This window comes from Enterococcus sp. S22(2020) (assembly GCF_020295385.1).
Classification (GTDB): Bacteria; Bacillota; Bacilli; order Lactobacillales; family Enterococcaceae; genus Enterococcus_L; species Enterococcus_L dunnyi.
The window spans coordinates 1-115343 of sequence record NZ_JACFUD010000009.1; the positions used below are offsets into that span (position 1 = coordinate 1).

The 115343-nt window shown below is 36.5% G+C and carries 107 protein-coding genes (1 of these 107 running past the window's edge); 40 read left to right on the top strand and 67 right to left on the bottom strand.

Annotation, left to right across the window (positions count from 1 at the left end; translation table 11 throughout):
• Nucleotides 1–98: 98 nt before the first annotated feature.
• From dhaS to H3T55_RS15530, 6 genes are all read right to left on the bottom strand, one after another.
• Entirely contained in the window at nt 99–647 is a 549-nt protein-coding gene (gene dhaS, locus H3T55_RS15505) for a dihydroxyacetone kinase transcriptional activator DhaS (protein WP_225535062.1), read from the bottom strand.
• 106 nt (nt 648–753) lie between these two features.
• On the bottom strand, nt 754–1515 hold the full coding sequence (locus H3T55_RS15510) for a hypothetical protein (protein WP_087641665.1): 762 nt from the start codon (nt 1513–1515) through the stop codon (nt 754–756).
• A gap of 11 nt (nt 1516–1526) precedes the next feature.
• Complete coding sequence (locus H3T55_RS15515; protein WP_225535063.1) at nt 1527–2393, bottom strand: ATP-binding cassette domain-containing protein; 867 nt, start codon at nt 2391–2393, stop codon at nt 1527–1529.
• 144 nt (nt 2394–2537) lie between these two features.
• Complete coding sequence (locus H3T55_RS15520) at nt 2538–4316, bottom strand: ABC1 kinase family protein (protein ID WP_225535064.1); 1779 nt, start codon at nt 4314–4316, stop codon at nt 2538–2540.
• Nucleotides 4317–4499: 183 nt separating this feature from the next.
• Complete coding sequence (locus H3T55_RS15525) at nt 4500–6611, bottom strand: hypothetical protein (protein ID WP_225535065.1); 2112 nt, start codon at nt 6609–6611, stop codon at nt 4500–4502.
• A gap of 465 nt (nt 6612–7076) precedes the next feature.
• Nucleotides 7077–7655 (bottom strand): TMEM175 family protein, encoded by a 579-nt coding sequence (locus H3T55_RS15530; protein WP_087641661.1) that lies wholly within the window; start codon nt 7653–7655, stop codon nt 7077–7079.
• A gap of 159 nt (nt 7656–7814) precedes the next feature.
• Here H3T55_RS15530 and H3T55_RS15535 point away from each other — a divergent pair, with 159 nt between their 5' ends.
• Nucleotides 7815–8015: a hypothetical protein gene (locus H3T55_RS15535; RefSeq protein ID WP_087641660.1), complete on the top strand. Its 201-nt coding sequence runs from the start codon at nt 7815–7817 to the stop codon at nt 8013–8015.
• 126 nt (nt 8016–8141) lie between these two features.
• Here H3T55_RS15535 and H3T55_RS15540 read toward each other — a convergent pair whose 3' ends face one another.
• On the bottom strand, nt 8142–8921 hold the full coding sequence (locus H3T55_RS15540) for an HNH endonuclease (protein ID WP_225535066.1): 780 nt from the start codon (nt 8919–8921) through the stop codon (nt 8142–8144).
• 200 nt (nt 8922–9121) lie between these two features.
• Nucleotides 9122–9649 carry an HdeD family acid-resistance protein gene (locus H3T55_RS15545; RefSeq protein ID WP_087641658.1) on the bottom strand — a complete coding sequence of 176 codons (528 nt, stop codon included), beginning with the start codon at nt 9647–9649 and terminating at the stop codon, nt 9122–9124.
• 337 nt (nt 9650–9986) lie between these two features.
• Between H3T55_RS15545 and H3T55_RS15550 the strand changes: the two genes are divergently transcribed.
• Together H3T55_RS15550 and H3T55_RS15555 are read left to right on the top strand one after the other, a co-directional pair.
• Nucleotides 9987–10316 carry a PadR family transcriptional regulator gene (locus H3T55_RS15550; protein WP_225535067.1) on the top strand — a complete coding sequence of 110 codons (330 nt, stop codon included), beginning with the start codon at nt 9987–9989 and terminating at the stop codon, nt 10314–10316.
• Nucleotides 10317–10319: 3 nt separating this feature from the next.
• Nucleotides 10320–11117: a hypothetical protein gene (locus H3T55_RS15555; protein ID WP_225535068.1), complete on the top strand. Its 798-nt coding sequence runs from the start codon at nt 10320–10322 to the stop codon at nt 11115–11117.
• Between the two features lie 178 nt (nt 11118–11295).
• Here the strand turns inward: H3T55_RS15555 and H3T55_RS15560 are convergent, their stop codons facing one another.
• The 6 genes from H3T55_RS15560 to H3T55_RS15585 all read right to left on the bottom strand — a co-directional run bounded on the left by H3T55_RS15560 (nt 11296) and on the right by H3T55_RS15585 (nt 18513).
• Nucleotides 11296–11682 carry a DUF956 family protein gene (locus H3T55_RS15560; RefSeq protein ID WP_087641655.1) on the bottom strand — a complete coding sequence of 129 codons (387 nt, stop codon included), beginning with the start codon at nt 11680–11682 and terminating at the stop codon, nt 11296–11298.
• A gap of 137 nt (nt 11683–11819) precedes the next feature.
• Nucleotides 11820–12731: a PTS system mannose/fructose/sorbose family transporter subunit IID gene (locus H3T55_RS15565; RefSeq protein ID WP_087641654.1), complete on the bottom strand. Its 912-nt coding sequence runs from the start codon at nt 12729–12731 to the stop codon at nt 11820–11822.
• 21 nt (nt 12732–12752) lie between these two features.
• On the bottom strand, nt 12753–13571 hold the full coding sequence (locus H3T55_RS15570) for a PTS mannose/fructose/sorbose transporter subunit IIC (protein ID WP_225535069.1): 819 nt from the start codon (nt 13569–13571) through the stop codon (nt 12753–12755).
• 33 nt (nt 13572–13604) lie between these two features.
• Complete coding sequence (locus H3T55_RS15575; RefSeq protein WP_087641652.1) at nt 13605–14603, bottom strand: mannose/fructose/sorbose PTS transporter subunit IIA; 999 nt, start codon at nt 14601–14603, stop codon at nt 13605–13607.
• A gap of 263 nt (nt 14604–14866) precedes the next feature.
• Nucleotides 14867–15361: a mannose/fructose/sorbose PTS transporter subunit IIB gene (locus H3T55_RS15580; RefSeq protein ID WP_087641651.1), complete on the bottom strand. Its 495-nt coding sequence runs from the start codon at nt 15359–15361 to the stop codon at nt 14867–14869.
• A 260-nt stretch (nt 15362–15621) separates the two neighbouring features.
• On the bottom strand, nt 15622–18513 hold the full coding sequence (locus H3T55_RS15585; RefSeq protein WP_225535070.1) for a sigma-54-dependent transcriptional regulator: 2892 nt from the start codon (nt 18511–18513) through the stop codon (nt 15622–15624).
• A 261-nt stretch (nt 18514–18774) separates the two neighbouring features.
• On the opposite strand from H3T55_RS15585, the gene H3T55_RS15590 reads away from it, so the two are divergent.
• Complete coding sequence (locus tag H3T55_RS15590) at nt 18775–20406, top strand: ABC-F family ATP-binding cassette domain-containing protein (RefSeq protein ID WP_087642051.1); 1632 nt, start codon at nt 18775–18777, stop codon at nt 20404–20406.
• Between the two features lie 45 nt (nt 20407–20451).
• On the opposite strand, the gene H3T55_RS15595 is transcribed toward H3T55_RS15590, so the two are convergent.
• The 9 genes from H3T55_RS15595 to rpsF all read right to left on the bottom strand — a co-directional run bounded on the left by H3T55_RS15595 (nt 20452) and on the right by rpsF (nt 29625).
• Nucleotides 20452–21294, bottom strand: coding sequence for a TPM domain-containing protein (locus H3T55_RS15595; protein ID WP_225535071.1), 843 nt, complete (start codon nt 21292–21294; stop codon nt 20452–20454).
• A gap of 215 nt (nt 21295–21509) precedes the next feature.
• Complete coding sequence (locus H3T55_RS15600) at nt 21510–22379, bottom strand: DegV family protein (RefSeq protein WP_225535072.1); 870 nt, start codon at nt 22377–22379, stop codon at nt 21510–21512.
• Nucleotides 22380–22570: 191 nt separating this feature from the next.
• The gene (locus tag H3T55_RS15605; RefSeq protein WP_087641647.1) at nt 22571–23863 is read right to left on the bottom strand and encodes an adenylosuccinate synthase; all 1293 of its coding nucleotides are present in this window, start codon (nt 23861–23863) and stop codon (nt 22571–22573) included.
• A 238-nt stretch (nt 23864–24101) separates the two neighbouring features.
• On the bottom strand, nt 24102–25472 hold the full coding sequence (gene dnaB / locus H3T55_RS15610; RefSeq protein WP_069663267.1) for a replicative DNA helicase: 1371 nt from the start codon (nt 25470–25472) through the stop codon (nt 24102–24104).
• 284 nt (nt 25473–25756) lie between these two features.
• The gene (gene rplI, locus H3T55_RS15615) at nt 25757–26209 is read right to left on the bottom strand and encodes a 50S ribosomal protein L9 (protein ID WP_087641646.1); all 453 of its coding nucleotides are present in this window, start codon (nt 26207–26209) and stop codon (nt 25757–25759) included.
• 36 nt (nt 26210–26245) lie between these two features.
• The gene (locus H3T55_RS15620; protein ID WP_225535073.1) at nt 26246–28222 is read right to left on the bottom strand and encodes a DHH family phosphoesterase; all 1977 of its coding nucleotides are present in this window, start codon (nt 28220–28222) and stop codon (nt 26246–26248) included.
• A 241-nt stretch (nt 28223–28463) separates the two neighbouring features.
• The gene (gene rpsR / locus H3T55_RS15625; protein ID WP_087641644.1) at nt 28464–28703 is read right to left on the bottom strand and encodes a 30S ribosomal protein S18; all 240 of its coding nucleotides are present in this window, start codon (nt 28701–28703) and stop codon (nt 28464–28466) included.
• Nucleotides 28704–28728: 25 nt separating this feature from the next.
• On the bottom strand, nt 28729–29274 hold the full coding sequence (gene ssb / locus H3T55_RS15630; RefSeq protein ID WP_087641643.1) for a single-stranded DNA-binding protein: 546 nt from the start codon (nt 29272–29274) through the stop codon (nt 28729–28731).
• A gap of 48 nt (nt 29275–29322) precedes the next feature.
• Nucleotides 29323–29625: a 30S ribosomal protein S6 gene (gene rpsF, locus H3T55_RS15635; RefSeq protein WP_069663270.1), complete on the bottom strand. Its 303-nt coding sequence runs from the start codon at nt 29623–29625 to the stop codon at nt 29323–29325.
• A 314-nt stretch (nt 29626–29939) separates the two neighbouring features.
• Here rpsF and H3T55_RS15640 point away from each other — a divergent pair, with 314 nt between their 5' ends.
• Nucleotides 29940–31466, top strand: coding sequence for an AMP-binding protein (locus H3T55_RS15640; protein ID WP_225535074.1), 1527 nt, complete (start codon nt 29940–29942; stop codon nt 31464–31466).
• A 47-nt stretch (nt 31467–31513) separates the two neighbouring features.
• Here the strand turns inward: H3T55_RS15640 and menC are convergent, their stop codons facing one another.
• From menC to H3T55_RS15675, 7 genes are all read right to left on the bottom strand, one after another.
• Entirely contained in the window at nt 31514–32623 is a 1110-nt protein-coding gene (menC, locus tag H3T55_RS15645; protein ID WP_225535075.1) for an o-succinylbenzoate synthase, read from the bottom strand.
• Nucleotides 32613–33443 (bottom strand): 2-succinyl-6-hydroxy-2,4-cyclohexadiene-1-carboxylate synthase, encoded by an 831-nt coding sequence (menH, locus tag H3T55_RS15650; protein ID WP_225535076.1) that lies wholly within the window; start codon nt 33441–33443, stop codon nt 32613–32615. Before menH ends, menC begins: the two co-directional genes overlap by 11 nt.
• Nucleotides 33440–35167 (bottom strand): 2-succinyl-5-enolpyruvyl-6-hydroxy-3-cyclohexene-1-carboxylic-acid synthase, encoded by a 1728-nt coding sequence (gene menD, locus H3T55_RS15655; RefSeq protein ID WP_225535077.1) that lies wholly within the window; start codon nt 35165–35167, stop codon nt 33440–33442. Before menD ends, menH begins: the two co-directional genes overlap by 4 nt.
• The gene (locus H3T55_RS15660; RefSeq protein ID WP_225535078.1) at nt 35151–36533 is read right to left on the bottom strand and encodes an isochorismate synthase; all 1383 of its coding nucleotides are present in this window, start codon (nt 36531–36533) and stop codon (nt 35151–35153) included. Before H3T55_RS15660 ends, menD begins: the two co-directional genes overlap by 17 nt.
• Nucleotides 36530–37999, bottom strand: coding sequence for an o-succinylbenzoate--CoA ligase (locus tag H3T55_RS15665; RefSeq protein WP_225535079.1), 1470 nt, complete (start codon nt 37997–37999; stop codon nt 36530–36532). Before H3T55_RS15665 ends, H3T55_RS15660 begins: the two co-directional genes overlap by 4 nt.
• Before the next feature lie 12 nt (nt 38000–38011).
• On the bottom strand, nt 38012–38827 hold the full coding sequence (gene menB / locus H3T55_RS15670) for a 1,4-dihydroxy-2-naphthoyl-CoA synthase (protein ID WP_087641636.1): 816 nt from the start codon (nt 38825–38827) through the stop codon (nt 38012–38014).
• Nucleotides 38828–39122: 295 nt separating this feature from the next.
• Complete coding sequence (locus H3T55_RS15675; RefSeq protein WP_225535080.1) at nt 39123–39491, bottom strand: YccF domain-containing protein; 369 nt, start codon at nt 39489–39491, stop codon at nt 39123–39125.
• Between the two features lie 234 nt (nt 39492–39725).
• Between H3T55_RS15675 and H3T55_RS15680 the strand changes: the two genes are divergently transcribed.
• Together H3T55_RS15680 and H3T55_RS15685 are read left to right on the top strand one after the other, a co-directional pair.
• Nucleotides 39726–39923, top strand: coding sequence for a hypothetical protein (locus H3T55_RS15680; RefSeq protein WP_225535081.1), 198 nt, complete (start codon nt 39726–39728; stop codon nt 39921–39923).
• Nucleotides 39924–40068: 145 nt separating this feature from the next.
• Nucleotides 40069–40440, top strand: a complete 372-nt coding sequence (locus H3T55_RS15685; protein WP_225535082.1) for a PaaI family thioesterase — start codon at nt 40069–40071, stop codon at nt 40438–40440.
• A gap of 28 nt (nt 40441–40468) precedes the next feature.
• Here H3T55_RS15685 and H3T55_RS15690 read toward each other — a convergent pair whose 3' ends face one another.
• The 7 genes from H3T55_RS15690 to dnaA all read right to left on the bottom strand — a co-directional run bounded on the left by H3T55_RS15690 (nt 40469) and on the right by dnaA (nt 50059).
• On the bottom strand, nt 40469–40900 hold the full coding sequence (locus H3T55_RS15690) for a hypothetical protein (protein WP_087641632.1): 432 nt from the start codon (nt 40898–40900) through the stop codon (nt 40469–40471).
• 171 nt (nt 40901–41071) lie between these two features.
• Nucleotides 41072–43591, bottom strand: a complete 2520-nt coding sequence (gene gyrA, locus H3T55_RS15695; RefSeq protein WP_225535083.1) for a DNA gyrase subunit A — start codon at nt 43589–43591, stop codon at nt 41072–41074.
• A 21-nt stretch (nt 43592–43612) separates the two neighbouring features.
• Complete coding sequence (gene gyrB, locus H3T55_RS15700) at nt 43613–45562, bottom strand: DNA topoisomerase (ATP-hydrolyzing) subunit B (RefSeq protein WP_087641630.1); 1950 nt, start codon at nt 45560–45562, stop codon at nt 43613–43615.
• A complete protein-coding gene (gene recF / locus H3T55_RS15705; protein ID WP_225535084.1) occupies nt 45559–46686 on the bottom strand; it encodes a DNA replication/repair protein RecF in 1128 nt (375 codons plus the stop codon). The genes gyrB and recF overlap by 4 nt, the downstream gene beginning before the upstream one ends.
• Nucleotides 46673–46915, bottom strand: coding sequence for a S4 domain-containing protein YaaA (yaaA, locus tag H3T55_RS15710; RefSeq protein WP_087642050.1), 243 nt, complete (start codon nt 46913–46915; stop codon nt 46673–46675). The genes recF and yaaA overlap by 14 nt, the downstream gene beginning before the upstream one ends.
• A gap of 469 nt (nt 46916–47384) precedes the next feature.
• The gene (gene dnaN, locus H3T55_RS15715) at nt 47385–48515 is read right to left on the bottom strand and encodes a DNA polymerase III subunit beta (RefSeq protein WP_087641628.1); all 1131 of its coding nucleotides are present in this window, start codon (nt 48513–48515) and stop codon (nt 47385–47387) included.
• Between the two features lie 200 nt (nt 48516–48715).
• Nucleotides 48716–50059, bottom strand: coding sequence for a chromosomal replication initiator protein DnaA (gene dnaA / locus H3T55_RS15720; protein WP_087641627.1), 1344 nt, complete (start codon nt 50057–50059; stop codon nt 48716–48718).
• 609 nt (nt 50060–50668) lie between these two features.
• On the opposite strand from dnaA, the gene rpmH reads away from it, so the two are divergent.
• The 4 genes from rpmH (at nt 50669) to jag (ending at nt 53346) form a co-directional block, all read left to right on the top strand.
• Complete coding sequence (gene rpmH, locus H3T55_RS15725; protein WP_010762140.1) at nt 50669–50803, top strand: 50S ribosomal protein L34; 135 nt, start codon at nt 50669–50671, stop codon at nt 50801–50803.
• Between the two features lie 572 nt (nt 50804–51375).
• A complete protein-coding gene (gene rnpA, locus H3T55_RS15730; RefSeq protein ID WP_087642049.1) occupies nt 51376–51714 on the top strand; it encodes a ribonuclease P protein component in 339 nt (112 codons plus the stop codon).
• 15 nt (nt 51715–51729) lie between these two features.
• Complete coding sequence (locus H3T55_RS15735; RefSeq protein WP_087641626.1) at nt 51730–52557, top strand: YidC/Oxa1 family membrane protein insertase; 828 nt, start codon at nt 51730–51732, stop codon at nt 52555–52557.
• Between the two features lie 15 nt (nt 52558–52572).
• Nucleotides 52573–53346 (top strand): RNA-binding cell elongation regulator Jag/EloR, encoded by a 774-nt coding sequence (gene jag, locus H3T55_RS15740; protein ID WP_225535085.1) that lies wholly within the window; start codon nt 52573–52575, stop codon nt 53344–53346.
• Nucleotides 53347–53569: 223 nt separating this feature from the next.
• On the opposite strand, the gene H3T55_RS15745 is transcribed toward jag, so the two are convergent.
• The gene (locus H3T55_RS15745; RefSeq protein WP_087641624.1) at nt 53570–53911 is read right to left on the bottom strand and encodes a hypothetical protein; all 342 of its coding nucleotides are present in this window, start codon (nt 53909–53911) and stop codon (nt 53570–53572) included.
• A gap of 259 nt (nt 53912–54170) precedes the next feature.
• Between H3T55_RS15745 and mnmE the strand changes: the two genes are divergently transcribed.
• The gene (gene mnmE / locus H3T55_RS15750; protein ID WP_225535086.1) at nt 54171–55568 is read left to right on the top strand and encodes a tRNA uridine-5-carboxymethylaminomethyl(34) synthesis GTPase MnmE; all 1398 of its coding nucleotides are present in this window, start codon (nt 54171–54173) and stop codon (nt 55566–55568) included.
• Between the two features lie 13 nt (nt 55569–55581).
• Nucleotides 55582–57480: a tRNA uridine-5-carboxymethylaminomethyl(34) synthesis enzyme MnmG gene (gene mnmG / locus H3T55_RS15755; protein WP_225535087.1), complete on the top strand. Its 1899-nt coding sequence runs from the start codon at nt 55582–55584 to the stop codon at nt 57478–57480.
• Nucleotides 57481–57542: 62 nt separating this feature from the next.
• Here mnmG and H3T55_RS15760 read toward each other — a convergent pair whose 3' ends face one another.
• Together H3T55_RS15760 and H3T55_RS15765 are read right to left on the bottom strand one after the other, a co-directional pair.
• A complete protein-coding gene (locus H3T55_RS15760) occupies nt 57543–57998 on the bottom strand; it encodes a tyrosine-type recombinase/integrase (protein WP_225535088.1) in 456 nt (151 codons plus the stop codon).
• A 207-nt stretch (nt 57999–58205) separates the two neighbouring features.
• Nucleotides 58206–58565 carry a winged helix-turn-helix transcriptional regulator gene (locus tag H3T55_RS15765; protein ID WP_225535089.1) on the bottom strand — a complete coding sequence of 120 codons (360 nt, stop codon included), beginning with the start codon at nt 58563–58565 and terminating at the stop codon, nt 58206–58208.
• Nucleotides 58566–58718: 153 nt separating this feature from the next.
• Between H3T55_RS15765 and H3T55_RS15770 the strand changes: the two genes are divergently transcribed.
• Nucleotides 58719–59276: a YbhB/YbcL family Raf kinase inhibitor-like protein gene (locus H3T55_RS15770; protein WP_225550245.1), complete on the top strand. Its 558-nt coding sequence runs from the start codon at nt 58719–58721 to the stop codon at nt 59274–59276.
• Nucleotides 59260–59403: a S26 family signal peptidase gene (locus H3T55_RS15775; RefSeq protein WP_318652977.1), complete on the top strand. Its 144-nt coding sequence runs from the start codon at nt 59260–59262 to the stop codon at nt 59401–59403. Before H3T55_RS15770 ends, H3T55_RS15775 begins: the two co-directional genes overlap by 17 nt.
• A gap of 114 nt (nt 59404–59517) precedes the next feature.
• Here the strand turns inward: H3T55_RS15775 and H3T55_RS15780 are convergent, their stop codons facing one another.
• Nucleotides 59518–63825 (bottom strand): LPXTG cell wall anchor domain-containing protein, encoded by a 4308-nt coding sequence (locus H3T55_RS15780; protein WP_225535091.1) that lies wholly within the window; start codon nt 63823–63825, stop codon nt 59518–59520.
• A 708-nt stretch (nt 63826–64533) separates the two neighbouring features.
• On the opposite strand from H3T55_RS15780, the gene H3T55_RS15785 reads away from it, so the two are divergent.
• The 3 genes from H3T55_RS15785 (at nt 64534) to H3T55_RS15795 (ending at nt 67578) form a co-directional block, all read left to right on the top strand.
• The gene (locus H3T55_RS15785; RefSeq protein ID WP_225535092.1) at nt 64534–65292 is read left to right on the top strand and encodes a peptidoglycan amidohydrolase family protein; all 759 of its coding nucleotides are present in this window, start codon (nt 64534–64536) and stop codon (nt 65290–65292) included.
• A 396-nt stretch (nt 65293–65688) separates the two neighbouring features.
• Nucleotides 65689–66513, top strand: a complete 825-nt coding sequence (locus H3T55_RS15790; protein WP_225535093.1) for an isocitrate lyase/PEP mutase family protein — start codon at nt 65689–65691, stop codon at nt 66511–66513.
• Between the two features lie 15 nt (nt 66514–66528).
• Nucleotides 66529–67578, top strand: a complete 1050-nt coding sequence (locus tag H3T55_RS15795; RefSeq protein ID WP_225535094.1) for a bifunctional transcriptional activator/DNA repair enzyme AdaA — start codon at nt 66529–66531, stop codon at nt 67576–67578.
• Between the two features lie 49 nt (nt 67579–67627).
• Here H3T55_RS15795 and H3T55_RS15800 read toward each other — a convergent pair whose 3' ends face one another.
• The 3 genes from H3T55_RS15800 to H3T55_RS15810 all read right to left on the bottom strand — a co-directional run bounded on the left by H3T55_RS15800 (nt 67628) and on the right by H3T55_RS15810 (nt 71263).
• On the bottom strand, nt 67628–69247 hold the full coding sequence (locus H3T55_RS15800) for a TPM domain-containing protein (protein WP_225535095.1): 1620 nt from the start codon (nt 69245–69247) through the stop codon (nt 67628–67630).
• 680 nt (nt 69248–69927) lie between these two features.
• A complete protein-coding gene (locus H3T55_RS15805) occupies nt 69928–70692 on the bottom strand; it encodes a hypothetical protein (RefSeq protein ID WP_225535096.1) in 765 nt (254 codons plus the stop codon).
• 280 nt (nt 70693–70972) lie between these two features.
• Nucleotides 70973–71263, bottom strand: coding sequence for a hypothetical protein (locus H3T55_RS15810; protein ID WP_225535097.1), 291 nt, complete (start codon nt 71261–71263; stop codon nt 70973–70975).
• Between the two features lie 103 nt (nt 71264–71366).
• On the opposite strand from H3T55_RS15810, the gene H3T55_RS15815 reads away from it, so the two are divergent.
• Nucleotides 71367–71582, top strand: a complete 216-nt coding sequence (locus H3T55_RS15815) for a helix-turn-helix domain-containing protein (RefSeq protein WP_225535098.1) — start codon at nt 71367–71369, stop codon at nt 71580–71582.
• 91 nt (nt 71583–71673) lie between these two features.
• Here H3T55_RS15815 and H3T55_RS15820 read toward each other — a convergent pair whose 3' ends face one another.
• The 6 genes from H3T55_RS15820 to H3T55_RS15845 form a co-directional block, all read right to left on the bottom strand.
• Nucleotides 71674–72525, bottom strand: a complete 852-nt coding sequence (locus tag H3T55_RS15820; protein WP_225535099.1) for a hypothetical protein — start codon at nt 72523–72525, stop codon at nt 71674–71676.
• A 27-nt stretch (nt 72526–72552) separates the two neighbouring features.
• On the bottom strand, nt 72553–73215 hold the full coding sequence (locus H3T55_RS15825) for a hypothetical protein (protein ID WP_225535100.1): 663 nt from the start codon (nt 73213–73215) through the stop codon (nt 72553–72555).
• A 91-nt stretch (nt 73216–73306) separates the two neighbouring features.
• A complete protein-coding gene (locus H3T55_RS15830) occupies nt 73307–73741 on the bottom strand; it encodes a hypothetical protein (RefSeq protein WP_225535101.1) in 435 nt (144 codons plus the stop codon).
• The gene (locus H3T55_RS15835; protein WP_225535102.1) at nt 73738–74277 is read right to left on the bottom strand and encodes a DUF5085 family protein; all 540 of its coding nucleotides are present in this window, start codon (nt 74275–74277) and stop codon (nt 73738–73740) included. Before H3T55_RS15835 ends, H3T55_RS15830 begins: the two co-directional genes overlap by 4 nt.
• Nucleotides 74274–74738 carry a hypothetical protein gene (locus tag H3T55_RS15840; protein ID WP_225535103.1) on the bottom strand — a complete coding sequence of 155 codons (465 nt, stop codon included), beginning with the start codon at nt 74736–74738 and terminating at the stop codon, nt 74274–74276. The genes H3T55_RS15835 and H3T55_RS15840 overlap by 4 nt, the downstream gene beginning before the upstream one ends.
• Nucleotides 74735–75502, bottom strand: coding sequence for a hypothetical protein (locus H3T55_RS15845; protein ID WP_225535104.1), 768 nt, complete (start codon nt 75500–75502; stop codon nt 74735–74737). The genes H3T55_RS15840 and H3T55_RS15845 overlap by 4 nt, the downstream gene beginning before the upstream one ends.
• 521 nt (nt 75503–76023) lie before the next feature.
• On the opposite strand from H3T55_RS15845, the gene H3T55_RS15850 reads away from it, so the two are divergent.
• Nucleotides 76024–76233: a helix-turn-helix domain-containing protein gene (locus H3T55_RS15850; RefSeq protein WP_225535105.1), complete on the top strand. Its 210-nt coding sequence runs from the start codon at nt 76024–76026 to the stop codon at nt 76231–76233.
• Nucleotides 76234–76401: 168 nt separating this feature from the next.
• Here H3T55_RS15850 and H3T55_RS15855 read toward each other — a convergent pair whose 3' ends face one another.
• From H3T55_RS15855 to H3T55_RS15920, 14 genes are all read right to left on the bottom strand, one after another.
• Nucleotides 76402–76836 carry a hypothetical protein gene (locus tag H3T55_RS15855; RefSeq protein WP_225535106.1) on the bottom strand — a complete coding sequence of 145 codons (435 nt, stop codon included), beginning with the start codon at nt 76834–76836 and terminating at the stop codon, nt 76402–76404.
• A gap of 2 nt (nt 76837–76838) precedes the next feature.
• The gene (locus H3T55_RS15860) at nt 76839–77366 is read right to left on the bottom strand and encodes a DUF5085 family protein (RefSeq protein ID WP_225535107.1); all 528 of its coding nucleotides are present in this window, start codon (nt 77364–77366) and stop codon (nt 76839–76841) included.
• Entirely contained in the window at nt 77363–77824 is a 462-nt protein-coding gene (locus H3T55_RS15865) for a hypothetical protein (protein WP_225535108.1), read from the bottom strand. The genes H3T55_RS15860 and H3T55_RS15865 overlap by 4 nt, the downstream gene beginning before the upstream one ends.
• Nucleotides 77821–78588 (bottom strand): hypothetical protein, encoded by a 768-nt coding sequence (locus tag H3T55_RS15870; RefSeq protein ID WP_225535109.1) that lies wholly within the window; start codon nt 78586–78588, stop codon nt 77821–77823. Before H3T55_RS15870 ends, H3T55_RS15865 begins: the two co-directional genes overlap by 4 nt.
• 21 nt (nt 78589–78609) lie before the next feature.
• Nucleotides 78610–80067 carry a T7SS effector LXG polymorphic toxin gene (locus tag H3T55_RS15875; protein WP_225535110.1) on the bottom strand — a complete coding sequence of 486 codons (1458 nt, stop codon included), beginning with the start codon at nt 80065–80067 and terminating at the stop codon, nt 78610–78612.
• A gap of 27 nt (nt 80068–80094) precedes the next feature.
• Nucleotides 80095–80358, bottom strand: a complete 264-nt coding sequence (locus H3T55_RS15880; RefSeq protein WP_225535111.1) for a TIGR04197 family type VII secretion effector — start codon at nt 80356–80358, stop codon at nt 80095–80097.
• Nucleotides 80359–80382: 24 nt separating this feature from the next.
• The gene (locus H3T55_RS15885) at nt 80383–80844 is read right to left on the bottom strand and encodes a DUF5082 family protein (protein WP_225535112.1); all 462 of its coding nucleotides are present in this window, start codon (nt 80842–80844) and stop codon (nt 80383–80385) included.
• Between the two features lie 18 nt (nt 80845–80862).
• Nucleotides 80863–85323 carry a type VII secretion protein EssC gene (essC, locus tag H3T55_RS15890; RefSeq protein ID WP_412523583.1) on the bottom strand — a complete coding sequence of 1487 codons (4461 nt, stop codon included), beginning with the start codon at nt 85321–85323 and terminating at the stop codon, nt 80863–80865.
• Between the two features lie 9 nt (nt 85324–85332).
• Entirely contained in the window at nt 85333–86556 is a 1224-nt protein-coding gene (essB, locus tag H3T55_RS15895) for a type VII secretion protein EssB (RefSeq protein WP_225535114.1), read from the bottom strand.
• A 3-nt stretch (nt 86557–86559) separates the two neighbouring features.
• The gene (locus H3T55_RS15900) at nt 86560–86817 is read right to left on the bottom strand and encodes an EsaB/YukD family protein (RefSeq protein ID WP_225535115.1); all 258 of its coding nucleotides are present in this window, start codon (nt 86815–86817) and stop codon (nt 86560–86562) included.
• The gene (essA, locus tag H3T55_RS15905; protein ID WP_225535116.1) at nt 86807–87277 is read right to left on the bottom strand and encodes a type VII secretion protein EssA; all 471 of its coding nucleotides are present in this window, start codon (nt 87275–87277) and stop codon (nt 86807–86809) included. The genes H3T55_RS15900 and essA overlap by 11 nt, the downstream gene beginning before the upstream one ends.
• Entirely contained in the window at nt 87274–90600 is a 3327-nt protein-coding gene (gene esaA, locus H3T55_RS15910; protein WP_225535117.1) for a type VII secretion protein EsaA, read from the bottom strand. Before esaA ends, essA begins: the two co-directional genes overlap by 4 nt.
• Before the next feature lie 70 nt (nt 90601–90670).
• Nucleotides 90671–90973 (bottom strand): WXG100 family type VII secretion target, encoded by a 303-nt coding sequence (locus tag H3T55_RS15915; protein ID WP_087641600.1) that lies wholly within the window; start codon nt 90971–90973, stop codon nt 90671–90673.
• A gap of 221 nt (nt 90974–91194) precedes the next feature.
• On the bottom strand, nt 91195–91923 hold the full coding sequence (locus H3T55_RS15920) for a LytR/AlgR family response regulator transcription factor (RefSeq protein WP_225535118.1): 729 nt from the start codon (nt 91921–91923) through the stop codon (nt 91195–91197).
• A 259-nt stretch (nt 91924–92182) separates the two neighbouring features.
• Between H3T55_RS15920 and H3T55_RS15925 the strand changes: the two genes are divergently transcribed.
• On the top strand, nt 92183–92875 hold the full coding sequence (locus tag H3T55_RS15925; RefSeq protein ID WP_225535119.1) for a GNAT family N-acetyltransferase: 693 nt from the start codon (nt 92183–92185) through the stop codon (nt 92873–92875).
• Nucleotides 92876–92961: 86 nt separating this feature from the next.
• Here the strand turns inward: H3T55_RS15925 and H3T55_RS15930 are convergent, their stop codons facing one another.
• Both H3T55_RS15930 and H3T55_RS15935 read right to left on the bottom strand, forming a co-directional pair.
• Nucleotides 92962–93909, bottom strand: coding sequence for a 1-phosphofructokinase family hexose kinase (locus tag H3T55_RS15930; RefSeq protein WP_225535120.1), 948 nt, complete (start codon nt 93907–93909; stop codon nt 92962–92964).
• Nucleotides 93910–93971: 62 nt separating this feature from the next.
• The gene (locus H3T55_RS15935; protein WP_087641596.1) at nt 93972–94730 is read right to left on the bottom strand and encodes a DeoR/GlpR family DNA-binding transcription regulator; all 759 of its coding nucleotides are present in this window, start codon (nt 94728–94730) and stop codon (nt 93972–93974) included.
• Nucleotides 94731–94938: 208 nt separating this feature from the next.
• On the opposite strand from H3T55_RS15935, the gene H3T55_RS15940 reads away from it, so the two are divergent.
• From H3T55_RS15940 to H3T55_RS16005, 14 genes are all read left to right on the top strand, one after another.
• Nucleotides 94939–95415: a PTS sugar transporter subunit IIA gene (locus H3T55_RS15940; RefSeq protein ID WP_225535121.1), complete on the top strand. Its 477-nt coding sequence runs from the start codon at nt 94939–94941 to the stop codon at nt 95413–95415.
• On the top strand, nt 95408–95710 hold the full coding sequence (locus tag H3T55_RS15945; RefSeq protein ID WP_225535122.1) for a PTS sugar transporter subunit IIB: 303 nt from the start codon (nt 95408–95410) through the stop codon (nt 95708–95710). The genes H3T55_RS15940 and H3T55_RS15945 overlap by 8 nt, the downstream gene beginning before the upstream one ends.
• A gap of 134 nt (nt 95711–95844) precedes the next feature.
• Nucleotides 95845–97197, top strand: coding sequence for a PTS galactitol transporter subunit IIC (locus tag H3T55_RS15950; RefSeq protein ID WP_225535123.1), 1353 nt, complete (start codon nt 95845–95847; stop codon nt 97195–97197).
• A 25-nt stretch (nt 97198–97222) separates the two neighbouring features.
• Nucleotides 97223–97483 (top strand): hypothetical protein, encoded by a 261-nt coding sequence (locus H3T55_RS15955; protein ID WP_225535124.1) that lies wholly within the window; start codon nt 97223–97225, stop codon nt 97481–97483.
• A gap of 6 nt (nt 97484–97489) precedes the next feature.
• Nucleotides 97490–98248, top strand: a complete 759-nt coding sequence (locus H3T55_RS15960) for a class II aldolase/adducin family protein (protein WP_087641591.1) — start codon at nt 97490–97492, stop codon at nt 98246–98248.
• Between the two features lie 217 nt (nt 98249–98465).
• Nucleotides 98466–99182: a 16S rRNA (guanine(527)-N(7))-methyltransferase RsmG gene (gene rsmG, locus H3T55_RS15965; RefSeq protein ID WP_225535125.1), complete on the top strand. Its 717-nt coding sequence runs from the start codon at nt 98466–98468 to the stop codon at nt 99180–99182.
• Nucleotides 99183–99197: 15 nt separating this feature from the next.
• Nucleotides 99198–99959 carry a ParA family protein gene (locus tag H3T55_RS15970; protein WP_087641589.1) on the top strand — a complete coding sequence of 254 codons (762 nt, stop codon included), beginning with the start codon at nt 99198–99200 and terminating at the stop codon, nt 99957–99959.
• The gene (locus H3T55_RS15975; protein WP_087641588.1) at nt 99952–100845 is read left to right on the top strand and encodes a ParB/RepB/Spo0J family partition protein; all 894 of its coding nucleotides are present in this window, start codon (nt 99952–99954) and stop codon (nt 100843–100845) included. Before H3T55_RS15970 ends, H3T55_RS15975 begins: the two co-directional genes overlap by 8 nt.
• 865 nt (nt 100846–101710) lie before the next feature.
• Nucleotides 101711–102538, top strand: coding sequence for a helix-turn-helix domain-containing protein (locus H3T55_RS15980; protein WP_087641587.1), 828 nt, complete (start codon nt 101711–101713; stop codon nt 102536–102538).
• Between the two features lie 37 nt (nt 102539–102575).
• Nucleotides 102576–103349, top strand: a complete 774-nt coding sequence (locus H3T55_RS15985) for a hypothetical protein (protein ID WP_225535137.1) — start codon at nt 102576–102578, stop codon at nt 103347–103349.
• Between the two features lie 17 nt (nt 103350–103366).
• On the top strand, nt 103367–104518 hold the full coding sequence (locus tag H3T55_RS15990) for a hypothetical protein (protein WP_225535126.1): 1152 nt from the start codon (nt 103367–103369) through the stop codon (nt 104516–104518).
• A gap of 195 nt (nt 104519–104713) precedes the next feature.
• A complete protein-coding gene (locus tag H3T55_RS15995) occupies nt 104714–105841 on the top strand; it encodes a DUF916 and DUF3324 domain-containing protein (RefSeq protein ID WP_225535127.1) in 1128 nt (375 codons plus the stop codon).
• 124 nt (nt 105842–105965) lie between these two features.
• On the top strand, nt 105966–107219 hold the full coding sequence (locus H3T55_RS16000; protein ID WP_225535128.1) for a hypothetical protein: 1254 nt from the start codon (nt 105966–105968) through the stop codon (nt 107217–107219).
• 310 nt (nt 107220–107529) lie between these two features.
• Nucleotides 107530–108636 (top strand): tyrosine-type recombinase/integrase, encoded by a 1107-nt coding sequence (locus H3T55_RS16005; RefSeq protein WP_225535129.1) that lies wholly within the window; start codon nt 107530–107532, stop codon nt 108634–108636.
• A gap of 161 nt (nt 108637–108797) precedes the next feature.
• Here H3T55_RS16005 and H3T55_RS16010 read toward each other — a convergent pair whose 3' ends face one another.
• The gene (locus H3T55_RS16010; protein WP_225535130.1) at nt 108798–110309 is read right to left on the bottom strand and encodes a helix-turn-helix domain-containing protein; all 1512 of its coding nucleotides are present in this window, start codon (nt 110307–110309) and stop codon (nt 108798–108800) included.
• Between the two features lie 381 nt (nt 110310–110690).
• Between H3T55_RS16010 and H3T55_RS16015 the strand changes: the two genes are divergently transcribed.
• The 5 genes from H3T55_RS16015 to guaB all read left to right on the top strand — a co-directional run.
• Nucleotides 110691–110879: a DUF951 domain-containing protein gene (locus tag H3T55_RS16015; RefSeq protein ID WP_087641580.1), complete on the top strand. Its 189-nt coding sequence runs from the start codon at nt 110691–110693 to the stop codon at nt 110877–110879.
• Between the two features lie 10 nt (nt 110880–110889).
• On the top strand, nt 110890–111990 hold the full coding sequence (ychF, locus tag H3T55_RS16020) for a redox-regulated ATPase YchF (RefSeq protein WP_087641579.1): 1101 nt from the start codon (nt 110890–110892) through the stop codon (nt 111988–111990).
• 100 nt (nt 111991–112090) lie between these two features.
• The gene (locus H3T55_RS16025) at nt 112091–112774 is read left to right on the top strand and encodes a DUF1129 domain-containing protein (RefSeq protein ID WP_087641578.1); all 684 of its coding nucleotides are present in this window, start codon (nt 112091–112093) and stop codon (nt 112772–112774) included.
• Nucleotides 112775–112991: 217 nt separating this feature from the next.
• Complete coding sequence (locus tag H3T55_RS16030; RefSeq protein WP_225550247.1) at nt 112992–114602, top strand: 6-pyruvoyl-tetrahydropterin synthase-related protein; 1611 nt, start codon at nt 112992–112994, stop codon at nt 114600–114602.
• 166 nt (nt 114603–114768) lie between these two features.
• Nucleotides 114769–115343, top strand: partial view of an IMP dehydrogenase gene (gene guaB, locus H3T55_RS16035; RefSeq protein WP_225535132.1) — the 5' portion only. 910 nt of this gene lie beyond the right edge of the window; the window shows 575 of its 1485 coding nt (coding positions 1–575); it begins with the start codon at nt 114769–114771; its stop codon lies beyond the right edge, outside the window.

A 115343-nucleotide genomic window follows, 5' to 3' on the forward strand; every position in this document is an offset into this window, starting at 1 on the left:
CTAACGCATACAGTTTCACTATTGTTCAAAGAACAAAGTGAAGCTAGCAAATCTCCACGTACTAAAGCACTAAGAGTTGACCATTTCTACTCTAACCACTATTCTTTTTCATCAAAGCCCATCAAAAATGCGATCCTCATTTGCTTCGCAAATTGTTCCGAACGAACTGGACAGCCTCCAATGAGCCATTTTGTCGTCATCGAAACAAAAGCTGTCGCATAAAAGTCTTCTAAAAATAATTGTTCCTGATGCGCTCTCTCTTTTTCAGTACCAGCTTTAACGATCAGAACTTGTCTGATCAGTGATTTCAAATGCTGTGTATAGTATTCCTGAAACGAATTTTGGCCATCAAACTGCAAGATTTTTCTATAAAACAATTGATTTTCTTCAAAATAGACAAACAGATTTTCTACGATGGTCTGCCAGCCTTCATAAGCCAAATTATCTTCGATTTTTTCAATTGCTTCTTGTTGAAAAATCCAGTCTGCCAATTCATATTTATCTTGAAAATGATCATAAAATGTTTGCCGTCTCATCTTACTTTCCTGCATGATTTTTGCAATCGTGACTTTTTCAAATCCGATTTCTCCAACCAGCTTTTTAAAGACCTTAGCAATTTTCTTCTTTGTAATCAATGATCCTGTCATCTATCTGCACCTTTAATCACTTTAGTGTTTTCATTGTACCAGTAATTTGCGATTTATAACATCTATGTACTAAAAAAGCTGAGGATCACTCCCCAGCTCAAGATTCTTATAAATTTTGTTTTTCTAATGTTCTTAATGAAATATACCCAAAGACCACAATTGAAATGACCATTAAAAGTAATTGAAGGATATAACTTCCAGTCACACTAAAATTAAAAGCAAAGCCGATCGAGCTCAATAGCCCTGTAACAAAAGTGTTAATTATGTTGAATCCGATGAATAATAGGAACGATAGGTTCTTTCCTTTCATGATGATACAAGCAGTCGCAATGATCATCAGCATATTCAAATAGCTCAACAAGCCAGAAAAAATCAATTTCCCTAAGTTTAGATCGGTATAATAAAACATTGAATTGATTCCTTCAACAAAGCTATCCCAGCCATCCAGCTGAACGATTTTTACTAAAAATAGAATCATCGGAATCAATGCGATCAGTATCATCAATGCAATCGTACAAACAAAAATCGCACCAATTTTTGCAAAGAATAATTTTCTTCTATTTACGCCAGAAGCGACCATCATCGCCATGACATTATTCTTATAATCCATTGAAATCATATGGAATGGATAAACATAAGCAAAAATGACATTTCCCAGAATAACAATAAAGCCGACAATTCCCATCGTTGCAAGCAAAGTTGCCGCAGCACCAGATTCATAGTAATAATCTGTGAAGACCGACGTAGCACTCAATGCAAATAAGGTCAAAATAATGTTCAACACCCCGATCACTCCAGCTGTGATCAAAAAGCTTTTATCTCGTAAAAATTTAAATAACTCCATTTTAAAAATCAGTTTCCCAGTCATGTTCACCCCTCCTAATTCAATTTCTCATCTAAAATTTTCACTTTAGATAATTCAGAAATTTCAATCGTTTCCTCTGCTAAACGTTGCTTGATCTCAGCCCAACGTTCATCAGAAATGTCCAGTTTCACGCCGCCTTCTTCGTCTACTTGATAATAATAATTCGCTTCATCCAAGAACTCTTTCAGACGATCATTATTTGTTGTGTCGACACGGCGAATTTGTTTTTCTTTTTCAGCATTGATATCGATCGTTTCAGCGATACGACCGCGATCGATCACGTAAACAATATCACATAATGCTTCCAAATCATTCTGAACATGACTGGAAATAACTAGGGTCAACCCTTGTTCTGTCAACTGTTTCAAATATTTCTTAAACCATTTTACTGTATCGATATCTAATCCGCGGAAAGGCTCATCTAAAATCAAGACTTCCGGTGTATGCATCAACGCAATCAATAAAATCAGTTTTTTCTGCATGCCATACGAATAACTTTTTACCTTTTGATCTAATACAGCAAATAAATCCAGCTCTCTAGCTAAATCCTTTGCTTTTTCCTGATCAAAGCTTCCGCGCAAGCCAGAAAAATACTCAATATTGAACCAACCTGTACGATTCGTATAAACAGACATTCCGTCTAATACGATCCCAACATTCAGTAATACTTCATTGTGCTGTTTAACAGACGTTTCATCGATCAAAATATCGCCTTGATAATTCGAGATGATATTTGTCATACATTTAAACAATGTCGTTTTACCTGCACCGTTATGACCAACTAAGCCATAAGAAGTACCCTTTTCAAAGTCTAATGAACGGATATTCAATACTTCTACACGACCATAGCGCATAACTAGATCTCTTACTTTAATTTCCATAGTAAACTCCTTTTATTTTTTGTTTTCCCTTTTTTTCAATTTTGATCCCCTAATAATAGAAAAAAATGAACAATATTAGTGTATCATGTTTTTTATTCTAGAGGGAGATTATTTAAAAAGGAGACCATTTTCATCATGATCCCTTTACTTTTTCTTACGTTTTCTCAAAATATCGACTGCCAAAAATAAAATCGCAAACAGCGCGATCCCATAGCCGATCATGCCCAAAATAGAAACGAAATTACTCGTAACACTTTGGTTGAACTCAACCAACATGGATGACCCTATGATCAGTGCCGCTAAAATCAACCCAATAACTAAGCGATTGATCATTCCTTCAATTCTATCCAATAATTCATTTTGTTTCTTGAGTTCCAAATTGATTTTTGTTTTTCCTTTAGCAAAATCATCTAGTACATCTAATGTTCTCGACGGGATTTTCGGAGCAGCTTTAGCTGAATAAAGCAGATCTAATCCTGCGCGCTTCAATTCAAATGACCAATCGATTTTTTCAGTAAAATATTTTTTAGCAAACGGCGTTGCGATTTCCACTAATGAAATTTCAGGATCCAGCTCGCGAATCATTCCTTCAAAAGTTGCCACTGCTTTGACTAGCATGGTTACTTCCTGTGGGACCTGTAAATTATTTTGATGACAGATCGCTATGATTTGAAAAAACAACGTTTGTAAATTGATATCGCCAATACTAACACCATAATTATCCTCTAAAAGTGGTGTTAATTGTTCGAAAAATACTTCTTCATCCATCGGTCCGACTTGTTTACATAATCGCAAAATTGCCTGACCGATTACCTTAGCGTTATTTCCATATAAGCTATCCATCACTGCCGTCAATTTATGGATCATCTCTTTATCCAGTCTGCCCATCATGCCAAAATCCAAGAAAACTAGACGATACGGAGGTAACTCTTGGTCTTTTGTATACTCAAACATAAACTGATTAGAACCAAGCTTTTTTTCAAGATACTGATTCTTCACTTGTGCAAACTCTTTCTTTCCTTCTTCTGAGAATGGGAGCATCTGAACAAAAATATTACCTGGATGAGGATCTGCATGGAAAAAACCATCCTCAAAAACTTGCTTCACAAAATTTTTGACCAGCGTATCACCAAAATACTTTTTCATTTTTTGATGCTCTTGCTGCTGCTCATCAGTCTCATTTACTTCATCCTTCACAAAACGTTTGATACTCTTTCCTTCCATAAATTCCATCACCAAAACTTTTGATGTAGAGTATTCCTCATAAATCAACGGTGAACGAACAATCTGCCAACCGTTGTTCTTTTCATAAAATTCTTTCCCATTTGCTGCTTCTTTTAATGAATCCAACTCATTTTCAAGAGATGTTTTGATTTCTAGAAAGATTTCTTTTGGATCGACTACACTAGCTTCTGGGATGTATTTGATCAACGGCAGTGCCTTTTCAAATAAAGATAAATCCAATGTAATCGCTTCTTTGATTCCTGGGTGCTGTACTTTCACTGCTACGATTCGACCATCAGGCAACATGGCCTTATGAGTTTGTCCCATAGATGCTGAGGCAAACGGCTGCTCTTCAAATTTAGTAAAAATATCGGTCAGAGGTAATCCTGTCTCGGCTTCAATAACTTCTTTTACCAAAGAAAAATCATCTGTTTTAACATTATCTTGTAATTTTTTCAGCTCATCAATATATGCGGGTGTAAGAATATCCGTCCGTACAGATAGCATTTGTCCGACTTTAATAAATGTTGGTCCTAAAGCTTCCAATGCTTCTCTAACTTTTTCAGGCTTCTCTTGTTTTGATAAATTTCCCAGTACATTATAAGCTAGAAAAACCTGCATGATTTCTTTAAAACGCGCACTTTTACTTTTATCCTTTTGTGTGTGAGCAGCTTTCGATACTGTTGAAGATTCTGTCATCGTCCTCTCCCCCTTTTCTTAATAGTAATCGTTATAAGAAATTAGAGCAACTCGAAACATAGACCAAGAGGGAGAGGGAGGTTGGGATAAAAGTCGAGCAAGTTCGAGCAATTATCTATTATGTTTAAAAATGCGGGACAAAACCTAAAGATCAGTTTTGTCCCGCACTCTATTTTTTTCATTTTATATACTCTCTTGTCTTGCAATATACGTCTCTAAATATTCACTTAAAAGCTTATAGCCTTCCATTTTTTGTTCAACTTCTTTGGGACAATAGATCCATTTACCCATGACTTTTCGTTTTCTAGATAGAACTTCGACCTCTTCTAAAAAATCAGCCAAGTCATCAACCAGTTGTTGGCAGCTCAATTCATTGCCGAGTAAAATATCCTTCTTCTCTTTTTCATAGACTGTTCCCCATAAATATGGCAACACTTCGATTTGACGAATATTTGCGTAAAAATCATCTTTCGCCATCATCCCCTTATGCCCTACACTTCGGCCTTTTTGGAAATAGGTATGAATATCCCATTCTAGTTTTTTCAACCGACGTAGAGAAGGTCCTTGCTGATCCTGATAATTCTCTTTACTTTGTTCGTAGCCTTCTGCGACTGTCCAAGATCTGCTAGATTCTGAGATCGGATGCTTTTCAGACACACGATCCAGCATTTCCTCAATTGCCAGTGTGACTGTTGGGCGTTCTTCGATCATATCAGTTGTCGGTCTTGGTCTACTTGCTTGTAAGAAAGACTCTTTTGTTGGAAAGCCTCTATTAGCAGTTGAACTATTTGACGCTTTCGGTGGAGCTGGTGGACCAACGAACGTATTATTGATGCTTGTGTCGATCGGCTTTGACGGTACTTCTACTTTTACTGGCGCCTTTTCAATCACAGGTGGAGCTTGGCGGATTTTTTGCTCTAATTCTGCGATTTTCTGATGCGCCTTGATCAATTGAACGTCTACTTTTCCAACCGTTTGAGTCAATCGTTTGATTTCAGTGGCATTTGATTTTAATTGTTCCTGATCCTTTTGATGCTGTTCCGCCATTTTTTTAGCATGATCACTTTTCGTTAGTTTAGCATGAGGAATCTTTCTTTTCTCTTTACTTACATTGACTAGCTCAGATTCGACTGCTTGAAGTTTCGCAGTCAACTGCTCGATCACTTGATTCAATTTGATTGTTTCAGAAGCAGTTTCTTGTATTTGACCATGATCTTTTTCGATCCTTGCCAAAGCTTCAGAATCTGGCTTGGCATTCAAAACATTTGACTCCATCGTACTCAACTTATCATCTATTTTTTGGAGCTGATGGGCAATAGCTGTCACTTCGTTACTAGTTGATGCAACTTTTTCTGCTAACTGATTTCGTTCATGATCCACTTTTTTTGCTGTAGAAAAACTTAATTTTGGATGTTTCTTTTGTTTTTCCAATGACTGATCGATTTTCGATACTTTTTGATCCGAGTCATTTAACCTTTGTCCTAATAAATCGATTCGTTTGAGCGCCTCTTCTAAGCGTTCTTCGACCGTTGGACCGGACTCACCTTCAGATGAACCAAACATGATTTTAAATTTCGGCGGTGTTTTAGGTTTAGGCAAAGATTCTAGCTTTTGATTCACCTCTGTTTTGAATACTGAAAATTCATCTACTAACTTAGTCAGTGTCTGCTCCAAGCTCTTTATTTGTTGCGCGTTGGCAGCTTCCTGAGCTTCTTTGGCAGCTACTTTACTTTGGATGACCTTTACGACAGGAGGTGTTTTCTTATTTTTGACTTCCTGCACTTCTTTGTATATATCATTTAGATTATCGCTAAATTGATTCATCATTTCTGTCAAAAGTAGTACTTCACTGTTGGTTTCCTGCAGTCCTTTGACCATTTCTAACGGTACCGCTTCAGAAAATGCTGTTGTATGCTCTAGGCTTAGTTCAGGTACTTCTAAACCGCTGATCCATGTCCGCAGATCACTTATTTGCAGCTTGCTCAGTGGATGTGCTAGAGCTAAAAGCAACGTGATATAGACAGCTTTTTGTGTTACTCGAACATATAGATTTTTAACTACACTATCTTCAAATTCATGATTGAATTGTTCTGGTAAATCCGTCAAAAGTGCTTCAAATTGCTCTGGCTGATCATAATCCTCCGATAGCTCAAACTTTCTTAATAAATAAACAGAGTACTGGCTTAAAACATCATCTGAATAAAGCTCTTCCCCAAGTCTACTTTCTTCTATTTCTTTTCGGAAAAAAACTTTTTTATTTCCCGTTGTTTTATTTGTCTGGATTCCTTTTTCCATATGTACTAACGGCTCCTTTTTTTGCTAATTCCTTACTTCATAATGAACATTCCTTTTTATAACCAGTGAAGGTTCGGAACAGAATTTTGAATTTGCAACGATCAATCATCTACTTGTTTTCTTTTAATATCCTAAACTGACATGCTGATAATTGCTGAAAACGTTGTAGTCGTTATTGATATTTTCGTCTTACTCCTACCATTTTTCTAATTCTATGTTTAATACGTCCTTTTTTACACAATCATTTCTAATTTTACCTTAAAATACACCTGTTTTGTTTTCATAAAATGTTTAATACGTCTAAAAAAATGAGAATATACTTTTTTTATAACAAAAATAGAGAGCGGAACAAAACTAAAAATCCGTTTTGTTTCGCTCTCTTAATCCGAATAAACGACGAGACAAAAGTATATCTTTTGGAAATAAGTACTTTTATCTCAAACTCCTATCAATTCTACAATTTATTCATTCTTTGTATTTATTTTCAATGCGGCGATCAGGAATGATCCACATAATCAAGCTACTAATATTTAAAACCAAGACAAAGTATGGATGAATCAACCAGCCAAGAGCCAATCCTAAGAGATTTAAAAAAATCGTGATGTACGATTTATTATAACGCTGGAACAGCTCTCTTAAAGTAGATTCTTTACCGTTTGCTCGTATCAATTCTTTCGTCAATATCAAATAGGCACAATTGGCGATCAACGTCACAATGCCGTAGGTCAATTGTGGGACTAAGCTGTCAATGAAATCACCGACCCAGGCTGTTGCAAAAGGCACCAATGTTAATGTAAAAATGAAAAAGTTATTTGCCCACAGCACTCTGCCATTGATTTTATGAACTAGTTGAAACATATGATGATGATTATTCCAATAAATCGCCAGCATCACAAAACTGACAACATAGATAAAAAGCTTCTTCTCGATCCCAACCAATCCAGCTAAAGTATCTGTTGTTGGCTGGTGTAACTCTAATACTAAGATCGTCATGACGATAGCGATCACTGCGTCTGTAAATGCTTCAAGCCTCGATTTTGACATGTATTCCACTCCTTGTATCGTACATCCTTTTAGACAAATGCTATGCGTTCACCCGCCTTGCGCCTGAGATAAAATCAGACCCAAGATGGATTCCTTCTCTTGAGATTCTTGCTATACTTTATTCATAGAGAACGAGAGAAAAAAATGGAGGTTTTACTAATGAGACAACAATCAATGATAATGAATATTTTAATGGTCATCGGATTATTTTTCGTAGGGAGTTTTATTTTAAGTATTGTACTAGGAATTGTCGGAAGCTTATTGTGGTTTGCAATCAAGATCATGATTCCCGTAGCAATCGCTGTGTGGCTAGTCCGCATGATCTCAGGTCCTTCAAATAACCGCCGTAGATACTATTAATCCTATTTTTTTAAAAATCGAAGAGCGGGACAAAATTAAAAAATTAGTTTTATCTCCTCTTCTTCCCCATAAATCGACAGGAACAGAAGCATCTTTCTCCTAAGGAGGTGCTTTTGCTCCTGCTTTTTATTTTACATACATTTTTTCCCGATACATCTGCAACTGTACTTGTTTGATCTGTTCAATTGCCTGAACAGCATAATCAACCCCACTATGATAGTCTTTATGGACTTGTTTTGAGACAGTCAATAAATTCGTTTCGTGGTCGCTTCCGCCATCTGCTACAAACACTAGATGATGAATTTCCATCTGTTGATTGCTAGCAGGTATCCTAACACCCAACCGATTCGTTACAGCGAGATCTTCTCCAGTCACCCGACAATAAAAGCGATCTCGGCTTGCAATTCTATAAGGGAGTGTTGAAATTCCCCGCTTGAAGAAGGTCGCTTTTCCATAATTCCGGCTACATCGATCTGAGCAAAAAGAGGTACGCCGCCCTTCTAATGCTTGAGCGCACCACTTACATCTTGTTTTATCTTCTCTGAAATCAATTGTTTCAAATCCAAGTGTTTCACCAAATGCTTTTTCGTATTCATACAGACTTAACCAACGTCTTGTATAGGTGTTACTTTTTTCTTCCAAACGCAGTTGACTACCTTTAGCCTTATAAATGTACTTGTCCGGAATCTCCTCTACCAGCTGCTTGATTTCTTCTTTTCTTTTAACGGAAAATCCAGCATAATCATTCTTCGGCAATTCTCCCACACCAAATTGCCCGATCGTCTGACATTTAAAGCAAATATAAAATTGACCAGCTTCATCCTTTTCTTCTGAAAAAAGCAATTCTACTTTTCTAGAACATTTGGGACAATACGCCTGCGGAAGTTTAAATCGCTGATACACCATGCTATTCTCAATTCCTTTTTGTTTTTCCCCATTATAACCTATTTTCTATAAAAAGAGAGTCTGGATCAAAACTAGAAAATAATTTTGTCCCAGACTTTACTTCTTAATAAACATTGGTAAAAAAATCAGGTTCTTCGCGAATTTTGCAACAGATGTCACTTTAATTACTCGAACCTAAACGACTTTTGTCTCAGCTTCTACTATCTAAATGCATAGACAATATGAGTGATTCCATAAAGCATAAAATAAAAACCGACTAAAAAGCTCAATGTAAGTGCAGAGGTCAACGGATCCATCAATAGCATAAATCCTAAAATGATCCCTAATACATTAATGATCAGCGTAAACCAGAAATAACCCGTGCTCACAGATTTTGCCAAATCTAATGCAAACAAACCAAAAACTGAATCAGCAATAAACCAAATCGCAAAAACAAATGGTAACACTGCTATCCCAATATTCAAATTGAAGAATAAGTAAATACCGATTATAATATCGATCACACCTAAAATGATTGGTCCGTACGCTTTATATCCAGTCAATTCTTTTAGTCTGTTACGAACAAAAATCTCGAAAATCCCTTTGATGATCGCAAAAAATGCAAAAACCATTACAATTGCAATCAAATTTCCTGCTGGATCTTGAAAAGATATCAACGCAGTCAAAACAAAGAGGATACCCAAAACCAATGATCCCCAATCAATGCCATTTCTTCTTGTTTCATTCATTACGTTCCACTTCCTCATTTGTTATTTTATTTTACAATTTTATGGTACTCCTAAGAAATATATTCGTCAAAAGATAACCCCTGTAATATTTTTCAAAAAAAAAACGGGTCAAGAATTTTTTTTGAATATTTGTTAAGATCACTTTTATTATAAAGAATTTTGTATTTAAATCTTACTCCAGTTACTACTAAAACGAGCCTATCCATACCATGATAAGAACACTATTCTCTTTACTTCAAGCGATAATCAAAAATAAAAACTCACTATATTGCTTTACAACATAGTGAGTTTTTTGGTATATTGTATTACAAGATACCTGTAAAAAGGAGGAAATCATTTGGACACTAGTCAAATGCTCAAAGGATTACTAGAAGGTTGCATACTGAAGATCATTCAAAAGAAAACCGTTTATGGCTATGAAATGCTTACTTTATTGTCCGATTATGGTCTAACGATGGTCAGTGAAGGCAGCATCTATCCTATTTTACTCAAACTGCAAAAGCAGCAACTTATCAATGGGGAAATGCGTCCATCATCTGAAGGGCCCAAAAGAAAATACTATTTCTTAACCCAAGCTGGTGAGGACTATTTACTAGAATTTGAAGAGCACTGGAAGCAATTATCTTCGGCCGTGAATAACATTATAGAACAAGAAAATGAGGGATAAACAATGACGACAAAAGAACTGATCAAGGAAAACAATCGATTGAGAAAACAACTAACAGACGAAAATAAAAAGTACTACGAAGACTTGCTCCTTTATATTCGCATCAATGGACACAAACAAGAGCAGGCAACGGAAGAAACACTTTTGGAAATTCTTCAGGATATTCTTGACGCACAAAAAAATGGGCGTTCTGCACAAGCTTTCTTCGGGAAAAATCCTAAAGAAATCAGTGATGAAATACTCACTGCCTTGCCGAATGAAACAAAGATCAGTACTGCTAGATCCATCAGTTTCGTGTTGATCTTACTACTGCAATATAACTTATTTTCAATCTTATTAGAGCCTGTCGTCACATTGAGCTTCTTTAAAACAGCATTGCCGCTCTTGTTGATTGTTTGTGTGATCATATTATTACTGGTATCACTCAAGCGCGGGAGATTTTCTAAAAAATCCGGCTGGACATTTGCTTTATTTGCTTTCATCTGCTGGCTAGCGACTTTGTTGATTCCTATTGTTGATACCGCTATGGGCGGGATCGGCAAAACACTAGTGCTTTCTCATCAAACATTTGCGTTGATTTTACTAGTCCTTTCAGGCATCATCCTTTTAAGCACTTTTTTGAAAAAAGAAGGATGGATAGATGCACTGCCTACATTGATTCTGGCTGTCTTAGAAGGTATGGTTTTGATTGGTTTAGTTGATCCTGCTACTTTATCTGAGGGTAGTAGACTGCTTTTCTCTACAATGATTTTACTTATCGTTGTTGGCCTTCCGGCCCTTCAGATTTATAAAGATGAGTAAAAAAAGAGCCTGTAACAAAACGTTTTTTTAGTTTTGTTATAGGCTCTGATTTCGAATAGACGGCGAGAAAAAAGCAGCTACTTCGTCACGCTTCGATCACATCAGCTAAAGCACTAAGAGTTGAAGGCTTCGAAAATAGACATTTTTTTCTCAGTTTCCTTTTTACTGATAAATGATCTTATCCATTATCTTTTTTCTTTTTCCCGATCGATTTAAATGCTCGCTTCATAACATCAAAGAAACCAAGCGATTGTACCATGTGATCCGGTGACACATAAGCCTGCATTTCACGTAGTGCTTTTTTCGGTTGCTTTGACGAAAAGGTAAAGGTGCCGTTTTGTTTTGTCTGAATCGCATACCGAGGAATCCATTTTCCTTTGAACATCACCGAAGCAATCACATAGTCGACTTCTTCCCAGGGAATTTGAATATATTTACGAGTATCACGAGCATTGTAAAATTCAAATCCCTTGTCTCCGATCATAATTTTTCCATAATCTGTCAATCCAGTAAAAGCAGTCGCATCTGTTATAAAATCAACTTTTGTATTCAGTGATTGAACCATCTTACCTACCTCGTTTCCTCTGTATCTTTTGTTACTCCATTATATGTTTTTTTTAAAGATTAAGCTATGTAAATGGTGCCCAGGGTAAAACGATGCATTCGTTTTATCCTAAGCACCAACGAAAATGTTTTTTTAGATTATAACAAGCCAATATAGTGGCCAGCTACGCCGACTACGAACAAACCAAGAATGATGATGATTGGAGAAACTTTTTTCTTCAATAACCACATACATAAGAATGTAAGTAACAATGCAGCCAAACCAGGAATCAATTGATCCAAGTTGTCTTGAAGTGTTGTAACCTTATTAGCTGACAGAGCCATTCCACTATTTACTTGTTCAAATGCGCTCTTGATTCCTTCACCACCAGCAGGAAGTTTATCCCACTCGATATAGGCACCTTTATCTAACTTAACTGTAGAAACGATCGGCAGGAATTTGATCGATACCCACCGCTGTACTAAGGCTGCCAGAACGAACATCCCTAGGATCGAAGCACCTTTTGTCACGTCTTGTAATAATCCGCCTGAAAGGTCTTCTGTGATTTTTGAACCAGCTTTGTAGCCGAATTCTTGTGTATACCACATGAATGCCCAACGAATCAAGTTCCATGCAACGAAGAAAATGATCGGACCTAAGATACTACCACCCATTGCAAGTGATGCACCTAGAGCACCTAACATCGGACGAACAGTAAACCAGAAGACTGGATCACCAACACCGGCCAATGGTCCCATCATCCCAACTTTAACCCCTTGGATCGCTACATCATCAACAGGAGCGCCATTGGCACGTTCTTCTTCAAGAGCCAACGTTACACCAAGGATCGGTGAAGCAATATATGGGTGAGTGTTAAAGAATTCTAAGTGACGTTTCAACGCCGCTGAACGATCTTCTTTTGTTTTATATAATTTCTTGATCGCTGGGATCATTGAGAATGCCCAACCACCATTTTGCATACGCTCATAGTTCCAAGAACCCTGAATGAATGTAGAGCGCCATGCAACGGCTAAACGATCTTTTTTAGTTAATTCAATTTTTTCTGCCATTTCTCTTCTCCTCCTTCAGGATTAATAATCATTTAGAATATCGCCAAGCGGGTCACCAGTATTGCTTCCGCCGCCGCCATTTGAAGAACCGCCCATTTTAGAAAGGTTCAAGTAGATCAAGGCTAAAGCGACACCTAAAGCTCCTAATGCGATTAACGTTAATTGAGAAATCGCAGCTACGACAAAACCGATAACGAAGAATGGCCAAACTTCTTTTGTTGCCATCATGTTGATTACTAATGCATAACCTACGGCAACGACCATTCCACCACCGATAGCCATACCATCAGTCAACCATGCTGGCATTGATTCCAATGCACCTTGTACAGATTCTGCTGGAATGAATAAAAGTGCGCCTGCTGGAATCGCAATACGAACCCCTTGCATACATACTGCTAAAATATGCAATGCTTCGATTTGTCTAATGTTGCCTTTTTCTGCTGCTGAATCCATCATGTGAACGATCGGTACAGCTAATGTACGAACAATCATTGTTAAGAAAAGACCTGCTACTGCAAGTGGTACAGCGATAGCGATCGATGATGATACAGCATCTTTTACAGAAATACTTTGTGCGCCTAGTGCTTTAACTAAAATAATTGCTGATGCTACCGATGCTAATGCTGCATCCGGCGCTACGGCTGCTCCGATATTTGCCCATCCAAGCGCGATCATTTGTAATGTTCCGCCTAAGATGATCCCTGCTTCCAAATGACCAGTAACTAAACCGATCAACGTACATGCCACTAACGGTTGATGGAATTGAAATTCATCTAGAATCCCTTCCATACCAGCTAGAAAGGCAACAAAAATTACTAAAATAATTGATATAATAGACATGATAAGCCTCCTATTTTTCATTTAAGATTTGTGTTATTTTGCGTGTGCCTCAGCTAATTCGTGTTTTGCTTTTTTAAGGATTTCATCCATGTTTGCTTGAGAATCATTTGGCACTTTACGAACATCAAACTTGATGCCTTTTGCTTCTAATTTTTCAAACGCTTCAACATCTTCTTGTCCCATTGACAATACTTTGCTTACTACGACTTTCCCAACTGAGTGCGCCATTGAGCCAACGTTGACTTCTTTGATATCTACGCCGCCGTCTACGACTTTGACCACATCTTCTGGATTTTCAAATAGTAATAATGCTTTTGTATTGCCGAAACGTGGATCTTTTGAAATCTCGATCATTTTACTAATTGGGATAACGTTTGCTTTTACCCCTGGAGGAGCTGCTTGTTCGATCAATTTTTTACGAAGATCGTCTTTCGATACTGCATCTGAAACAACGATGATTCGATTTGGCAACACTGATTTCGTCCAGGCAGTCGCAACTTGTCCATGTAGTAAACGAGAATCCACACGTGCTAAAACAAATTTGATTTTGCCATCGCCGACTACTGTTCCTTCAGGCAATGCGCCTTTCGGCTGTGCATCCTCAACTGCTGCTTTAGGTGCTTCAGCTGGCTCTAATTCTTCCGGTTTGATTCTCACGCCTTCTTTAGCTGTTTCAAGAATGTGTGCTGCAATTTCATGCGCAGAGTTCATTGAGAAACGAGAAGCATATGCCTCGATCAACATTGGTAAATTCAAGCCGCTAACGATCGCCCATTTGTCTTTATGCTCTTCAAAAAGACTGTTTGCCTGGTTAAACGGTGTTCCTCCCCATAGATCGACTAAAAATAATACTTCGTCTTCCTCATCAAACGTTGCAATTGCTTGAGTTAGCTTTGCTTTTAAATCATCTGGGCCTTCGCTAGGCATCAACACAACTGCTTGTACTTTTTCCTGTTCGCCAAAAATCATGGAACCGGATTGTAAAATGCCTTGAGCAAATTCGCCATGGCTAGCAAGAATAATTCCTACCATAATTTGATACCTCCTGTATTTTTTTCAATGACATCATCACTAAACTTCCTTTTAATAAACAACCATTAGAAAAGATATAAACTAAAAAATGCATGAAGTGATTGTTTATTTCATGTTTCAGCAGTGACTATGTTCCATATCCTTTAGTTATAAAAAGCCTATCTCCTTTTCTTCTCTATATAACCACCTCTTTCAATGATTTTTGGACTCGTACCTACATTTGGCTTCTAGTCTGCTTCTATTTATCTATAGAATCTGAAAAATCAAACAAGTTGTTCCTTTTTCAGTAATTCCATCAAATTCACTTGGCTGTCAGCAACCACTTTGCGAATCTCTAATTCAATTCCCTGATCATGCAAATATTTGAACGCTGCAATGTCTTGCTCATCGACTGCAACTGCATTGGAAATCATTCGTTTACCGCTCGTGAAGCTCATACCACCGATATTCACTGAATCGAACACGACATTGCCCTTTACTACCCGCTGAACATCTTCTGGATTGGTGAACAGCAACATGACTTTCAATCCCTCAAACCGTTCATCGCCAAAGATCTCGATCATCTTTTCAACCGTAATGACATTGACTTTTACGCCTGGAGGAGCAGCCTGTACAAGTAACGCTTTTCTTAGTGTATCGTGTGCTACCGCATCACTAATGACTAAGATACGTTCTACATTGGTGCTTTTTGTCCAAACTGTAGCTACTTGCCCATGTATCAGGCGATCATCGATGCGTACTAAACGAATATCCATCATTCATTGTTCTCCTTCTTGCATTTTCGATTCTTTTCCACGAAATGTCTTTTTAAACAATCTTTAGTAATAAAATACTATGCTCTTTCATTTATTACCAAAATAACGACTAGCAAAAATCGATTATTTCCAAAAAATGTTTACTTGGCAATCATATGTAACTACTCACTCTATATTAAGCAAGTTTCGTGCCAATTTTAGTGTATTGTCTAAAAAAACCAAAAACTAAGGATTTATTTAAGAAAATACACAAAGAAGATACACTAAAATAGTGTATCTTCTTTGTGTATTGAGTCTAGTGTATTTTTTTCACCTTGCAGCTGATTTTGCTGTGTATTTTTGATCAATTGAATAATATAATAGATTTCTTCCAATGGTAATTCCAACTGAAAGGTTTGCTTTAGAAATAGTGCAGCTTTCGCTACTACTTCATAACTTGGTTCAGAGATAATATGATTCAATTCATCTTCAGTCAACGAAAGAGTTTCATGCTGCAGTACGCGCTCCAGCATTCCCGCTAGATGCATGATCAGATTCACATAGAATGTGTAATCCAGTTTCAAAGACAATTTCGTCCGAATGATATCAGCAAACTGCCATAGCGGATCGATTACTTTTTTTGGATTGATAAATGTAAAGCTTTCTTCCATATAATCTAGACAAGCTTGTCGTGCTGTCTGTTCATTCATTTCCTGTTGTTCCAAAGAGATTTCACTTTCCAGCAATAAACTCTCAATGATCGTTTCAGCCTCTCCAGAAAAAAAGTTTTCCATTGAAATAAACGGTGCAGAAATTTTAGGATCTATGATCCCCGTTGTCGCAATAACATGATATTTTTCCTGAATGATCACTAACTGCTCTCTCATATCCACAACGGATAAGGGCAATACTTCAAAATCCATTCCTAATTGCGGCGAAACTGCTGATTCGATCATTTCCTTCATTCGCTTAGCTGTTCCTTCACCTGAAGCACAAATAGCAATGATCACTCGTTTTTTCCATGATAGCGCCTGTTCATTTTTTCTTTCTTGCTGAATACCAGCGTATCCTTGGAAGTTTTTCAATGATTCATATAGTGTATCTAATTGTGTATCGATCAATGAGGTTTTTCTTGCTGTCTCTAAAACGATCGGTGTTGTCACCATATCGACCGTTCGAACATCGATTCCTGTCTGACGGGTTATTTCATCCGAAAATGTTGCTAGAGACCCCATATCTACTAAAAGAATCACACCGCTATCTTCATTGACCTCTTTTACCACATTGATAATTTGACGCAATGCTTCTTTTGGCTGCATTTCAAGCGGCATATCCACTGCTCTTAAGTTATCGACATTCAACAATTGAGAGACCACTTGAACCATACTGGTTGCTGTGCTCTTTCCATGAGCTGCTACTACAATACCGATTCGTCCAGCATCTTTATTTTCTCGCAGTGAAATCAATAAGACTGCTAAATAATAGGTTTCAAAATCCGGAATATTCATTTGGTAGCTATTTGCGATAATTCGCTTGATTTCCTGAGCTGTCTCAAATTCTAACGGATAATCCAGTACCATATTCCGAATGTTTTCATTCAACTGATGTTGCCGTTCTTCACCGTTTTGGATACGTTTTAAGAACGAGCTGATATGTAGACTCATCGCATAAATAAAGTTAGATTGGAAATTGTAATTCAGCTTCTGCTGCGCAAAGGCATAGATTTCTTTTGTCACGTCAATGATCCGTTGATCAACGATTTCCGCTAATTTATTTTCTGTATCAAATGTAAACCCATGATCTTTGTAAAAGGATTTTAAGTGGACATTGATATCTGTCGTGATAAAGTTGTTGATGGCTTCCTGCTCAAGACCATCTGCTTTCAATAACGCTGCTTTATCTCCAATGATTTCATACAGATTATACGGCAGCTCATAAGAATCTGATTGAATCGTTACCAATGGTTCATTCGGCGTCACAATCATTTGCGGTTCTAAATATTTTGATAACTCCGCCAACAAATCACGATTGCTTGCTAGTTGCATCATGCCTTCTTTGATGCTATCAGTCAGCTCGTCGATCGTGATCACTAACTCGTCTTGCTCAATATGATTCAAAAAGCCTCTTGCAGTCACTAGCTGAACATTGGACTTCAACTGACCTACATTTCCGTAAGAGACACTACCGATCAAAGCTTTGACCACATCTTCTGATAAAGAAATCGTCCGATGAATTCGAGAAGCTTCCATTGAAATCATTACTCGAAGCAGATCGATCTTTTCCTTTGCCGGCCGATCAATAAAATTGGGTAGTTGAATAATGATCGGAATTCTGCGGACAAATGTATTCAACAAGGAAGAGGTAGGATTTTCAGTTGTAGCACAAATGATCCTGACATCTGCATGCCGATTTTTGATCGTCTCCCCTAGTCGTGAGTATGTTCCATGATCCATGAAATAAAAGACCATTTCCTGTCCTTCCGGCGGCAAACGATGCACCTCGTCCAAAAATAAGATACCTCCATCTGCTTCATGGATGATTCCTTCTTTTGCTTTATTAGCTCCTGTAAATGCTCCTTCTGCATAACCAAATAAGTGTGACATCAATAATTCTGGGTTGTGCGCATAGTCTGCACAGTTAAAAACAACTAATTTCTTAGATGAGTCAATGACATGATTCAGTAAGGCAAATTGAAACATCGCATGAGCAAAGTAGGTTTTTCCAGATCCTGTTGGACCTGTGATCAAACAATTTAAGCCCTTTGGCGGATATAAAATAGCCGCTTTTGCCTGCTCTACAGGTGTTCTCATACTCCCTGTAGAACCAATCATCGCTTTGAAAATATCTTCACCGACAAACGTTTTAGTTGATTGCTGTTGTGTCACTGTTTCCTGTTCTTCCATCAAACTACGTTCACGATAGCTTTTCACAGGTTTAGACAGTGGCTGATATTTAAAAACAGCTTTATCTACATATTTAACTGGGCGTCCATCCGTTTTTTCCAATAACCCTTCTCTCACAAGCTGATTCAAATCTTTGCTGGCATTGGTTCTTTGTATATCTAGAGCATTTGAAACATCGCCTGTTGTCACACCGCTCCCTAAAGAAACATCATTTGGCATCAAATGTTCGGTCTGCTCTTTTACATATTGATAGATTCGATCGATCCGTTTCATTTTACACTCTCCTTTTTACACTCAAAGCCCCAAAACGATACACTAATTTTATGTGTATCATACAGTGTATCATAAAAAAAGTACACTAATAACCCTTTGAGTTGAATGTTCCACATGAAACACTGAAACTTTAGAAAATTTCTCCATTTGAATAAAAAGTACAGAGGATTTCTGAAAAAGTCTGAAATTCCTTGAAAAATCTAGGTTTCCTCGCTATAATGCAGAGAGGTTTAACTATTATATATGAAGCGAGGAAATCTATTGATTACTGTAAATGATGTAAGTTTGTTATTTTCAGACCGCAAACTTTTTGACGATGTAAATATTAAATTCACGCCTGGTAACTGTTACGGATTGATTGGTGCGAATGGCGCTGGAAAATCAACATTTTTAAAAATCTTATCTGGTGAAATCCAACCAACAACTGGAACGATCACATTGGGACCCGATGAACGTATGGCTACACTGAAACAAAACCACTTTGATTATGAAGATAATACTGTTTTAGAAACTGTTATCATGGGACATAAACGCCTTTATGAAGTGATGAAAGAAAAAGATGCGATCTATATGAAAGAAGATTTTTCTGATGAAGATGGAATCAAAGCTGCTGAACTTGAAGGTGAATTTGCTGAGCTTGATGGTTGGGAAGCTGAACCTGAAGCAGCTGTTTTACTTCAAGGATTAAACATTCCTGATCAACTTCATGACCAAAAAATGAGTGAACTGACTGCGGGTCAAAAAGTGAAAGTATTACTTGCTCAATCACTTTTTGGTAAACCTGATGTACTACTTTTAGATGAGCCGACAAATGGATTGGACACACGTTCGATCAGCTGGCTTGAAGAATTCTTGATCAACTTTGAAAACACCGTTATCGTTGTTTCCCATGACCGTCACTTCTTGAATAAAGTATGTACACACATGGCTGACCTTGATTTTGGAAAAATCAAATTATACGTTGGTAACTATGACTTTTGGTTGGAATCAAGCCAATTGGCAGCTAAGCTGCAAGCAAACGCAAATGCGAAAAAAGAAGAACAAATCAAAGAATTACAAGACTTTATCGCTCGTTTCAGCGCAAATGCATCAAAATCAAAGCAAGCAACTTCTCGTAAAAAGATGTTGGATAAAATCACATTAGATGACATCCAACCTTCTTCACGTCGTTACCCATTTGTTGGGTTCACACCTGAAAGAGAAATTGGTAATGATTTGCTGCATGTAGAAAATGTTTCTGTTACGATCGATGGCAAGAAGATTTTAGATAATATCTCATTTTCTTTAAGTAATGTTGATAAAGTAGCTTTCATTGCAGACAATGATATCGTCACAACGACACTTTTCAAAGTGATCATGGGTGAAATCACACCAGATACTGGTACTGTACGTTGGGGTGTTACAACCTCTCAAGCTTATCTGCCAAAAGACAACAGTAAAGATTTTGATACAGATTTGACGATCTTAGATTGGCTACGTCAATTTGCCAGCAAAGAAGAAGATGACAATACATTCTTACGCGGCTTCCTAGGTAGAATGCTCTTTTCTGGTGAAGATGTATTGAAATCAGTCAACGTTCTTTCCGGTGGTGAAAAAGTTCGTGTGATGCTGTCTAAATTGATGCTATCAAAAGCCAATGTTCTTGTTTTAGATGATCCGACAAATCACTTGGATCTAGAATCGATCACTGCTTTGAATGATGGCTTGATGGCTTTTACTGGCGCCATTTTATTCGCTTCTCATGACCACCAATTTATTCAAACATTAGCAAACCGCATCATCGCTGTTTCTGACAAAGGTGTTGTGGATCGTGCAGATACAACATATGATGAGTTCTTAGAAAATAAAGATGTCCAAAAACAATTGGATCAGCTATTTTCTAGTGAATACTAACAAAAAAGATCAAACGCTGAAAAACTGCGTTTGATCTTTTTTTTGTTAAATACTCGCTCCACCTCCGCCAGAGCTTCCTCCGCCTCCGGAAAAACCGCCACCAGAACTAGAACCTCCGCCGCCTCCCCATGAGCCGCCAGAAGAAGAACCGCCTCCCCAAGAACTGCCACTGTCGCCATCTCCTTTGCCGAAAATAGCTGACAATATCCAAATTGGAACCATCAACAATAGGACAAAAAGAAATTCACCGTCACCTGAATCCCAATTGCTTGAAGAAGTATAAATTACGTCATCATCTTCATTCTCATAAAATCCATCTAACTCAGTTTGACTCAACGCATGTTCATCAGTTGGATAGCCATAATCTTGATCGATCAAAGTTGCTACTGCATTAAATACATATCGTAACCCTTCATTGATCAGTACAGGATCTGAAGATTTTAATTTGTCTTTTTGACTGACTAAGATATTCATGGCCGTACTATCTGTAATCACATCTTCCAAACCATAGCCAATTTCGATCCTCACATTACGATCGCCATCATTTAAAGCATATAAAATCAAGATCCCGTTATCATGCTCTTTATTTCCAATTTTCCATTTGTCAAAAAGTTCTGGCGCATAACTATCAATACTATCGCCATTTGTTGATTCAATCGTTGCAAGAACGACTTGAGGATTCTCTGGTTGTTCTTTATAAAACTCACCTTTATTGTTAATAAGCTGCTTTGTATCTTCTGCCAAGATATTCAATTGATCTAAATAGAAATCTGTTGGTGCTTCAGGTAAGTTTTCCCCTTGACCATACGCTGTTATCGGTAATGCAATACTCCAAAATAAGAGTAAAAAAAATAATCCTCTATTCGTTATTTTTTTGATCTTTTTCATTGTGATTAACCCCTTTTTTGATTTAGCTCCTTACTTCCCTTCAACGCAACAACCCTTTTAGTAAGGAGCTAAATATAATGTGTAACGTAACACCATTGTAATATTAAAGAAATATTCTTGTAATCAGACTTTAGTCCTATTTTTAAGTATGATATAAAAAAGATGAAGCAAAATAAATGATTTTCCTGCTTCATCTTTTAACATTAAATAACTAATTATATTCTTTTTTTACCTCTAGAAAATACTGCTATACAGCCATTTCCTGTGTGGCTTGTAATTGTCGGACCTAATGGATGCAGGCGAATTTCTTTCACTTGAACCTGCGCTTCGATCAATGCTTTGACTTTTTCTGCACTCTCTAAATCCCCAGCATAAGCAATAAATAACCTTTGATTGATTGGATCGATCATTCCTTGAACCGTCTCATCAGCAAGTTTCTTCAACGCTTTCCCACGTCCGCGAACTTTTCCAATATTTTGCAGCTTGCCTTGTGCATCTACTACAATAATCGGTTTAACATTCATCAATCCGCCAATTGCTGCAGCTGCTTTGGAAATTCTGCCGCCACGCTCCAAATGTTTTAAATCATCTACCGTCACCCAAGAATGGACTGTCATTTTATTTTCTGACAACCATAATAAAATTTCTTCTAAGGAATGCCCAGCTTGTTTCAAGTCGATCACTTCGCTGACTAAAAGTCCTTCACCTAAACTGGCAGCTTTTGTATCGATCACATAGATTTCTGCTTCTTCAAACTCTTCCTTTAAAATTTCCACAGCCTGTTTGGCACTTTGATAAGAACCACTTAAGCCGGACGAAAAAGCTAAATATAAAATTGGCACTTGTTTTTCTACAAATGGACGGAAAAATTCAATATAGCGACCAACGTTTACTTGAGAAGTTGTTGGCATACCACCCGTTTTTATCTCCTGCAAAAACCAGTCATAGTCGAATGTTTTCCCCAAATCATCCACTAATTCTTTCCCGTTCAACTGGATCGTCATACTGATAAAATCAACATCATTTGCTTCTAAATATGTATATGGTAAGTCACAACATGAATCTGTCATTATCTTAAAAGTCATCTTTGATATCCCCCTAACTGTTTTTCTATTTTAACATATATTTAAAAGATACTCATGCTTTATTCAGGGAAGTTTCTTACTGAAAATGAACAAAAAAGAAACTGGGACATAACTCTACAAGTTACAACCCAGTCTCTTTAAAAGCAAATAAACGGTGGAAACAAAAGTGTCCAACTTCTTATCCTGTTTGATTAAATTTGAGCCCAAACACTTTCTAAAACGTTTGTTTGATTACGGTCTGGTCCAACAGAGAATGTTGAAATACGAACACCTACTAATTCAGAGATACGGTGCACATAGTTTCTAGCATTTGCTGGTAGATCAGCCAATGTTTTACAGCCGGTGATATCTTCTGTCCAACCGGGTAATTCTTCATAAACTGGTTTACAGCGGCTTAATTCTTTCAAGCTGGCAGGATAGTGATAAATCAATTCACCGTCCAGCTCATATGCTGTACAAATTTTTACAGTATCTAAACCACTTAATACATCGATTGAGTTTAATGATAGATTGGTGATACCTGAAACGCGTTTAGAGTGACGCATTACCACTGTATCAAACCAGCCGACACGACGCGGACGTCCAGTTGTTGTTCCGTATTCTTTTCCGACTTTACGAATCGTTTCTCCTGTTTCATCAAACAATTCTGTCGGAAATGGACCATCGCCCACACGTGATGTATAAGCTTTACATACACCAACGACTTTATTGATTTTTGAAGGACCAACACCGCTACCGATCGTCACGCCTCCAGCAACTGGGTTTGATGATGTCACAAATGGATATGTTCCTTGATCGATATCAAGCATAACACCTTGTGCACCTTCAAATAAGACACGTTTGCCTGCATCTAATGCATCATTTAAGATAACAGATGTATCTGTCACATATTGTTTGATTTGCTGACCGTATTCATAATACTCTTCGAAGATTTCTTCAAATGAAATCGGTTCGCTATCGAACATTTTTACAAATTGACGATTCTTTTCTTCTAAATTGATTTTCAAACGCTCTTCAAAAATTTCTTTATCTAATAAGTCTGCCACACGAATACCAACACGTGCCGCTTTGTCCATATAAGCTGGACCGATTCCTTTGATCGTTGTACCGATCTTATTTTCACCTTTAGCATCTTCTTGTAATTGATCTAGTTTGATGTGGTAAGGTAAAATGACATGTGCACGATCAGAAATACGTAAATTATCTGTTGTTACATTGTTCTCTTTTAAATAAGCAAGCTCTTTTACTAATGATTTAGGATTAACGACTACGCCGTTTCCTATCACACTGATTTTTTCTTTGTAAAAGATACCTGAAGGAATCAAGTGTAGTTTATAAGTAACACCATCAAATTTAATGGTATGACCTGCATTATCTCCGCCTTGATAACGTGCAATGACTTCAGCATTCTCACTTAAAAAATCTGTGATCTTCCCTTTTCCTTCATCGCCCCACTGCGTTCCGACTACTACAACTGATGACATTCGAACACCTCGTTCTAAATTATTTTGTCCTGATTCATTGTACCAGTAAAACGCAACGCTTTCAACAAAAAATCGAATATTATTATTTCAAAAAAACAAAAACAAAGCAAAACACGAACATTATTTTTTATACTAAAAAACATTCATTAAAAAAACGAAAATTCAAAACTTAACTGTCCTTTAGCAAATAAAAAATAAGCTGCCCATAAAGATCATAGACAACTTATTTAACTATACTTTAAAACTCTTCTCTCGGTGATAGCGACGAGAATTTATTATATTCTTTAATAAATAACAGTTCAACTGTTCCCCGCGCACCACTACGGTTTTTCTCAATGATAACTTCGATCACATTATCGATTTCCGGTGGTTCATGATCGCCATCTTCGCCGCCTTCACCACGCTCATAATAGTCATCACGATAAAGGAAAGCAACGATATCAGCATCCTGCTCGATCGAACCAGATTCACGAATATCACTCAATACTGGTCGTTTATCTTGCCGTTGCTCTACACCACGAGATAGCTGTGACAAGGCAATCACAGGAACTTTCAGCTCTTTTGCTAATTTCTTCAACTGACGAGAAATTTCAGAAACCTCTTGTTGTCGACTTTCACGTCCCGTTCCTTCAATCAGCTGCAAATAGTCGATCAGGATCAGACCTAAATTGCCTCTTTCCTGCGCCAGTTTCCGGCATTTTGCACGAATCTCTGTAATTTTGATCCCTGGTGTATCGTCAATAAAAATTTGAGCTCTGGATAAGCTACCCATTGCAATGATCAAGTTTTGCCACTCTTCTTCAGATAATTGACCCGTTCGCAAGTGACCAGCTTCGATCGAACCTTCTGCACAAAGCATCCGATTGACCAAAGATTCCGCCCCCATCTCCAAACTGAAAATAGCAACTGAACGATCTGTTTTGGTCCCGATGTTTTGAGCGATATTCAAAGCAAACGCTGTTTTCCCCACGGCCGGACGAGCAGCTAAAATAATCAATTCTTCTGCTTGAAGCCCTGCAGTCATCTTATCTAACGCTGGATAACCTGTCGGTAACCCCGTGATTTCTTCGTCATTTTGATACAGCTGATCGATGTTGGCAATCGATGTATTCAATACATCTGCAATCGATAAGAAGCCGCTTCTGTTTCGTTTTTCCGATACTTCTAGGATACTACGTTCAGCATCATCTAAGATCGTCTCGACATCTTCACCTTGTTCGAATCCTTTTGTTACGATCTCAGTAGCGGTCGAAATCAAATTGCGTAGTAATGATTTTTGTTCGACGATTTTAGCATAGTAAACGATATTTGCTGCAGTCGGTACGGCTAGTGCTAAATCTGATAAATAGCTTAAACCGCCAACATCCTCCAACAAATTCTCTTGTTCCAGACGATCCTTGATGGTAATGACATCAATTGCTTCATTCCGATCATTTAACGTGAGCATAGTTTGAAAAATCAATTGATGATTACGGCGATAAAAATCTTTTGGTTCTATGTACTCTAATGCATCGATAATAACCTCAGCATCTAAAAAAACCGACCCTAAAACAGCCTGCTCTGCTTCCATGCTATGTGGCGGTACTCTATCTTGCCATACTTCACTCATTTTTTTCTCTCCTATTTTTCTTTCACTAGAAACGATCGATCTTTACAGATACGATTAGTTCCACAACTCTCACTATATATTCATTCTGTCCAGTCTTTCTATTTTAACAATAATTGACTTAAATGTACACTGAGAATCACAGGTGCAGGCTTTTCATAAAAAGAAAAATAAGTGTTGCTCAAAAGTAAGAATCTCTTTTGAACAACACTCTAAAAGTACGTGCATAGTGAAACAAAATCAATTTTAGAAAAGCTAAGATATCTTTTAGTTTTCTTTTTTTAAGACTATTCTTCTACTACGTGTACTTTGATTTTTGCCGTTACTTCATGATGAAGTTTTACTGGAACTTTCGTATAACCTAGCGCACGAATCGGTTGAGACAACTCGATCTTACGTTTATCTAATTTCACCTTATATTGCTTGTTTAAGGCCTCTGCAATTTGTTTTGAGGGAATTGATCCAAAAAGCCGTCCGTCCTCTCCAGCCTTTGCTTTAAGCTCTACAACAGTCTCTTCTTTTTCTAGAAACTCTTGCATTTTTTTTGCTTCTGCTAAAACTTCTGCTTCGTGTTTATCCTGAGCTTTTTTCTGTCCTGCAAGAGCACTGATACTCCCCTTATTCGCTTCTTGAGCATAACCGTTTTTAATCAGGAAATTTTGAGCATAACCTGTTGGAACTTCTTTTACGTCACCTTTTTTTCCTTTGCCTTTAACGTCTTGCAAAAAAATAACTTTCATACTATTTTTCCTCCTCATTTTAAAAGCACGATCAGCTTATGGCGCTGAATCATACATTACATTGATATTTTGGTGTATCACTCTTAATAGCTGCTCTTTGACCTCAGCAACTGTTACATTAGGTAATTGTACCGCAGCGTTAGTGAAATGACCACCTCCGCCAAGATTTTCCATGATCAGTTGGACATTTATCGACCCATTACTTCTAGCACTAATCCCTATCTGCTTATCTGTACGTTTCGTGATCACAAAAGCAGCATTGATCCCAACCATTGATAATAAAGTATCTGCTGTTTTTGCAGCTGTCACACTATCATACTCTTTTTCTTCACTTCCAGTAACGATCACAGTATCAGATGTCACATACTCACTCTGAGCAATCAAGCTGTTCATTTCTAAATAGCTGGTCAAATCTGAGCTTAATAAATATTGTACTAAAGATGAATCCGCACTACAAGTTCTCAAATAACTTGCTACATCAAAGGTTCGAGAAGTTGTCCGTACACTAAAGCTTTTCGTATCAACAACAATTCCCGCAAGCAGCAATGTGGCTTCAAATTTGTCTAATCGTCTTTTTGAATTACTTTGGTATTCGATCAATTCTGTTACTAATTCTGAAGCAGAAGAAGCAGAAGATTCAATATAAGAAAGCAAAGGTTTTACAGGAAACTCATCACCACGACGATGATGATCGATAATAACGACTTTCTCAAATTGTTCGTACAAATCTTGTGAGATAGATAGTGAAGGCTTATGGTAATCAACCATGATCAACAAACTGCTATCCGTTTTCTTTTTCATCGCTTCTTTTGGCGTAATGATTTGTTCTGCCAAATCCGGATACTTTTGTAATTCACTCATGACTCTTTCGACATCAGGAATGCTTTCATTTTTATCTAATACGATCCAAGCGTGTCTATCATGGAATTTTGCTAAACGCGCCATACCAAATGCCGATCCTATAGCATCCATATCAGGATACTTATGCCCCATGATATAAACATCTGAAGACTCTGATAAGATTCCTTGGATAGCTGTACTCATTGCCCTAGAACGAACACGTGTTCTTTTCGCAACAGAAGCTGTTCTACCACCATAAAAAACCGGTTTAGCGTCATCTTTTGCTTCTTTTACTACCACTTGATCGCCGCCTCTAACTAAAGCAGTATCTAAATTCGTTTGTGCCGTATTTCCAGTTTGATTCAAGGTTTCTCCACCATAGGAAATCCCCATACTTAATGTAACTGAACTTTCTCGAGTACTTGATTCTTTTCTGATTTTATCTAATATCTGAAACTTTTCATCCATCATTTTTTGCACATCTTCAAGCTGTGCGATGAAAAAATATCGTTCGGCATTTAGTCTTTTATAGAAGACCTGATACTGATCCATCCAATCAGAAATCATTGTTGTAATGAAACTGTTCAAATACGAGATCTCTTTATCATCCAAATTATCTGTTATATCATCATAATTATCTACAGAAACAATTCCTATAGCTGTCTGCATACCCAATTTCTCTTGATACAAGTTACTCTCTTTTGTAATATCTTTAAACGTTATTGTATTTTGAGTAGTATCTATATTGAAACGATAGATATGTTCACCTACTTTGAAAATATCTTTACCTTTATCAGCAAGTGACAGATAATTTTGGATCAGTTCTGGACTGAGCAATGATTGCCCATCTTTTTTGAAGATGTCTTCTGCAAAAGGATTTAACCACTTGGCTTCCTTAGTATCAGGATCATAATTGATGATACCCACAGACACTTCATTAAAAGCATAATCTAATGATTTTTCAGCTATTCTGCTAGCGGCTCTAATCTTTTCCGTATTTGATATCTCTATTCGCCTAATTAGATAAATAATTCTATTTATCAAAAAAAGATTAAGCACTAATAATGCTAAAATAGATATGTATTTATTAGGTATAAAAAAGAGAATTAGAACTTCTAACAAAAAAAGAACGAATGCAAAACCTAACAGTTGTTTCATTCCAATTTTTCTCATTTAAGGACTCCCCCATCCTTCAAGCATACCGCTATTTTAGCATAAAAATGGAATTTCTGCGAACTCCATAATGTTTCACGTGAAACATTCCATAGATATCATAGCTGCCTTATTCAAATCATAACTAGTATTATTTCTTCAATTTTAGTTTGTACATTTAAGGTTACTTTCATGTAAAAAGAATAATTTGAAATTAAAAAAAGACCAAAGAAAATTAATTCTTTGATCTTTGTTTTCTATATTATTGCTCTTCACCAACGAATGGTAATAAGCCCATGATACGTGCACGTTTAATCGCGATTGTTAATTTACGTTGATTTTTAGCACCAGTACCTGTTACACGACGTGGCAAAATTTTTCCACGTTCAGAAATGAATTTTTTTAGTAATTCAACATCTTTGTAATCGATATATTCAATATGGTTTGCTGCAATATAGTCAACTTTACGACGTTTACGTCCGCCTCTTCTTTGTTGTGCCATTCTTATTCCCTCCTATCAAATTCGTTTAGAATGGTAAATCATCATCTGAAATGTCAATAGTCGATCCTGTTCCACCGAATGGATCAGCATCTCTATCAAAATCAGGCATACCGTTATTGCTAGACTGAGAGGATGATTGATTAAAATTGTTTTGTCCTGAAAAATTATTATTCTGTGATGGTTGGAAACTTCCGCCGCCGGAATTGTATGACGGTGCTGATCCTTCTTGTGTTTGTCTTTGCTCTGATGCAGAACGAGACTCTAACAACTGGAAATTTTCACAAACAACTTCAGTCACGTATACACGTTGACCTTGCTGATTTTCATAATTTCTAGTTTGAATACGACCTGTTACACCTAACAATGTACCTTTACGCGCATAGTTTGCCATTGTTTCAGCGGGTTTACGCCAAATCACACAGTTAATAAAATCTGCTTCACGATTTCCACTTTGATTCGTAAAGTTACGATTTACAGCTAAAGTAAATGTCGCAACAGCTGAACCACTAGAAGTATATCGTAAATCTGGATCTTTTGTTAGTCTTCCAACTAATACAACGTTGTTAATCATTTAAACATCTCCTTTCGTCAAATGAATGTTTCACGTGAAACATTCTTATTATGCTTCTTCCTTGATAATCATATGACGGATAATATCGTCATTGATTTTAGCAAGACGATCAAATTCATTGATTGCTCCTGCAGTTGATGGAGAAGATACTTTAACGATATGATAGATGCCTTCACGGAATCCGTTCATTTCATATGCTAAGCGGCGTTTTTCCCAATCTTTTGATTCGATAACTTCTGCTCCGTTATCTTTTAAGATTGTGTCGAAACGTTCTACTAAAGCAGTTTTTGCTTCTTCATCAATGTTCGGACGAATGATGTACATAATTTCATAATTCGTAGCTTGACTCATTGATTTTCACCTCCCTATGGACTTCAAGGCTCTTAGTTTGCTAAGAGCAAGGAGAGCGATCTAAAAAAATAGACTACTCACAATATTTTATTATACACCTAAAATCCAATCAAATCAAGTATCCTTCATAACTTTTGACTGTTTTTTCCTCAAGCTATTTCCTCTTTTAGCTTTCACTATTAATATACGTTAAATCAGTGTCTTTTTGTTTTTTTCTTATTTATTCAGGTTATTTATTTTTCATGGTATACTGTCCTTGTTCGTTATTACACAAGCGATAAAAATATTTATGTAGTTTGAAAGGATGCTGTAAATTGAACCAACTGTTAGAGTACCAACCACTTAATTTGTATACAAATTATCGTGATGCTGCCTGTAAAAACCCTACTACTGCAATTATTCATGATGAACCCCTACCCGCTTTTCCAGAACTAGGTACAAGTTATACGTACGAGCTAAGTCATAATGCCATTTTAAATCGTGCGTATCAATTAGCAAGTCTAGGTGTTAAAGCTGAGGATAAAATCATTATCTTTAAAAGTTCCAAATTCGATACGTATTTACTAGCGGTTGCAGCTTCTTATTTAGGCGCTGTTCCAGCAATGATCTCTTATCACTTTCCAGCAGAAACAATCGAAGTGTTTGTTGATCGTTTAGATGACCCTTTTATTTTATTTGATGATGAAACAGCTGAAAAAGTGAACAGCGTGAAAAACAGTTCTTCCAGCAAACAGATCTCTATTGAGAGACTTTTACAAGCATCTACTGAAGAAGTTCCTCAAGTCGAACTTCCTAAAGATATGATCGCTTATATGACACATACATCTGGAACAACAGGTATCCCAAAATTGATTTGTCATTCAGCAAATTCTATGGGATGGCGTACAAAATGGCAAAAAACAATTTTTACTAAAATCGCAGAGAAAAAACTGGTTGGATTCCATATTTCACCTGTACATTCACGTTTTAATATCGGTGTCTCTTCGTTAATGGCAATGGGTTTTCCAATGATGCCCTTGTCCATATCCAACAGTGATTCTGTTGCTGCAATGCTCTTAAAACATCAACCTATTGCTCTTGAAACTCATCCAAATAACTTCGTTCAGTGGACTTCATTAGCGAAAAGAGCACCTGAGGTTTTCGGCAGTGTGCGCTACTATCACTCTACATTTGATGCAATCAATAATGCGACTATGGCCAGCTTCTTAAAAGCATCAGAGAAAAACGAACCTGTTTTCCTACAAGTCTATGGACAAAGCGAATGTGGGCCGATGATCTTAAAAGCTCATACTCTAGAATCACTAAAAACATCTGATGCTCGCGACATGGGTGTTGGTTTAGAAGGGTTGACTGAGGCTAGAATTGCAGATAAAGACGGCAATGTTCTGCCTAAAATGACAGATGGACATATTCAATTTCTATCTAAGGGACGTGCACTTACTTATTACAAAGAAGATGAGCGATTCCAAGCAACGGTTTTTGGTCCTTGGTGGGATAGTGGTGATTATGGCTTTATGGATGAACAAGGTCATCTGCATCTGAAAGATCGTCAGGTTGATTTGATTGAAAAAATCGATAGTAATCTAGCGATCGAAGATCATTTACTAGATGCACTCGATTTCCTTCAAGAAGTGATCATTGTTCGTGCAAAAGATAATTCTCCTCAACCGATTTTAGCTGTTGATCCAAAGCAAGAAATGAACTGGGATGCTTGGTGGGAACAAGTCAATGACTTGCCACGCTTAAGCGAACCGATCATTATGGCTTGGGACGAAATTCCCCGCACAGCAACGATGAAAGTCCAACGATTACAGATTGAAAAAACGTTGAAAGAACAATAAATTATAAAAAGAGACTCACAGACATTTTTTCCTTGTCTGTGAGTCTTTCAATCTGTGTAGATAGTTTCATATTTCCCATACTTCAAAAGATGTTCAGGAGATAGCGACACGCCAATTCCCGATCCTGTTGGCACTGAAAGCTTGCCATTAGTGAGAACGAAAGGCTTTGATATTATGTCTTCGTAATAGTACCGATCAGAAGCTGAAATATCTCCAGGGAAAGTAAATATGCTTTGTGAAGCAAACTGCAGATTCAATGCTCTACCTACACCTGATTCAAACATTCCGCCCAACCACACAAGCAGGTCATGTTTTTCACAAAAATCAACGATTTTTAATGCTTCAGTGATTCCACCGACTCTAGGGATTTTCAAATTGATACTTCGGCAGCTCCCCAAAGCGAAAGCTAATTCACAATCTTTGATCGATCGGATATTTTCATCTAAACAGATCTTTGTTTTCATTACTTTTTGCAATTGTGCATGATCTAAAAAATCATCAGCAGCAAAAGGTTGCTCCAGCATCGCCAAATTATAGGCGTCCAGCCTTTTCAAATGAGAAAGATCATCGATAGTATACGCAGAATTAGCATCAACCATTAGTGGTAACTCAGGAAACTTTTCTCGAATCGAAGCAATTGGTTTCAAGTCATAGCCAGGACGTATTTTCAACTTAACTCTTTGATATCCTTGTTCCACATAAGCTGTAATTTGCTTTAATAATTCAGATATATCAGGTTGAATGCCTACACTAACGCCGACAGGAATTTGTGTTCTTGTTGCAGAAAAAGACGTTTGGAGGCTTTTTCCATTACGTTTGGCATATAAATCCCAAACGGCAGTTTCTATACTGGATTTTGCCATTTGATTGCCTTTTACTTCTTGAAATAGCAAAGAAATCTCTCTTGGATCATCGATTTCTCGATCGATCAACAAAGGAATCAAGTGCTTTTCTATGATGATACGTGCTGTTGCAATCGTTTCTTCAATATAATCTGGCTGCTCAAATGCTACGAGCTCCCCAATCCCCTGATTACCTAATTCATCAGTGATCAATATAATATCAAAGGCTTTTTCTGTTAGTCGGCCGTAACTTGTTTCAAAAGGAATACGTAAAGGGAGACGAATGCGATAACGATCGATACGCTTAATCTTCATCTGCAACTCCTCCTTTTAAAAATCCATAAACGACTTCTTCAAATTGACGCGGTTTTTCTAAGTGAACACAATGTCCCGCATGTTCGACCGTTTCAATGATGAACGTTGGCTGTATTTGTTTCATTTCCTCAGCAATCCGCCGAAATTTATGATCTAATTCTCCGACAATCAATAACACAGGAATGTTTATATCGAATAATTCTGTCCAATAACTTTTTTGTATGCCTGTTCCCATAAACCACAAACTACACGCTAAACCAAATGGTTGTTGTGCTAATCGTTCCTCACGAACTGCAACCTGTAACTGATCAGGTAAACTTCTTTGTGTATCAAAAAGAGGCAGTGCTTCCCACTTCATCACAAAATCTTTAATTGGTGAAGTTAAGGTCCATGAAGCTAAACGCTCATCTGATAATTGACGTCTTGTTCGTTCTGATCCACTTTTTAAGCCCGGAGAACCGCTCTCTAAGATCAGTTGTTGAACTTTATGAGGAAATAGATAGTAGAACCCTAAAGCTGCTCTAGCCCCCATAGAATAGCCTAATAATGAAAATACTGAAATACCCAGCTTTTCAGTTAGTAAAGCTAAATCCTGACACAACGAGTCTAACTGATAACGGTAAGGATGCACATGACTAGAGGATCGACCGTGTCCAATTAAATCGATCACTAAAATATTAAAATCAGATTTTCCCTGAAAGACTGGCGCAAAGGTTTGTCCACTACCTGTAAAGCCATGCAGACAGACTAAAGTGGGACACTCTTTTTTATAAGATAACCATTCATAATAGTAATCTACACCATTAATTTCTATATTCATCTGTCTTGCTCCAATTTTTCCTTTAACACGTTCATTATTTGTTCCTGTAAACGAACATTCTCTTCACGATCCCCAATGATTTCGATTAGTTGAAATTTCGGCTCTGTTTTTGTCTGCTCTAATAATAAATCCAGCTGTTCTAAAGTTTCAGCTTTTGTATATTCAGCACCATATAACTTTGCCACAAGGGAAAAATCTAAATCAATTGGTGTGCCAAAAATCGGTTCAAAATCCTCTTTCTCCAGTTCTCTTTGAGAAAGGAAAGAAAAAATACCGCCACCATTATTATTCAACAATATGATCGTTAAAGGTAAATGATATCTTTGGGCTAATAATAATCCATTCATATCATGATACAGGGCCAGATCACCAATCAGCAAAATATTTTGGCGTTTAGGGTTCGTCGCACACATACCTAAAGCTGTCGAAACGATTCCATCGATTCCATTGATCCCGCGATTCCCAAATAGATGATAGCTAGTATTTTCTACAGCAGCAAACCGATCGATAAAACGAATGGCGTTACTGTTTGAAACGAATAATTGACCGTCAGCCATCATTTGTTTATGAACTAAAAGGCTCGCAGAAGTTTCGTTGAGCTGGTTCATTTCAGCTAAATCTTCCAATGTTTGTTCGGTTATTTTTTGCCATTGAATCCATTGAGCAGTCCACGATCCTGATGTTTTTACTGTGATATTTTCTTTAACTGCTTGAAGAAATGGCTGTTCTTGGACTTGAATCGCAACTTGTGTTTGCTTTAATTGATCCTGCCATTCACCAGTCTCATCTACAAAATAGATGGTCGTTTCTGTTTTCTCAAGTGATCGAAGCCAAAACATCGTATTTTTTGAAATCGGCAGCATACCAAAACGAACAACGACTTCTGGTCGATGAATCATAGTTACTTCTTGAATAAATAAATCCGCACAACTCATGATCAGTGAGCTGTCAAGACCACAAGAGGTAATATTCGTCAGCGGATCACTAATGATAGGCCAGTTTAATGCCTCTGCTAATTCAACAAATAAACGTGCTTCTTTAGGTGTGTGACTTCCCCCAACAACTAGCACACCTTTTTTACCTTGCCAAGCATTGATGCACTGAATCAATTGCTCTTCTGTCAATTGCGACTTTCCTGCAATGATTTCTGTTTGCCGTTTCGTTTTTAATGAGGAAGATAAATCCGGCAACAAAGGTTCTCTTAAGGGAAAATTTAAGTGTACAGGTCCTTTGGGTATTTGGGAAGCTGTATCTGTCGAGCGCATTCCTTGCCAATAAGCGTAGTCCAGCATTTCTTTTGTTCCTTCCGGAATAGCCATTTCTACAAATAATTTAACATGATTTTGGAATAATTGAAGTTGATCCATAGATTGCGGTGCACCTACTTGTCGTAATTCATGTGGGCGATCCGTCGTTAAAATGATCAATGGAACGTGACTCGCTTTAGCTTCACAGATTGCTGGATAATAATTTGCAGCTGCTGTTCCTGAAGTACACAACAAGACAACTGGTTTATTACTTGCTTTACTTAATCCAAGTGCAAAAAAAGCTGCCGAACGCTCATCGACTTCAACAAACGTCTCTATCTTTTCTTGTCGATGCAGCAATAAAGCTAAAGGAGTGGATCTAGATCCGGGACTAATCACTGCCTGACTGACGCCACTACTAATCATGCCTTCGACAAAGGAGTGTAAATATCGTGTCATATCAATTTGATTTGTCATTGATCTCCCCTCCTATTCCTCTTAACATTGGTTGAAATTTGATTTTGGTTTCTTCTCTTTCCTGCTCTGCTTGTGAATCCTTTACGATCCCACAGCCAGCATATAAATAGCCAGTATCGCCCGAAAAAACTGCCGAACGTATCCCAACAGCAAATTCACCAATATCTTCCTTGATCGCAACCCAGCCGATCGGTGCACCATATAGACCTCTATCTAACTTTTCATGCTGTCTTAACCATTCCAAAGCCAATTCTTTTGGTTCCCCACCTAATGCTGGTGTTGGATGAAGTTGTTTCACTCCTTTTAAAAAACGATACTCTTTTTGTCGTTTTCCCTCAATTGGTAGATGTAGATGCTGAATGTCCCGATTTTTTAATAGCTTAGGCGTCTGAGGTAAAATTGAAACACCTGTCATCTGCTCTACTTCTCTAGTAATTCGATCAACAACAATTTTATGTTCTTGTCGATTTTTCATATCGTTCAGTAGATAATTACCCAATTCTTCATCTTCAGCAGCAGTTGTTCCACGTGAAACAGAACCAGCGATGCTTGCTGTCGAAAAAGCTGTGTCAGTTGCCTTCAGCAACCGTTCTGGAGTTGCACCAATAAAAAGTTGATCAGCTGATTCCAGCACAAAAAAATAAGTATTCGTCTGCTGCTCCTGTAGATTTCTCAAAATATATTCTGCTTGAAAAGAGTCATTGGTTGTTACTTTCATTCGTCTAGCTAAAACAACCTTTTCTAATAGTCCAGATTGTTTTAATTGTTCCACTGTTTGGTCGACCAAATTCATCCATTCAGAAACAGCTACTTCTTCTGCAATAATTTCCTGAAAAGTTGTGTTTGTTTTCAATTGTTCCTTCATTATCTCTTCTATCTGTTCATTTAGAGCATGCCATTTATACTCTAATTCTGCTAAACTTTCAGCACTAAAATTGATCGTCAAATATCTTTGTTCATTTTTTTGAGAAAACAGGAATATTGGTAAATAAAACAATCCCCGATCCATCTCACCCCACTCATTTTGTTCTATCGAGTGATGGTCAAATGCAAAACCGCCAACTAACATTGCACCTGCCCCGCTGATCATTTCATTTTGATAAACCAAGTCATGTTCTTTTAATAGAAAAGCATCAACATTATTAAAAGAAGCCTGATCCTCTACTAATACTTGTTCTTTCCCAAATCCTACAAGTATCAGTTCTTGTTCTGGCGTTTGCCAATAGAATCTAGTACCTTTGAAATATTTTTGTCCCTTCTCAAAATAAGTACGCAAAGATTCTGTATGTTCATTTATTTTTTTGATCCAGCTAAATTGACGATAGCCGTTCACATATGCTTCTTTTAATTCATTAGGAATGCTCATTTGCTTAAAAAAGCCTCCCTTTCTTCTGTTGTTAAACGATGTTTCGCAAGTTTTCCACTCGCAGTTCTAGGCAAACAATTACATAGATAGAGTCGTTTTGGACATTTATATTTCGCTAAATGCTGCTTCGCAAATTCATTGATTTTTTCAATCGTAATCGTTGGGTCCCCAACAATATAAGCAACTGGAACAGCTCCCCATTTTTGATCTGACTCACCGATCACAGCAACTTCTTTCACGCCTGGAAATTCTTGCAGGATATGTTCAATTTCTGTAGGATAAATATTCTCTCCGCCAGAAATGATCAGTTCACTTAAACGACTCACTAAATAAAGGTACCCCTCATTATCCAAATACCCCATATCTCCTGTTTTAAACCAACCGTCTGCCGTCCATTTTTCTGTTTGCCACTGCTCGCCATTCAAATAATTTTGAATCACATTTTTCCCTTTTAAAAGAATTTCACCAACGTTGTTCGCTGGTGCTTGTTTTCCATTTTCAGCTATAATTTTGATTTGCATATCTTTTAAAGGCTTTCCTGCTGAAACGATCTTTTTAGAGGCATCCTCGAAGCTTAATGCAACCACCTGAGAACATGTTTCAGTCATCCCATAAGATTGGATCACAGGAATTTTATTTCGTTCGCATTGTTCTAATGCAGCTGGGGCAATAGGTCCGCCACCCAAAAGCATTGCTTTAAATTCTTTACTGTAACCCTCTTTAGGGTAATACTCCAATAGCTCTCTCAGCATCACAGCCACAACGGAAATCACCGTTCCTCGACCTTCAGTCAAATCTTTGGTTGTATTTTTAGCATCAAATTTACTATATAAGCGAAAGCTGCAACCCAGAACCAATTGACGAATCACGATCGATAGTCCGCTAATATGAAATAGTGGTACTGGACAAAGCCAACAATCAGCTGCGGTAATCCCCATATTCTCTTGTGTGCCCAAAGCACTAGCAAGATGGTTGCTAAAACGCTGAACGACCCCTTTAGGTTTCCCTGTTGTACCGGATGTATACATGATTGAAGCTGGCATTTCGAGCTGATAATTTAGTTCCATTTGTTTTTGATCAAGAACCGAAACATCTCCACGTTTCATTTCAAGGATGTTCACTTGGTTCAAGTTTGCAACTACCGATAAATATTCAGTTGCTGTAATCACTATTTTTACTTTGGCATCTGTCAATTGATATTGAAGTTCTTGAAGGCTTAAATGCGTATTCAAAAAAACGATCTCTTTACCTAATTCCCATAATGCTAGGATCGAAAAATACATCTCTTTTGAATTTCGGCTAAAAAGAGCAATACGTTTCTCTGTTTGCGGAATATTTGCAGAGTATTCAGCTGCCCATTTTTGAACTTCTTCTGCTACTTCAAAAAATGACCATACTTCATCCTGCCAGTAAAAAGCAGGATGATCCGGTCGTTCATTTACTTGTTTTTGAAGCCAACTACTCATTTTTCTCACCCTTTATGGAAACTTAGGAAATTGATCGAAATCAGGATCACGTTTTTCTTTGAAGGAATCGCGTCCTTCTTTTGCTTCGTCCATTGTATAGTAAAGTAACGTCGCGTCTCCAGCTAATTGCTGAATACCTGCAAGACCATCTGTATCTGCATTCAAAGAGGCTTTGATCATACGCAGCGCCAACGGACTTTTCTTCAACATTTCATGCGCCCAATCCATCGTGACATCTTCTACTTGGTCCAACGGAGCAATTGTATTGATCCAGCCCATATCTAACGCTTCTTCAGCAGAATATTGTTTACATAAGAACCAAACTTCTTTCGCCTTTTTATGACCGATCACACGTGCTAAATAACCAGAACCATAACCGCCGTCAAAACTGCCGACATTCGGGCCTGTTTGACCAAATTTTGCATTGTCTGCAGCAATCGTCAAATCACAAACCAGCTGTAGGACATTACCACCACCGATAGAATATCCTTTGACCATCGCAATGACAGGTTTAGGGATCACACGAATCAAACGCTGTAAATCTAACACATTCAAACGTGGCACACTGTCTTCACCGACATAACCGCCATGTCCACGAACTTTTTGGTCTCCGCCAGAGCAAAAAGCTTTATCTCCAGCTCCTGTCAAAATAATCACACCAATATCTTGTCTATCTCGACTGATATTGAATGCATCGATCATTTCCATCACTGTTTTTGGAGTAAATGCATTGTGTACATGAGGACGATTGATCGTGATCTTCGCCACTTTACCTTCTTGTTCAAATAAAATTTCATCATATTCCTTGATTGGTGTCCAGTTTCTCATGGGGAAACCTCCTTATAATTTTAAAAGCGGAACAGGCTCTTCCAGCTCTGACTGAAAAATAGGAAGACATGACTGAGACGATTTTTGTCTCATTCAGGTTTTATCTTTTTTCCGAAGAGCTAGCCTGTGCAGCTAAGTAAGTTTTCAATGCTTCTATTATACACAAATATATAAATTTTAGAATGCTAGACGGTTCAAGATAAGATAGATCAGCTCTATATAAATGTACTAGAAAAGAATGAAAACCATTTATTGGTTTCCATTCTTTTTTGACTTCTAAATTCATATTTATGATCTATCTTGTTGCAACCACCTGAGCACCAAACGGCATCAATGCTAGCTTCGCTAACTTGAATGATTGCATCCCAAATGGGATCCCAATAATCGTCACACATAAAATGATCCCACTAATACAATGTCCGACAGCTAACCAAAAACCACTGAAAATCAACCATAAGATATTTACTAAAAACGATACACTACTTGTGCTGTAGACAACATCTTTCCCAAATGGCCAAAAGCTCAAACCTGCTAATTTGAAGCATTGTAAGCCTATCGGTATCCCCACGATCGTGATACACCAAAGAATTCCAGCTAAAAGCCAGGTCACTCCACCAATGAATCCACCAAAAATAAACCAGATAATATTTCCTAAACATCCCATATCCTATTCCTCTTCTCTTATTATTCGCTATAAACTACACAATCAGATTATACTAAAAAATACACATAATTTCTTAACTTTATTTAGTCAATCTTGGATACGACAACTCATATGAACTTGCTTGTTCTTGTCGTTCATTCAAAACTCCGTTATCATTGATAGTAATAGCTTCAAGAAAATAGAAATAGGATTGATTATTTGTACCGAGCGGTTGTTGTTTATCAGAGTACGCCTATGTTTGGGAGAAATAAACTTCCTGATGGAAATATTTTAGGAATGTTTAAGCAAAATAAATTGGTCAAAGAATTAAATAGAGAATTACAAAAAAGAGCTGCGCCATGGACAGTTGTCCTTGATGACTCCATCGCAGATATCCACCAAATTTCTCAAAATGCAGAGGCTATTCTCTGTGTCCCTGGCTTACAAAAATAATTTGATAGTGGAGATTATCCTAAAGAACGGATCTTTTATTTTGACTCTCTGGACTATTACAATGTAATAGTAACTTCAGCAATTGCTTTTCTAGAAACAATCCATTCGTAATTGATCACTAGTTTTTTAGAAAGGGCGGAGATACATGAATTTATTGGAGCATCTGCAAATACATACGAAAGAATTAACAAAAGAAAAAGTTACCTTAACGATGAATGTCGCACCCTTCCATAAACAGCCCTATGGAATTGTCCATGGGGGCATCAATGCTGTATTGATCGAAACAGCTTGTAGTATGGGGGCGAATGAACAATTCTCTAATGAAAATGCTTATGCCGTCGGTGTTGATCTTCAAGTCAATCATTTAAAAAGTATACTAGACGGAACATTGACTGTCGTTGCTAAACCAAATCATATTGGTGGTTCATTGCAAGTTTGGGAAGGAAAAATTTTTAATGAGTCGAAAGAGTTGATTAGTGTAGGACGTTGTACACTAATGAAACGGATATCTAAATAGTAAAAAGACGCTGAAATAAGCGTCTTTTTTATATGATCTCTCCAGTAATGATCTTTAATTTCATAAACAAGGAAGAAAGAACCGCTAATTCTCCTTGGTCTACATCAGAATATCTTTGCTCTATAACCTGTTCTCTTTCTTTTTTTACTAAAGAACGCATCATGCTGAGCTCTTCGATCGTTAAATTGGATAAATAAGCATGATTTGGTTCAGAATAAGCTTTCGCTTCGATCTCAAAGGATGTCGGATTTCTTTTTAAACTCGTTCTTACTTGAAATCCGTTGGTAAAGGTGATCAACTCTACATAAAAATATTCAGAAAAGGTGATTGGTCTGCGCTCCAGCACAGTTGTCTTATCGCCGAATATTTCAAGTATATTTTCGATGAAGTTGGATAATGCAGTACCTATATTTAATTGCTTTGAAAAAGTTTTAGTTAATAGTAATTTTTCTTGAATCATCTCTTCACCTCACACTTATTCTTATTTTTTATTATAAACACACTTTTAACTAAAACAAAAGAAATATAATTTAGTTTTTTTAGAAATAATAAGTAATAATAAAAAAACACAACGATCCTCTCTTTTAGAGAAAATAGTTGTGTTTTTTTATTGTTTAATTCATTCAGTTTCTTATTCTTCTGTAGACGTATCTGCTTCTGTTGTTTCAGTTTCAACTACTTTTGTTTCAGCATTTTCGACTTCTTCAACGATTTCATCCGGTTCAGGTTCAACCACTGCCATCGTTACAACTTTTGCATCTTCTTCCATTCTCATCAAGCGAACACCAAGGGTTGCTCTACCAGTTTGAGAGACAGAATCGACATTGAATCGAATGATGACACCTTTATTAGTGATCACTAGAATATCTTCATCTCCGCGAACAGTTGTAAGTCCAGCTAATGGTCCATTTTTGGCTGTGATATTAGCTGTCTTGATTCCTTTACCGCCACGGCCTTTTACAGGGTACTCAGAGGCTTTTGTCCGCTTACCGTAACCATTTTCCGTCAACACGAGAACTTCCGTGTCAGCATCCAATAAAGAGGCTCCTACAACGTAATCATCTTCTCTCAGACGAATACCGCGAACACCTGATGCTGTACGTCCCATATCCCGGACAGCTGTTTCAGCAAAAGTAACAGAATAACCATTATGCGTACCGATGATCATATTTTGTTCTCCGTTAGTTAAGACAACATTGACTAACTCATCATCTTCTTTCAAACCGATCGCGATCAGACCATTACTTCTGATATTTGAAAAGGCTGTTACAGCTGTACGTTTAACTGTTCCTTTACGTGTAGTAAAGAACAGATAATGTCCGTCTTCCGCTTTGCCTTCAACTGCGATGATCGCTTGGATCTTCTCACTAGAGTCAATACCAAGCATATTGATCACAGGGATACCTTTGGCTGTTCTACCGTATTCAGGAATTTCATAGCCTTTCGCACGGTAAACTTTCCCATTATTCGTGAAGAATAATAACGTATCGTGTGTTGAACATGACACTAGATTTTTCACAAAATCATCATCATGGACACCCATGCCCTGAACACCACGACCTCCCCGGCGTTGTGCTCTGAATTCACTGTTTGCTACACGCTTGATATAGCCGTTATTGGTTAATGTGATCACGACCTCTTCTTCTTCGATCAAGTCTTCATCTTCTAAACTCAAGACTTCACCAACTAAAAGTTCAGTACGACGAGCATCTCCATATTTATCACGGATATCGCCTAATTCAGTTTTGATGATTTCGATAACACGTTCTGGACGAGCTAAAATATCATTCATATCAGCGATAAATTTCAGTAACTCTTGATATTCATTTTCGACTTTATCACGCTGCAAGCCAGTTAAACTACGTAAACGCATGTCTAAAATTGCTTGAGCCTGACGATCAGAAAATTCAAAGCGCTCGATCAATGATGCTTTTGCTTCATCATCTGCTCTAGAATTTCGGATGATCGAAATGATTTCATCGATATGATCTAAGGCAATACGTAAACCTTCTAAGATATGTGCACGTGCTTCTGCTTTTTTCTTATCAAATTCAGTACGGCGAGTAATTACTTCTTGTTGATGCTCTACATAATTCTCAAGAATTTGTTTTAAGCTTAGGATTTTTGGCACACCTTTTTCAATTGCCAACATATTAAAACCAAATGATGTTTGTAATGACGTCATCTTGTAAAGGTTGTTTAAAATAACAGAAGCACTGACATCACGACGGACATCAATAACGATCCGCATTCCTTCACGAGAGGATTCATCACGTAAGTCTGTGATTCCTTCGATCCGTTTTTCACGATGCAGCTCTGAAATTCGTTCGATCAATTTGGCTTTGTTGACCATATAAGGCAACTCTGATACCAAAATACGTTCTTTCCCATTAGGCATCTCTGTAATATCTACTTTTGCACGAACTGTGATCGATCCCCGACCAGTCTCATACGCACGACGAATGCCCGATTTGCCCATAACTAAACCGCCAGTTGGAAAATCCGGTCCAGGCAATACTTCCATCAGTTCATTGGTTGTAATCTCTGGATTGTCCATCAACAAATTAGTCGCTTCAATGACTTCAGCTAAGTTGTGCGGTGGAATATTTGTCGCCATCCCAACAGCGATCCCAGTCGTTCCGTTGACCAAAAGGTTAGGGAAACGGGCTGGCAATACATCCGGCTCTTGTTCAGAATCATCATAGTTCCCATGGAAATCAACGGTATCTTTATTGATATCACGCAGCATCTCCAACGCAATTTTACTCATTCTAGCTTCGGTATAACGCATCGCCGCGGCACCATCACCATCGACAGAACCAAAGTTTCCGTGCCCATCGACCAGCATACTGCGGTAACTAAACGGCTGAGCCATACGAACCATCGCTTCATAAATCGAGGAGTCACCATGCGGGTGATACTTACCCATTACATCCCCAACAACACGGGCAGATTTCTTATGTGGCTTATCAGGTGTTACACCTAACTCATTCATTCCATACAAAATACGGCGGTGGACAGGTTTCAACCCGTCACGTACATCCGGCAATGCCCGAGCTACGATAACACTCATCGCATAATCAATGAAGGATTCTTTCATTTCACTGGTCAGATTGACGTCTTGAATGTTTTCTTTCACTTCTTCACTCATGAACTTATCTCCTTCTTATCACTAAATATCTAAGTTTTTCACGTAATGAGCGTTTTCTTCAATAAACGCACGGCGCGGTTCTACACGATCTCCCATCAACATTTCAAAAATCCGATCTGCTTCGATCGCATCATCGACACTGACACGTGACATTAATCGTCTTTCAGGATCCATCGTTGTTTCCCATAACTGATGATCATCCATTTCTCCAAGACCTTTATAACGCTGAACACTTGGTTTTGGACTTGCTGGTAATGATTCTAAGACTCTTGCAAGCTCTTCTTCTGCATGTTTACCAGGTTGAACGTAGGTAATGTTTTTTCCTTGTTTTACCCCGTATAATGGCGGTTGAGCAATATAAACGTAACCTGCTTCAACCACAGGACGCATGAAACGGTAGAATAATGTCAACAATAAGGTACGAATATGTGCACCATCGACATCGGCATCTGTCATGATCACTAATTTATGATAACGAGCTTTTGATACATCAAAATCTGCACCAAATCCTGTCCCCATCGCTGTAAATAATGAACGGATTTCTTCATTAGCTAAAATTTTATCCATGCTGGCTTTTTCAACATTCAGGATTTTCCCACGAATCGGTAAGATCGCTTGGAATTCACGGCTACGTCCTTGTTTAGCAGAACCGCCGGCTGAATCTCCTTCGACGATAAAAATTTCGCATTTTTCAGGATCTTTACTTGAACAGTCTGCTAATTTACCAGGCAGATTGCTGATTTCAAGCGCACCTTTACGACGAGTGACTTCACGAGCTCTTTTAGCTGCCAAACGTGCTTTAGAAGCTAATAAGCCTTTTTCGACGATTTGTTTACCAACTGTAGGGTTTTCCATCAAGAACTTTGTGAAATACTCTGAGAATAAACGGTCAGTAACTGTACGTACTTCTGAATTTCCCAGTTTTGTTTTTGTTTGCCCTTCAAACTGAGGTTCTGGATGCTTGATCGAAATAACAGCAGTCAATCCTTCACGAACATCTTCCCCTGTTAGGTTTTCATCATTTTCTTTCATGATTTTCTGTTTACGGGCGTAATCATTGATCACACGGGTCAAGGACGTTTTAAAACCAGACTCATGCGTTCCGCCTTCATACGTATGGATATTGTTTGCAAAGCTCAAGATATTTGAATGATAACCGTCTGTATACTGCATAGAAACTTCTACAGTAATATCTTGTTGTTCGCCTTCAATAAAGATCGGTTCAGGAAATAGAACATCTTTGTTGGCATTCAAATGTTCAACATAACTCTTGATCCCGCCTTCATAGTGATACTCTTTCAAAACAGGTGTTTCTTCACGTTTATCTTCGATCGAGATTTTTAAACCGCGATTCAAGAAAGCCAATTCTCTCACACGTGTAGCTAATTTATCAAAATTAAATGTTGTTGTTTCAGTAAAAATTTCAGGATCTGGTACAAAATGGACAGTAGTTCCATGACGATCTGTTTCTTCGATCACTTTCAGGTCATCGACAACTGCTCCGCGATGAAACTCTTGATAATGAACTTTTCCATCTTTATACACTTTTACATCCAAAGTTGTTGAAAGTGCATTAACAACGGAGGAACCAACTCCATGCAGTCCGCCGGATACTTTATATCCGCCGCCGCCGAATTTACCTCCGGCATGAAGCACAGTAAAGACAGTCTCAACGGCAGGACGTCCTGTTTTTGCTTGGATATCAACTGGAATTCCCCGACCATCATCGACCACTGTGATACTGTTATCAGGTTCAATGATCACTTGAATACTTGTCGCAAAACCTGCTAAGGCCTCATCGATCGAATTATCCACGATCTCCCAAACTAAGTGATGTAACCCTTCTGAGCTAGTTGATCCGATGTACATCCCTGGACGCTTACGAACCGCTTCTAGACCTTCTAATACCTGAATCTGACTGGCATCATATTCCTGGGCGCGTTCTTTCATATTTTTTTCTTCTTCTGTCATATAGATGCTTCCCTCTCTATCTCTCCCTGATGAACATAAAATATATCTGGCTCAACAGTTAATTTATTGTTTAAATGGTCCAAACTTGTAGTGGTTAAAAATGTCTGGACCTTTCCTTCAATCGTTTCTAGCAGGTGTAATTGCCGTTCATTGTCTAATTCACTCATGACGTCATCCAATAACAGAACAGGATATTCTCCTGTTTCTGAATACATTAAATCAATTTCTGCAAGCTTTATGCTTAACGCAGTCGTTCTTTGCTGTCCTTGTGATCCATAAGTCTGGACATTTTGACCATTCACATTAAAAATCAGATCATCCCGATGAGGACCTAGAAAAGTATTAGCTTTGAACAATTCACGTTTACGATTTTCATTCACGCTTTGCAGTAATTGTTTTTGCAGTTCTTCTAGTGAAAAATTTTCTTTATCTATTGGAATACTTGAAAAATACTCGATCGACAGCTCTTCTTTTTCATGGCTGATTTTTTTGTGCAGCAAATTCGCCCAGTGTTCCAGTTTTTTGATGAACTCCAAACGGGCAAATAAGACTTTGCCGCCAAATTCCGCCAGCTGTTCTGTCAGAATATCTAAATAAACAAGGTCTGATTGTTTTTTCTCAGCTAATTGCTTCAAATATTGATTCCGCTGCTTCAAAACAGATTGATACTGGACCAGATCATATAAATAAATCGGATTGACCTGTCCCAATTCCATATCGATGAATTTACGTCGCAGCTGAGGTGAGCCTTTCACAAGAGACAGATCCTCCGGCGCAAATAAGATCACATTCAGCTGACCTATGTATGAACTTAGACGTTTTTGCTCAATATGATTGACCTTCGTCTTACGTCCTTTCGTCGAAATAATGATCTCAAGCGGAATCGTTCCAGTCTTTTTCTCGATGACACCGCTGATTTTTGCCGAATCGGAATCCCAGTGGATCAGCTCTTTTTCGTTGCTGGTTCTGTGGCTGCGAGTCATCGCCAGCACATAAATACTTTCCAGCAAGTTGGTTTTGCCTTGTGCATTTTCTCCTAGGAAAATATTCAAGGTTTTAGGGAAATCCAGCGTTAGCCCATCATAATTACGGTAGTGCTGCACTGCGATTTCATTCAGTCTCATCCGCTGCCTCGCCTTTTTTCACCATAAAAAAAGTACCTTCTTCAGGTATCTCGATCATCATACCAGCATATAATTTTCTGCCGCGGCGATTCTCTAATTCCCCATCTACGAATACACTATTCTCAGCTAGGTACCATTTTGCTTGGCCACCGCTGCTTATCACGTCGACTTCTTTTAAGACTTGCCCCAGTGTCATGTAATCAGTTTCTAAAACGAGTGTCTTTTTCAACATGCATCCCTCTTTTTTATTTTCACTTTCACTCTAATATTATACTCTTTTTTTAGTGATAAAACAAATTTATCCGTCTAATTTTCATTCTAAGCAATTTTGAATATAATCGATAAAAAATATTCCAAGGAATAAAAAACTCTTAAAATGCATTTTAAGAAGGTATTTAAAGTTGAAAGGGCTGAAAGTTTTACAACCGATTTTACATTTTTATGAAAAGAATGAGCGAAAATCAATCGAATCAAAAAATCCACGCAATGAATAAGATGACAATTTCATTTCGTGGGTTTTATGGTCCTTATATATGAACTATAGAGTGTCGATCATTGGCTGCAATGGATATATAAACAATGAGGCATCTATGTTTTTTTCTGGATGTCTTACACCAAGTCAGACTTTTAAAGACTATAAAAAAGCTGCTACATGTGTTTAATGCATGTAGCAGCTCTTTCATATTTATATCTAGTTCTTAATTCGTACGAACAGGTGTAATCAACTGAATAAAATCTAAATCAGTTTCTGTTGGTTCCAATGTAAATGGACGAATCGCTGAGATAAATTTCACAGTAATGCTCATATCTCCAAATGCACGTAGTGCATCTTTCATATAATCTGGGTTGAATGAAATTTCTAAAGGATCTCCTGACACTTTTTCATAACTCAACGGCTCTTCTACTTTACCGATTTCTGGAGAATTTCCGTAAAGAACAACAGAATCTGAAGCAATGGCTAAACGAACGATATTGTTACGACCTTCATGTGAAAGTAAAGAGGCACGATCGATCGCTGACAATAATTCCGGTACATAAAAATCGATTTCTGTATTGAAACTTGTTGGAATCAAACGATTGGTATCAGGATAATTTCCTTCCAATAAACGAGAATAGAAATACATATTTTGTGTTTTGAACAGCACTTGATTTTCCATGATGCTGATTTCTACCATTTCTTCTTCATTTGTAAATGAACGAGAAAGTTCAGTTAAGCTTTTTCCTGGAATAACGATATTGAAATCTTCTGCCGCTTGTTCGATCGGAATCACACGTTGACTTAAACGGTGAGAATCTGTCGCAACAGCTAATAATTTTTGATTTTCTAAAATAAAATGAACGCCTGTCAAAATTGGACGGCTTTCATGTAGTGATACCGCAAAACCTGTTTCATTGATGATTTTTGTCAACAGGTGGACAGGTAATTGAATTTGATTTTTTGCATCGATCACTGGAAGGTGTGGATAATTTTCAGCATCCAAACCATTGACAGTAAAGTCAGCTTTACCAGAAGTGATCGCTACTTGGTTGTTTTCTAATACTTCAAGTGTAAACATGTCCTCAGGTAATTTACGGATGATCTCACCAAAGAAACGAGCTTGCAGCACAATGCTTCCTGTAGACTCTATCGTCATTTGAGCTTTTTCGTCGTCTTGGCTTAAAAAGCTTTCAATAGAAATATCTGCATTACTACCAGTCAATGATAGACCTTCATCTGTCAATACGATTTTTACCCCAGTTAAAATAGGGATCGTTGTTTTAGAAGAAATGGCTCTTTGAACGGTTTGTAGTTCTTGTAAAAATGTATTTCTCTTTACAGTTACTTTCATAATGATTAAACTCCTTTTTCTTTGATTTTAAAATAGAAAAACTCTATCGCGGAATCTTTGTATTTATATATAAATACATAATAAAAGTAGTAGGTCTTGTTAATTCTGTGGAAAACTAGATAAACAGAATAGAATCAGAGTTTTCCACCTGTGTATAACTTGTGGAAAACTTTTTCTGTTTTCTTATTTTTATCCACAACCTATGAATTGAGCAGGTTTTTGATTTCAGCGACTTCTTTTTGAATGGTGGGGTCTTTTTCCAATAATTGTTGGATTTTTTCATGCGCATGGATCACAGTCGTATGGTCTTTTCCACCGAACTCAGCACCGATTTTAGGTAAAGAGTTGTCCGTCATTTCTCTAGAGAGGTACATCGAGATTTGTCTAGGGACAACGATCGATTTCACTCGTTTTTTCCCTTTTAAGTCCTTCAGCTGAATGTGGTAATATTTTGCAACCTCTTCCTGAATTTGGAGAATGGACAAATGATTTTGACTACCGACCGATTTTAGTGACTTCAGTGCATCAGCAGCTAAGCTTGTAGAAATATCTTCTCCATTGATGGTAGCATAAGCCTGTACACGCACCAAAGCTCCTTCAAGTTCACGAATATTGGAATCGATTTGACCAGCAATGTAACTTAGCGTGTCATCTGGGATCTCTAAGCGTTCTGCATCTGCTTTTTTTCTGAGGATCGCAATTCGGGTTTCCAAATCAGGTGGCGTGATATCGACAGATAAGCCCCAGGCAAAGCGGGAAACTAACCGTTCCGGCAGTTTAGGAATATCATTTGGTGGTCGGTCACTTGTTAGAACGATTTGTTTATTCTCATTATAGAGATCATTGAAGGTATGGAAAAATTCTTCCAGAGTCGCTTCCTTCTCTGCTAAAAATTGAATATCATCGACAAGCAACAAATCAACATTCCGGTATTCTTTTCTAAATTGCTCTGAATTTTTCGTCTGGATCGAGTTGATAAACTCATTCGTAAATGTTTCACTGCTGACATACTTTACTTTAGCATCTGGTCGATTTTGCAGCATTTGATGACCGATCGCATGCATCAAGTGAGTTTTACCTAAACCAACACCGCCGTAGAAAAACAGTGGATTGTAGATGGAACCGGGATCTTCTGCAACAACTAAAGCAGCTGCGTGAGCCATTTGATTGCCCTTTCCGATAACAAATGTGTCAAAGGAATATTTAGGGTTCAACAAGGCTTTTTTGCTATGCTCAGAAATCTTTTCAGGAGCTGGAGCTTCCTTTTTTTCTTCTTGGATCATTATGGCTTCTTTTTCATCGGTCACAACAAAATGAGGCATTACTTCAGCGCCAGTCAATTTAAAACCAGTTTCAACGATTTTTGCAGCTAAGTTTTTTTCCCAATAGTCTCTATGAACGGCAGAAGGAACTTCCAACCATAATTGATTGTTTTCCAGCTTTAATGGTTGAGCTGTTTTGATCCAAGCATCAAAGCTTGGGGCAGATAAAACAGATTGGTAAGTATTCTCAAGATCTTTCCAGAAACTTTCCATATCGGGCATATAGCGACCTCCTTAAATTAAAAATGTTCAGCCGTGACTGAAAATAGACTAGTCAGCCTACTCTATCCTTTTTCAAAGATGAGCTGATCAAGTGAAATAAGTTGATATCTTATTTTCTATATAAAAGAGCAGCACAAATACAAATAGATAAGCAAATAGAATTTTATCATTTTTTTCGAACTTTTTCCACAGGCAAATTGTGAATTGTGGAAAATAAATCAACAGATGTCTAAAAAATTATCCACAGATAGAAAATAGACTGTGGATTTCTACTTGTTATTTTATTTATCCACAATACATTCTGTAAAACAAACGTGGAAATATCAGCGTTTTAGAGAAGTTATGCACAGATGGAAAATGAAATGTGTATAACTTTTAAACATCCTGTTTTTTTGTGTAAAAGTGGCGTATAAACGAAAAATAAATCAAGCGTTAGAAAAAAACTATCCACAATCTATTCGGAAGAATCAGCATTTTGTGGATAACTTATTGTCGTTCATAAGAAAAATATTCCTGAAAATTTATTGACAAATCTACCTAATACTAGGTATACTATCAAAGTATGTCTATGTATTGATGGATAGTTACAATTTCAGGAGGTGGAACAAGATGAAAAGAACATATCAACCAAACAAACGTAAACGTCAAAAAGTTCACGGTTTCCGTAAACGTATGAGCACAAAAAATGGTCGCAATGTATTAGCGAGCAGACGTCGTAAAGGTAGAAAAGTTATTTCAGCATAATATATGTTGATTTTGAATAACAAACCAAACGAACTTTAAGAACCCTTTATTATCTTCACAAAGTATATGTGAAAATAATAAAGGGTTCTTTTGTTGTTCATCACTCCACGTAGTTTCGATCGCATCAATTTCTAAGAGCTAAAGCGCCAAGAATCGAAGGACTGAGAATGGCTTTGCTTGAGTCGGTAATAAACAATATTTAGCAATTTAAGGAAGCGAAGTATCCTAAATAGCTTTTTATCATTTCTTCCCCTGAATTTAGCTTCCTACTCTTTGAAAGGTCATAATTAATGAAAGAAACCAAAAAATGACATTTAAAAATAATGTTGTCGATTATAATCATCAGATATGGACATCAAAAAGCAAGACAAACATAAATCAACAAAATACTGTTTATTTTCCCCCGATATTTACAAGAAATCAAGTGAAAAAAAAGCGAATAAATGATAATATATTGAATTAGAGTCATGACATTCAAAATCTCTGGATATTTTCCTTTAAATTTGAAAAAAAATGACGGAACTATGCTATTATTGTATGTGAGTAAAAAAGAAAGAAACAAAGGGATGCAGATGAAAAAATCCTATAGAGTAAAAAAAGAAAAAGAATTTCAAGCCGTCTTTCAGCACAAACAATCCTGTGCCAATCGAAGGTTTGTTGTCTATGTTTTGGAAAAACCAGAACAAAAGCATTTTCGTGTGGGAATTTCTGTCGGAAAAAAAATCGGCAACGCAGTTGTTCGAAATGCAGTCAAGCGTAAAATCCGCACGTCGATCTACCAATTAAAAGAGTCGATCGAGCCAACTTGTGATTTTATCATCATTGCCCGCCCTGGAGTGGATGCATTGACTTCTGAAGAAATCCATCGCAACATCACGCATGTATTGAAACTTGCAAAAATTTTGAAATAAGAGAGGAACAGTTTTGTGAAGAAGTATAAACGTTTATTATTGATGGCAGGTCTAATTTCCCTGATTTTTGTCTTATCTGCCTGCGGCACAGCGCCAATTAATGCTGATAGTACCGGGATTTGGGACCGCTATATTGTCTATTATTTTGCTGAAGCGATCAAGTTTTTATCCATTTCAGCAAATACAGGTATCGGGATCATCCTATTTACCTTAGTGATTCGGATCATCCTATTGCCATTGATGCATTTCCAAACAAAAAGCATGCGTAAGACGCAAGAATTACAACCGAAACTAAAAGCGCTACAAAAACAATATTCTTCAAAAGATCCGGAAACACAACGTCTATTCCGTGAAGAACAACAAAAATTATATGCAGAAAATAATGTCAATCCATACGCTGGCTGTTTACCTCTATTGATTCAAATGCCGATCATGATGGCGCTATATCAATCGATTTCTCGAGTACCAGAGTTGAAGCAAGGAAGCTTCATGTGGTTGAATTTGGGTAAACCTGACCCGTATTTGATTTTACCGATTCTAGCTGCGGTCTTCACATTTGCCAGCACATATTTGACAAGTATGAGTCAAGTTGAATCAAATGCCTCATTAAAAATCATGAGCTTTGCGATGCCAGTAATGATTTTTGTTATGGGGATGAATTTAGCCAGCGGATTATCTCTTTACTGGGTGATCTCTAACGCGTTCCAAGTAGGGCAAACATTATTGATCAATAATCCATTCAAGATCCGTAGAGAACGTGCGGAGGCTGAGCGACAAGTCAAAGAACGTGAAAGAGCATTGAAAAAAGCAATGAATCCTAAGAAAAAAAATAAGAAGAAATAAAAGGAGGGTTTCCAGGTGCCGGTTTATGAGGGAAACACAATCGAAGAAGCAACAACTAAGGGCTTACACGCACTGAATTTGACAAGAGAAGACGTAGAGATCAACGTGATCTCTGATGCCAAAAAAGGATTTTTAGGCTTTGGTAAAAAGCTTGCCCAAGTTTCGATCGAACCTACTGTCAGTGAACAAATCGCAGAAGCAGTAGAAGAAGTTGTCGAAGAGATAATTGTAACAGATGAAGAGGTAAAAGTGGAGGAAGCAGCTGAAGAGTTGCTAGCGGCTAAAGCTTCTGATTCTTCTGAACCGAAACTTTTGGAAAACCTCGAAGATGAGGAAGCAATTACTGAATTGGCCTTGTACTTAACGAATATTTCAAAAGAATTGAATGCTCCAGCATTAGTTCGTTTAGAACGTAATGAAGGGATCTTGGTCTTCCATTTGGATACAGAAAAACAAGGAATCTTGATCGGTAAGCATGGGCGTGTTCTTAATGCATTACAGTATTTAGCACAAGTTTTTGTTCATCGTGTTGCTGCAAATAAATTATCCGTTGTTGTGAATGTTGGCGATTATCGTGAAAAACGCCAAGCGATTTTACAACGACTAGCAGAAAGAACTGCTGAAAAAGTCAAACAAACAGGCCGACCAGTCTTTTTAGAGCCAATGCCTGCGTTTGAACGAAAACAAATTCATTTCACACTAAGCAAAGATGATCAGATCCAAACCCATTCAGAAGGCGATGAACCTTATCGTTACTTAGTTGTGGAACCTGCAAAAAAACACTTTTAAGAAGAGCAAATGACCCTTTAAAAAAAGTTTTTTTAAAGGGTCATTTATTGTTTTAAATGCTATTTTTATCAAAAAAATACATTGACAAATATTATCAAACAAAGTATATTTTAAACGAAATCATTCTTATCAACGTACAAAATACGATGATAAAGTAGTTGAAGCATTCGTGCTTCTTCCAGCCTGATTCTTTTTGGATCAGGTTTTTTTATTTGTGAAAAAATCAACCGATCGTTGTTTGTGTGAATTGGATCACTGTTCCATAGGCAAAAATCTCTACGACCCATTTTCCTTGATATTCAACATATTTTTCTTCAAAATGACAGTTGATAACGGCATCTGCCTGATACTCGAATGCGATTTCCTTTAATTGCCGATAAACGCCGCTGAATACTTCATTTGCGTTTACTTCTGATGAAAATAAATCCGTTTCGATTCGATCTGTCGCAAAAACGATATCTCGAACAATATATTTTTTATTGACGTTTCCAGTAGATAATGTAATACTACTTAAACGGTTTTCTAACTCTTCTACGGTAAACTCATCTTTTCTTCCTTTTCTCATGATTGGAACCTCCATTCTTCTATATATTTATTTTAATAATAAAGAAGCAGAAATGCAAAATTAAAAGCAACTTTTCATAAAGAAATAATCTTGCGAAAAAAATAAAATTATGCTATCCTATGTCAAGAAATGAATAGGTATTGATGCAGTGAAAGTGCTAGATCCAACCTGAAAAAATAAGGGTGGAGTGGGCGCTTTTTTTGTAGTCTAAAATAGAAATATACATAAAATGATTTATTTTTTAGAAAGGAAGACAATCATGCAACAAATAACACTAGAATTTGATACGATCGCTGCGATTTCAACGCCTCCAGGTGAAGGAGCGATCAGTATTGTTCGTTTAAGTGGTGAAGATGCGATCATGATCGCAGATAAAGTTTATCGCTCAGGAAAGAAACAGCTATTAGATGTACCAACGCATACGATTCATTATGGTCATATCATCGATCCTAAAGATCAACATTTATTGGATGAAGTCATGGTTTCTGTGATGCGGGCGCCAAAAACCTTCACGCGGGAAGATGTAGTTGAGATCAACTGTCATGGCGGTATCGTCGTAGTCAATCAGTTGCTTCAATTATTATTGAGAGAAGGTGCGCGTTTAGCTGAGCCTGGTGAATTTACTAAACGAGCATTTTTAAATGGTCGGATGGACTTATCACAGGCAGAAGCAGTCATGGATTTGATCCGGGCGAAAACAGATAAAGCAATGCATGTTGCTTTGGATCAGCTGGATGGGAATTTATCGTCGTTGATCCGTTCCTTACGTCAGGAAATTTTAGAAACATTAGCTCAAGTGGAAGTAAACATTGACTATCCGGAATATGATGATGTGGAAGAGTTGACTACAAAATTATTATTAGAAAAAGCTGGTTTTGTCAAAGGTCAGATAGAAGCACTGTTAACGACAGCTAAACAAGGGAAAATCTTACGCGAAGGCCTGAGCACAGCCATTATTGGTCGACCAAATGTTGGTAAATCAAGCTTGCTGAATCACTTATTACGGGAAGAAAAAGCGATCGTAACTGATATCGCTGGAACCACACGTGATGTGATCGAAGAGTATGTAAATGTTCGTGGCGTACCGTTGAAGCTGATCGATACGGCTGGTATTCGTGAAACAGAAGATATTGTGGAGCGGATCGGGGTAGAACGCAGTCGTAAAGCATTGGCTGAATCTGATTTGATTTTACTTGTGTTGAATCAAAGTGAAGCATTGACAGAAGAAGACAAACAATTACTCGAAGCAACAGAAGGATTAAAACGAATCATCTTATTAAACAAAATGGATCTACCAGCTGTATTAGACAAAGAAGCTTTAGCGCAGCTAGTGAACGATGAAGAAATCTTGCCAGTGTCTGTCTTATCAAATACTGGGATGGATGCCTTAGAGCTGAAAATCGCAGATTTATTTTTTGGCGGACAAACAGCAGAAAAGGACGCTACGTACGTTTCCAATACCCGTCATATCGCGTTGCTTGATCAAGCAGCAATTGCATTGGACGAAGTGATCCGCGGGATCGAAGCGGGGATGCCGGTCGACCTTGTGCAAATGGACATGACCCGCTGCTGGGACTTTTTAGGTGAAATCGTCGGTGACAGTGTTCAAGATGAACTGATCACCCAATTATTCAGTCAATTTTGTTTAGGAAAATAGAGAGGAAGAGTCGATGAATCAATTTAAAGCAGAATCTTATGATGTAATCGTTGTTGGCGCAGGGCATGCCGGTTCAGAAGCCGCTTTAGCATCTGCACGGATGGGGAGTAAAACCTTGCTTCTAACGATCAATTTAGATATGGTGGCATTCATGCCGTGTAATCCATCAGTCGGCGGACCAGCCAAAGGGGTGGTAGTTAGAGAAATCGATGCTCTAGGCGGCGAAATGGGCCGTAATATAGACAAAACATACATCCAAATGCGGATGCTGAACACAGGAAAAGGACCGGCCGTTCGCGCCTTGCGCGCCCAAGCGGACAAACATGCTTACGCGACAGAAATGAAGCATACGATCGAAAACACAGAGAACCTTGCCTTACGTCAAGGCATCGTGGAAAAGTTGATCGTGGAAGATGGTATCTGTCAAGGCGTTGTGACAACAACGGGTGCAGAATATCATAGTAAAGCTGTGATCATCACTGCCGGAACTGCGTTGCGCGGTGAAATCATTATCGGCGAACTGAAGTATTCTTCTGGCCCCAATAATTCACTGCCGTCAATTGGCTTAGCGGATCATTTAAAAGAATTAGGATTAGAAATGGATCGTTTCAAAACTGGAACACCACCGCGTGTCAAAGCAAGTACGATCGATTATTCGGTCACAGAAGAACAGCCTGGCGATGAAAAGCCGAATCATTTTAGCTTTAGTACCCCTGACAGTGCTTATAACCTAGAGCAACGTTCATGCTGGCTGACGTATACAAATGAAGGAACGCATGAAATCATTCAGGCGAACTTGCATCGGGCACCGATGTTTACAGGGATCGTAGAGGGAGTAGGAGCTCGTTACTGTCCGTCGATCGAAGATAAAATCGTTCGTTTTGCAGACAAATCCCGTCACCAACTATTCTTGGAGCCAGAGGGCTTGAATACAGAAGAAGTTTACGTTCAAGGTCTATCGACTTCTTTACCGGAAGATGTTCAAACAGAAATGCTGCATTCGGTTGCTGGTTTAGAAAAAGCAGAGATGATGCGAACGGGTTATGCAATCGAATATGATGTAGTCGTACCCCATCAATTACGTCCAACACTAGAAACAAAAATCATCGAAAATCTCTTTACAGCAGGACAAACCAATGGAACTAGCGGCTATGAAGAAGCCGCTGGGCAAGGCTTGATCGCCGGTATCAATGCTGCTTTAAAAGTGCAAGAAAAAGAACCGTTTGTCATGAAGCGCAGCGATGGTTATATTGGTGTAATGATCGATGATCTGGTAACTAAAGGCACCAATGAACCTTACCGATTATTGACTTCTAGAGCGGAATATCGATTGATTTTACGTCATGATAATGCTGATTTGCGTTTAACAGAACAAGGCCATGCGATCGGGTTAGTGAAAGAAGAGCAGTATACAGCTTATTTAGAAAAGAAAAAAGCAGTGGAAGCAGAAATTGCTCGTCTAAGTTCTGTCAGAGTGAAGCCTACAGCCGACGTACAAGCGTTTTTAGAAGCGAAAGGCTCAGTCCCACTGAAAGATGGTGTTCTAGCGAGCGACTTCTTAAAACGCCCGGAAATGAGCTATTATGAAGTGACGCAATTTATTCCGGCAGCTGAAGAAAAACTAGACGAAAAAGTGATTGAACAAGTGGAGATCCAACTAAAATACGAAGGCTATATCAAAAAAGCATTAGAAAAAGTCGATAAACTAAAACGGATGGAAGCAAAACGTATCCCAGAAAATATCGACTACGAAGCAATCAACGGCTTAGCAACAGAAGCCAAACAAAAACTGCAAAAAATCCAACCAGAAACGATAGCTCAAGCGAGCAGAATCAGCGGGGTAAACCCAGCTGATATTTCGATATTGATGGTGTATATCGAACAGGGCAAGATAGCAAAGGTTAAGCCTTAGAATGCTTATATATCAATGTTTATAGCTTGTTCAATACACACCAACGTTTATTTGAATAGGGTTTAAAACGCCATGTATTGAGAAAATTTTTCGGCTGTTTCGTTTTGCTTAGTTTGTGTTACTTTGATGTAAATATCTGTCGTGATTTTTGTTGATTTGTGACCTAATCGCTGTGATACGTCTTTAATACTGGCACCACTTTCAAATAGTAAAGATGCATTAGTCTTTCTAAAATTATGTACACGGATCATTTTCATTTCGGGAAAATGTCGCTTAACTTTATCCATGACATGATTAGGATATGACTTGTAAAGATATTGCCGATCACGATATAAAACAGAATTACTAAAGACCACGTTGTTCTCGAAATGCTTGTCTCTTATACCTAGAGAAAGTTTTTGTTGGATGATGTGGTTTTTCCATTCTTTGAGTATTTGGCATGTTTGGTTGTCGAGTTTGACAATTCTGTTAAAGGATTCTTTTTTCGGGACTTGTTCAGGGATACTAAGAAGATTCAATGAAAATTTCAGTTGTGAAGATGGAAAATCTCATAGTCTAGAAGGAATCAATATCAGTAGAAATACATTGGTTTTAAAGGGTATTAAATTATTTTAGAAGGTTTTAATCTGTAAAATACCTTGTATTACTAGATATGTATGCTGATTTTCAAAGATCACATTCAAAAATCAGCATACATAATTATTTTAAATAAAAAAATACTTAAGTTAGATTATTTCTTTTTCAATCAGTAGCTGTTTATCACCATTTTTAATCATATAATCAATACCAATACTTTGCAAAATAGATAAAGCTTCGACAATTTTAGGACCACTTGGTGATTTTAAAGAATATTCGACCTTTAAAGGATAACCACTGAAAGATCTTTTTTCAATAAATTCAAACTGTATTAGTTCATGAAGATGTTCTAACAACATTTTTTGTGAAATACCCTCAATAGTCTTTTCCAAATCAGATAAGGAAAGAGGCTTTTTGCGCAGTAGCCATAATATAATTGGTTTCCACTTTCCTTTAATCATATCGTGTGTTATTTCTAAAGGGCACGTGAAATTTTCTCTTACTTTCATTAAAATATCCTCCTTTTTAAGTAACCACGAAAAAGTGGGTACTATACAATTATAGAAACTCATAAGATAATCAGGATACAGAATATTTGAAAGAAGGTCAAATCAATGAAAAAGAAAAAGAGTTGGATATTAGTTGTTACATGCTTGGTAGTTATGGTTCTATTGATAGGGGGATCTATATCAAATCATTATGAAAAAAAACAAATGACTGTTACTAGTATCGGATTGAAAGATGGTATTTGGGAAGATAGATTTGGCGCTAAAGGGACACAAATCAACGAAAATGGTATTCCAAACTATTCAATCCCTTTTAAGATAGAAGATGCACCTGAGGAGACCAAGTCCTACGCTTTGGTATTGGAAGATATGGATGCATATGAAGTAACAAATGGAATTATATGGATCCATTGGGTAGCGGCTAACATTACTAGTACTTCGTTGAAAGAAAATGCAAGTGTGAAAGAGTCAGGTCAGTTTATTCAAGGGATTAATAGTTGGATGACTTTAGAAGGTGGACAGCAAAATCAGAAACTATCTAGTTTTTATGGTGGGATGGCTCCTCCTAATAAGCCTCACCGATATGATTTGCATGTCTATGCGTTGGATAGCTTGTTGACTTTAAAGAATGGTTTTTATCTGAATCAATTATATGAAGAAATGGATGGACATATATTATCTGAATACACTCTGAGCGGTGAGTATAAAAACTAAGGGGAAGTACCTGATTTTGGGAGATAATCGAACGTATGCGACTGACAGCCATTATTATCAGTTGGTAGATGAAAAGGAAATCATCGGAAAAGTCGAAATAGGAGTATTGCTACGCCACAAACCTTAGTGAATAAATTAAAATAACTTTCTTTTAAATAAAAGATATTATTGGCTGAAAAAAACAAGCCCAGTGTGCTACTCCTTGCTGGGCTTGTTTTCTTATAATTTAATTACATGAGATTTATTTCTCGTGTTTGCCTTTTCTTCTCTTCCAAAATAAAAGTGATCCGGCAGCTCCTGCCATGAAAACACCCATGCTTTGAGCAGAAGTAGAAGTCTCTGTTCCCGTATTTGGTAGTTTTCTTTGAGAGCGAGTATTTGGCAAAGTAGTGGCTCCTGTACGAGCAACAGCTCTTGTTGTTGTCACAGCAGTAGTCACTGGATCCTTTGGTTTTTCTGTAGGTTTTACCAATGATAATGGTGCTGTTGGCACGGCACTTGCGATAGGTGCTTCTGCCATTTTTGGATCAGTTGGATCAGTTAAATCAATGACTTTTTCAACTGGTTTCGTTGCTTCATCAACAGTTTCTGGTGCTGTTAAATTTGGCGCAGATGGAGCAGTTACTTCAGGCGCTTTTTCCATCTCTTTAGGTTTTTCTAAAGGATCAACCTCTGTAACATCCTCTAAGTCATCTATTTCAAGTGGAGCATCAGGAGAAGTACTTTCTGTTGCTTCTTCCGTTTCCTTCTCTATATCTGTGATCGTTTCAACACCATCAATATCTTCAACTGGTTGTAGTGGTTCTGATGGAGTTTTTGTTGTTAGTTCAACCAATTCAACATCAGTAACTCCGATCAGTTCTTTTGTAGATACTGGTGTCGGTTCTTTCGAAAGATTTTCAGGTTCAGCTGCTGGTACGATTTCTAATGGAACATTTAGCGTAGCTGGTTCTACAGGAGCTTCTAACATCTCAGAAGGTTCTGAAATATCAGGTGCTACAACTTTGGATAGTTTCAAGGAGTTTAGTTTCGTTTTAATCGTTTTAAGCTCAATTGGTGGCACAACGATTAAGTCAGGAGTAGGTTGTCCTCCAACACTACCATCGAATCCTAAATAATTATTATTATAAACGGTAATCCAAGTATACACAGAGACAGTACCTGAATAATTTTTGTATCGCTCTATTGTTTGTTTCAGATAATTTACATTGGTAGTGTACGCAATGCTTAGTTGGTTATACATTTCTGTTGTATTAGATGTAAGCATGCCATCATCAAAGAAACTGTTCACTTTAATACCAGTTGCATTTGTAAATTCAGTTATTTCATCTTTCAATTGATTTTGTGCAGCAGTCCATTCAGTATCGACATTAACAATATAATTAGTGTTATAGTTGTTAATGTTTTTAAGTGCTTCTGCTCCTTTTGTTTCATAAGAAAGAATAAAGGCTTCAAATTCTTCCACCGTAAACATTGATTGAAGCTGCTCATTGGTATAGCCTAATAAGTTGTAGTTTCGATCTTGTTTGCGTAAGGAATTGATTGTTGGTTGCCAAAGTAACATCAAATCATTAGCTGGGTCTCCGTCATTTCCTTCAGCCCATTTCTCCATATAAGTCTCGTAAGAATTTAGATATGCTTTATAAGCTATGAAGTATTGTTGATATGTTTTTGCATTTTTCACATTTTCTTCCATTACAGTTTGAGCATCATTAATGAAATCCGAGAAAAGTTGTCCAAAATTGCTAGGATCGTAAACATTACTGATTTGTTGAGATAGATCAATTAATCCGCTGTTATTATACTCTTTATTAAGGTTTTGATATGTTTCTATAACTGGCCACGCATCAGTATAGGCGTTAGATAACTTTATTTTAGCCGCATCATATCTAGCTTGCCATGTTGCTAGAGCATTTGGTATACCACTTAGATTATCCTGTGTGATTTGATCTGTTGGGAATGTATCAAGAACGTTATTCATTTCAGTGATCGCATCATTGATCGTTGTTTGAGCAGTGACTGCATTTTTATAGGCTTCTAATGCATCCTCATATGGTTTGGCTGCTGTTTTGAAGTCTTCTTTGGCAAGATCATATTTCTCTTTTAGTCGGTTATAGGCATTCAGAGTTTCTGTATATTGCCCTTGAAGAGAGTCTAAATTGCCTGCTGCAGTCTTGTATGTTGCATCTGCTTTTTCCCATGCGGTATTCGCAGCTATATATTTAGTATCCAAGACATCATATTCTGTTTTCAACGTTTCAAAAGTAGCTGCTATAGCCTCAAATTCGTCTACAGTCGCTTGGTGTTCTGTCTCATGTGCTGCTTGCTTTTGCTTCAGTGTTTCAAACAATGCTGATGTTGTAGTAAAGTTTGCTGAAGTATTATCATATTGTTCTTTAACACCAACGTAATACGCCGCTAAAGCATCATACTCCTCTTTACGGTCTTGATAAGTCTGTGCTGCTTTACTGATTGCGGCTTGTGCGGCATCGTAGCTTTCTTTTGCTAATGTATATTGTCCATCCACAGTATCAAATTGATCTTTTACATCTAAATAAATAGCTCTTGTATCGCTAAATTGTGTTTCTAAAGCAGTAAATTGGTTTTGAGTAGTCGCTAATGTCTTACTTAAATCAGTAAAGGTTGTTTCAACTTGTGAAAGCTCATCCTTTAATGCTGTCAATTGAATTTTTAAGTCTTGTTGTATCAATAGTAAACGATCATACTCAGCACGAGCTTTTTCAAATGTTTGATTTGTCTCATCATAAGAGATTAACGCTGTATTGTATTCTGTTTCGATTTTGGTATAAGCATCCAAACCACTTGTAAAGTCAGCTAAAACAGCATCATAAGAAGCTTTGGCTTTTGCATATAAGTCATTGACTGCTTGAGCGTCTGAAAGAGTTTTTTGATAGTCTGTTTCTGTTTCAGTATAAACTTGCATGACTTGTGTGTAGCTTGCGTTGATCGTGTTATAGTCTGATTCCAGCTTTTGATAATCTGTTTTTGCTTGATCACGTTGTACGACAAGTGCATCGTATTGTTTTTTGATTGTGTCATAAGAAGTAGCAATGGTCTGATAATCAGCAGCTACTTTGTCATACGCAGTTTGGGTTTCATTAAATTGAGTAGTTAGTTGATCTGACTGAGCTTTAACTGCTTGATATTTGGCGTTTACGTCATTGTAAAGCGTATTATTTTCATTGAATGTTGAAAGAGCAGTAGCATATTCAACAGAGCCTTCTTCATATTGTGTCATAAGTGCTTCAGCAGCTGTTCGTTTTTCTTCATATGAAAGTAGACTAGTTGTATAATCTGCGAGCTGTCTGTCATAAGCGGATTTTTGTTGATCATAGGTTGTTTTTTCCGCTTCATAATTAGCTGTTTTTTGATCATAGATCAGTTTCTCTGCTTCATAAGCGCTTCTTTCAGTTTCATATTGAGTTGCTAAACCAGCTAATTGATCAGATAACGTATTATAATTTGTCAAAGCAGCTTCATAGGCTTGTTTTGTCGTATTATAGTTCTCTTTGATCGCATCATAAGACGCCAGCTTACTTTCATAATTAGTGATAGCTGTGTTAAGTTCTGCTGAACGTGTTTCATACGTTTCTTTTTCCGTTAAATAACTGTCTTTTGCTGTATTGTAGTTATTTAATAGTAGATTGTAATCACTGAGAGCTTGATCATAGGTAGCTTTTACACTAGTGTATGCTGTTTTTGCTGTTTCTAGTTCAACTTTCAATGTGTCATAAGATTTAGCAGCAGTATTGAAAGCAGCAGCATTCAAATTATAAGCATTTTTTGCTGTTGTGTATGTATCCAATGCTGTTTCATAATTGCCTTTTTGTGTATTATAATCTGCGAGTTGAGATGTATAAGCTTTTTTGGCTTCATTGTATGCTACTTGAATTTCTTCATAAGCGAGTGCAGCTTTTTCATAATTTAGTCGTTTTGCTTCATAGTCTTCACGAACTAATTCATAAGCCGCTCTTTTATCCTCAGCGTCAGCATTTAATTCCTCATAGCTCGCCAAAGCAGCTAGATAGTCATCCTGCATAGTTGTAAATTGTTCTTTTGTTGACTCATAAGTGGCTTTTTCATCTTCGTAAGCAAGTCTGATACCTTCATATTTATCGGCTTGCTGTTCAAATTCCGTTTTATTTGCTTCATAATTGGCTCTATTTGCTTCATATGCTTTTTTTGTTTCTTCGAATACCAACAACTTATCTTCGTAAGGTTTTTTCAGATTGTCCAGATCTGTTTTTAGGTCAGTCGCTTCAGTATATGCATCATCTGCGGCTTTCTTTGTATCATTATACTCGCTTAGCGCAAGGTCATAATTGTTTTTTACGGTTTGATAATCCGTTTTTGCTTGTTCATAGTCCTGCAATGTAGTTATATAGTCTCGTTGTAATGCTGACTGTGTCGATTGGCTGACCTGATCAATTGTCGTAGCCAGTGTTTGCACAGGTGTTGATGCACCGATAAGTAATGTACTTGAATACAATAAAAACTTAAAGGTTCCCTTTCTCCATGAATAATTCATTAAATCTTACCTTCCTTTTACTATTTTTCATTTTTCACTGCATGATAACGCAGTAAAGCAATACCCTCGTTAAGCCATTTATATTTGCATAAATGTAATTATACAATAATGCTAAGTAAGTTATTTATCATGTTTTTCTTTGAATTTATAATTTTTTGAGAGGTAATAGGAACATTCATTTTATTAATAACAGTTAGTTTTATTATTTAGAAATTTAAAAAAAGTGTAGATGTTTTTTTTTCAAAAATAAAGCCATTATATCAGTGGAATTTTTTGGTTTTCCGAACAGCCAACTACTTATTTAAAACTAATCAAAATATAACGTTGATATAAAAATATTATTTATAAATAAAATCTATTTTTCATGTAAATGTAGCTAAAAAATCAATACTTTTAGAATATGTTGGGAAAAAAAATATTCAATAAATGACAAACTTTAAGTAGGGAATTGAAGTTTATGGACTAGGGGATCGGTGAAAAATAGGCTAAGCGTTGAACTTTAAAAGCATTTGATCTATGTCAGCTTGCATGCTAATTTTTTGTTTCATGTGAAACATTTTAGTAGCAGGAAAATAGGATTTTACTATTATGTAATCAAGCTGGGAGAAAGCTAACAGAAAGTAGACAGTCGAAGAGGGAGTAAAACGAGTAAACTAAGTAAGAAGTCAAGAATTATGAAGATAATGGATAGAAAAGGAGTTGAAGCTAATGACCAAGCTTGAAAAAATGATTCAATGGATGTCTGAACGTCAAGGAAAAGTTTCATATTCAATGACAGCAAGGTTAGGACCAAATAGTTATGATTGTTCTAGTGCAGTCTATTTTTCTTTAATAGCTGGAGGATTTTTAGCTAGTGGAACAATGGGGAATACAGATACACTTTTTTCTCATTTAGAAAAAGCAGACTGGACAAGGGTACAAGCGGATAGTACAGGTAATTACCCAGCGAAACGAGGGGATATATTCATTTGGGGAAATCGAGGTGCTTCTGGCGGTGTAGCTGGACATACTGGAATATTTATTGATGATTTGGATTCGATCATTCATTGCAATTATGGATACAATGGTATCACAGTAAATAATCATGATACGATCTGGTATCTGAATGGCTGCCCGGAAATGACTATTTATCGGTATAGTCAAGGAGGCAGTTCTCAGCCAATTCCAGCTGTCCCAGCACCAAAACCAACACCGCAGCAAGGAGAGGGAAAATTACTCGTAAAGTCCGGTACCTTTTATCCAGACAGACGCTTAGCGGTGAGTAAAGACACCGATCCTGACGATGTTGTAAGTCCAGCACTTGCCTATTATTTACCCGGATCACCGATCCACTATGATCGATATACACATAGTAATGGCTATGTCTGGATCAGTTATTTAGATCGTGGAGGCAATCGACGGTATGTTGCTGTCGGTCCGGATGATGGTCGAATCGATACTACATGGGGGAAAGGATTTTTCAATTAAGTTGAAAGGCATCCTTTGCTCTAAGTGATATTTTAAACAGGTAACTGGATAAAAACGAACTAATCACCGCATTTTTGAGGAATTTCAGACTTTATCCTCATAATCGTAAAAAATAAACCATTTTTTGAACACAAAATCGTCACAATTTGGCGTTATTATATATTCATACCAAACAAACAACCCTAACAAAACACTTTTTCATTTTTTAACTCCTTTTGCCCGCTCTCCCCCAAAGAGCGGGTTTCTTTTTGTTGTTCATAGATAACACTGATAAACTCCTCAATAACGCTAACTTAAAAATACTCCAAAGAAAAAAATTGATGTTCATTTTTCGAAAGAACGTTTCATAAAATAGCAGTAAACTATTCCTATAAGATGAAGGGGGTATTTACTCACATGAAAACAAAGGTTGAACAATTTCGAGATGCACATAAGAATGATAAGCCACTGATTTTGCTAAATATTTGGAATGTAGAAAGTGCAAAGGCATTAAGCGAGGTAGGAATCAAGTTGCTTCCGACGGGTAGCTACGCAATATCGGATTTTTATGGTTATCAAGATGGCGAAAATATTCCATTAACTGAGCTTTTAAGTTATGTGAGCAAAATGGATACAAAAAATAATTTTGTTACAGTAGATATCGAATCTGGATATGGAACTAGTCCAACTGATTTGAATTCTACGATTGAGCAAGTTGTTGCAAGTGGAGCAATCGGCATCAATATTGAAGATAAAATAGCAAATACAACGTCTCTATTTTCTGTAAAAACCCAGAAAGATCGGTTATTACCGATCAAAAACAAACTTATTGAGATGAATAAAGATCTATTCATCAATGTTCGAACAGATATGTATTTTGTAGGTGATATCATTCAAAACAATCAGGATGAACAGCTGCTGAAACAAACGATCGAACGGATCAACAGCTATGAAAAAACTGGAATTGATGGTATTTTTATACCAGGTTTAAAAAATAAAGAACATATCAAAAGAATCGTACAAGAAACAAGGCTACCGATCAATTTAATGCTGGATATTCAAGCAGATAGGTTAGAAGATTATCTTGATTTAGGCATTTCAAGAATCAGTTATGGTCCATCACTTTATTTTCTTTATAATGAGCAATCAAAGGATAGTTTAGTTGATTTTTATAGATCACTGTTAAAAGAGTTTATTCCTTATGAAGAACAAGGAAAAATCGAGTTGTTTAGACAAGGATAGAAAGGAGACGCCAAAATGATCAGCGAAAAGGAACAAAAACGCTACTATAAAGCCTTATTAGCGAAGGACTCCACATACGATGGGATTTTCTTTGTCGGGATCAAAACGACGGGTATTTTTTGCCATGCGACCTGTCCAGCCAGAAAACCGAAATATGAAAACTGTACCTTCTATGAAACGGCAGAAGAAGCATTGCTTTCGGGATTCCGTCCGTGCAAACGTTGTAAACCACTGTCCTTTCCAAGAGAGATTCCGCCGTTAGTGCAGAAAATGGTCGAGCTGGTCGAGGAAAATCCGGAAAAACGCTGGAAAGATCAAGACTTTGCCGATTTGGGGATTCATTCAATGACGGCTAGAAGGCAATTTAAAAAGGTTTACGGTATGACGTTTGTTCAATATGCACGTTCAAGAAGGATGGGGATCGCATTGAAATCGATCAAAGAAGGGGAAAAAACAATCGATACACAACTAGATATGGGGTATGATTCGCCGAGTGGCTTTTATGATGCATTTTCAAAAATCATGGGCAGCAATCCCAAAAAATCAAAAGAAATCAAAAGCTTATCTGCAGATTGGATCGATACGATTTTAGGACCAATGATGAGCATTGCAGATGATGACTATTTATATTTATTGGAATTTGTTGACCGTCGCGGTCTAGAAAGAGAAATTGAGCGGCTACGGAATCGAATGAATGCATCGATCGTTCCTGGAAAAACGAAAATCAATGAGCAGATCAAGGAAGAATTAGCGCTCTATTTCGATAAGCAGCTGGATGAATTTAAGACACCGTATTTATGCATAGGTTCTGATTTTCAAAAGAGTGTTTGGCAAGCTTTGACCGCAATCGAGCGTGGTAAAACGTCATCGTATAAAGAGCTGGCTAACGCCATCGGCAATCCAAACGGCATGCGTGCGGTAGGAAATGCGAATGGTGCGAATCAACTGGCGATCATCATTCCTTGCCATCGAGTGATCCAGACAGATGGCAGCTTAGGCGGCTATGGCGGCGGGATCGAACGAAAAAAATGGTTGTTAAAGCATGAAAAAGAATATAGTGACTAAAAAAAGAGTATTGCTCACTGAAAAAAAGTGAAGCAGTACTCTTTTTTTATTACCAACCGCCGGAAAATCCTCCTCCGCCAGATGAACCGCCACCACCAGAAGAACCTGAACCTCCGCTGCTACTGTCGGAAGAGCCTCCGGAACTGCTGCTTCGATAGCTGGAAATGGTAAAGCTTTGCAGTGTATGATAGTTTGAGAAGCCTAATCCAGGAGATTTTCCTAAAAATAGACAAGCATCTAAATCTTTTATGGCTTTAGGGTAGTAGCTCGATTCGATTTTTTTGAAATCACGCTCCCCCTTTTTAAAAGCTGAAGGCAATTCCTTCTCAAACCCATCTGCATTTTTCATGAAATTCTCTGCACTAGTATCTTGATCTTTCAATAAGTGATAGGAAATCAATAAAATCAGTAACCGTTCTTTTTGCTTCGTATAGCCAGTCTTTGAAATACGCTGTTGTACATAAGTTTGAACGATCGCTCTTGTTTCCTTAAAAGCAATGCGTGCTTGAACGATTTTTTGTAACGTAGTCAAGTAATCTTCATTTGATCGTTTTAATTGCTCAAGTAATGCTGTCTGAGCTTGCGGCAGCTTTTGAGGATCGGTAAGAAAATCACCTAAGTTTTGATAAAACGCGTCATAATAAGGCTCACTGATCGTTAAACAGCACTCATAATAGGTCAGATGATTCGCTGTCGTTAAGTGATGCGTTTTATAGTTGCCGATTTCTATTGCATAATCGATAACGGTACTTTTAAAATAGATTCGTACTAAATAACGCTGCAAGGGTTTATATTTTCCGAAATAGGCAAATAATAGGGCGTTAAAAGAAGCTTCTTCCTTTATTAACGCCAGCAGTGATTTTTCAATCAATGACGCTTTGCCGATATGATTCACTTTTGTATGACGGATCGGATCAAACAGCCTTTTTTTGGTTAGGCGCGTATATAAAGCACTTCGTAAAAAAGCAAAGCCAATGATGCTTCCAATGGCGAGCACCACTAAAAAGACGAAATGATCCATAATAAAACCGAGAACGATCTCAAAATAATAAACAAAATTCTTTTTAGGCGCTATAGCTTGGTAGGTATAAGAATCATCATTTTTAGTCTGATCAAGCTCTGCAACTTCTTTTTTCGATGCATCATAATTGCCATAACGACTGTTGATCGTACCGATGATGTTCGTGCTGATAATACTTAGCCCTTGATTATAGTCTTCCTCGCGAAATAATTGCTCTACACTGGCAGGGACGATCGCACGCTTCATACTATCCGTAATGACATCTTCTACGCCATAACCGACCTCCAAGCGGTATTTCCGATCCTGTACAGCGATCACAAATAAAAAGCCATTATCCAGCTCCTTGTCACCGATGCCTAATTTTTGAAATGTTTTATTCGCATAAGATTCGATCGTTTCATTTCGCGGCAGCTTTTGAATCGTTTGTAAAACGAATTGCGGACTGCCAGGCAGCTGCTTAAATGTTTCCTCATTCGCTCGGATGATCTGTTCTTTGGTTTGCTGACTCAATAGGTTTGCCTGATCATCCACAAAAAAGCTTTCCGCAGAAGAAACAGCTGGCTGCCAGAAGAAGAAAAGAGCAAGACCTGTGAAAATCAGGAGTCTTTTTAAGATAACGTTTGATCTGATTGTGTGTGTGTTGTTCATAGGATTTCCTCGTGTGTTTGATGATAGAATAATGTTCGTTACATAAAGAGTAACATAAAATATCCGGAAATTTTTGGATTAAATGAAAAAAGAGACAAAACATTAAAAAAATGATTTTGTCTACACAAGTTCTTTAAGCTTTTGATTGGTCCAATAGTTTACTTTAGTTCATTCAATTTTTGTTTGTATGAATCTGTATAGAGACAGAATAGAGTGAAGGAGAATATCATTGAAATTATAGCTAAAAGTATAAAAATCAATCGTAGTGCGAAATTTGTTTGAATAGTTGAAATATAAAAGGGTGCCATTATCTTTTTTGTCTCCATATTTTGTTTAACGACTACAAAAACTACAAAAATCATTGAAATAGTAGTAAATAATTTTCCAAGTTTAAAAGAAAGTATTTCCTTATTGAACGCGCTCTTTATTACAGTGAAATATTCAGTTCCATCGACTATCTTTTTTGAGAAAATAGTAAAGTGTCCTTTCATGATAGTAAACATTATGATATCAAAAAATAGAACAATTATCATAAAGATTGAGAACAAACCAAAATAAGGATCGAGGTACATACAAATACCAGATAAAATAGTGAATAACCACCATTTATTTTTAAGTTTTTTTACCATGAATTATAGCCTCCATTGAAATTAAAACTAATAGTTCTTGAATCATTTTAATTAATTTTTCCAACCTTCTTTCTCTAAAGATACTATCAGAGCTTTTTCGGAATATTGTTTGGGGAACTTAAATTTTGCATAGGATATGATTAAGAATTTTACTACTACGAATGATATAAAGTATGCAACAGCTGTAAATAATATGAATAGGGTGAATGATCCCTCCAAAAGACTACCAATTCCAACTCCAGCTAAAGTTCCTGTCAGAATAATACCTTGACTTTTGGTCATCACTTTATTTGTCTCATAGCCTTCTTTTACTTTTTTTTCCATTTCGATGACTTTATAATACTTTCTATGTGTCTTTCCGGTCTCAATCATATAGATGTACCATACCAGAGAAGTAAGCATGAATACGATAGGAAGAGCTAGCAAAATATCAAATACTAAAGCTTGATGCGTTTCTGAAATACGACTTGATAAAAAATTACCATATTCAAAGATGAGTATGACATAGGCTAGTTCTAAAAAGCCCCAACTAGTTAAAAAATAGATAATTGGATCATATAATTTAACCTTTATGATTAATAGTGAGCATAGAATGACCATATTTATCACTAGAAAGAATGCACCGATACTCTGGAACAATATTGTCTTTGGTAGGTGAATGCCATCATATTCAAGAGCATCGATGTATAGATACATAATCGGAAAGCAAGCAACAGCTATAAAGCTAATTCCTCTTGTAGCTTTGACGCCAGCGAATTCTAATCGATATTTTATCGGTGCGATAAAAAAATAGAAATCTTCAGATGTTTTTTTCATAAAATCCTCCTTAGGAAATTTCGTTGAAAAGTGCCAAACTATTGTGTTGTTTTTATATTCAAAATTAATTAAATAGTCTCTTAAATTTACTTTACCTATTAATACAACCAAAAAGCATAGGAGTGGGATGTATGATTCGTTGATAAATATACAATAAAACTCAATTTTTGCTGTACGTAATTAAGTTTAACATAAAGAGCGAATAATTATTTATGTATGGAAGAAAAGAGTAAAAAAATACTACGAAATAGTGATTTTTTACTCTATTAATAGTTACGTATTAAATTTTTTCTTTGTGTCTTAATTCGTCAATTTGTTTCTTTATCTTTGGTAGTGTCTGTGAGAAGTCGTTATGAAATGAAGAAAAAATTTGTGAACAAGCATAATAATCACTTGCGATCTTTTTCTTATTGACTGGTCGCTGTTTGTCGCTAAAAAAGTCATTTAGTAGATTGAGTGCATTTTGCCAAGAGTTGAGTTGTTCTAACATGTCAAATAGAGAATAGATTTCTTGATGATTTATCATCTTGATAGGTTGATTATTTTTTGATACTAGTCTTTGATTGTCCATAGTTTTCCTCCTTTTTAACGAATGATGCTCGTTCGAGCACCACTTCTTTTTTTATTATACTATATGATGTTCTTACGAGCAACAAAAATTGGAGGAATTATTCATGGAAAGAAAGGTAGAAATACGTTTAAAAGAGTTAGTGAAGGAAAGAGGTATCTCATTGAGAGAGCTAGCACGATTATCAGATATTGAACCGTCAATTGTTAATAAACTAGCCAATAATAAAAGAGAAAAAGTCTACCTAGCACATATTGAAAGAATTGCAGAGGCATTGGGTATTAGTGATATATCTGAGATAATTCGGTTGGAGGAAAAATAAGTTATTTGGTGTCTAAATAAAAAACCAGATTCTTTTTCTATGTAAAGAATCTAGTTTTTTAATTTATTGCAATATTTTAAGTAATGAAATACTAAATTATGGATTGTTCTTCTTTATATTCTTTAGACTTAGAACCATACCATAACTTATTGGTTACGTTAAACTTAAGTCTAAATTTTTCTGAAAATGTGTTTAAAAAGTAAATTCTTGTCATCATTTCAAACATCCAAGAGAAAGCATAGATACTCAAAATAGAAAACAAAATAGGAAGTGCAGGAATAAGGGATAGTATAATTTTCCCCTCTAGATTTTGTTTAGGGATTTGATCGGTTCCAGTATTTAAAAATATATTTACTATTGCTGAACCGATGAAAAGAACAAGTAGAATAGATTGTATCAACTTTTGTTTCTCAATCATAAAAGTAGTAAACTGATCCATTTGTTGATCAGTATAAATTAGGTTCTCAATTTTTTTAATAGATTTTATTATGCTGTAAATAAAACAAGCGATAACAACTAGTATATTAACAACTCTCATATAAGGACTCACTGTTAAAAGTTGTAGATCAATAATTAGCAGTAAATAAAATAAAATACTGAGTTGTAATAACCAAACGTTGGATTTATATGCTAATTTAATGTTATCTTTTCTTCTATACTTTCCACCTAAAAAAATCATGCAAAAAAGATAATATATAGAAAATAGCATTACAACCCATTTTATAGACTGGATAAATTGATATTCATTATTTATTCCTGAAAATTCAGGATTTCCTACTAAAAAAAAACCAAACCAATAAATTACCTGTATGCATCCAGCAAAAAAAATACCAGCTGATAAACGTTTACCCAAGGACATATTTTCGGCTTTTACATAACCTTCTTCAGCCATTTTTTCTGAGACAATGTTTTCTATCTGTTCAAATTGAATCTTTTTTTTCAATAGTATTCCTCCTTCCTCGTTCTTTCGTTACCAAGCGAACGATTTACAAACGCCATTCCATGCATTAGAGACATTATTTTTCATATTATCAATACCATTACCAATAGATTTTCCTGTATCATTTATCAATTTTCCAGCTTTATCAGTGAGCTTTTGTGCACCGTCGGCTAGCTTATCAATTCCTCCGTTTACAGTTTTCTTTAAATCAGTGTACATATTTGGCCAAATTATCTGGGCAACTTGATTAGCTCCACCAATGATTAAACCACCTACAGCGCCGACTCCAGTACCAAAAAAGGGAACTACTGACCCTAGTTGTGCTCCCAAAGCAGCTCCTTCAATCATACCTACATCGGAAGCCATATCTATAGCAGTTCCTGCAGCTGTTTTTAGGGTTCCTCGCACAACTTTTCCATCTCTAAAATCTTTTTTATTTGCATTAAAGTTATTGATACCTTTAATTCCAGCATCAACAACTAGAATAGCAATACTAGCTTTACCAAGAGCACCTTTAACTTTATCGAACCACTTAGCGTCCTTCATTCTGTTAACTAAAGCTTTTACTACGTTACCATTAGCTAAATCAGAAAGCATACCTAAATCCTTCATGACATTTTTAATTGCGTCAGTAAATACTTTTGTTTCAGAAATGATATCAGCTAAATATTTATTATTTTTAAGACCTTGCAAAAATTTATCAGATGAGGAGAGGGGGCATGTTAATTATAATGCATAAAAGAGTTACTCTTAATAATTACTTTAGAGCAACTCTTTTATGCATTTAAACCATCGGTATATAAACATCTATTAGAACTTCATTATATAGATCGATATAAACGCAGTACATTTCAGAACCTAATTTCCTAGCATAAGTCTCTTGAGCATACATCGCTATTTTTTCTCTTACAGTAGTTAGGTTGGGCTCTAAATCTGCTTGTCTCATTTCAATTGAATCATCAATTTTTAATAGTTCAATAGTTTCATAAGGAAAGTTTTCTGGGATTTCAGAAATAGGCATATAAAATTCAATATTTCTAACAGGATTATTTTTATCGTCTTCAGAAATTTTATAAAATAAAGGTCCATTACGGTAAACATTTTCTTCATATTCAATACTTCTTAATTTGTCGAATCCTTGATGTAAGTCATTTTCATTTAAACTCAAATTTAGTTTTACTAAGTTTGGCATAATCAGCGGAATTTTTTCAAATTTCATTTGTCTCCTCCACGTGAAAATTTATTTTTAATTTTTTTAAAAAAAGACTCATACGATTTTTCGTCTTTAAATAATCTAGTTGCTTTCAAATAAACCTCTAGATATATTTTATCATCAACAATTCGTATCATATTATAAAATTGCGATTGGATTTCCATGTTATTTACTGAAACATATTCAATTAGTTCTCCAACCATTTCTTTGCTTTTTTCATCTGCTTCGCTATCTGATAAAATATTTGCTCTAGTCATGATCATATTATCTATCAAAAAATAAGTTTGAAAATCTAAATCTTCATCAAAAAAATCTGGCAAATGATCTTCTTCAATTGGGATACTATATATCGCAAGTATAGGTTCTGTACCTATATCACTTTGGATTGAATAGAATAAAGGCCCGTTTGGAGTAAGTTTTTTATCATCAATTATTTTGAAAAAATTTTCAACGATGCTACCAGTTTCAGAACTATCAAATTCATAGTACTTTGAAGCAACATTCTTAAATGATATTTTTTGTCCTTCTGCAATGAATGTCATTCAAATGATCCTCCTTCAATAGGTATATATACATCAATAACTTTTTCGCCCATGACTTCAGTAATTACAAAATATGTTTTGCTTGAAAGGATAAATTTGTAATTCTTTTTTGCATAATCTCTAAGATCTTTGTCTGCTGTAAAGTATTTTTCTTCATTATCAGCTCGTCGCATAATTAATGCATCTTCAACAACTAGTCGCTCTAAAGTCTGTAGCTTTCCATCCTGATCATTCTCAAATTTAACAGGGAGGTTTAGAGACATATAAAATTCGTATTGGTAGTAATTAGGTTCATTTTTTTGTGGTTCTATTGAGCAAATATCAGGACTAGTACAATAAAACATATCTTTGAAGTCGAAATGCTTTGAGAACTCTAATAAAGTTTTCATGTCTTTTCTTTCTTTTATTGTAGTAGCTTTTACAATGTTGAAGCTGACTAAAGGCCCTCGAAATATCTTCATAGTTGTTTTGTCTCCTTCTTTTTTTCAGAATATTCATTTGGAAATTTCAATTTCATATAAGAAATTATTATTGGTACAGGAAGGAAGAATGAACAAATGATTGAACCTAAGATAAACAGTAAATTCATTATACCTCCTTTAAAAATTTCGGAATGAGAGTTAAATAATGCAAAAATAAATATGATTGGAAAGAGTATAGGTACTATCCTTTCGTATTGCTTACTGTTTTTTTTATATTTTTGTGCATTTTTATAATCCTCATTTGTTTTCCCAGTTTTTATCATATAAATATGAAATAGAAAACCACAGATAGTAGAAACTATGGGGATTAGCAACAATTGATTAATAAGTATTGTTTTTTTAGATTCAATAATATTTAAATTTATTGTATTAAAAATTTCCATCTCATTATGTGCATTAAAAAACTCTACATAAAATATAATGATAAATAGAAATGAAAGTTCTAGAAAAAAGAGACCAGTAACTAAATAAACCAATGCATCATATATAGTTACTTTAAACAAAAGTAATGTAATCAAACTTAGGAAACTTACGAAAGCTAAAAAAAGATAGACAAGCATCAGTGGTCCAGTTATAGGTAGTACAGTAGCATCTTGGCTAGTAAAGTATACAGGTAAAACAATTATTTGACCTAAAGCTAGCCATAAACAGAACCTTACAGCTTTTAGATTAGAGGCTGAGGAATTCATTGGTAATGAGAAGTAATAGAAATCTTTTGAAGTTAATTTTTGTTTATCACTCATGTATTGTTGTCTCCTTAAAATTACCCAAAGTGTTGTATAGTTAGTAATAGTTTTTCTAAACTCAATATTTATTTGAACCATGGTCGATCAACTAACGTTAATTCTAACACAAAGAACTAATAAAATTCGTGATATAGGAAAAGAGAAAAAAATTACTATGAAATAGTAATTTTTTTCTCTTTGAATAGTTACGTATTAAATTTTTTCTTTCTGCCTTAATTCGTTAATTCGTTAATTTGTTTCTGTATCTTTGGGAGTGTTTGTGAGAAGTCGTTATGAAACGAAGAGAAGATTTGTGAACAAGCATAAATCACTTGAAATCTTTTTCTTATTGACTCGTCGCTGTTTGTCACTAAAAAAATCATTTAGCAGATTTAGTACATTTTGCCAAGAGTTGAGTTGATCCAACATGTCTAATAGAGAATAGATTTCTTGGTGATTTATCATCTTGATAGGTTGAATATTTTTTGATACTAGTTTTTGATTTTCCATAGTTTTCCCCTTTTTTAGAGGAATTATTTATGGAAAGAAAGGTAGAAATACGTTTAAAAGAGTTAGTGAAGGAGAGAGGCATCTCATTAAGAGAGCTAGCACGATTATCAGATATTGAACCATCGATTGCTAACAAACCGGCAAATAATAAAAGAGAGAAAGTCTACCTAGCACATATTGAAAGAATTGCGGAAGCGTTGGATATTAGTGATATATCTGAGATAATTCGGTTGAAATGAAAAACTGTGCAAATATCGTATTTTTGATATTTGCACAGTTTTTATTATATCTTTCGAGAAAGAGCATTGTTATATTTTTTTCTGTTGTATTTACCATTAAATATAATAATTAGATATATTTTTCCAGAGTTCTTCAACTATATTAAAGAATGTTTTTGAAATGAACACCTATTTCATAGGAATATAAACATCAACAAGTAATTCATTATAGATATCATAGTTCAAACAATACATTTCCTCAGATACTCCTTTGCCGTATCTATCTAGAGCAAAGGCTTCAATTTTTTTTCGTGCTTCCTCTAAGTTATCTTCTAAATCAGCTTGCCGTAAAACGATAGCATTTTTTAATTCAAGAAGTTTAGTTGTTTTATAAGGAAAGTTATCAGGTATATCAGATAGAAACATATAAAATTCAACTTTTCTTGTTTTTTGATCTTTATCTGATTCTGATAGCATAAAAGCAAGTGCTGATTGACTATAAACTTCTTCTTGAAATTCTATACTGCGCATTTTCTCGAATCCATCATCAAAATTTTCTTTAGCTAAATCCATTGTGTAATGTACCACGTTAGGCATCAGTAAGTTTGTTTTTTCTAAACGCATAATCATACTCCCTTCAGGAACTGTTTCTTCACTTTTTTAAAAAAAGATTTCATTTTTCGCTCACTTTGAAATATGCGAGTAGCTCCTAGATAAATTTCTAAGTATAATTGTTCGTTAACAATTTTAAACATAGTATGGAAGGGAGCAGTAAGTTCCATTTTATTTTCACTAGTATATTCAATTAATTCAGCATACTTTTTTATAGCAAGCTCTTGTGCTTGTCCTTTATTTTCCACTAGTATCCTAGTCATTAACATATTCTCAACTAAAAAATAGGTTTGGAACATTAAATCTTCATCATTTATATTTGCTAATTGATTTTCTTCAATTGGAATACTGTACATTGCAGAAATCGGTTCAGCACCGAATTCACTCATCACTGAATAAAAAATAGGACCATTTGGTGTTAAGCCTTTTTCATCTATTAAAGTCATAAAATCTTCTGTTATCTTTTCAGATTCAATACTCTCAAACTGATAATATTTAGATACTACATTTTTAAAAGCAATTTTTTTTCCTTCTACGATCAATTTAAGGTCCCTCCTTCAATTGGGATGTAAAGATCAATAACTTTTTCCCCTAAGTTATCAGTAATGACAAAGTATGTTTTTACTGATAACTTTAAGTTGAAATGTTCCTCTGCATAAAGTCTTAGTTGTAAATCATAATCAAAATATTTTTCTTCGTTATCTGCTATTCTAGTAATCAATGCATTTTCAACGACATATTTATCAAATGTTCTTAAACCCTCTAAGCCTTCAGGAACTTTGGGTGGAAGGTTTAAAGATAGAAAGAACTCGTATTCTACGTATTCGGGTTCTCCTTCTAAGTGCATAATAGATAAGACATCGGGGCCAATTTGATAAAAGTCATCTTGAAAATCAAAATGTTGAGAAAACTGTAGCATTGTATTTATTTCGTATTTTGGCTGAATATGTTGTGGGCTTATAACATTCAATAAAATTAATGGTCCCTGAAAAACTTTCATTTTTTTAAGTTCCTTTCTTTTTTATGCGATATTTTTAAGTTTTTTTCTAAATAGAGTTCTGGAAATTTAAATTTTAGATAAGAAATAATTAAAAATCTAGGTACCATCCATGACATAAGACATGCACACCCAAGAAAAACTAAAAATAATGTGAAAGATGTTTCTATCATGCCACCTAAACCAACTCCTATAAGTGAGGCATATAAAATAAATTTTTTACTTTTTACTTCCTCAAAATTTGTATCAGATTCATTTTTAAATTTTTGTTCTAATAAAATAACTTTCGGATACTTTTTATGTGTTTTCCCAGTATGGATTATTCTAATATATCTTCCAAGTGATATAAAAATAAATATAATGGGTATGACTAATAAAATATTAAAAATCAAAGCTTGCCATTCTATAGAAATATACTTTCTAAGAAAAGATAAATACTCCATTAGAATTAAAAAATAAGCAATTTCTAGAAAAGCTAAGCTAGTTAATAACCAGACCATTGAATCATACATTTTATGTTTACGAAATAAAAAAGAAAATACTGATAAAGAAACAACGGTAAGAAAGAAAAAAATGATACATTTAAAAATTGGAGTATTAGGAAGATAGATACCGTCAAGTTCAAAATTTTTAATTATTAAGTACATAATAGGATAACAAGCAATAGCTGTAAGAATTATAGTCCTAGCAGTTTTAATATTTAAAAAATCCAGTCTATATTTCATTGGTATAATAAAAAAGTAAAAGTCATCTGCGTTTTTCTTCAAAATATTTCTCCTAATCTAATTTTATCCAAAAGCCCAATTACCTAATTTTTTGATAGATTTTCCAATCCCATCTTTCACTACATTGTTTACTGTTTTTTTCAACCCTTCTCGAATTTTTTTAGATGCTTCGCTTGCAGCCCAACTCCCGGCAGCAGCTCCTACTATACTTCCTACAGCAGCTCCGATAAGATTTCCTGGACCTGGGAAAATTGAACCTATAGCGGTACCTATAGCTGCCCCTGCTTTTGCCCCAGCTGCAGCTCCACCTATACTTACTCCCATATCTACTCCTGTATTTACGGTTGTACTGACAACCCTTTTACTTCCTGTTAGTCCTTGTTTAGTTGCATCATTGAAATTCTCGTATCCTGACAATCCTGTTTCAATACCAAGTCCAACTATACCTGCAGCTTTCATCCCTTTACCAAACTTAGTTAAATCTTTCCATCCTGTAAAAGGACCTGTTAGTTTTCCTTTTAGTCGTTGGCTAAGCGTTTTTTTAGAAGTCTCGGTTAGTGCTTTCTCCAATCCCCAATTGTCATAATAACGTTCACCACGTAAATTTAATTTGCCTGTTTTTTTATGATGGAGAGATTTAGATACTGTGTTAGTTTTCCATTCAGATACAAATTTATATCTTTTAAACAATGGGCCAGTTTTTTTTATTTTCTTAAACTCTCTCAATATTGCTTTTTCATTGACAATTTTCATTAACAATTTACCGTTTTTTGCACGGGTTATTTTTATGTGTCCTTTTGATAAATGGTACATAAAACGGAGGTTTCCTTCTACTTTGGCAGTTTTACTGGCAAAGGATCGTAGAGTACCGAATTTTTCTTTCCATTCTTTAAACTTTTCGATATCACTTTTTTTAAATGTAGTGATCCCATCTGATACACTGGATATTTTCTGAACTTGCCCTTGCATAGAAGTAAGTATACCCATGAATTCTTTAGATTGAGAAACTTCATTACTGGAACTCGAAATAAATGCTTCAAATTTGTCCATCATATCTGTGATGATTTTCTTAAATTCTTTCTCATCATTTTTAAATTCCGTTGTTTGAACTTTGCTTGCAGATGTAATATCAGAAATACTACTAATTTCAGTGTTGATTGATTTTATGGATGAAGAAATACTTTTAGTTGCACTTGTTACTTCCGTCTTTAATTGAGTAACATAGTTACTGTCAATAATACAACTTCCATCATTATCTACTGAACCGCTAAATTGATCCATCGAGTAGGCAAAATTTGATTTTAAATCTTCTATTATATTATCATATACTTCAATCAAATTGTTGTGCGCACTAGAAATATAATTTTTAGTCGCTTTTGCTCCGTCTCCTTTAAATGAATCCATATCTTTAATTTTACCTAGATTAGCCTTAGTTTCCGCAATAGAAGAAACTGCTTTATCCGCATTCTTGGTCAAATCTTCTTTTAATAGTTTCACTTCACTCATATCTATCTTTGCCATGTTTTTCTCCTTTCAATTTGGAATGAGTTAGTTTCCCTTTGTTCGTTTATCTGCATCTTCAATTGCTTTTCCAATATTAGACATTTGTTGAGCATCACTTTCAATAATTGATTTGTATTGTGATAATGCGGTTGCTAAATCTTGAATAGAATTCTCATATTCTTTAAAGGGATTGATATCAGTTTTTGACAAACTAGTACTTGGAGAAAAATCTATTGAACTAGCACTCCCTTTTAGAGCACTTATGTTACTATTAAAAACACCTATGTTAATACCAATTTGATCACCCATTATATTGCCTCCTTAATTAAATAGTTATAAGCTGTTTAGCTGTGCAATCAAGTTGCTTACTTGCGCATTTTTTGTGGCTATTTCCGCTTCAACTCGTTCCAATTCTTGTTCTAACCTTGTTTTATCTTCTTGAATCGTTTCTACTGCATCATCAATTTTCTTCCCGATATTTTGGACAGATGTTTTCATCTGTCCAAGTTCGGTATTCGCTTTTGTTGCATTTTGTCCTTTCCATGAACCTGCTTCAATGGTTACACCATCTAAACTCGATTTTCCTGAGTCAAAGTCTCCTTTGGCTGATTCTATATTAGTAAGAGCTGTTGTAATTTTCTCTATCTTCCCCTCTAATTCTATTTTCTTCATGTTTAGTGTAGTCAAAGAGGCACGAGTCATATTTAGCTGACTAACAATTATTGCGCGTTGCCTTGCTTTTGCAGCATCTTTGGCAACTCGAGCTCTATCTTCTTCCATCCCTAGTTCCACCATCTGTCTTCCCCCTTTTTATTAGCGTGTGTGTTTGATTTTTATAAATTGTTTTTCTGCTGCATAATAAGCACTATCTATCTCAAGTTCAGGCTCTCTAGACATGTATGGTTTGTCTAAAAATTCTTGGTCAGAGACTCTCATAGAGAAGACAGCTGCTTTGATTAATTCTTTGTAATGACGTGGTAAGCCAATTCGTGTTTTTCCAAGATATTGATGATCACTTGCAATGATAAAGTGGACCCCGGTTTGTTCAGTAGAAAGTAATAGTTCTTTTAATTCATCTTCGGTCAATGTAGTTTCTTTTTCAAAGATTTCCATATCTGTGATGTAGATCAACCATTTTGGTAATCCTTCTGAACCAGATTCTTTTCGTTTACGTATCTCTGTAAGAATGTCCTCTTTTACTTGTGGATAAGCTTCTGAATCAGCGATATATGCATTTACGGCTAAAGTTTCTTTCTCACAAATGTGTCCAGAATCAATGATCATTGTGTTATGTTTTCCAGCTAGTAGTTCAATTGAAGAAAGTACAGCTTGTTTTAATGGTAAAAATGTTTTTCTTTGTTCACCAATAACTGCTAAATTGGTTTGATGAACTAAACTAAACGGCATCACTTCAACTTCTTCGTAATCAACACCAAGAGGTAATAGACCATCTTCGGCCATTTCTTGTACTTGTTTTTTCTTTTTAAAGCTTTCAAAATCAAGAATTTCCGGTACCATCGGAATCGGCTCAGGTCTAGCCCCAGTCCAATGTTGATCCATCTGCGCGACTTCTTCTTGGATCGCTTCAATAATTTGAAGTGTATCTTCTCCTTCAGCTGGCAAGGCAGTTTGGAACAACTCCGGTTCTTCCAACTTGATCAACCCACGTCCAGGCAAGTCATCAATTGTTAATGTCGTCCGTCCAACAATCGCTCTTGGTTCACTATCATCAATCATCTTCAACACGATCTGTGTCTTGATATTACTTGAAAGGGTCATGCGCATAGAATTTTGGCGTCCGGCAGATAATAGCAGGTGAATCCCGATCCCAGCACCTTCACGGGCAACCTGAGTAATGACTTTCTCAAGAATTTCTTCAAACTTCGCACCTTTCATACCTTCAAATCCATCTAGAAGAATCAAAATGATCGGTTCTTCCTTGCCACTTGCACGTTCATACATTTCCAAACTAGCGACGGAATATTCACTTAACAATTTCTTACGACGTTTCAATTCATCATTGATCCGACGAGCAAACTTCTCGATTTTCTCTTCTTCATCAATACTCATCGTATCGGCTACATGCGGCAATTTCTTAAGAGGTAACAGTCCATTCGTTCCAAAGTCCAATAGATAAACGTTCAATCTTTCCGGATTATGCACACGCGCCAAGTCCATGACCACCGTCTGCATAAACGTACTCTTTCCATACCCTGGACTACTAAACACTGTCATATGACCTTCTTGGGTCATATTCAAGCGTAAGGTTTCCTGCGCCTGCATACTCGGTACATCCACCACACCCAAAACAGGTTCAAGCGGCTGTTTCTCTGTCTGCCATTCTTCTTTAAAGTCCACAGGGTGAAGGGCAGTCGCGATGATCCGCTCTTCCAACGGCGGTAACCAAGGACGAGGAAGGGGCGTGATATTCTCACGTTCCGCTACTTCGTGGATCCCGTCGATGATTGCATCTAATTCGGTCGGAATCTGTTTCACATCATCCGCGTTTTCTAATCCACTTAAATCTTCACTTAAAATTTCATATTGACCTAAATCGTTCACCAAGTAGATGGTATGATCTTCGATCTGTTGTTCATCTTTTTCTGGTTGATAATCCGCACCACTCCAAGCACTTTGGAACAGCTCATAAATTTCATTGTTTCCGACTTGTAGATACGCACGACCAGCTTGTGTGATCTCTGCGGCATCGGGTGTTTTCAACATTTCCATACTATCGGCACGATCCGCCACTTTCAAGGCAAGCTTGAATTTCGAGTTACTCCAGATTTGGTCATTCACGACACCACTTGGTTTTTGTGTTGCTAGGATCAAGTGGATACCTAGAGAACGCCCGATACGAGCAGTGGAGACAAGCTCTTTCATAAACTCTGGCTGTTCTGCTTTTAACTCGGCGAACTCATCCGAAATCAGGAAGAGGTGAGGCATTGGTTCGTCTACATCGCCGTTTTTGTATAATTTTTGGTACTGATTGATATGGTTGACGTTATTCTCAGAGAAAAGGCGCTGACGGCGTTTTAGCTCGGCATTGATGGAAATCAAGGCACGCATACTTTGAGCGCCGTCCAAGTTGGTGATACTGCCCAGTAAGTGCGGCAGATTCCGGAATAGGTTCGCCATTCCCCCACCTTTGTAGTCGATCAGTAGGAACGCGACGTCATACGGGTGGAAGTTCACCGCTAAACTCAAGATATAACTTTGCACGATCTCTGATTTACCAGAACCAGTGGTACCAGCGACAAGGCCATGGGGACCATGGGCTTTTTCATGTAAGTTCAAATAAACGATATCGTCTTTTCCACGTAAACCAAGTGGCACTGCCAAGGTTTTATGCGGAGAGTGTTCTGCCCAACGTTGGGTCACGTTAAATTCATCAAAGGTTTCGATGCCGTACATTTCTAGGAATGTCACAGCTTCTGGAATACTTGATTTCAGGTTTTGTAAGTGATTCAATGGCGCCAATAATCTAGGCAGTTGTTCTTTATCAAAATCAGCAGGGAAGTGATCTAGCTGGAAATGTGTATTTTTCAACTGACCTTCTTCCAGTAACAAGACTCCGGTATTACGGTCACGGATATCGATGACCGTTTTGATATTATCGGATAAGCTGCTCATCACATCTTCCACAAAAATCACACTACAGCCAAGTTCGCTTGGATCTTCATTGAAGAATTCCATGATGACATGATCTAAAATCAATTTTTCATCGGTGATCATGACCACATAGTGAGGGGAGAAGATGGTACTGTCCCGGCTATTGCGGTTTTCTTCCATTGAGTTTTTACGGTTTTTCAAGATCTGATTTAAACTATTCAACACTTGATCCCGACTACGTTGGTTATACACGAATCCGCGGACATTTACGTCCTGCATTTTGGCATGCGGCATCCAGCGCATCCATTCCCATTGGGCTTTTTCTGCTTCGGGGAAGATCGAGATAAACTGTAGATCATGATAACTATGAAACACAGATAGTTGGTTGACTAGTAAATGTAATTGTTCTAACACTAAGCTTCTTGGTCCAATATAGCCGACAGGGCCATGCGTTAGGTTGGCTAAAACGGGCATATCGGTTAGCTCTAAGCTTTTTGTGTATAATTCGTAGCCGCTTTTTTCTAAATCGTCCGTTTCTTTGCCGCGTTCTTTGTTTGAATACGAAATTTCGCTGGATGATTGAACTTTTCCTAAGCCTAAACGGTAGAAAAGAAAATCAAAGTGCAGCGGTGTTTTTTCATAGATACGCGGGCTGTAGGTTTTTGTCATATCCAATAGTTCAGAAACACTTGGATAATGGTACAGTTGCCCTTGTTTTTGCTCTTGGTTGATCTGGTGCAGCTCAACAGACTTGTCGATCAAATATTTTTTATAGCTGATTTCACGATCGATCAGGCTTTGCTTGTGTTCTTTGCGGCTCTTGAAATAGTTGGTGATCGAAAAGATGATCGTGATCAAGGTCGTTGCCGCACTGGCTAATACGAACAATCCGTTAGGACGGAAGAAGGCCATTGCCACTGTTACGATCAGCATCACAACTGGCGGTAAAATCGTTTTGATCAGTTGATCTTTCGGTGCATCTTTGGGATCACTTGGTGCATTGATCATGATTTTTTCTTCCGGCTCACGATAAATGATCCGCGGCGAACGGTGGAAATCAGGATAGTCCTCGTAAACATCGTAACGAGACGTGTAGATTTCGCATAGATCAGATTTGATGATCGTGCCTTCTGTGGCATGGATCTCATGCGTAAAGAATTTCAGCGTATGATGAAGGAAAGAAATTTCATCGCCTTTTTCTAGTAAATACTCTGTGCCGGTAAATAATCGATTGTTGATCATTAATTCGCCGGATAAAACAGTCAAGAGCCACTGATCTTCCTGCTTTTTCAAGATAGCAGATAAAGGATGCGTCAGATGATCATTCGCTAATTCTAATGTTGCACCTTTATCTGTACTTAGAATCAATTCTTTTTTATCTAGTAAGTCAAAAATGTGCAATTTAGTCACTGGTGTCAAAATCACAGTGACTGGCTGTTCATCTGATAATGAGAAGGTCACAGGTGTATTCAACGGCAAAACGTGTTCCTGACCTTGAGTCGTCAACACCCAATCATCTTTCTTTTCAATCGTTAACGTATCTGTTTCTGACAACACGGGTACGTGTAAAGCGGCTTGGTTATCTGGACCGATCGTTTGGGTTTTTTCTTCGTCCAAGATCAATTGGTAACGATAGCCGTGAAGGTAGAGGATGGCTTGTATCTTTTGCATCTAGTTGCCCTCCTGCGCCGTTGATCCTTGTGTTTGTTCAGCTTCTGCAGCGTTCACACTTTCATCACGTTTTTCTTTGTATTTTTTGTAGTCGTCTTCCAGTTTACTGATCGTTTCTTCTTTTTCTGTTCCGGACATTTTCGTGTCTTTTCTCACTTGCTCGATTTTTTGCGTGATACCATAAAGAATCAAGTCAGAATCTTCTAAGTTTTTCGCTACATCTAAGGCTTCGTCAAGATTTCCGCGACCGTTTTCGATCCAGTAATCTAAATAGGTTTCATCTGAACGTAAGGTTACATTGTTTAAGATCACTTTTTTCTGTTGTTCTTGTAAAGCTTCCCCCTGAACAAAGCTGTAGGCTAATTCATATTTTTGCGTAAAAGGAATGCTGGCTGTTTTTACAGGATCTAATGTTGTGATCACTGCTTCATAGTCATTTTTCAAGAAAGCTGTATCTGTGTTTTGCATGCGATCTAAGAAAGGCAGACGGAAAAAGAGCAGGTAAGCTAAAGGGATCACTAAAACAACCGCTAAAACAGTCATCCAGATCGATAACTGTTTCATGACTTGGAATTTCGCTTTGCTGACTTTTTTAGTCGTCTTTTTCATCCGTTCTACGGTGTGATCATAATTTTCCACTAGGTATTGTCTGATTTCTTCGAAGCTTTCTTTTTTGATGATCGTTTGGATAAATTCAGAGCCTTTTTTGATTTCTAATTGTCCTTCGTAAAGCTTTGAGAAATCCTGATTTTTTTCAAACAGGGCGATGATCAAGCTTTTGTATTGTCTCAATAGTAGAGCATGATCAGTAACTTTCGGCGGCATTTTACCAGCTAAACCACGGTAAGCGACCTTAGGTAATAAGTTGTAATCAAATAAAATATTCTCTGGGTGGATAAAGAACGTCAGAGGTAAATCTAATAATTGCTCGATCGCTGCCATGTTCGCCATTGCACGCAGTTTTTCTTCTTTGGTTGCGGCTTTCAGTTCAGCGAAGGTCAAATGTTCTTTTGGCAGTTCATAAGTAAAGGTAACAGCATCTTCTTCCCATTGGATTGCAGTGTCCATCAATAGGGGATGTGCGACTTTCAATAAGGCTAAGTCTTTTTCTTCATTGACCTGAACTTCAGACTTTCTTAAGGTAAGTGTCCAGTTTTCTGCTGTTTTCTTGAATGTGTATGTTTGCTTTTCGATAATTAGTTCTAAGTCTTTCATCGTTTCCATCATTTACTCTCCCAACACTTCAATTATGTCTCCGTTTGTAATCGGATAATCTTTTAACTTTTTCTCTTCATCTAGTAAAAGTCCTTTATTCAAGACTTTGATCTGGTATTTTTTAATGTCTTTGTCTTTGTTGAATATTTGGTTCAATTCACGGATAAAACGGTAGACTGTGATATTGTTCGGAATACGTAGATCTACTGTTTTGTCTTTGTCTTGTTGGTATAAAAGGGTGATATTGATATGTTCTTGATTATCTGCCATTTTGCTGACCTCTTTTTCTACTGTGATACAACACTAATGTCACGACAGTGACTAATAATAAGCCTAAAACCAAAGGAAGCAGCTTAGCGCCGGAAGAAACTGCCTCAACAGTTTCTTCTTTTTTCGCCGCTGCATAATCGACATCATTACCTGCAAATAGCTGGGTGTGATCGTATTCTTTGGTTTTCGGTACTTTGGTCAAGAAGAATTGTGCTTCATCTTCCTGTCGTTGTTTTTCCTCGACTTTTTTTGCATGTGCTACTTTGTCGATCATTTCGCTGTCAAAAAGTCGATCTTCAGCGATAAAGCTTTGCGCTTTCCCGTTGTCGATCTGATCTTGATTCAAGCGATCAGTTTTTAAATCTAAGTTATTATCTAGTAAGGTTTCTTTTGCGTAAGAGGTGCTAGTAAATGAAAAGAGGCCGATTACAAGTAAAAGTAAGATCGTCAATTTCTTCATTTTTTCGCCACTTCCTTTAGTTTCCTTCTTGGTTTCCAAATAAAAATATTGAATGCCGCAAGAGCTGCAATTGCTAATAGATATAAAATGATCTGTACAACATTCAGTGCATTATTCGCTAAAATATCTGCTAAGTTGTTTTCTCCGATCGATAGTGGATTGATAGAACGAATCATATCGACCATTGGATTATTGCCTTTGGTTTTTCCGATCGCATTCGTCACGAATACGTAACTAATGAATAAGAATAAGCTGAAGGCAAAACCAGCGATATGGAATTGTTTTAGTGCATAATGGTTGAGCAGTGAGAAAATCAGCATGAATAAGACGACCATCATGACCCAAACGATTTGAGATTCTTTCACGATGCCTAATTCACTGACACTTAAGATTCCTAGCACAACGCCAATGCCAACTGCACTTGCACTAAGAACAATGGTTTCCATAATGTTATCTTTGAACCATAGCTGTTCCCGCTTGAATTTGTCTTTGACCTTTCTGATCACAGGCTGTGTCGCAAATAGGTAAGCAATAAATAAACTCAAGGTATACATGATCAAGATCCAAGTGAATGGTTCATTTACTTCTGTGGTTTTGATCGTTGCTTCTGCTTTTCCGTTGACTGGGTTTGCGATAAACTGCAGCAACGTATTGTTTGGAACACCGTCTTTTTGCGCATTGCTCAAGACCTTGATAAAGGCCGAAACAAAATCATTGTTGTTTGCCAGCTCTTCATTCAAATTCGCCATGATCACATCTGCATTCGAAGATAGCTCTTCTCCATTTTTCTGAGCGTTGTTGACTTCCTGATCAAATGATGTAAAGACAGATTTTACACCTTCGGCTTCTTTGACGTTCATTTCAGACGATTCTTTGATCGCTTTTGTCTGCTCATAAAGTGTCTGTAGTGTTGAGTGTGCTGATTCGATACTAGAGTCAGTTAAACTGTTAAATGAGTCAACAGTGCTCTTATTACCCACTGCTTCTGCTAGTGTTTGTTGAGCATCTGCGACACGCTCTGTTTGTTGTGCAATTTGTTTATTTAACTCCTGTGTATCGCCAAGAACACCAGTTATTTTTGCTTCGATGACCTCAGATTGTGTTTCAAGAGTTTCTGCTTGAAGCCTTAGAGCTGCTAAATGATTTGTTTGTTCTTTGTAATCTCCACCAAGGAAGGTTTCATTTAGAATTTGTTCAAAAGCTTCGGTTAAGTCTAGTTTTAAGAAAGCGCCGTATTGTTCGAATTGATATTTTTCATAAAAATCAAGTTCATCACTAACAGCATCGTATAATTCTAGTGCTTTTCCAACAGCTTCTGAGTAAGCTCTTTTGGCTTTTTGATAGTCTTCAGAAAGAAAAGCAGAGGTATCAATGTTTTGATCCCATTCGACTGAAAAACCTGATTGTGTCAGGACTGCTGAATACGGCGTGACTGTTGTAGCAGATGCCACAGGTTCTTCTACTTGTGATTGTTCTGTGGTTTCTTCACTTTCAGAAGAAGAGAGCGTGCTTTCTTCAGTTTCTGTAGAGGCTTCGGGTTCTGGAGTAATTACATCGACAGAGAAAGGGCTAATTGCGCCATCTTCACTGATCTGATTTTGAGCGATTTTGATCGTCATTTTGGGATTCTGCAGTGTTTCGTCGTATTCATCAGTAAACTGATAATTAACGACAGTATTTCTGTTTCCGTTAAATGGATATTCTATCCCTTCAGTAATTTCTCCTATACCTACAACCGAAACTTTTGTAATGCCAATAGGAATATTGGTTATTTTGAGATAGGCACCTGAACCTAGATTGTTTGTATTTAACTTGAAGTTCCCATAATGTTGATTTAAAATACCCGTATTTTGGTCATACAATATAGAATTTAATGCATTATAGGCGTCTTGTACTTTCTTATAATAAGGACTGTTTGCCGCTTTTTCCGGTGACATATCAAAGACTAGTTTTTCTTCACTTTTGTTGTTATTTTCATTATATTTGTCGGTATTTTCATTTAATGTTGCAACCTTTTCAGCTACTTCATTAAACTTAGTTTGTAAATCAACAAAGGGTTGTCCATCGCCATAAGGAATCTTCGCGTATCGGAAAATATCATCTTGCGGATTTAGGTCAAATGTCATCGTTCTAAACGGTAGCAGTGCTAAACGATCATCAAGTCGTTTCTTATAATCCACGCTAAACCCAGCTTCGTTTGTTGGAGGATATTGCTTTCCAGCTTTATTCAGAACATCTTCTAATGTAACTTTTCGTTCGCCGTCTTTAACACCTAAAGATTCAAAGAAAGGCTCTTTATATTGATTGAAATAATTATCGCTGATCGAATCTAATTTTGCCTGTTGCTCCTCAACAGCGGCTTTTGCTTTTTCTAACTGCTGATTCAATTGATTGATCTGTCCAGAGGTTGTATCAGATACTCCGCCGGAAGAAAATTCTGATTCAATGCTTTGACCAGATTGCTGCAGTTGTCTGAACATTTCTGAAATATCTTCTCCAGAGACATTTTCCTCAGCTTGAGTTAATTGTTGCATGAATTCTTCATATGAGATCATGCCTTCAGCGCGATCTTTCAATAGTTTTTCTAACAATGACGAATAATCTTGATGGCTATTCACCAGTGAATCAGTTCCTTGAATATGAGTACCTAGGGTTTCTGCCAAGAAGTCATTTGCCTGCAGAGCACTTTTAGATTGCGAAGTGATCGCAGGTAAGTAATCTTTAAAATTCAACGTTGGCTGATATAAAATATTTTGAAAATCATTGACAGAATCTGTTTGATTTTTATATACTTTTTCGATGTTCTGCTGTGCGGTAAATAAGTTATCTAAAATACTGACCACGTAAAGATCCACTAGTTGCTGATTCAAGTCGTTCACGATTTTTCTCCCAACACTTCTTGATTCATTTTCTAGTGTGGCATTGCCATTTGCGTTGATCTTATAGTTAACTTGTACTTTTTCTGGTGATGGACTGTCTAGTTCCAATAATTTACTTGAAAAATTGCTTGGAATCGTTACGAGTAGATTATAAGTGCCGTTTTTTAGACCATTTTCTGCGATTCCTCGGCTAACAGTAAACCAGTTATAAGTAACATCTTTTTCGATTTTCTTAACATAATCTGCTCCCAGATTGTAGTCTATGTTATTTCGATTGACACCAGCATCTTCATTTACGAGTGCAATGTTTAAGCGTGTATCTTCTTCTTCGTCTTTTTTTGCAGAAATATCGGTAAAATCGCGATTCATAAAAATCAGCATAATCAGCAGTATGACAACCATCCAAACAGATTTCAAAATGTAATAAAGTTTTTTACTGTTCATCTCTCATTCTCCTAAATAAAAGAGGAACAGCGAGGAGCAAGTGCCCTCCCTATTCCTCAGTATGTGTTTCTTATAAACCTCTTCCGATAGCTGAAGAGATATTTTGGTCTGTTTCTTCCATGATTTGAGCAACTTCGTTCAATTGCTTGTTGATTTGTTCCAACAATTCAGCGAATTCACTTACTTTTGGTTTTAATGCAGTAAATTGATCATTGAAGCTGTCAAAACCTGAACCTTCCCAGTTTCCTTGGATTGTATCTTGTTCTGATTGTAATTTTTGTAAAATGTCATTTACTTGGTTAGAACCGTCTGTATATTTTGTTGCAGAAGTTCTTAGTTCTTGTGGGGATAATTTAATTCTATCGCCTGCCATTTTTCATTCCTCCAATTTATTTACTCGTAAGTATCTCTGTTAAAGACACCTATCTTTGACAATTTTATCATAAATAAAATTAGAAAAAAGCTAAATGTAATAAAAGGTAATTTTGATGTAATAAATAGCTCTGATAAAGTTTTTTTATCAGAGCTTTAAGATCTTTATATCTATATAATTGAATTTTAGTCGTAACGGTAAGTAATAATTAGGAGGATGGATTATGGGGTTCTTGAAAAATGTGAGTATTTTATTTTTAACTCATCTTTAAATTTTCTACTGATGGGCACAGAAAGCTTTGTGTTTTGTAGAACACCGTCTTTATAATGTTTGATAAAGGCTTCATTTTTTACGATTTCAACGATATAGTTTAAATTGATGACATAGCTGCCATGGGTTCGGACAAATGTATCGGCGTTGAGTTTTTCTGAAATTTCTGACATGGTTAGATATGTTTTATAAACCTTGTCGGCTGTGTGGATATAAGCGATACGACCGCTTTTAGATATATATATGATTTCATTCAATGTTAGAAAAATCGTTTTTCTGCCGAATGAAAAATCAAAGTAGGTATTTTGTTTATTTAGATAGTCCTTTGCGCGATCCATCGTTATTGCTAACTGGTCTTTGCATATCGGTTTAAGTAAGTAGTCAAATGTTTGAACTTTGAACACTTCAGGCATATGTATGGTATCATTTGAAATAAAAATTATAAGAGCGTGTAAATCCAGCTGCCGTATTTGCTGAGCAAGCTCGATACCACTCATCTCTGCCATCTCGATCGTAATAAAGTAAATGCTGTATTTTACATCCATGCTGTCGATATGTTTCAGTAGCTTAGTTCCGCTGCTGAAAAAATCAAACTCATAGTTTAGGAGTCGATTTTGGTTTAAGTAGGTTTCTACTTTTCCGATTTCGATAGGATCATCATCACACAATGCAATTTTCAAAAGGGCCTCACCTCTTTAGTTTAGCTTTTTTTTAAACTGTCTTTGTTTTATTTACCAATTATTTATCTTTTTTTACATTTGAAAATAAGTTTCGAGCCAATGGTACCACTTATATTTATCATATCATAAATCTTGAAACATAATAATCTAGTTTTGGAAGATTATGAGCAGTTTTTGCAAAAAATAGGAAAAATTAAGGATTTAATAGGAAAATGTGAGTTACTTTTTTTCCTGAGAACAGAACAAAGGAGGAATTTGAATGAAAAATCACTATGATCAACCTATTGGAAACCCAGTGCATGGTTGGGTGACCAGAGAAATACCGGTAAAGAAGACGCTTGAGGGGAGATACTGCTATTTGGAGCGTATTATTCCAGAAAAACATTTTGAAGATCTATATGAAGTGTATGGACCTAAAAGTGCTACTGAAAATTGGACGTATTTGCCGTTAGACAAATTTGAAGATCCAGCTGATTTTTCTGCATATTTAGAGACTGTCAGTCGATCTAAGGATCCGTTGCACTATGCAATCATTGACAAAATGACTCAAAAAGCACTTGGTACACTAGCGTTGATGAGGATCAATCCGGAACAAGGGACAATCGAGGTCGGTTTTGTCATTTATTCAGATCGATTAAAAAAGACGCGTATTGCAACAGAAGCGCAATATCTTGCTGCAAGCTACGCAATAGGCGAGTTAGGTTATAGACGTTATGAATGGAAATGTGATGCACTGAATGAGCCATCTAGAAAATCGGCTTTACGATTGGGCTTTGTTTTTGAAGGTGTTTTTCGTCAAGCATTGATCTATAAAGGAAGAAATAGAGATACGGCTTGGTTTTCCATCATTGATAATGAATGGCCTGAAGTTAAAAGAAGGCTGGAATCTTGGCTTGACCCAGAGAATTTTACTCAAGACGGAAAGCAGAAAAAGAGTTTGCGGACGTGTTGAAACAATAATGAAGATCAAGTGAAAATATTTGATCTCAAAAATAAGCTGATATTCGCATAATTGTGAATATCAGCTTATTTCGTAGTCTAGTTACGCTGGATTTCATGTAAAACGATCTTGTTTTTTAGCCGCGCGACATTTTCTTTGGTGACATAACCTACAGCTTGCTCTAATGCATTGCTCATACCGCAAGCCATACCGTATTTTAATGTTTCTTCAATAGATAAGCCTTGATCTAAAGCGAACGCAATACCACCGACCGTAGCATCACCAGAGCCTGTAGGATTGATCGTCTCGATTTTTGGTATTTGGATGTCAAAAAGCCGCTCATGAAATTTTGCTACAGCCCCTTCACGACCACAAGAAACAAGAATAAATGGAACGTCTTTTAATAGAGAATGATCAAGGTAAGAAAAAACGCCTTGCTTATTTTTTAAGGTAACACCTAATAAGTCACCGAATTCATGAATGTTTGGCTTGATAAAATAAGGTTTAGCGGAACCAGTAAGTACATTTTGCAGCTGCTGTCCTGAAATGTCTGCCAAAATCTTTGTATCAGCGTTTAGTTGTTGTAAATAATGTTCATAAAGATGCTCATTTTTAGTATTTGCTGATCCGCAAAAAGCGATGATAGGTTCTTTTTTTTGTTTTTTTGCAAATGTGATCACTAAGTCCAAAACCTGTTGACTTGTTTCCTGTGAGATTTCTGGTCCTAACTCCACGATTTCTGTTTGATTGTTTTCTTGATCCATTATTGTAACGGCATTACGTGACTCTCCTGCGATCGGGAAAAAATGTGTAGCGAAAAACGGTTCGTGTTTAAGACAAGAGCGGATAAATTCACCATTGATTCCTGCCAAAACACCTACAGCAGTCACCTTTGACCCTAAAATGGCAGCTGTCCTGCCGGCATTGATGCCTTTTCCTCCAACTGCTTTGACAGGATTACCGCAACGGTTCATCTCACCTAAAATAAACGTATCTGTGAAATAAATTGAATCAAGTGATGGATTAAGTGTCACTGTTAAAATCATTTGTTGTTCTCCCTTCAACTTCCAGGTCAGCTGGGTTTTTGAAAGAAGAACGCAAACCCGAGCTACCTTTTTTTGTTCAACAATTTGCCATAAGATTGATAGAAATTAAATGTTTGTTCATCGATTTGGTCGTCAGTGATTACATAGTCAAGGTCGGAAAGCTTATAAAATGTATACACATCGCTGACATTGAATTTTGTACTGTCGGCAACGACGACTTTTTTCTTCGCATTTTTGAATGCTGCCCGCTGGACGCCGCCTTCTAAGTAATTCGATGTTGTTACATTATTGTTGTAGATGCCATTCGTTGCAGCAAAAGCGATATCGATATTGATCGTATCAAATGTTTGTTCTGCATGTTCTCCGATAAATTCCTCTGTGATCGGTGTAAAATCTCCCCCTGTTAAAAGAATTCGATAGTCTGTATGCTCGATGACATAATTGAATGCCAGCAGACTATTCGTAACAATCATTAAATGTTGTTTTTTGATGAATGGCAACGCATATAAGATAGTTGTCCCTGCACCTAGAAAAACGACCTGATGATCTTGGATCAAAGAATTCATGATTTTACCGATATACTCTTTTTGTTCGATATGTAGATTGATTTTCTCATGAGTTGCCAGTTCTTTGTCTTTACGATCGATTTTTTGTGCACCGCCGTATAGACGAACCAGCTGATTAGAGTCGCTCAACTCATTGATATCTCTGCGTATCGTCATTTCTGACACAGCGAGTTTTTCAGCAATATCAGAAACAGTCATAAAGGTGTTTTCTTCCAGTAATTCTAAAATATGCGCATGGCGCTCTCTTTTTAACATAATATATGCTCCTTTTTGTTCGGAAATGTTTATCTATTATATTTTAAACGTAAAATGAACAAAAAACAATCAAAAGAAAGCGTTGACAAACCTTTATACAAGTTGTATTCTTTTTGTATAAACAAAGTTTAACATAATTTTACAAAGTTGAACATAAAAAGTTTACAAAGTAAAAATATTTTTGTTAATCATGAGAAGGAGGAAAGTTATGGAAACGAAGATGATGTTTCAACAAGACTTGATCGATTTACAATTAACAGTACGGGATGAAGACGAGTTGTTTGAAATCATTGCAGAACGTTTACAACAGAAGGGCTATGTGAATGAAGGGTATTTATCAGGTATTAAGACTCGGGAAAAAGGGTTTCCGACAGGTCTGATCACTGAACACCTTAATATCGCATTGCCGCACTCGGACACAGAATATATTGAAAGGCCTTTCATATATATTGTTAGAACAACAAAGCCGATCAAGGTCAAACAAATGGGGGATAATCAGGAAATGGAGGTGAGAGATTTATTTTTCTTAGGAATCAAAGAACCTACAAAACAGGTTGGCTTACTGCAGGAATTGATGCTCTTATTTCAAAATTATGAATTTGTCTCTGAATTAAAGCAAGCAACGAAGGAAAACGATGTATTCAATTTATTTATGAAACAATGGGAGGAAGTAAAAAATGGCTAGAAAATTGATTGTAGCATGCGGTAGTGGAGTAGCGACAAGTACGACGGTTGCAGAGAAAATCAAAAGTAAACTGGAAGCTGACAATATCGATTATCCTGTGGAAGCAGTAGATTATAAATCGATCTTACAGGAATTACCAAGTGCAAGTATTTATGTTTACATTGCAAAGCCAGATGATGAAGTGCTTCAAGCAGCGGAAAAACTAGGAATTTCTGTATATGCAGGCGTACCGTTTTTAACAGGAATGGGCGTAGATGAAATCTATGAAGGAATTGTCAACGACACGAGGAAATAAAAAAACGCGTTCAGGTTCGTCACAACCTGAACGCATATAGATAGGGAGAAAAAAGTTACACTTCATCTCTCCATCTAAAATAAAACTATGTAGTAATCATACCAAAAAAATAAAAAGATAGGTAGGTAGAGGAGATGGAAATTTTTCAATCTGTGATTGATTATATATTGAATCTTGGATCAGCGATTTTTGTCCCATTGATTATTTTGATCATCGGACTGATTGCTCGGATGCCGTTGAAAAAAGCATTTATGTCAGCTATTACATTAGGTGTGGCTTTCACAGGGATGAGCATGGTGATCGGCTTTATGTCTGATGCGGTAAGTCCAGCGTCAGAAGCGATGGCCAAAAATACAGGAATCAACTTGCCGGCACTTGATTTAGGTTGGACAGGTGCGGCGAGTATCACATGGTCTTGGTCTTATGCGTTTGTCTTTTTCGCTGTAGTGTTAGGTGTCAACTTCATCATGCTTTTATTGAACTTGACGAAAACATTGAACGTCGATATGTGGAATGTTTGGGGGAAAGCATTGACCGCATATCTAGTCTATTTTATCAGTGGTTCGTTGATTGCTGGGTTTGCAGCAGCAATTATTCAAGTTGTTTTAGAGCTGAAAATGGGCGATATGTTCCAACGTCACATTCAAGATTTAACAGGGATCCCATTAGTTACGGTAACGCACTTAATGAATATCTCCGCAGTGTTGATGTTGCCAGTGAATATTGTGATGGATAAGATCCCATTCTTCAATAAAAAAGCAGACACAACGGCACTAAAAGCGAAAATCGGGATTTTTTCTGAAAATAGCGTGATGGGCTTTATCATCGGGGTATTACTTGGATTTGGTGCTGCGTACGGACTGTCAGGTTCGTTGAATTTAGGGATCCAGATCGCTACAGCTATGGCGTTATTCCCGATGATCAGTAAAATGTTCATGCAGTCTTTATCACCATTAGCAGATGCGATGTCTGAAATGATGAAGAAACGGTTTAAAGATCGTGAAGTGTATATTGGTTTAGACTGGCCGGTATTAGCTGGACGTTCAGAGATTTGGGTGACAGCTATCATCTTGGTTCCTGTATTCATTGGTTATGCCATGATTTTACCTGGCAATCAAGTATTGCCTTTAGCAGGGATCATCAACTACTCGATTGCTGTAGGTGGTTTGCTTTTGACGGGCGGTAATTTGTATCGAATGATCACATTAGGTCTGATCTATACACCACTTTATTTATACGGCGCTACTTATTTAGCACCTGTATTGACTGGTTTAGCGAAAAAAACTGGAGCAGTCGATTTAAAGGGCGGCAGCATTACGTGGTCATCGATCGAAGGGCCTGAATTTAGAATTTTATTCGCAGAAGCGGCGAATTTGAATATTGTCGCGATCGTTGGCTTTATCATTTTTATCGCAATGTTTGTTTGGCTGTATAAATACATGTCGAAAGAACCTGTGCCGAGTGCACGCTATGAAGAGACAAAATAAGAATGCTTAGAGAGGGTAGAGAATAATGAATGAAAAAGGAAAATGGTTCACGCTGTTGTTTGTAGATATACTACTTTTTATCATTGCGATGGCTACAAATATTATTCCTATCTACTTTTTAGTCATACTACTTTCATTTTTTATTTATAAAGATGGCAATGCTGTTCTTTTTAAAGAATATGACGAACGAAAAAAGCAAAAATATGAAGAATATAAACTCATACAAGATGCGGCGAAAGAAACGATCCGCACTGGAAAACTATTAAAAAAGAAAAGGGAGCTGTAATCGATTATGGCAGATGGAAGAATTTTATTTGAGCGTGAAAGAGAAGATATGGCAAAAATCGTTCAACTGATTTTTGAACGTAAAAATACCAATGTTGCTGGAGGAAATTTTTCGTTTAAAACCACTGACAAAACAGGGAAAGAATATATCATCATGACGCCAACTATGATGTCGCAAGCTTACTTAGGACATCTTTCAGCTTCACAAATTTTAGTAGTCGAACCACATACAAGAAAAGTGATTGCTGGTGAAGGCGGATTGACACGGGAAATCAATATGCATGAAGCGGTATATGACGCTAATCCTGATATTAAAGCAGTTCTTCATGCACATGCGCCAAATAGCATGTTTTGGGCAACGAGTGGGTTAGATATGCCGAACCTGACAGAAGCGACTCAAAAGGTTGAATACATTGAAGTTTTAGAATTTGAACCAAACTGTTCTGAAGAATTGGCGGAAATCGTCAGCAATCATATTAAGACGATGCCTAGAAAACAATTGCCGCATGAATTCTTATTGGACAGTCATGGGGTGTTGATCACTACAGGTGGAGACACTGGAATCGAAGCGATCCATTCAGCTTTAGCCGTTTTAGATACAGTAGAATGGAATGCAGAAATTGCTTATAAACAGACGATCTTTCAAAAATTAGGCATTTTGGATGGTTACTATTCTAAAGGTGTCAAAATTGGTACGATCGATGATTTAATAAATGGAGAACCGATCTATAATACAATTATCAAAGCAACCGCCGGCGGCGATTGATTGAGTAAAGCAGCTGGGTTATGACTCTTTTGAGTTTTGACCTAGCTGTTTTTGTTTGACTGAAAGTAAGTGAAAATTTCCTACATATAATAGAAAGAATAATTTTATTAGAACTCTTATAAAACTTGCTAAAAACATTGCAAGAAATCCCTATTTGCGTTAAAGTAAGAAAAGACAATTGTGAAACATTTTCTGTTTCACACAAGGAAGGAATCTTATGACACCTGAAGAATTTAAACAATTATTGAGCAAGAAAGAAATCCAGCTGTCAGAGCAGCAGATGGCGCAATTTGCCCGTTATTTCGAGTTGCTTGTCGAGTGGAATGAAAAGATGAATCTGACTGCGATCACTGATAAACAAGAAGTGTATTTAAAGCATTTTTATGATTCTGTTTCGTTGGCATTTTTTGAAGATTTTTCAACGAACAAGACAATCTGTGATGTTGGTGCAGGTGCTGGTTTCCCTAGTATTCCGCTGAAGATCGTTTTTCCTTCATTGAAGGTAACGATCGTAGATTCATTGAATAAACGAATCACTTTTTTAACAGAATTAGTCAATGAACTTGGGTTGGAAGAGGTTTCGTTATATCATGATCGCGCGGAATCGTTTGGACAAAAAGCAGAGTTTCGCGGTGCATTCGATTATGTGACGGCACGTGCGGTCGCTCGATTGAATGTCTTAAGTGAATTATGCTTGCCATTAGTAAAAAAAGAGGGTTTTTTCTTAGCATTGAAAGCAGCAAAAAGTGAAGAAGAAATCACCGAGGCAAAACCTGCGATCGCGATTTTAGGCGGCAAGTTTCAAGAAGAAGTATCCTTTGAATTACCAGTCACAAATGATGAACGTCATATCGTAGTCATTCAAAAGAAAAAAGAAACACCTAAAAAATACCCGAGAAAACCAGGATTACCAAATAAACAACCGATCAAATAAGATGGAGGGACACAAATGGCACGAATAATTTCTGTAGCGAATCAAAAAGGCGGAGTTGGTAAGACGACGACCACTGTGAATCTGGGTGCTAGTTTGGCCTATTATGGGAAAAAAGTCTTACTGATCGATATCGATGCTCAGGGAAATGCAACGAGTGGGATTGGTGTACGTAAACCAGATGTTGCCACAGACGTTTATGATGTATTAGTAAACGAAGAACCGATCAAAGACGTGATCCAACAAACGTCTAGAGAGAATCTAGACATCGTTCCAGCGACGATCCAGCTTGCAGGAGCAGAAATCGAGCTAACGTCAATGATGGCTCGGGAAACGAGACTAAAAGCAGCGATTGCAGAGGTCAGTGATCATTATGATTTTATTTTGATCGATTGCCCGCCTTCATTAGGTCACCTGACGATCAATGCTTTCACAGCGAGCGATTCGATTTTGATTCCTGTACAATGTGAGTATTATGCGTTAGAGGGATTGAGCCAGCTATTGAATACGATTCGCTTGGTCCAAAAACATTTTAATCCTGATTTGCGTATAGAAGGCGTATTGTTGACGATGTATGATGCTAGAACAAATCTTGGTGCAGAAGTCGTTGAAGAAGTTCGTAAGTATTTCCGTGAAAAAGTTTACGATACGATCATTCCTCGTAATGTTCGTTTATCAGAAGCACCAAGTCATGGCCTGTCGATTATTGATTATGACCCTCGTTCACGTGGTGCCGAAGTGTACCAAGCACTAGCAAAGGAAGTGTTGGATAATGAGTAAAGGAAAAGGTTTAGGAAGAGGTATTGATGCATTGTTTCAAGATTTCGCCAGCTTAGAGGATGTCGATGTACAAAAAGAAGAAGTCATTGAGATCCCGCTAAACGAATTACGGCCAAATCCCTACCAGCCAAGAAAAACATTTGACGAAGCTTCCTTACAAGAGTTGGCAAATTCGATCCAACAATCTGGGGTTTTTCAGCCGATCATCGTCAGAAAATCAGCAGTTAAAGGGTATGAGATCATTGCAGGTGAAAGACGTTTTCGTGCATCAAAATTAGCAGAAAAAGAAACGATTCCTGCAATCGTTCGTGAATTTGATGAAGAAGCAATGATGCAAGTTGCTGTTTTAGAGAATCTGCAGCGTGAAGATCTAAACCCATTAGAAGAAGCAGAAGCTTACGATATGTTGATGAAAAATTTAAAATTGACACAAGTTGAAGTAGCGGAGCGTTTAGGGAAGAGCCGTCCCTATATTGCAAACTACCTACGTTTATTAACGTTGCCTGCACCAGTGAAAGAACTGGTTCAAAGTGAAACTCTTTCAATGGGACAAGCAAGAACATTATTGGGATTGAAAGATAAAGATCAGATAATGACTTTAGCTAAAAGAGTGGTCGAAGAAAATCTAACGGTTCGACAATTAGAACAAATCGTCAATGATTTAAATGAAAACCAAGGCAAAAAAATAATCAAAAAAGATAAAAAACTCCAAAAAGAAAAACCATACTACATTCGTGAAAGTGAAGATCGCTTGATGGATAAATTCGGTACGACGGTTGCTATTCAAGAAAAAGAAGGCAAAGGAAAAATCGAAATCGAGTATCTTTCACAATCAGATTTAGCAAGAATTTTGGATATCTTAGAAATTCATTTTGATGAAGAATAAAGGATCAATAAAAAAGAGAGTGACATAAAACTACTTAGTTTTATGTCACTCTCTTTTTATAATATATTTCTTGAAAAAGTATTATGTATATATCAATTTATAAATAATCGATATAAAATCCAGTTTATTTATAAATAACAAATTTTTTCTTGTTCTTATATAAAATAAGAAAAATTTATAATTGTTTAAATTAAACTATATTGTAGTTCTTATAAATAGATACTGTATTAATTGCTTACGTTTCAAGTATACAATAACTAATTTAGGCGTGTCAATGAGGAATAAAAAAATAACAATATATTTAATTAAATGATATTCATCGATAGATTATATGTTTTAATCATAATGATTGTACTATTTAAGTGGCAACTAGTAATCCTAGAATAGTATAAGACAAGACAGCTTATAGTAAGGGATCGTTATTTTCAAATAAACAATAATTAATATTAAAATCCCTTATTTTTATTCGCCGTCAAATAAACCGTCAAATAAATAGAGTTAAGTTATTAAAGTCAAAAATGATTAGAAAAGTGTATGAAGCACTTTTTTTATTTTCAATCATCAACATGGATTTATTTATTTTATTAAAATGCTCTTTTTTTAAATATTAAACTTATTACTATATTTAAATTGACCGTCATCTAGCCGTCATCAGTTTTTTAAAAGTGCTGAATTCCAAGTAATAATACTCCTTTTTTCTTATTTTATATAAGAATAGGAAATTCCTATAATTCAATTTTTGCAGTTTATAGTGATCTATGTATAGGCTTGCCAGCAAGGTTGGTTGAATTTTCTCTAAGGAATTTTTTTAACATGAATGGTTGGTATTTTACTATATACAAAATTATGAGGGGGACTTTCTATTATGAGGAAAAAAATTATTATATTGACCGACACACTTAGCGCTAACGGATTATTACAAAATAGTTTGTTGAATATGGATTATGAAATTATGGTTTCAAAAGATATATTGACTCGGCCAAAAGATAAAGAGTTTTATTTTTTACAAAATTTCGATCTGATTATTTATCAGCAATCTATGTATAGTGGATTAAAAGAATCATTTTTGGATAACTTAGTACTGCTTAATAAGCCGATTGTTGTTTTGACTTTTGAATCGGAACAGGCGAATGAATCCAAATATGCTGATAATGCGGAGGTAACTTTTGTTCGTTATCCGATCTCCGTTACGGATTTAGCTAGTAAGTTGGCAGAAATTTTTGAAGAAACAGCAGTGCGTGCAGGGCAAACCAATCAAGAAAGAACGATAGATGTTTTTTCAGGTAATGAGAGTATGTCGCAGCATTCATCATCATTTTCAGCTGTAGCGAAAATGAAAAAGACACACACATTCCAGCTTAAAGACCGGACATTGATCATTGATAACTGGCTGATTCCATTAACTAAGAAGGAGCATCAAGTTTTAGAACACTTTATCAAATCTGATCAACGAGTCTTTTCAAGTCAGGCATTATGCGAAGCGATTTGGACAAATGCGAAGCAAAAAAATAAACAAGCGTTATTAAGTAATTTGATCAACCGTATCAAACAAAAAATAATGGAAAAAACCTCTATTTTTGAACCATTCATTTTAAATAAAAAAGGAATTGGTTATTACCTAAATCAAGATTTTACACTTTTGAATGACCAGCATGACGAAAAAATAAAAGAATTACTGACAGGCGCATTGTAAGAAATAGGAAGTAAGAAGGGGAGCGATATAGTTGGCTATGTTTAAGAAAAAAAAACAAAAATATGATGATGACTATGAAGAATACTATGATGATTATGAAGAATATGATGATTATGACGAGTACGATGATGATGATTTCGAAGAGGAAGAATACGAACCTCCTAAGAAGAGTCGTCCAGAAGCATCAAATAAGAGAGAGCGTTTAGAAAGTTCTATGAGAAAGCAGGAACAAGAATTAAAAGAAGAGCAGGCCGCCATAGTTGAACATTTAACGAATGAGAATCAGCAATTCCAAAAGGAAGTTCAGCGTCAAAAGACAATGGCAGAACGCCTAAAAGCGGAAGTAGAAAATAAGCAGCAGGAGATCGATCAGCTGACCTTACGATTGACTAGCTCGTCCCAATCTAAAGACAGAGTGCATGCGCTTGAAGATCAACTAAGACAGGCAGAAGATGCAAGGGTACAAGCAGAAGAACAACTATTAGAAGAACGTGCTAATAACAGCGAACTTGAAAGGCAATTACGTCAACAGGATTCAATGAAGACTCAGATTGCAGAAGTTTTGATGGAAGCAAAAGAAAAAGCACAGCAAATTATCGAGCGGGCAACAATTGAAGCTGATAGAACAGTTGAAGCAGCAAGACATGAGACTAAGAAAGCTGTTTCAGAAGCTTCGATCGAGTTGAAAAAGATCAATCAAGAGGCTGCAAACTATCATACTCGTATCCTTCGTCTTCAAAGTGAAACAAGTGTGCTGATGGAAGATCTACTGAATAAATCAGAACGCTTAGCTGATCAGTCGCTAGAGTAAGGGAAGGAGATTAAGAAGTGGTTTATCAAAATATTATAGTTGATATTTATCAAGCTGCTTCTCCGGCAGTAGGCGAGCGTCTTTTTGACGATGATATGTTGCGGGATATTTATTATATCTGTGAAGAGATTTTTCAAAAAAGAAATCTAGGAATTCCCTACCCTAAAGAGGAAGTAGAAGAATATTTTGAGGAATTCCATACAATTATTTCTTTTTTCAAACATGTTGAGATCACGTTGGATTTTGTGGATCTTGATTGGTCGGCATTGTTGGACGAGCTTATTCATACATTTCCTCAGATTGCCTGGATAGGAGGATCGAAGGAAAAGGAAGACAATCGAGTCATTTACTACATTGATTTTGTTCCTATTGCATATCGTGAAGTGGACTTTCCTTTCATGGTCAACTTACTGCAGTCTTTAGAACAGCAGCTATTAGTTGAAAGTGATGACGTATTAGAGCTGTTTATCGAAGAGATCGAACGATTAGTGTCTAAATTTGTCAAACCGCTTCAAACTGTTGAAATTGATTCCAAACCTAAACCTAAGTCTAAGCCAAAAGTAGAGGGTGTAAAAAATAATATAAAAGAGGCCAATATAAATTACGTCCTAAAAATGGAAGAAGCAGTAAGTAGGGAACGTTATGCAAAAGAGCGCATGCGTTTGGCAAACCAAAAGTTAGAAGTCGTTATTGATCAGATGGAGAGACAAAATTTATCCAGAGCAATCAAAGAACTAAGTAAGTCTAACAATAATGAAAATGAAGACTGGGATCAAATCCTGAAAATCGATTTAAGGGAATATTCAAAGTTGATGCAAAAAGCTAAGTTTTTAGAGCAGTCATGGATGATGAATAAGGAACTGGTCACAAAATCAGAAAAGATGACAATATCTGATAATCGGTTGACGTATGAAAGGGAACAAGTTCGTAGTTTTAAAGATTCCGTTTCAGCGAATGAAATCTATTTGATTCTAGACGAATGCAAAATGATTGAGTCACGTGTGAAGATCAAGAAAAAATCTTGGTTTAGACAACCCCATGTCCGAATCATGAGAATGGATTATGATAGTATTTTAAATAAAGCAGCTTATTTTGACCTTATTCAGGGAGAAAACTTTCTATTAGAGCAAATCATCCTGAATGAGGAGCCGCATACGGATATAGAGTAAAAATAGAGTGGGAATAGTCGGCTTTTCCCATTCGTAGTACATAGTTTATTAAATGTTTGCTAGCGATATAAGTCAGTGTATCGAAAAGATTATAGTGACTGTAAAAAAATTTTCTGTTGAAGAAGCAGAGGCCTTTACGCATCAGTTCTTCTTTACTACAGGGAATTCAATCCGCTGTATAAGGGGTTTAAATAAATGTCAATTAAACAAAAGAAAATTCGTGTGCTCATCCTGAAGATCAGTTTTTTTCTAGGTATTTGTTTTACTATATTGTCAGTTGAAACCAGCTTTGCGGTGTCTGTCAAACCGATTTTACCGAAAAATCAATCTGATACTGGGGTGACCTACTATGATCTGAGAATGAACCCGGGGCAGGAGCAGGAGTTAAAATTGGAAGTGTCCAATCCCTCTGATATAGAACAGGAAATAACAATAGAGCTCAATGATGCAACAACGAATTTATCAGGAGAAATAGACTATTCTGATCGTTCAGGTCAAGTATCAAGAGATAAAAGTTTAGTTGTTTCCTTCAAAGATATTGCTCAAGTAGAGCCTAGGGCGATAGTTCCAGCTCATGAAAAAAGAATAATAATCGTTCAGCTAAAAATGCCTCCAGAGCAGTTTGACGGTATGATTTTAGGCGGGATCAAAATCAGTTCAATTGATTCGACCCAGTCTCAACTGAATGATCAAAGTAGAAAAAAATCCTATATTGTCGCTGTAAAACTAACTGAAACAGATGAACCTGTTATGGCGAATTTAAATTTGTTGCGGGTACTTCCGAAAAAAGTTGATGGAAGACAAACGATACAGGCAGCAGTCCAAAACGATCAGGCAATAAATGTAGAAGAGCTTGAATATACAGCAACAATTACTGAAGAAGGTTCTGATCATATTTTGTATCAAGTGGTGCAATCCAATTATCGAATGGCCCCTAATTCAAGCACAACTTTTATTATAGCGGATGAGAATGACGCTTTGACGTCTGCGGGAAGATACTCGCTTCGGTTGACAGTCAAATCTAAAGACACAGGTCAAGAATGGAAATGGAATAAGGGGTTTGAGTTAGCTAAAGAAACCGAAAACTATCAGAAAAATTCTAAACATCTGATGATTTATATAGTGATTTGTTCTATTACGCTGGCTTTTTTGCTTATTGTTTTAATAGCGCTGATACTTCTAAGGAAAAGAAGACAGAGGCAATATGAAGCAGAGCTGTATCAGAAGAAAAAAAAGCGAAAGCGTCGAAAAAAAAGTCAACAAAATAAAAAAAGAAATCCTGAAAATAAACAACAAAAAATAAAGAAAAATAGAAGACGGTAAGCACCAGCGGCTCTGCGAGGATAGCATTAGAGTAAATCAGACTAGAGCGCTATACAGGATTATCTATAAGGGATGATAGCGTGAAATTAGATTGGCAGCATAACAATTCGAGGAGTTTGAGGACATGAACGAGACGGGGCAAAATCTCCAAAGACATGGGAAAAAAATCATCAAAAAGTACATTCTTCATCAAAAAGTAAATCCAAGACTTCTAGGAGTAGAAATATATAATAAAAAGCTAAAAACATCGCATGAGGCTTATCTTTCTTGCAAATTAGTTTTTAAGAAAGATATCGACTCATTGATGGAACTGGAACAAATAGCAATGAAAGTCCAAAAGACTTGGGTAGAAGAAAATGATGAGCTAATCATTAAGAGGATCAATATTTTTACGTCGCCAGCTTATATTGTTTTGACTTTTACGATCGGCTTCTTTGAATCTGAGCATGTGAGACAGCTCCCATTTTTTAGAAGTTGTGTACAAGAATTGATTGAATCATATAAAGTAGTGCTAGAACAAGAGCGAGAGACTGAATATAAGAGAAAAGAAGAAAAAATATATAACGTATTAGAAAAGTTCAATCAGCTAACCGAAAAAATGGAAGCTATAGAATATAGGCTTGAAAAAAATGAAGAGATTGTGCTGGATTCTGGCGAATTACTAAAAAATGAACTGACTAAAGTAAGTCAAACATTGAAAGAACAAATACAACCTAATGACTATACGATGTCTTCTAAGACTCTTACATTGGAGAAATCAGTATCTAAACATAAAGAGCTCCAATCTGAAATTGGAGAGATAACGCCACTAAAAGAAACAGAAAAAGATAAGAGTGTATCTCAAATTAGCCGCCACTATACTTTAGTTCGTTCAAATCAACATTCTAAAAAAAGAGTATTAAAAAAGCAATTAAAGGTTCAAGGAGTGTCAGAGAACAAGGAGCGTGAAAGTGAACCAGTACTGCTCGAACGAACTGTTCGTCCAAAATATATCTCTAAAAATGAGCAGGAAGTCATAAAGTATTTTGAAAACAATGTGCCCTCAAATAAAAGAAAAATGGTACCAAAAAAACAATTTTTAGATTTAAAGATGAAAGTTGAATTTATAGATTATGTGTGGATGTTACTGGAGTTAGAGGGCGAAGATGAGATCATGATCGCTAATGAAATAAGTTGTAGAAAGCTCATAGAAGAATTAGGTCCATTCATGGAAAGAGTCGATAAAATTGCAGGGAGTCTCTCGATTTTTAATTATTGGGTATACTGCCCACAAGAAGTATTGATCAAGTTAGAAGGATACGCAGCATTGAAAGAGTTACTGAGTAGCTCTTTAAAAAGGATCAATGATAAGGCATTAGTTAATAATATAAAAAAGTAATCTCTTGGTGTGAATACAAACGGGAGATGCGTGGAAAAAATAATCGTTTCTATAGCAAAAAAATCTTGAATGCTACTTCCAAAAATTCTTATTTCTATCAAAAAAATTGAAACTAAAAAAAAGTCAAATTAATTCATAATTAGTTAATAAAAACAAACGTATTGTAATTGTTTGGAGTTTGGGGATAGGAAATGGATAAAGGAGATCGTCAAATAACATTTTTTGATAATAAAATGACATATTTTTTCGCGATTTGTAGTGATTTCATTTTCTTGAATTAACAAATTTAACTTTAGAAAGGATCTTAGTTATGGCAAGAAGAGGAGAGAACATCTATAAGAGAAAAGATGGCCGTTGGGAAGGCCGATACATAAAAGGTAGACGAGAGAATGGAAAGATTTATTACGGGTATATTTATGGGTACAAATATGCCGAAGTTAAACAGCAATTGATATTGATGAAATATGAAAAGCAGACAACTAATCATAAGAGCTTGCGTCAGTACGATGGTCAATTACTTGATTGGACAAATTATTGGTTGGAAACATTTGTACAGCCAAAGGTCAAAGGAAGTACATATGCCAGCTATAAAAATAAAATGGAAGTCCATATCTTATCAAGAATAGGCACCATCAAATTACAAAAAATAACACAATCAGATATTGAAAAATTACTTAATGACATGAGAAAAACGCTGAAAGCCAGCTCTATCAGGTCTATTTTTTCTGTGTTTAAAACATGTATCAGCAAGGCAGTTTCATTAAATTTGCTTACAGATAATCCGTGTAGAGGTATCGAATTGCCTAAATCTGAAAGAAAAACAGTTCAAGCACTATCGGTTACAGATCAGAATAGACTAATTAAAGAAGTCGATACAAATCAAAAGTTCTTCTCTATCATTTTAGCATTGCAAACAGGTTTGAGGATTGGGGAGATCTGCGGATTGAAATGGGAAGATATTGACTTTGAGAATAATACTTTGGGAGTGAATCGAACAATATTGAGGATTCCGAAAAATGATGCAGACGTAAGAAAGACTGAGATTGTCGAAATAACACCTAAAAGTCAAAATTCTTCTCGAAGAATTCCTATTTCCGATTCATTGAGAGCAAAATTATTGGAACTTCATAAAGTTTCCACTAGTGATTACGTTATCTCTCATAAACATAAGGCATTAGAACCGCGTACAGTCGCTTATCGCTTTCAAGTTGTACGTAAAAAAATTGGACTGGAAAAGTTTTCTTTCCATTCTTTGCGACACACATTTGCCACTCGTTGTTTGGAAGCGGGCGGAAATATTGCTACTATCAGCTCTTTATTAGGGCACTCGTCAACAAAAATGACACTAGATTGCTATACGAACTCATTTTTATCAGAAGAACGTCAATTGGTAGAAAAGCTTAAATTTGTTAGTTAGTATGATGAATCAGACCATAGAAAAGTTAAGGTATTATGCCGCGAGTGCTGGCTCAATCACTTGAAAGCTATAATAGTTGCTAGATGCCATTTGCTTTTCGGTTTATAAAAATCAAATCTCAGGCTGAAATACTTCAGTCCCAGCCTTTTGATTTTCTGTCGTTAGCAATGGGAGGAATAGATTTTATAGAGTAATTCAGCAAGATCATTCTTATCCATTTTTTCATTATAATTGGTGATGAAGAAAAAATGACGTCCTTGTTTTTTGAGAGCTGGCCAGTCGATATTACTGATTACAAGATCGTAAGACTTATCGGTCACAAGTGGTTCAGCTTGAGCAAAGGTTGTTAATTCAGCATAATTAATCCACCACTCAGTAAATTGTTTTTTAAACAATAGATTACCTTCAATAAATACGCCAACAGTTACTTTAGCTTTGATCCATTCTTCATAAAGATTCAGGGTATAAGCGTATTTTAAAATTAAAAAACGAGTATTGGATTCACTTTCAAAAAGTGTAGGGTATTTTATTTTCATATAATCAATAAATGCATAAATAACGGTAAAACGATGATTCTCTTCATGACTAGAAAGGTGTGACTCCCAGTAGTAGTTGATGTGACCTTTAAAAATCAAGTGACGGTAGGCAATCGAACTGAGATGGTAATTAAGCATAGAACGATGTTGTTTAGTCAGTCGAGTATCTGGATAAGCATGCTCCATAAAATCTAAAAATTCATTATTTAAGGTTAGGATGAAAAGATTACTCTTTTTTTCAATAGTATCCAGTTCTTTTAAGCAATATGAGTGAGTTGGAATGATTTCTTCTCCTAGTAGAAAGAGGATCAGTAGGATGGTTTCGTCAGGGAGCATCTTAAAAGAATAGTAAACTAAAAAGGATGTCAGAACTTTGTCGATTTTTCTAAAAAGAGTAGAGGTTTTTAGTATACGGATAAAACGTTTTTGATTGTGATATCCAGTTTTATTGCTAAAAAATGGGTATTGATCGTTATAGTCTGAGATTCCTTTTTGTGCATTCCTTCTCTTTAATAAACTTAGGTAAATAATTAGTTTTCTTTTGGAAAGAAAGGATAAAGGAGAACCAAGAATCGTTTGAATTTTATTTACCGTATCGTAGATCCTAGGATCGATATCATGGATTTTTAACGGTTGTTTCAAATCAGTGATAAGAAGTAAAGAAATGTAAAAAAAACGAATCTGTAATTCTGATCCTAAAAGATAGCCATTTTGGATAGATAAGTCAAACTCTTTCAATAGATTGTTTAACTCGGTTATCTTTCGAAAATAAGTTGAATGACTGATCCCGATTTTTTCACATAAAGGGATAGGATCAATGGTTCCACAAAATAACAGTTTTTTTAAGATTTGATATTTTGGTGCATGTGTGATCAGTTTGTTAAATAAAGTATGTATCGAATATTCTGGTTTTGTTTGAAATCGAACCGTATGTTTTATAACATCAATTGAAAAGCCGTTATTGGAATTTCTTGCATGAGTTATTAAGTTTTCAAGTAATTTTGACAAAAGATAGTCTCCGATTTTTAGATGTGTCAACAGCTCTTTTTTTGTTGCAGATCCCCCGCTATTGATTATGTACGTAAGTAAATCAATTTGATAGGCCTCCATTTTTTCTAATAAATCAAATTTTTCCACAATAAAACTCCTTTTTATACCAACTAAGAACAAATATTTTTGAAAAATTATAAAAAATGTTATATTTTGATTATTTTTTTATCATTATCCAATATAAATAGATAAAGTTCAATCCTGTTTTGTCTAATATCTTCATTCGTTTTGAATTTGATTATTTGATCGATCTCCTAATAAGGATATTTCCAGTTGCTGCTTTTCCTTTTTAAGATTCGGATTTTTTTGATTTATATAGTAGAGATAGAGTATAATGAGTGATGTTGTGCAAAAAGAAACTATTGAGAAAAAACATTTTGCTAGTGATTCAAAAAAATGTTATTGTTAGCTTAGGAAATTGTGTCTTTTTGACTATCAAGCGTTCAATGTAGGAGGTATTTTAAGAACATGTATGATCTTGGGGATATCGTTGAAATGAAAAAGCCACATGCTTGTCAGGCGAATCGTTGGGAGATCATCCGAATGGGCGCCGACATTAAAATAAAATGTACGAACTGCGGTCATATCGTTATGATGACACGTCGGGATTTTGAAAAGAAAATGAAGAAAATTTTGGAAAAAAATGATAAAGGATAGTGAATGATCAATGGCATTAACAGCTGGAATCGTGGGTTTGCCTAACGTAGGGAAATCAACTCTTTTTAACGCAATCACAAAAGCAGGAGCAGAAGCGGCAAATTATCCGTTTGCGACGATCGACCCAAACGTTGGGATGGTGGAAGTACCAGATGATCGCCTGTTGCGGTTAACAGAATTAGTAAAGCCTAAAAAAACTGTACCAACTACTTTTGAGTTTACAGATATCGCTGGTATCGTAAAAGGTGCAAGTAAAGGTGAAGGATTGGGCAATCAATTTTTAAGTCATATTCGTCAAGTAGATGCAATTTGTCATGTTGTTCGTTGTTTTGATGATGACAATATCACTCACGTTGAAGGACGTGTTGATCCGCTGGCAGATATCGATACAATCAATCTAGAGTTAGTTTTAGCGGATTTGGATTCTATCAATAAACGTTACACACGTGTGGCTAAAATAGCAAAAACAAAGGATAAAGATGCGGTTGCTGAATTGGCTGTACTAGATAAGCTTAAACCAGTATTAGAAGAAGGTTTGTCTGCACGGACGATCGATTTTACTGAAGACGAACAAAAAATCGTTAAAAGTCTATTTTTATTAACTGCAAAACCGATTCTATATGTTGCGAATGTATCAGAAGATGAGGTTTCAGATTCAGATAACAATCCGTATGTTCAACAAGTTCGGACTTTTGCAGCTAATGAGAATGCAGAAGTGATTGTGGTTTGTGCACGAGCAGAAGAAGAGATCGCTGAATTAGATGATGAAGATAAAGCAGAATTTTTGGAAGCTCTAGGTATTGAAGAATCAGGCTTGGATCAGTTGATTCGTGCAGCCTATGATTTGTTAGGCTTGGCAACCTACTTTACTGCAGGTGAACAAGAAGTTCGTGCATGGACATTCCGTAAAGGAATCAAAGCACCTCAGGCAGCCGGAATCATTCATACCGATTTTGAACGCGGATTTATTCGTGCCGAAACGGTTTCATTTGATGATTTAAATACGTATGGCAACATGCAGGCTGCAAAAGAAGCTGGTAAAGTCCGCTTAGAAGGAAAAGAATATATTGTGCAAGATGGCGATGTTATGCTTTTCCGTTTCAATGTATAGGAAAAATTTGTAAAAAACTGTTTTTCTCCCTAAAAAGTGTGTTAGAATACTTTTTAGGTAAAGACTGCCCTGTTTTTCATGGGCGAGGAGGACGCAAAAAATGGAATCAGAAGCACTTCGAGAGATTGTTTCAGAAAATCGTGAGCTTGAACAAAAATTGACCAAAAGAAATGAACAGTACATTTTTGATTTAAAGAAGTCATTAGTAGCTGCCAACCTTTCTGAAGAAGCACAAACGCTAGCTTTGCATGAGATTTTACCACACTTGGTAGAAGGTCAAAAAAGCGGTAAAACTGCACGTCAACTGTTCGGTACTGTATCTGAACGTACGGAGGCTATTTTAAATAAACCAGAAGAATTGCCAGAGTCAACTCCTGCATTGATGTGGCTGGATAATACGTTGCTGCTATTTGGCGTGATGACGTTGATGTTTTCGATCATGATGATGTGGTCTAAAGGCAAAACACAACCTTTAGGATTGTTGACACTTGTTTTAGCTTCAATGGCAGGCGGGTATGTATTTTATCTTACATACAAATACATTTATCAGTACGACCGCCCGGGAGTAGACAAATCAAAACGTCCTGGTTGGTTTAAGACTGGTTTGATTTTAGTGGGTTCAATGTTGCTGTGGATAGTAGTATTTGCAGGTTCTGCAATGTTGCCGCCAGTAATTAACCCTATCTTAGATCCAGTGATCGTGATCGTTATTGGTGGATTGGCATTGATCGTACGTCACTTCTTAAAGAAAAAGTACAACATGCGCAGTAGTTTGGCGCGTTGATTCAGCAGAATAATCAACCTTTTGCATATGAAAGAACCAAAAATGAAACTAAGCTTAGTTTTGTTTTTGGTTCTTTTTTATATCGAAAGATAATAATATTTGAAAGAGATGGCTTGTCGAAGTATCTTATAAAGTAGAATACAATTTAAGAAAGGGCGAATGGATGAGAGAATGGATTTGTAAACGAAGTCGATGGCTGATTTTTTTAAGTTTTCTTTTGTTAAGTTTTTTATCTCTGTATATTGTCTACTTTCAAAATGGACATATTTTGATTGGAGACGACTATCATTTTCATCAAAATAGGATCGAAGGCCTGGCACAGTCTTTAGCACATGGTATTTGGCTTCCTAAGATCAGTTACTTTTTTATTGGTGGTTATGGATATGCTTCAAGTTTGTTTTATCCGGATTTTTACTTATATATACCTGCTCTGTTAAGAGTAGCTGGTTTTTCGCTGGCGACAAGCTTTTTGTTCTTTGCGACAATGATCAATTTAGGAACGTTTGGGATAACGTATCTGTCTGGGCGAATCATGGGATTACCTAAGTTGAAGAGTTATCTGTTTTCGTTATTATATACTTTATCGATCTATCGATTACAGGACTTCTTTAATCGTCAGGCGATCGGTGAGTTATTGGCAATGGGCTTTTTTCCTTTAGTGTTAGCCAGTCTAAGCTTGTTAAAAGCTGGTAAGGTGCAAAATTGGTGGTTGTTGACGATCGCAATGACGGGAATCGGGTTAGCACATTTTATATCATTGGAGATCGTTAGTATTTTTATTGGTTTATATGTCCTTTTAAATGCGCGTCGTTTTGTTAAAAAGCAAACACTCACAGCACTTTTGAAAGCAACAATCGTAACGATTTTGCTGCTAGCCTTCTACTTAGTTCCTGTTTTTGAACAAATGAGTCGAATTACTTTTCAAGTGACAGCCAACCCACTCACGTTGATTTCAGATAGGAGCTATGCGTTGGGAGAACTTTTAGCAAATAGTTTTGAAAATCGGGTGTTTCATGCTTCCTCAGCGAATATTGGACTTATTCTTTTGGTGGGGCTATTGGTAAATGGCGTAATGTTGTTTAAGCAAAAAAACGTGGATCGTGACTTGCTCTTCCTTTCTTTTTTATTTATGCTTATGACAACTAATTTATTTCCTTGGCAGTTATTTGATCAGACTCCGTTGAATACTATTCAATTTCCTTGGCGTTTTTTATCCATAGTGACACTACTGTCGGCTTATTTGATTGCCAATGACTACAATAAGATCTTGAAAAAGATTCCGTATGGACAAGTTATTTTGATCCTTTTCATATTACTAGGCGTGGTGATTTATGAGTGGGAGAGTATCGATACTGAAGGGAAGCGGATTGTATCGCATCAAAGCTATGACCAAACCAACAGTTACTATATCGGTGCTGGGCACGAATATTTACCAAAAGAAGTAAATTATCAAAAGTTGTTAAAAAATAAAAAAAGAGAAATTAGCTATGATCCAGAAGTTATGACTATAAAAAAAAGTGAGTTATCTTTTGCTTCAGTAAGTTTTGATTATCAAGTCGTTCAGTCAAAGCCAGCGATCGTTACGCTTCCTTTTATCTATTATTATGGGTATCAGGCGAAGGTGGTCGAAGATGGGAAGGTGAAAGAAATACCTGCCGTTTTAAATGAACAAAATGGGTATGTTGCTCTGTCATTATCAGGAAAAGGTAAAGTGACTGTTTCTTATGAAACGACTTGGGCACAAAAGATTTCATTAAGTATTTCACTGATCACTCTTGCGCTACTTTTCTCAGTAAAAGTGATACCATACATTTCAAAAAAATTCTAAAGAAATAACTATAGTTATGATTTGTTTAAGATGATAAAACGATGAGTGTTATCTCATGTTTTGTGAAAGCGAAAGAAAATTTCTGTAAACAAAGAAATGCGGTTGACTTCACCATTATTATCTGTTATTTTCTTATATAAAATTAAATAGAGGAGTGGTCTGGGAAATGTCTAACTGGGAAACAAAATTCGCGAAAAAAGGTCTTACATTTGATGATGTATTATTGATTCCGGCAGAAAGTCACGTATTGCCAAATGAAGTAGATATGAGTGTGCAGCTAGCGAAAAATATCAAATTGAATATTCCTCTAATCAGTGCAAGTATGGATACAGTCACAGATAGTAAAATGGCGATTTCAATGGCGCGCCAAGGTGGACTAGGTGTTATCCATAAAAATATGAGTATTGCACAGCAAGCAGATGAAGTGCGCAAAGTAAAACGTTCTGAGAGCGGAGTAATCATTGATCCATTTTTCTTAACACCGACGAATTTAGTAGCAGATGCTGAAAATCTGATGAGTAAATACCGCATTAGTGGTGTGCCTATCGTTGAAACAATGGAAAATCGTAAACTGGTTGGGATCATCACTAACCGTGATATGCGCTTTGTGACAGACTATCAAATGAAGATCGAAGAAGTCATGACGAAAGACAATTTAGTGACAGCCCCAGTTGGTACTTCTCTAAAAGATGCCGAAAAAATCTTACAAAAACATAAGATCGAAAAATTACCGATCGTTGA

What these genes read in the sequence shown, in the direction of transcription:
- dhaS (WP_225535062.1), bottom strand. Translation starts at nt 647, where the DNA reads ATGACAGGATCATTGATTACAAAGAAGAAAATTGCTAAGGTCTTTAAA.
- H3T55_RS15510 (WP_087641665.1), bottom strand. Translation starts at nt 1,515, where the DNA reads ATGACTGGGAAACTGATTTTTAAAATGGAGTTATTTAAATTTTTACGA.
- H3T55_RS15515 (WP_225535063.1), bottom strand. Translation starts at nt 2,393, where the DNA reads ATGGAAATTAAAGTAAGAGATCTAGTTATGCGCTATGGTCGTGTAGAA.
- H3T55_RS15520 (WP_225535064.1), bottom strand. Translation starts at nt 4,316, where the DNA reads ATGACAGAATCTTCAACAGTATCGAAAGCTGCTCACACACAAAAGGAT.
- H3T55_RS15525 (WP_225535065.1), bottom strand. Translation starts at nt 6,611, where the DNA reads ATGGAAAAAGGAATCCAGACAAATAAAACAACGGGAAATAAAAAAGTT.
- H3T55_RS15530 (WP_087641661.1), bottom strand. Translation starts at nt 7,655, where the DNA reads ATGTCAAAATCGAGGCTTGAAGCATTTACAGACGCAGTGATCGCTATC.
- H3T55_RS15535 (WP_087641660.1), top strand. Translation starts at nt 7,815, where the DNA reads ATGAGACAACAATCAATGATAATGAATATTTTAATGGTCATCGGATTA.
- H3T55_RS15540 (WP_225535066.1), bottom strand. Translation starts at nt 8,921, where the DNA reads ATGGTGTATCAGCGATTTAAACTTCCGCAGGCGTATTGTCCCAAATGT.
- H3T55_RS15545 (WP_087641658.1), bottom strand. Translation starts at nt 9,649, where the DNA reads ATGAATGAAACAAGAAGAAATGGCATTGATTGGGGATCATTGGTTTTG.
- H3T55_RS15555 (WP_225535068.1), top strand. Translation starts at nt 10,320, where the DNA reads ATGACGACAAAAGAACTGATCAAGGAAAACAATCGATTGAGAAAACAA.
- H3T55_RS15560 (WP_087641655.1), bottom strand. Translation starts at nt 11,682, where the DNA reads ATGGTTCAATCACTGAATACAAAAGTTGATTTTATAACAGATGCGACT.
- H3T55_RS15565 (WP_087641654.1), bottom strand. Translation starts at nt 12,731, where the DNA reads ATGGCAGAAAAAATTGAATTAACTAAAAAAGATCGTTTAGCCGTTGCA.
- H3T55_RS15570 (WP_225535069.1), bottom strand. Translation starts at nt 13,571, where the DNA reads ATGTCTATTATATCAATTATTTTAGTAATTTTTGTTGCCTTTCTAGCT.
- H3T55_RS15575 (WP_087641652.1), bottom strand. Translation starts at nt 14,603, where the DNA reads ATGGTAGGAATTATTCTTGCTAGCCATGGCGAATTTGCTCAAGGCATT.
- H3T55_RS15580 (WP_087641651.1), bottom strand. Translation starts at nt 15,361, where the DNA reads ATGATGGATATTCGTTTAGTACGCATCGATGATCGCCTGATACATGGG.
- H3T55_RS15585 (WP_225535070.1), bottom strand. Translation starts at nt 18,513, where the DNA reads ATGAAACGGATCGATCGAATCTATCAATATGTAAAAGAGCAGACCGAA.
- H3T55_RS15595 (WP_225535071.1), bottom strand. Translation starts at nt 21,294, where the DNA reads ATGAAAAAGATCAAAAAAATAACGAATAGAGGATTATTTTTTTTACTC.
- H3T55_RS15600 (WP_225535072.1), bottom strand. Translation starts at nt 22,379, where the DNA reads ATGACTTTTAAGATAATGACAGATTCATGTTGTGACTTACCATATACA.
- H3T55_RS15605 (WP_087641647.1), bottom strand. Translation starts at nt 23,863, where the DNA reads ATGTCATCAGTTGTAGTAGTCGGAACGCAGTGGGGCGATGAAGGAAAA.
- dnaB (WP_069663267.1), bottom strand. Translation starts at nt 25,472, where the DNA reads ATGAGTGAAGTATGGCAAGATAGAGTACCGCCACATAGCATGGAAGCA.
- rplI (WP_087641646.1), bottom strand. Translation starts at nt 26,209, where the DNA reads ATGAAAGTTATTTTTTTGCAAGACGTTAAAGGCAAAGGAAAAAAAGGT.
- H3T55_RS15620 (WP_225535073.1), bottom strand. Translation starts at nt 28,222, where the DNA reads ATGAGAAAAATTGGAATGAAACAACTGTTAGGTTTTGCATTCGTTCTT.
- rpsR (WP_087641644.1), bottom strand. Translation starts at nt 28,703, where the DNA reads ATGGCACAACAAAGAAGAGGCGGACGTAAACGTCGTAAAGTTGACTAT.
- ssb (WP_087641643.1), bottom strand. Translation starts at nt 29,274, where the DNA reads ATGATTAACAACGTTGTATTAGTTGGAAGACTAACAAAAGATCCAGAT.
- rpsF (WP_069663270.1), bottom strand. Translation starts at nt 29,625, where the DNA reads ATGAGTCAAGCTACGAATTATGAAATTATGTACATCATTCGTCCGAAC.
- menC (WP_225535075.1), bottom strand. Translation starts at nt 32,623, where the DNA reads ATGAAGATTAAGCGTATCGATCGTTATCGCATTCGTCTCCCTTTACGT.
- menH (WP_225535076.1), bottom strand. Translation starts at nt 33,443, where the DNA reads ATGAATATAGAAATTAATGGTGTAGATTACTATTATGAATGGTTATCT.
- menD (WP_225535077.1), bottom strand. Translation starts at nt 35,167, where the DNA reads ATGACAAATCAAATTGATATGACACGATATTTACACTCCTTTGTCGAA.
- H3T55_RS15660 (WP_225535078.1), bottom strand. Translation starts at nt 36,533, where the DNA reads ATGAGCATTCCTAATGAATTAAAAGAAGCATATGTGAACGGCTATCGT.
- H3T55_RS15665 (WP_225535079.1), bottom strand. Translation starts at nt 37,999, where the DNA reads ATGAGTAGTTGGCTTCAAAAACAAGTAAATGAACGACCGGATCATCCT.
- menB (WP_087641636.1), bottom strand. Translation starts at nt 38,827, where the DNA reads ATGAGAAACTGGACACCAATCAAGGAATATGATGAAATTTTATTTGAA.
- H3T55_RS15675 (WP_225535080.1), bottom strand. Translation starts at nt 39,491, where the DNA reads ATGGGATGTTTAGGAAATATTATCTGGTTTATTTTTGGTGGATTCATT.
- H3T55_RS15680 (WP_225535081.1), top strand. Translation starts at nt 39,726, where the DNA reads ATGTTTGGGAGAAATAAACTTCCTGATGGAAATATTTTAGGAATGTTT.
- H3T55_RS15685 (WP_225535082.1), top strand. Translation starts at nt 40,069, where the DNA reads ATGAATTTATTGGAGCATCTGCAAATACATACGAAAGAATTAACAAAA.
- H3T55_RS15690 (WP_087641632.1), bottom strand. Translation starts at nt 40,900, where the DNA reads ATGATTCAAGAAAAATTACTATTAACTAAAACTTTTTCAAAGCAATTA.
- gyrA (WP_225535083.1), bottom strand. Translation starts at nt 43,591, where the DNA reads ATGAGTGAAGAAGTGAAAGAAAACATTCAAGACGTCAATCTGACCAGT.
- gyrB (WP_087641630.1), bottom strand. Translation starts at nt 45,562, where the DNA reads ATGACAGAAGAAGAAAAAAATATGAAAGAACGCGCCCAGGAATATGAT.
- recF (WP_225535084.1), bottom strand. Translation starts at nt 46,686, where the DNA reads ATGAGACTGAATGAAATCGCAGTGCAGCACTACCGTAATTATGATGGG.
- dnaN (WP_087641628.1), bottom strand. Translation starts at nt 48,515, where the DNA reads ATGAAAGTAACTGTAAAGAGAAATACATTTTTACAAGAACTACAAACC.
- dnaA (WP_087641627.1), bottom strand. Translation starts at nt 50,059, where the DNA reads ATGCCCGATATGGAAAGTTTCTGGAAAGATCTTGAGAATACTTACCAA.
- rpmH (WP_010762140.1), top strand. Translation starts at nt 50,669, where the DNA reads ATGAAAAGAACATATCAACCAAACAAACGTAAACGTCAAAAAGTTCAC.
- rnpA (WP_087642049.1), top strand. Translation starts at nt 51,376, where the DNA reads ATGAAAAAATCCTATAGAGTAAAAAAAGAAAAAGAATTTCAAGCCGTC.
- H3T55_RS15745 (WP_087641624.1), bottom strand. Translation starts at nt 53,911, where the DNA reads ATGAGAAAAGGAAGAAAAGATGAGTTTACCGTAGAAGAGTTAGAAAAC.
- mnmE (WP_225535086.1), top strand. Translation starts at nt 54,171, where the DNA reads ATGCAACAAATAACACTAGAATTTGATACGATCGCTGCGATTTCAACG.
- mnmG (WP_225535087.1), top strand. Translation starts at nt 55,582, where the DNA reads ATGAATCAATTTAAAGCAGAATCTTATGATGTAATCGTTGTTGGCGCA.
- H3T55_RS15765 (WP_225535089.1), bottom strand. Translation starts at nt 58,565, where the DNA reads ATGAAAGTAAGAGAAAATTTCACGTGCCCTTTAGAAATAACACACGAT.
- H3T55_RS15770 (WP_225550245.1), top strand. Translation starts at nt 58,719, where the DNA reads ATGGTTCTATTGATAGGGGGATCTATATCAAATCATTATGAAAAAAAA.
- H3T55_RS15780 (WP_225535091.1), bottom strand. Translation starts at nt 63,825, where the DNA reads ATGAATTATTCATGGAGAAAGGGAACCTTTAAGTTTTTATTGTATTCA.
- H3T55_RS15785 (WP_225535092.1), top strand. Translation starts at nt 64,534, where the DNA reads ATGACCAAGCTTGAAAAAATGATTCAATGGATGTCTGAACGTCAAGGA.
- H3T55_RS15790 (WP_225535093.1), top strand. Translation starts at nt 65,689, where the DNA reads ATGAAAACAAAGGTTGAACAATTTCGAGATGCACATAAGAATGATAAG.
- H3T55_RS15795 (WP_225535094.1), top strand. Translation starts at nt 66,529, where the DNA reads ATGATCAGCGAAAAGGAACAAAAACGCTACTATAAAGCCTTATTAGCG.
- H3T55_RS15800 (WP_225535095.1), bottom strand. Translation starts at nt 69,247, where the DNA reads ATGAACAACACACACACAATCAGATCAAACGTTATCTTAAAAAGACTC.
- H3T55_RS15805 (WP_225535096.1), bottom strand. Translation starts at nt 70,692, where the DNA reads ATGAAAAAAACATCTGAAGATTTCTATTTTTTTATCGCACCGATAAAA.
- H3T55_RS15810 (WP_225535097.1), bottom strand. Translation starts at nt 71,263, where the DNA reads ATGGACAATCAAAGACTAGTATCAAAAAATAATCAACCTATCAAGATG.
- H3T55_RS15815 (WP_225535098.1), top strand. Translation starts at nt 71,367, where the DNA reads ATGGAAAGAAAGGTAGAAATACGTTTAAAAGAGTTAGTGAAGGAAAGA.
- H3T55_RS15830 (WP_225535101.1), bottom strand. Translation starts at nt 73,741, where the DNA reads ATGAAATTTGAAAAAATTCCGCTGATTATGCCAAACTTAGTAAAACTA.
- H3T55_RS15835 (WP_225535102.1), bottom strand. Translation starts at nt 74,277, where the DNA reads ATGACATTCATTGCAGAAGGACAAAAAATATCATTTAAGAATGTTGCT.
- H3T55_RS15840 (WP_225535103.1), bottom strand. Translation starts at nt 74,738, where the DNA reads ATGAAGATATTTCGAGGGCCTTTAGTCAGCTTCAACATTGTAAAAGCT.
- H3T55_RS15845 (WP_225535104.1), bottom strand. Translation starts at nt 75,502, where the DNA reads ATGAGTGATAAACAAAAATTAACTTCAAAAGATTTCTATTACTTCTCA.
- H3T55_RS15850 (WP_225535105.1), top strand. Translation starts at nt 76,024, where the DNA reads ATGGAAAGAAAGGTAGAAATACGTTTAAAAGAGTTAGTGAAGGAGAGA.
- H3T55_RS15855 (WP_225535106.1), bottom strand. Translation starts at nt 76,836, where the DNA reads ATGCGTTTAGAAAAAACAAACTTACTGATGCCTAACGTGGTACATTAC.
- H3T55_RS15865 (WP_225535108.1), bottom strand. Translation starts at nt 77,824, where the DNA reads ATGAAAGTTTTTCAGGGACCATTAATTTTATTGAATGTTATAAGCCCA.
- H3T55_RS15875 (WP_225535110.1), bottom strand. Translation starts at nt 80,067, where the DNA reads ATGGCAAAGATAGATATGAGTGAAGTGAAACTATTAAAAGAAGATTTG.
- H3T55_RS15880 (WP_225535111.1), bottom strand. Translation starts at nt 80,358, where the DNA reads ATGGGTGATCAAATTGGTATTAACATAGGTGTTTTTAATAGTAACATA.
- H3T55_RS15885 (WP_225535112.1), bottom strand. Translation starts at nt 80,844, where the DNA reads ATGGTGGAACTAGGGATGGAAGAAGATAGAGCTCGAGTTGCCAAAGAT.
- essB (WP_225535114.1), bottom strand. Translation starts at nt 86,556, where the DNA reads ATGGAAACGATGAAAGACTTAGAACTAATTATCGAAAAGCAAACATAC.
- H3T55_RS15900 (WP_225535115.1), bottom strand. Translation starts at nt 86,817, where the DNA reads ATGGCAGATAATCAAGAACATATCAATATCACCCTTTTATACCAACAA.
- essA (WP_225535116.1), bottom strand. Translation starts at nt 87,277, where the DNA reads ATGAAGAAATTGACGATCTTACTTTTACTTGTAATCGGCCTCTTTTCA.
- esaA (WP_225535117.1), bottom strand. Translation starts at nt 90,600, where the DNA reads ATGAACAGTAAAAAACTTTATTACATTTTGAAATCTGTTTGGATGGTT.
- H3T55_RS15915 (WP_087641600.1), bottom strand. Translation starts at nt 90,973, where the DNA reads ATGGCAGGCGATAGAATTAAATTATCCCCACAAGAACTAAGAACTTCT.
- H3T55_RS15925 (WP_225535119.1), top strand. Translation starts at nt 92,183, where the DNA reads ATGAAAAATCACTATGATCAACCTATTGGAAACCCAGTGCATGGTTGG.
- H3T55_RS15930 (WP_225535120.1), bottom strand. Translation starts at nt 93,909, where the DNA reads ATGATTTTAACAGTGACACTTAATCCATCACTTGATTCAATTTATTTC.
- H3T55_RS15935 (WP_087641596.1), bottom strand. Translation starts at nt 94,730, where the DNA reads ATGTTAAAAAGAGAGCGCCATGCGCATATTTTAGAATTACTGGAAGAA.
- H3T55_RS15940 (WP_225535121.1), top strand. Translation starts at nt 94,939, where the DNA reads ATGGAAACGAAGATGATGTTTCAACAAGACTTGATCGATTTACAATTA.
- H3T55_RS15945 (WP_225535122.1), top strand. Translation starts at nt 95,408, where the DNA reads ATGGCTAGAAAATTGATTGTAGCATGCGGTAGTGGAGTAGCGACAAGT.
- H3T55_RS15950 (WP_225535123.1), top strand. Translation starts at nt 95,845, where the DNA reads ATGGAAATTTTTCAATCTGTGATTGATTATATATTGAATCTTGGATCA.
- H3T55_RS15955 (WP_225535124.1), top strand. Translation starts at nt 97,223, where the DNA reads ATGAATGAAAAAGGAAAATGGTTCACGCTGTTGTTTGTAGATATACTA.
- H3T55_RS15960 (WP_087641591.1), top strand. Translation starts at nt 97,490, where the DNA reads ATGGCAGATGGAAGAATTTTATTTGAGCGTGAAAGAGAAGATATGGCA.
- rsmG (WP_225535125.1), top strand. Translation starts at nt 98,466, where the DNA reads ATGACACCTGAAGAATTTAAACAATTATTGAGCAAGAAAGAAATCCAG.
- H3T55_RS15970 (WP_087641589.1), top strand. Translation starts at nt 99,198, where the DNA reads ATGGCACGAATAATTTCTGTAGCGAATCAAAAAGGCGGAGTTGGTAAG.
- H3T55_RS15975 (WP_087641588.1), top strand. Translation starts at nt 99,952, where the DNA reads ATGAGTAAAGGAAAAGGTTTAGGAAGAGGTATTGATGCATTGTTTCAA.
- H3T55_RS15980 (WP_087641587.1), top strand. Translation starts at nt 101,711, where the DNA reads ATGAGGAAAAAAATTATTATATTGACCGACACACTTAGCGCTAACGGA.
- H3T55_RS15985 (WP_225535137.1), top strand. Translation starts at nt 102,576, where the DNA reads ATGTTTAAGAAAAAAAAACAAAAATATGATGATGACTATGAAGAATAC.
- H3T55_RS15995 (WP_225535127.1), top strand. Translation starts at nt 104,714, where the DNA reads ATGTCAATTAAACAAAAGAAAATTCGTGTGCTCATCCTGAAGATCAGT.
- H3T55_RS16000 (WP_225535128.1), top strand. Translation starts at nt 105,966, where the DNA reads ATGAACGAGACGGGGCAAAATCTCCAAAGACATGGGAAAAAAATCATC.
- H3T55_RS16005 (WP_225535129.1), top strand. Translation starts at nt 107,530, where the DNA reads ATGGCAAGAAGAGGAGAGAACATCTATAAGAGAAAAGATGGCCGTTGG.
- H3T55_RS16015 (WP_087641580.1), top strand. Translation starts at nt 110,691, where the DNA reads ATGTATGATCTTGGGGATATCGTTGAAATGAAAAAGCCACATGCTTGT.
- ychF (WP_087641579.1), top strand. Translation starts at nt 110,890, where the DNA reads ATGGCATTAACAGCTGGAATCGTGGGTTTGCCTAACGTAGGGAAATCA.
- H3T55_RS16025 (WP_087641578.1), top strand. Translation starts at nt 112,091, where the DNA reads ATGGAATCAGAAGCACTTCGAGAGATTGTTTCAGAAAATCGTGAGCTT.